This window comes from Falsiruegeria mediterranea M17 (assembly GCF_900302455.1).
In the GTDB taxonomy this organism is placed as follows: domain Bacteria; phylum Pseudomonadota; class Alphaproteobacteria; order Rhodobacterales; family Rhodobacteraceae; genus Falsiruegeria; species Falsiruegeria mediterranea.
In genome coordinates this window covers 171,678-286,582 of record NZ_ONZG01000005.1, presented here as the reverse complement: position 1 = coordinate 286,582, position 114,905 = coordinate 171,678, and the positions used below count along the sequence as shown (strand labels likewise).

Here is a 114,905-nt window from a genome sequence, read left to right as displayed (position 1 = left end):
AGCATCGGTGACTCTAGGCTCGAACCGGACTTTCGCCGTGGTGTGAATGGATCTTCGTCAATTCGACACTTCGAAACGTCTGAGATTGGCTTTAAGTTGCTGTAAGGCCGATCTGCTTCCATGCCCGAACGGGCGCATCAGGGTTGCATTTCCTGCCACTTCGACAAAAGCTCAATCAATCCATTATCGAAGGCGAGGACACATCATGGCCATTCTGGGACGCCAGCCGATCAGATCGCAACGTGACCTGCGTGAGTTTGAAGCGGAAATGACGCTTGATGCGCGGCTGCCCGAGCAAAGCATTCTGGAGGTCTTTGAAAGCAGCGCCGCGCGAGACCCCGAGGCAACCGCGCTCACGATGCTGATGACAGGGGCCGCGGATGAAGAGCCGCGCCGTGTATCCTATCAACAATTGCTGGGGCAAATCAGGCGCGCGGCAAATCTGTTTACGGACATTGGAGGTGACGCGCCGGGCGTTGCGTACATGCTGCCTGCGCTGGTTGAAACGCATGTCACGCTCTGGGGCGCGGAAACGGCAGGTTATGCCGTTCCAATCAACTTCCTTCTGCAGCCCGAGAGCATTGCTGAACTTCTGAAAGCTTCCAAGGCCAGGATTTTGGTCGCTCTCGGCCCTCATCCGCAACTGGACATCTGGGAAAAAGCCCTGGCGCTGCGTGCCCAGATCCCGGACCTCGTTCTTGTGCGCGTATCTCCTCCGGGTACGCCAACCGAACCCGGCGTGTTCGATTTTGGCGAAGCCTTGATGGCGCAGCCCGACGATCACCTGACGTTTGGAGAGGCGCGCAGCGGTGCCGATCTGGCCGCCTATTTTCACACCGGAGGCACAACCGGTGTGCCCAAGCTTGTCGCACATACACACCGCAGCCAGTTGGTCGCGGCGTTCGGCGGGGCCGTCTTGTGCGGCTTTCGCCCGGATGATGTGTTTACCGCGACCTTTCCCCTCTTTCACGTCGCGGGCACGATTGTGGGCGGGCTCAGTTGCTTTATGGCCGGTGTCGAACTGCTGGTCATGACACCGGCGGGCCTGCGAAATCCGGCGGTCGTTGGAAGTTTCTGGCGGCTTGTCGCGGAGTACAACGTGACAATCGTTGGTGGCGTCCCGACTGCGATTGGCGCAATCCTGCAAACGCCGGTCGAAGATCACGATATTTCGCGTGTCCGCGCGGGGGCCACCGGTGCATCCTTGCTGCCGCCCGCCGTGGCACAGAAATTCAACGAGGTCACTGGCTGCACTCTCTTTGAAATCCTCGGCATGACAGAAGCTTCCGGCCTCATCAGCATCGATCCCCTTTGTGGGTCCGGCACCGCAGGTTCCGTGGGCTGGGCGTTGCCATACACTACCGTTGAGGTCCGGAAATTGGAAAGCGATGGACGTTTGGGCGACCATTGCGACACCGGAGAGATCGGTGTCATCGCAATTCAGGGGCCTCATGTGTCTCCGGGCTATAGCGATCCCAAGCACAATGACGAGGTTTTCGCAGCTGGTGTGCTGAACTCGGGTGATCTGGGATACAAGGACGCGCAGGGGTGTCTTTTCGTTGCGGGCCGCTCAAAGGACCTGATCATTCGCAGCGGTCACAACATTGATCCGGTGATGATCGAAAATGCCATGAGCACGAATCCCTGTGTGGCTTTGGCGGCAGCCGTGGGAATGCCCGATCCCTATGCCGGAGAACTGCCGATGTGTTTCGTTCAGCTTCACCCATCAGCGCAGGTCAGTCTTGCAGACCTTATGGAGCATGCCCGGCAGACGATTGATGAAAGACCGGCTTGGCCAAAGATCATTCAGGTTGTTGACGAGATTCCACTGACCTCTGTGGGCAAGATCTACAAACCCAGCCTGCGGTGCGATGCCGCCAGGATGGTCGTCTCAAACCTGCTTCATGACGAGATGCAGTTGCCCGAAGCCCAAGTGACAGTCGATGCCGGTGGGCTCCGCGGGTTGTGCGTGACGGTGTCGCTGTCAGAGGGCGACGGGCCTTCTGCATCTCGCGTCGAAGAAAGACTCCAGGATTTCCTGTTCGAAACACGTGTCACTGTCGCGTAGCCGGGGCTGCCTTTGAACAAGGCGCGGTGCAGATCACCAAGAACATTGCGTTGCACGCGTCCCTTATGCGAGCCTGAGGCGTGCTCGTTTCGGATTGGGAGAACGAAATGGCTTTGCCAATTGGAGTGATGTCGGTCTTTGCCGCTTTGGTGGTCTGGGCCTGTCTTGCGGTTTACGCGGTCATGCGCGGGAAGTTTCTGCCTGCACTGCTCTTTGGCGCAGTCCTGATGCTGTATCTGAATCTTGGCTATGTCATTTACGGCCCTGCTGCTGCGATTGCCAATTTCGTCGGCATCTACGACGTCCTGATCAATTTGGGCTTAACCGATCCCGCCACGGCCAATGCCGTTTTGACCTGTCCTGACAACTCTTGTTCGGTCTGGGGCGACACCTATACCAACCATCCGGCGTGGGGTGTGGCATTTTACGACCGTTTCGCGAACGGCCCCGAGATGCGGTCGGCGCTGCTATTGGGTCATGTCATCTGCAATTCCATCGTGTTCGTCTTGATGCATGTGCAGATGTTTTTTCCCGGCGGAACCGGGCGCAATCATGCGCTCATTGGCCGTATCAGCTTTGCCGTACTGACCCTCGGCGTCGGCTGCGCAGTGATCCTTGCAGCCCAGCACGGCTCGGTCGGTGAATACGGCGGGACGATGTCGTCTATGGGCTTCTTTTCCATGTCGGTGTTCGTCTATGCCACGGCTGTCATGGGGGTGCTTGCGATCCGTCGGAAGGACACCTCTGGACATCGCATCTGGATGTGGCGTTTTGTCGGCTCGATGTGGGGCTCGTTCTGGCTGTTCCGGATCATGCTCTTTGTGATTGACCCGCTCTTTCGAGACATCGAGGCGCTCGCAATCCAGATTTGCATCTGGGGATCCGCACCCGCAGGCATCCTGATTGCCGAAATAGTTCGCAGAAAAGTGGACGCAAAGTACGCAGGCATACCGCATGCAGCCGAATAAACTCGTTATGTAGTTTGAGCTATTTCATAGCTCTGTCCAACAACCTTTTGGGCAAACCACGGACGCCGTTTTTTTTCTCAAAGCTGCTTTTCGGCATTGCTGCAGCATTTCCGCAGCGAAATTACGTGTGAACCAAGGTGGCCAGTGACTGGTGTCAGCCCAAGGCGGCCCTTTCCTGCCACCACCAAGGGCGGGACGCGGTCATTCGCTGAGGTAGCGATTACATGTGTTTGTTTCACGCTTTGCGCAGCAGTGCGAAAAAACACTAGCGGAAGCGTCCCCAAAAAGAGGAGCATTTGTTCCACTCGAATACTCATGAACCCACCCGTAACTCTTGTGGTTTCCGACAATACAGGCTCAAGCGCTTGGTCTGGGCAGGCTATATAGCTTCACCCTCGGTCTGGCCTTGCAGGTCAGTACCGGAGATCAACCTGATGGAGGTTACGTTTTGGGAACGCCCTTTGCGCGAGATAGTCGTTTTTGAGCAGCGATGCGAAATGGCGCGTTGGGGGCACCGTAACCCGTGTAGCTTTGGTTCCGTTGAACGATCTCAATGAACAGACCTCCGCTAAAAGACTGAGCGTAGGCCTGGAAAAAGTCGGCGCCGCCCGTCTGGTCATACAGGACACCACGGGCCTGCATTCTACGGACAAGATCGTCGCTCAGATCAAAGCGTGCAGCGAGATCATCGTAGTAGTTCGGAGAGATTGGCAGCGTTTCAAAACCCCGTTTGGCCAACTGTTCGAGCGTTTTGAAAATGTCCTGCGTTGCAAAGGCGATGTGCTGGACAGAGGCGCCGAAACTGTCTGACAGAAACGTCCCGGCCAGGGTCCTGTGACTGTCCGCGCCATTCAGGGTCACCCGAACCGAGCCGTTTGCCGCTTCGACGGCCTGACTGCGGACCAGCCCATCCGGGTCGATCACGTCAACCATCGGCGCTTTGGTCATGTCGAACAGCGTGGTGTAGAAGAGCGACCAGCTGAGCATGTCTTCATAGCTCATCGTTTGCGCGACGTGGTCTATGTGGGTCAGACCAACGCCTTCTGGGGCGGGCTTGGCAGAGAACTCCATCTGCCAAACCTGCGAAAGATCCGAGCTGTCGTCCAGAAAGTGCAGGGCAGAGCCGGACAACCCCCGCACGGCTGGGATTGCAAGCTCTCCGGCGCCAACGGGTTGAGTGAACACATCTGCCCCAAGGGCTGACGCCCGCGTTGCCGCCGATCTCGCGTTGGAGACCAGAAAGCCCATATCACACACACACGTCCCGCGGGCATTCCAACTGCTGGCGGCGTGACCCGAGGTCTCTTCATTCACAACGATGCGGATATCGCCCTGCTGCCAAAGGCCTGCAGCCTTGCTGAGATGCTGCCCTACGTGTTCGAAACCCAAAGAGGACAGATTGGCCGTCAGTTCCGCGGCTTCAGCGCCGCGCGTTGCGAATTCGACATAGGAAAATCCTAGCGCCGCAACACGAGGCGGTATTGTGGGCATGTGAACGTTCAGCCCGGGTTCGGTGCGTTTTACGTCGTCCATCAGGGCGACAAGCGAACGATGACCATCTTTGGCTATGGTGCGCGGGTTGCCGCCGCGAAACTGGTCGTTGAATATCTCAAGGCTGATTGGACCGTCATAGCCGGTCGCCATGACCGCCTGCATGAACCGGGTGACGTCCAGATCACCTTCGCCGGGCATGTTCCTGAAGTGGCGCGACCAATACAGCAGATCCATTTCGATCAGGGGGGCATCGGCCAACTGAACAAAGAAAATCTTGTCGCCGGGGACAGAGCGGATGCTGTCAGGGTCGAGCTTGCGGCCAAGGGTGTGAAAGCTGTCAACGATCAAGCCGATGTTGGGATGATCCGCACGGCGCACGACCTCCCATGCGTCGCGGTGATCATTGACGTGTCGCCCCCATGCCAAGGCCTCATACCCCACGCGCAACCCGCGTTTTGTGGCGCGCTCGCCCAATTCGTGGAAATCATGGGCTGCCCGTTCGATGCCGCCCAGTGACGCGGGGTGCACTGACGAGCAGACAAGCACCAGATCAGTACCCAGCTCTTGCATCACGTCAAACTTGCGTTCGGCCCGATCAAACGCCTTGGATCGCGCGGGTTCCGGCAAGGTTTCAAAGTCGCGAAAGGGTTGGAACAGTGTGATCTCTAACCCGTGATCGCGCACCATGTTCCCTACATCCCGAGGGCTTCCAGAGTCGGCGATAAAATCGGCCTCAAAGATTTCGATACCGTCAAATCCGGCTGCTGCAATTGCATCGAGTTTCTCGCGCAGATTGCCCGAGATCGAGACCGTCGCGATAGAGGTTTTCAACATCCCGCTCATCCCTGATATCCAAGCAAACGCGGCAGCCAAAGCACGATGTCCGGCACCAGGATCATGACAAGCAGGGCCAGAAGCAGCACACCGAGGAATGCCCAGATCTCTCCAATGATCTCCCTTAGGGGAATACCCGTGACCGCGTTGATGACAAACAGCAAGATGCCATAGGGCGGCGTGATCAATCCGATCATGGAATTGACAACGATCAGAACGCCAAAGTGCACCAGATCAATCCCAAGTGCCTCGCAGGTCGGAATGAACAGGGGAACGATGACCAGGATGATCACTGTGGCGTCTAGGATGCAGCCCAACAACAGGACCATCACATTGATCAGAAGCAGGAAGACAAGCGGGTGAATGTTGGCCCCATCAAGCGTTGTAGAAAGAGCCTGGGGAATGTTCTCTTGCACGACGATGTAGGTCAGGATCATCGAGGCCCCGATGACCAACCCCACCGAGGCGGCAGCGCGGGCACTGTCTACAAAGACCTGATACAGCGTCCTGAGTTTAATGGCGCGGTACAGCCCCGCAGCAATGACCAGCGCGTAGAGTGCTGCGATGGCCGCAGCCTCGGTCGGGGTCGTGATGCCGCTATACAGGCAAAAGAGCAGGATGAACGGCATCAGCAAGGCAGGCGTGGCCTGAACGGTCAGTTTGGGCAGGTCCCGCAATGGAACCGGGTCTTCCCGACCAAATCCACGGCGATGTGACATGAACACGTTCAACGCCATCAGGACGAACCCCATGAACAGGCCGGGAATGATCCCCCCCAAAAACAGATCCTTGATAGAAGCGCCTGAGACCAGCGCGTAGATCACCATCGGGATAGAGGGTGGGATGATGGGGCCGATGGTGGCCGTTGCCGCAGTTATGGCCGCCGCATAGCCTCGCGTGTATTTGCCGCTTTTGATCATCATCTCGATGATGATCTTTCCGATGCCAGCTGCATCTGCGACGGCAGAGCCCGACATGCCCGAGAAGATTAGCGACGCCACCACGTTGACATGTCCCATGCCGCCCCGGAACCGGCCGACCACGGCGATGCAAAAGTTCAGCAGCCGGTCGGAAATGGACCCGGCGTTCATGATATTCGCCGAGACGATGAAAAGCGGCACCGCCAACAGCAGAAAGCCATCAAACAGACGCTGCACCATGGTCTGCCCGGCAATGGCAAGATCCTGACCGGCAACACCAAGATAGACGATGACCCCAACCAGGATTGAGAACGCGACAGGTGTACCGATTGCCGCCATGCCAAACAGGGCGATCAGGCCCAAGAGGAGTTCAACGCTCATGATGCATCCTCCTCGCCCGTTTTGTCAGAAAGTATCTCTTCCATCTCGGTTTCTGGAGGTCCGTGTCGAACAACGGAATACAGCCGCCACAGGTAACGGACGATGGTTGCGATCATGAGAAGGATGTAAGCCGCAAACAGCCACTTGATTGCGATCTTGTCGCCCGTGATCGGCATTCTGAGCGTCTGGATCTTCTTTAGGTCCATCAACCGGTTGCCAAAGATCGCATCCCATGTTGCGGGAAACGAATAGAGCATGGCGGCGATCAGTCCCAAGGCGGACAAAAGCGCGAGAATGCGTTGGGTTTTGCGCGGTGTTGCCAAATAGAGCACGTCAAACGTGACGTGGTCCCGCGCTCGGACGATGAAGGCGCATCCAAAAAAGACGGTCCAGACCCACAGCAGGGAAATCAGGTTCACGGTCCAGCCGATCGGCTCCAGCGATGCCATCCAGTCCGAGATCGGCGGAATGGGTACGAGCCAGGCGATCTTGGCCGCATACCGGGTAAATATCTGGATCAAAAACGTTACAAAAACCGCCGCCAAAGCCATGGCGGCGATGAATTCTGCAATGCGAGAGAGCCGAGTAAGGATTGTATTCATCACATCGACCCTCTCGCAAATCTTGCTTAGTTGCCAAGCTCATTGATGCGCTCAAGAAGGCCCTCGGGCCAGCTTGCTGCGGCTTCGGACCCTACATATTGCGACTGAACATGGTCGCGGAACGCTGCCAGGTCAGGGGTGTAGATTTCAACGCCCTGGCTGCGGATGAACTCGGCCAGGTTATTTTCCTGATCCAGTTGTTTCAGTCGGCCATACGCGGCAGCTGCATCTGCAGCACGTTGAACAATCAGCTGTTGATCGGGCGACATTGCATCCCAGGTCTCTTTCGAAAAGGCGATGTAGTTCAGGTCAACCAGGTGAGAGGTCAATGCGATCTGCTTTGTCACCTCATAGAACTTCTTGTCGACCACGGTGGGAAGCGGGTTGTCCTGACCATCCACTGCACCGGTCGAGAGGGCGGTGTAAACTTCGGTGAAGGCCAGCGGTGTCGGTGACGCCCCAAGGGCTTTGCCTAGGAACTGCCATGCATCGGTGCCGGGCATGCGCAGGTTCACACCAGCGAGGTCCGCGGGTGTTTGGATGTCTTTTTCCTCACGCGTAAAGCGCAGGTTCACGTGGCGTTTGCCCAAGTACATCACTGACAGCAATTTGACACCCAGTTCGTCCTCGACTTTGGCCTTGAACGGGTCCATCAGCGGATCGTTAAAAACGCGCACCTGATGGGCTGCGTCTTGATGGACGTATCCGGTGGCAAAAATCGAAAACTCGGGGAAGAACTGCGCCAGTTCCTGAGCAGACGTGATCGACATCGTCAGGTTGCCCCGAGCGATGGCTTCCAGTTCGGCACCTTGGGCGAACATCGTGCCGTTGTAACCTGGTTTGTAATCCGCAAAACCCGCGACCATCGGGGCAAACACATCGGCGAGCGCAACAGAGCGTTGATCGGTTTCCGACCCGGATGTGGCCATTGTGAAGGTCATGCCATCTGCGCTTGCCGTGGTTGCAATACTGGTAGCAAGACCAAAGGCTGCAACGGACGCAAGCGCTGCGCGTCGTGTAAGTTTAGTGATCATGTCGTGTCCTCCCAAGACAATAGTTTGGCACGTATTGTGTGCCTAATTTGCGATTTTCGCTTTCGTTTCGTTTGTTTTTGTCGTTTGGCTCATGACTTTGCCCAACCTGTCGTCGCCGTCGGCCTCATCAAGGTGGATGAGGGTGTTGGTTTTCGCGGATTTCTGAATCGCATCAACAACGGCCAGGCTGCGCAGCCCCTCGCGCCCGGAGACCAAAGGTACCTCTTCGCCGCGGATGACAGCGGCGAAATGGGCCATTTGGTTGATCAACGGATCAGACGTATCCCGCGTGACCGAAGTGGCGGAGATGGGCGTCCACCAATCGCGACGCTCGTTGTGGGTCCATAGGGTCAGGTCGGGAACCGACAATGACCCATGGCTGCCGCCGATCTGATAGGCACTTTGCGAGGTTGTCGGGTAGATGGGGTACTCATGCGCCGTCATCTCCCAGCTCCAAGGGGCAACGATACTGTCCGAAACCGTGATCGTGCCAATGGCCCCGTTTGCGAACCTCAGCAAGGCGGCGGCTACGTCTTCGTTTTCATATCCACGGTCAGAGGGCGCGGCCTGAGCCTGGACGCTCACGATTTCCCCGCACAGATGCCGCAGCAAGTCGATGTCATGCACCAGGTTTACGGAAATCGGTCCGGCCCCAACCTGCTTTCGCCAGGGTGCCACGTCAAAGTAGGTGTCGGGCTTGTAAAACCAACAGGTCGCCTGAACCGCGCGCACAGCCCCGATCGTGCCGCGTTTGATGTGTTCATGGGCCTTGCGAATAAGCGGATTGTGACGCCGGTGATGCCCAACCAAAAGCGCGACATTTGCCTGTTCGGCGCTTTCGACCAATATCTTAGCCGCACGCAGATCATCCGCCAGCGGCTTTTCGATCAGCACCGGGATTCCTGCGTCCAGGCACGCGGCCCCTTGGTCAACATGCAGTTTGGTTGGTGTCGACAGGATGATCCCGTCAGGGGCCTGTGCTAGGATCATAGTATTCAGGTCGTCAAACCAGGGAACGCCCAGCCGTTCCGCCGCCACCTTTCCCGCATCACTTGGATCAACGACGGCGCACAGGGTCGTGTCGGACACTTGCGCAATGGCATCCGCATGACGTTGCCCGACAAGGCCGATGCCCGCAATGGCCAGGCGCGTTCGGATTGCCGCGTTGTTGTGTTTGGATGACGCCAAAAAGGTCACCTCCCCAAGTTGGACTGATTTCCCCGTTAAACAGGGAATCAATCGCGCGTTTCAGAGAGCCTAATCGTCATGATCGATCAAATCAATAATATCATATATTTTATACTTCGCCATAAATAATACGGAATTGTATGGTCATTGAAGAGATGTTATTTGAAAGGAAATTCCTTGTCTGATCGGGTTGCTCCATGGCCAAACCGCCGCCCACCGTTGGCTCTTCTACGTTCGAACGCATCAAACGTGACATCATTTTCGGCACACTTGCGCCCGGCTCGAAATTGAAGCTTGATGATCTGAAGACGCGTTATTCCGCCAGCGTCTCGACCTTGCGGGAGACGCTCAACCGGTTGGCCAGCGATGGTTTTGTCACCGCAGAAGAGCAGCGCGGATTTTTCGTGACGCCGGTTTCCAAGGAAGATTTACGCGAAATTGCCAGTCTTCGTATTCTATTGGAACGGCACGCTATACGGCTGTCGATTGCAAATGGCGATACGGACTGGGAAGGGGATGTTGTCGCTGCCCATCACAAGTTGCAGCGCATGGAACTCCAGATGCAGTCAGGCGACGAAACCGAAAAAGAAACTTGGAAGCGGTATGATTGGGAGTTCCACCTGTCACTCATTCGAGCATGCAACTCACAAAACCTGCTGTCTCTGCATTCGAAGATCTACGACAAATACCTGCGGTATCAGATGCTGGTCTTCACCTTCCGGGGCGAGGCTGCAGCCGCTGAGCATCAAGGTATGCTTGATGCAGCTCTGTCGCGCGATCCTGACACTGCAATCAGATTTCTCGAAGAGCATATCGACAACGGCTTGGTCCACACGCTCGAAGCAATGTAGAATACGGATTGATCCTGGCATATTGCCCACCAACGAATGTGTGACACACACATAACAGCGTCCACGTGGTTTATGTCACTTAGAAGGGCGCAGACAGCTTTTGCCAATCCCAATTCACTCTAGGTCGCTCAAGGTTGGCCCCTGAACAAAGCCGCGCCACCAAGGCGGGGAAGGGGGCATTGGTCGCGGCTTCGCCATACTGGGTTCATGGGAGAAGAGGTCAAATTTGGCCTATTCAGGATCAACCCGGCTAGTGTGCCAGAGTTGCACTCCAACGTTTCGTCTCTATTGCTTCGACTGTCAGTTCAACACACAACTGGCGCACGGCTTCAAAGGCAAAGGTCGCAGGGCGATCGCTCAACTCACCGATGTAGAGTGTCCGGTTGAGTTTGGGCTTCACAATAGGGCGGGTCACCAATTTGCCCGTATCAATGTGGTCTTTCAGGATGAACTCGGTCCCGACAAGACAGCCGATGCCCGACAGGAGAGAGTCACCAATTGCGACGATTGAGTTTATCTGGAATTGCGCGCGTTCCTCCAGTCGTTTGAGCAAGGAGGGGTCGTCCATCACGGCGCGCGTGTTCAACCCTTGTCGCAGGATGATGAGCGGCAGGTCGAGCAAGGCGTCAAAACTGATTGGGCCACGCCCGCCTACAACATCCGGCCGCCCCACCAATACCAATTCCTCGTCCAAAATCGGCTGGAATCTGAAACGCGGATCCGGAAGTTGGTTGTAGGTCAGCGTCAGATCCACTTCGGACGATGCAAGCTGAACGGTGGTCGAACCCGAAAAGATCTCGGAGAGATGCAAGCGGAGTTTCGGATAGGTTTGTGAGACACGCTGCATCAGGGGCACGCCGATCGCCTTGACAGCCGAATGGGCAAATCCGACCGAAATCTCACCTGCGACTTCGTTTTCGGCATCCCTGATATCAGCGCTGGCGGCCTGCATGGACCTTAAGATCATCCGCGCATGCTCGTATAAACGCGCGCCGGATGCGGTCGGGCGGACCCCCCTTAGCAGACGTTCGAACAAGGGTGTGCCAAGCTCGGCTTCGAGATTGGCGAGATGCCTGCTTAACGCAGAAACTGCGACCCTTTCGCGAACTGCGGCGCGCGCAAGGGCACCCTCTTCAAAGATTGCGGCGAAGTAGCGAAGTTGTCTGCTGTCCATGCTTTCTCAATATCAGAACGGTAGTGTATTAACATTATAATTTTAGGACTGCTGTCTTTGGATTACAGAGATATCGAGACTGTGTGCAGGGGGACGCCAGGTGCCAGATGAGTTCAAACCATTGCAGGGCATTCGGGTCGTTGAAATGACCCATATGATCATGGGGCCAAGCTGCGGTCAGGTTCTTGCCTACTTGGGGGCAGAGGTCATCAAGGTCGAACCCCCAGCCGGCGACAAGACCCGCCACCTGACCGGCATGGGGCGCGGTTTTTTCCCCAGCTTCAATCGCGGAAAACGCTCTATCACACTGGATCTGAAATCCCCTGCGGGGACTTCGACACTGGATAAGCTGTTGCAGACCGCAGATGTTTTCATTGAAAATTTTCGCGACCAATCGCTCGCCAAGATGGGTTTTGCGCCCGAGGCCTTGCGTCAGAAACACCCGAAGCTGATTGTCGCCTCTTGCAAGGGGTTCTTGCATGGGCCTTATCAAGATCGCACCGCGATGGATGAGGTGGTGCAGATGATGACCGGCATCGCTTATATGACCGGTCCGAAAGGTCGACCGCTGCGTATCGGGTCCTCGGCAAACGACATTATGGGGGGGCTCTTTGGGGCGCTAGCGGTGCTTGGTGCGCTGATGGAGCGTCGCGAAACCGGTACTGGGCGGGCTTTAAGGATCGGCCTTTTTGAGAACTGCCTGATGCTGGTCATGCAACATATGGTGCAGTTCGATCTGGATGGGCACGAACCGTCTCCAATGCCTGAGCGGGAGTTTTCCTGGCCAGTCTATGACATCTTCGACACGCGCGATCAAAGGCAGATATTTGTCGGCGCTGTGACCGAAGGGCATTGGATTATTCTGTGCAAATCATTGGGGTTGGAGCACTTGCTGGAAGATGCTCGTCTACAGGCCAAAATGGACCAGATTGAAGCCCGGGTTTGGACGCTTCCGATTTTCGCCGAAGCGATCAGGAAACACGACTTTGATATGTTGGTTGAGATTTTCGAGGCCTCTGGGATTCCATTTTCGCCAATCAATCGTCCGGCCGACATGTACCGGGATCCCCATGTTATGCGGCCGGGTGGCTTGCATCTTTCACATTTGCCCGACGGCCACACGTTTCGAGCACCGGGCCTGCCAATCGAAGTGGACGGCAACATGCCAAGCCCGACTTCACTTGATGTTGCGGACGTAGGCGATGACACGGACGCCATTCTGACCGAGATTGGACTGTCAGTTTCCGAGATACATGCCGCAAGCGGCAAGCCGCAGGAGAAATCTGTGTGAGCCGCCTGTCCGAAACATACCCCCCCGACAGGGTCGTGTTGCGTGAGGTCGGTTTGCGCGACGGGCTTCAGATGGTCGATCGCTACCCATCCACAACGGCCAAGACCGAATGGCTGCACCAGGAAAGTGCCGCGGGTGTTGGGCACTTTGAAATCGGTTCATTCCTTCCAGCCAGCTCTATGCCGCAATTTGCAGATGTTCGGCAGCTGATCGACGTTTGCGACGATCTCAATGTACATTCTGCAGCGCTTGTTTTGAACGATCGTGGGGCAGTGGATGCAGTTCAAACTTTGGTCGGTGAAATTGTGACGGTTGTTTCCGCAACCGAAGAACACAGCCAGGCAAATGCGCGCCGTTCTCAAAAGGAGGCGATTGCACTTGTTGGCAGAACCGTAGACTTGGCACGCAATGCTGAAACCCAGCCGGTAGTTCACGTCGGCATTTCGATGGCGTTTGGCTGCTCGATTGCTGGCGAGGTCGATCCAGACGATGTGGTGCGGATCGCAGTCGCATGTGCCGAAGCCGGTGCAAACGTCATAGGCCTAGCAGATACCGTTGGAGTTGCCGGACCCGATCAGGTGGGTGACGTCGTGCGGCGGGTGAAAAATGAACTGGGCAATGTCACACTGAGCATTCACCTGCACGACACTAGGGGGATGGGGATCGCCAATGCCTGTGCTGCATTGGACGCTGGCGTCCGGGTGATTGACGGCTCGTTGGCGGGTCTCGGGGGATGTCCATTTGCACCCGGCGCAACAGGAAACGTGGTCTTTGAAGACCTTGTATATCTTTGCGAGCGAAAGGGATTTGCGACCGGCATTGATCTGGAAAAGTTATTCTCTGTTCGCGAGATCGTAGCAACTGAGATGCCAAATGAACAATTTTTCGGTGGGTTGCCACGTGCCGGAACACCGCGCCAGATTAACTGGCGCGCCTGACACTAAACTAAAATGACAAAGTGGAGGAAAACATGAACATCCAGAAAACAGTGGCGGCCTCGCTATTGGCTGCATCAAGCTTGGGCACCGCAGTGTTCGCCGAAGCAACCGAAATGCGCTGCAGCCACCAGCTGCCGCCATCGCACCATATTGCGAAAGTGATTGACCAGTGGGCCGCCGAAATCGAAACCCAGTCGAATGGCGAGATCGATGTTCAGGTCTTTGGTGCCAACAGTCTTGTCGGTGCGCGTGAGAACATCGTGTCGGTGGCAAAAGGCAATATCGAATGTGCGTTTTCGATCAATCCGCAGTGGGGTAAAACTCTGCCAGTCATGAACGTGACGCTGAAACCTTATGCGGTCACCGATCTGGAAACGCTTGCCGCCTGGCCAGGTAGCGAAGCGGCCTCATTCTTGGAAGAGAAGCTGCTTGAAAAAGGCGTGCAAAACGCTGTGTGGCTCTTCACCACTCGGATGACCGCAATGACGTCAAAAGGGGCACCGTTGATCAACCCTGCCGACTTTGAAGGCGTGAAGATCAGGGGGCTGAACCCGGTCGCTGACGCCGGGCTGGTTGCGATGGGGGCAGCGCCCTCGGCGATGTCAGGCTCTAAGGTATATGAAGCGCTATCAACTGGTGTGATCGATGCCGGAATGACCGACATCGCCGCCGCGTATTCGCGGAAATACTTTGAAGTTCAGGACCATGTTACCGTTGTGCCGCTCTTTAGCGTGTTCTTTCATGGCTACTTGAACCCAGCCTGGTACAACGGGCTTACTGACGCCCAAAAAGCCGTCATTGCGGACGCGGGTGCAAAAGCAGCGGTTTGGGCTGTAGACGCATCGGAAGAGGCCTCATCCGCCGCGCCTTCGCAACTTGAGGAGATGGGTATGAAAGTCCATTTCCAAACGCCTGAAGAAGAAGCTGCCTGGAAAGAGTTGATGGCACCTGCGTTTGACGCATCCTTTGGCAGCGCGACTGGCGAGGACGGCGTTAAACTGCTCGAGCTGGTCAACCAGATCTCAAACTGACGTGAAGCTCGATCCTGAAACCACTGCTTCTGGGACCCTTGCGGTCTCAGGGGTAGAACGGGCAATACGCCTTGTCACGCTGTCCGGCGCGGGCGTAGCCGCACTGTTGGTGCTCATCGTCTTCGGGGTGGTCAGTTACAGTGTATTCATGCGGTATGTGCTCGGAACTCCGGTCACATTCTCGGACGAGCTCAATGGCTTCATCGTTGTGGCGATGGTTGCTCTGGGCGCTGGCGAAGTGCTTTTACGTGGCGAGCACTTTGGCGTTGATTTGCTTACCGAACGCGCGGGACCGCGCATGCAGTGGTTGGTTGAACTATGGGGGATGATCGGAGTGATCCTTGTGGCGTCCGCCATCCTCTACAGCGCCGTTCTCATGGTTCAATTTTCCTACGATTTTGGTGTCTATTCGGACGGATATCTGGGTGTTCAAATGTGGATCCCGCAAGGGTTCCTGTTGATTGGCATGGGTATCCTTATTTTGGCGGCAATGGCCCGCATCTTCACTCTTTTGACGGTACGCCGCCCATGACGACTTTTTTGATTTTGTCCGGTTTGATTGTTCTTCTTTTGACGGGCATGCCCATTTTTGCCGGTCTCGGTCTGACTTCGCTGATCATCATGCTGCTGACCGAAGGCAATGTGAACAGCGCCGCCGACACAGTCTTTGCCAAGCTCAACAATGGCCTTCTGACGGCCATCCCGATGTTTGCCTTCATGGCTCATGTGATGATCCGCGCGGGTGTTGTAAAAGACCTTTATGATGCGGCCAACGCGTTGGTCGGCCATTTGCGCGGGGGGCTCGGGGTCGCCACGATCCTTTCCTGTACCATCTTTGCGGCCATCTCTGGCTCTTCTGTTGCCACCGCGCTGACCATCGGTTCGACGGCCATCCCGCAGATGAAGCGCTTTAATTACCGACCTAGCTATTCCTACGGCGTGATCGCTGCGGGCGGCACACTGGGCATTTTGATCCCGCCATCGGGGCCGCTGATCCTCTACGCGATCGTGACCGAGGCTTCGATCGGGGCGCTGTTTCTGGCCGGGCTGATCCCAGGTATCATGATGGCTGCGATCTTTGCTGCCTGGGCAATGATCAGCGCCGGGTTCGGTGGTGCGGTCGTCGCTCAGCCCTTTGCGGGCATGGGTCTTATCTGGGCACGTATGAAGCAATCGATCTGGGCCCTGTTGATGCCACCGGTTGTTTTGGGCGGCATTTATTTGGGTATTTTTACCGCGACCGAAGCCGCAGCCATCGGGTGCCTTTATGCGCTGATCATCAGCGTCGTGATTTACCGTAACTTCGGTCTGCATGACCTTTGGCTCACTGCGTTCGAGACGGTGCGTACAACGGCCATGCTGTTCATGATACTGGCAGCAGCGGCGCTATTTGGCCACGCCGTGACGATCATCCGTCTTCCCATTGAAATTATGGAACAGGTCACGGCCATCGGTCTGAACCCGGCAATGTTTGTTGTCGCGGTGATGTGTTTGATCCTGGTGTTGGGCATGTTTCTCGAGACAATTTCGATCATTCTGATCACGACACCAATTGTCTTTCCGGTCATGGTGGCGCTTGGCATCGATCCGATCTGGTATGGTATACTGTTGATGATCAACCTCGAGTTGGCACTGATCACACCCCCTGTGGGAATGAACCTCTTCGTCATCAAAGGCATTGCCAAGGCTCCGTTGTGGGACGTCATTCGCGGCTCATTGCCCTATGCGGCGCTGATGTTTCTGGGACTGATAATCGTCTTTGCCTTCCCAGCCTTGTCCACGTGGCTTCCCAAAGTCGCTGGGTTCGGCGGATGAGTGACCGCGTCAAATTATCGGCTGCGCGAGTGGGTTAGCAAAACGTCCATAAACTCCGCTCTTTAGACCTTGGTCTCTATCGATATCGAGCAGGCACAGCGAAGACAGCTATGCGGGCTGCAAGCGCAGCATCACAGGACCAATATGAAGGTCTCCGATGGGCCGTTTGATGAACTTTGCAAAGTCCCCCTGAGGGTAAATCACACAATTGATCAAGGGTTCCAGTAACTGCCTTATGGGGGGTGCAGCACGGCAGGCCAACGACATGCGAAAGCAATCTTGGCGTTCATGAAACCGCATCAGGACCTGACTGCGGGAGTGTACAACTCCAATCCCGCGACTGGATAAACTCGGCGCAGTCCCGCGTGATGGACGCGTAAGGTGAGCGGGTTCGGACATACAAAAATACTTCACGCTGATCCGGCAGGTCCCTAATGGGGCGAAAAATGACGGATTGGGGCAGAAAACGGGTCACGGTTTGCGGCAGGATCGTCACCCAGTCTTTGGTCTGTACCATTGCGACCAACGACAGGGTGTTCTGGATCGTCACATCGGATATGCCAACCGCACTCAGAAAATCGGGCGTTTGGATCAGATCACACAGTGCGTTCTTGACGAACTTTCGGGTGACCACTTCGGCCAATGTTGGATGCTGCGGGGCCCGCGCCAGTGGATGATCTGCGGAGGCGATCAACCCAAAGGGGTCACGAAAAAGCGGAACGGCTTCGATCCCGTTCAACGGATGGTGACCAGAGGCAATGCCAATGTCTGCGCGCCCGCTCAGAAGGGCGTCCAACACCTGTGACGTATGGGTATCGCGCAGCTCGATCTTCACGCCGGGGAAGCGTTTCGTCATATGATCTGTTACGGCCGGAAACACCACCGCCGCCACCGAGGGGACCGAAGCGATGCGGATCTGCCCGTGGCGCGACTGTGCCGCGCCTTCGATACCTTGGATGGTTTCGTCGTAGGCGCGCACCTGTTTCAGGGCTTGTTCAAAGACCTCTTCCCCAAGGGCTGACAACTGTGCCTTGCGCTCGCCCTGAAACAGTTTGCGCCCCAGATGCTCTTCGAACTGCTTGAGGGTCATTGAAACTGCCGATTGCGTGCGGCCAAGGCGGTCGGCAGCCTCGGCCAGGTTGCCGGTTTGGGCCACGGTGCAAAAGGTGCGTAGAGTTTCCAGTTTGATCGACATGACTTCAGTGTTTCTGAAATAAGTTTGAGTTAATTGAATTTGACTGATGTGGTCGTCAAAGTCCATCCTGTTCCAAACTGAAATCTGTTGTCTGGGGCGTACCGTGACCAAACTGAACCTGATCGCTGGCGAATGGCTGGCGGGCGAAAGCGAAATCGAAAACCGCAACCCTTCGGATCTGAGCGATCTGGTTGGCATGTTCACTCAAGCCAGTGCCGATCAGCTCGATGCGACGCTCGATCAGGCACGCATCGCCCAGGCCGAATGGGCCGCATACGGGTTGGAGCGCAAGCAGGCTGTATTGAACGCCATCGGCAACGAAATGATGGCGCGGGCCGAAGAACTTGGCACGCTGCTCAGCCGGGAAGAGGGCAAACCGCTGGCCGAAGGCAAGGGCGAGGTTTATCGCGCTGGTCAGTTCTTTACCTACTACGCGGCCGAATGCCTGCGTCAGATCGGCGAAAACGCGGATTCAGTGCGCCCCGACATCGAAGTAGACGTGCGCCGCGAAGCCGTTGGCGTTGTCGCGATCATCAGCCCGTGGAACTTCCCCACGGCGACCGCCTCATGGAAAATCGCGCCGGCGCTCTGCTATGGCAACGCGGTTGTCTGGAAGCCGGCCAACATCACACCAGCCTCGGCTGTTGCCCTGACCGAGATCATTGAACGTCAGGACATTCCCAAGGGTCTGTTCTCGCTGGTCATGGGATCGGGTCGCTCTATCGGTCAGCGTCTGGTCGAAAGCCCCAAGGTCAACGCGATCTCCTTCACGGGGTCGGTCCCTGTCGGCAAGGGCATTGCCGCCGCCGCGATCCAGAACCTGACCAAGGTACAGATGGAGATGGGCTCAAAGAACGCGCTGGCAGTGATGGACGACGCCGATTTGGATCTAGCTGTATCGCTTGCCCTGGGTGGCGCGTTCGGCGGCACTGGTCAGAAATGCACGGCCTCGTCGCGTCTGGTGGTTCATGCCGGCATCCACGACGCTTTCGTGGAAAAGCTGGTGGCTGGTGCACAGGCGATGAAAGTTGGCCATGCCCTGGAAGATGGCGTTCAGATGGGGCCTGTGGTCAGTGAACAGCAGCTGCAGGAGAACCTGGCTTACGTTGATCTGGGCAAAACCGAAGGGGCCGAGCTGGCCTGCGGTGGCGCGCGTTTGGACATGCCGCATCAGGGGTTCTACATGTCGCCCGGCGTGTTTCTGAACACCACCAACGACATGCGCATCAACCGCGAAGAGATGTTTGCCCCTCTGACGTCCGTGATCAAGGTGGGCAGCTATGACGAGGCGCTGAGTGTCGTGAACGACACCAACTTTGGCCTGACCTCGGGGATCGTGACCAAGTCACTGGCCCGCGCTACCCATTTCCGACGCAATGCGCGCACGGGCGTCGTGACCGTGAACCTGCCAACCGCAGGGACCGACTATCACGTGCCTTTCGGTGGGCGCGGTGACAGCTCCTATGGCCCGCGCGAGCAGGGCAAGGCGGCGGCCGAGTTCTATACCACTGTCAAAACCGCCTACATCAGCGCAGGCCCGGTGTAAGCAAATTGCAAGGCATGCGCCCGGCTTAAGACGTTGGGCGCAGCTCAGATCGTGAGTGATCCAAGGGAGAACGACATGTCCGGGTACCTGATCGACGGGCTGCAATATGTGAACTGGTCGGAAAAGGTCTTTCGCCAACTGCGTGAGGGTGGCGTTGACGCAATCCACGTCACCATTTCGTACCATGAGAACTTTCGCGAAACGGTTCTGAATTTTGAAAAGTGGAACCGCTGGTTCGAGCAGTACCCCGATCTGATCATGAAGGGTCAATGGGCCAGCGATATCGACGTCGCGCGGGAAACCGGGCGTACGGCAGTGTTCTTTGGCTTTCAGAACCCCAGCCCAATCGAAGATGACATCGGCCTTGTTGAAATCCTGCACACCCTTGGTGCGCGGTTCATGCAGCTCACTTATAACAACCAGTCATTGCTCGCGACGGGATGTTACGAGGATGAGGACGCGGGCATCACCCGCATGGGCAAGCAGGTTATCAAGGAAATGAACCGCGTGGGCCTGGTGGTGGACATGAGCCACTCGGCGGATCGTTCGACCATTGAGGCGGCCGAAATCTCGGAACGTCCCATCGCCATCACCCACGCCAACCCTCATGAATGGCAGCCCGCGCTGCGCAACAAGCGCGAGAGCGTTATTCGCGCGGTGACGGAAAATGGTGGGATGCTTGGGTTTTCGGTCTACCCTCATCACCTGAAAGACAAATCCGACTGCACGCTGGACAGCTTTTGCGAAATGATCGCGCGAACGGCTGAAAAGTATGGGGCAGAACATTTGGGCATCGGCACTGACCTGTGTCAGGATCAGCCCGACAGCATCGTCGAATGGATGCGCGTGGGGCGGTGGACCAAGGAAATAGACTATGGCGAGGGATCTGCCAGCAATCCTGGCTTCCCTCCGATGCCCAGCTGGTTTGAAGACAACCGCCACTTTGGCAACATCCGTCAGGGGCTGAGTGCGACCGGTCTGAGCGCGGACGAAATTGACGGGATCATGGGCGGGAACTGGTATCGGTTCTTCGCTGAAAACTTCACCCCAAAAGGATAACGGTCATGGAAGCACCTGCGCAGACCACCATCCCCCGGCGAGACCCAGCGACAGTGATGCGCCTGTCGCGGTTGGGGTCGCTGCATCAATGCCGCCTGAGCTTCATGCGGCAGCTGACCCGCCGCATGGCGCAGGAAAACTGGAGCTTTTCGCGTCCGGTGTTTCGGATTGATGAAAACGGGGTGGGCTGCGCGGTCTATTCGGCCAAGGGGCCAGAGCGGACCTATTCGCTGGTGGCTTTTGCCCATGACCTGCCGCCCGAGATGCGCTCGGACCGGGTGATTGCCGAGGCCTGGGATGCCACATTTGCACTGTTTGACGGGGTTCCGACTGAGGCGGATATTGAACGGCTGTCACAAAACGTGCCGCTGCAAGAGGCAGGACGGGTCAGCGAGAGCGAGCTGTCGTTGTCACGCGCCAATCGCTCGGTGCGCCTGTGGGCGCATGTGGTGGATCGTCTGGCGGCAGGGCAGCAACCGGATTTTGACCAGATCGACAAGGTGGGCTATCTGATGCGCACCACGGCCGTTTACGGCTCGGGCAAATTTGGCGCTGCGGACCGGGAAAAGATCGCGGGTCGTGCCGAAGTTCAGGCCCCTTTTCAGGCCGAGATGCTATCCGTGTTTCTGACACGCACGTTTGTGCGGGATCTGGTGCAGCATATGGCCCGTGCCAAGGGGGGCGATGCGGCGGTTCCTCTGGATTTGGCCATCGCACGGCGATTGGGGATCGGCAATTCGACGGGATTGGGCATGGCGCCCTTCATCGTCAACCATCCCATCCTGTTCAACAACTGGATCATGGTGCGCGAAGAGGCCATTGCACGTGTGCGGTCGGTGAGCGAGGCGACCGAAAGCGAGGCGCAGGTGTTTCGCAGAATGCTGCGTCGGAGCGAAGTTTCGGTCGACCGCTGGCGCTCAGAGCATCCAATCCAGATCGAGAAACTGGCAGCGCTGAAAACCGATTTGTTGGCGCTCACCTCTCTTGTCGGCGCAGACGATTTGATCACTGATTATCCTTGGGACCGTTTGATGACTTGGGCTGAGGGGGCCCTGAGTGAAGAGGGGCAAGAACTCGTCGCTTCGCTGATCCTGGAACCTTACCCCGACCTTGTGGACGGTTTGACATCGTGCATGGCCGACAGCAACGGTGCGGCTTTTTCCATCGAAGGGTCGATGGACGTGACCGAGGTGCGTGACCTGATCCAAGAGAGCTTTGGCTGGGCATTGGATCTGGACTGGGACGCGCCCGAGAACTGCGCGCGGGCCTGGTACGTGTCCGAAGAGAAGCTGGAGCCGCGCATGGGAGAGCGATTTGACGAACCCATTGCCGACTATGAACAGCCCCTTGCACCGGCACGGGATGCGGTTTTGGCCCATCGGGCACTGAACGGTCGTCAGGGAACTGTCGCGGCCTTTCTGCTGGAGCATCCCGAACACCGCCACACCGTCCGACGCGCCCAAATGAGCCGGGTGGCGCCCTATGGCGAGATCCGCGACAACACGATCAGCGCACAGGTGCTGCCCATCGACATGCTGCGGGCAAAGCTTTCGTTCTTTGGGGCCACGCATTTCGATCCGCGTTCCGACCGCTGGGTGCGGATCTGCATGTACGCGGGCGCGCCATACCCCGAGGACCTGACGACCGAAACGGCGGACCATTGGGTCTATCCGCAGGAGGGCGCGGTGTGAGCTATTCCTTGAACGAGGTCGAAGCGACCGCCAAACGCGCCACACGCGGCGCGGGTTTTTCCTGGGGGTTGGCCGAAGACGCGGCCAAGGCAACCCGCTGGCTGTGCGCCCATGATGTGGACGGGGTCGGGCATCTGGCTGACTTGCTGGAACAGTCTGATTGCAGTTTGCACGCACCAAAATCCCTTGACGGGGTGTTGGCGGGCGAGGGGGACTTGTGCCCGCTGCGCACCGGGTGCCTGCTCTCGGACAGCGCGCATTTGCTGACCTCGCATCCAATGGTCATAGAGCGTGTCGCTTCTCCTGTGCTTCTGTTGCCCTTTGCTGCTCTGGCAGCGCGACAGTTGAAGACACCGGTGACGCTGGACTGTGATGGCATGACCGTCTGCACGGATGGCCACATCGTGTCGGCGACGGCGGATTGGCCTGCAATGGCCCAGACAGTGACCGTCACGCTTGGGGGCGACCTGCCCGTGTCTTCTGTGCGCAAAACCCGCGCAACACCACGCCCTGCGGATTGGAACGCCCTGAACCGTTTGGCGCACAAGACCTATGCCCCCGCCACCGAGGAATCCCGTCTGTTGGGTGCCGGTGCCGGGCTTTCCGACAACGACTGATAAAAGGCCACACCATGATCGAGACCCGCACGCTCACACTCGCAGAAATCGAAGATCTGTCGTTCCGCGCCCTAGTGGCTGCGGGCACGTCCGAGGCCAACGCAAGACCGCTCGCGGTCGCTACGGCCGCGACCGAGGCCGACGGCGTCGCCAGCCATGGCTTGGCCTATATCCCGATCTATTGCGAGCATGTGCAATGCGGCAAGGTGGATGGTGCTGCGATCCCGACTGTCGAAAAGCCGACGCCGGGTGTGGTAAACGTGGATGCGGCCACGGGGTTTGCCCATGCCGCGATTGACGCCGGTTTCGACGCCTTGATCCCAGCCGCGCGTGCGCAGGGTATCGCTGTGCTGGCAATTCGCAACAGCTATAACTGCGGGGTTCTGGGCTATCACACCTGGCGTCTGGCGCAGGAGGGGCTGGTCGGGCTTGGGTTCACCAATGCGCCGGCATCTATCGCGCCGTCTGGCGGGGCCAAGCCGGTCGTGGGCACCAACCCGTTTTCCATCGCGGTGCCGGGCACCGACGGTCAGCCCGCGCTGCTCATCGACCAAAGCGCCAGCACCATCGCCAAAAGCGAGGTCATGAAACACGCCCGCGAAGGCAAGGCGATCCCGGTTGGCTGGGCGCTTGATGCCGATGGCAATCCCACAACAGACCCGAACGTGGGCCTCAAGGGGTCGATGGCGCCGTCGGGTGGATACAAGGGCGTCGGTGTGGCGATTCTTACCGAAGTTATGGCCGCGGCACTGACCGGCGCAACACTTGGCGTGCATGCTTCGCCCTTCTCGGGAACTGCGGGCGGACCACCAAAAACCGGCCAAATGTTCATTGCAATCGACCCAAAGGCCACTGCAGGTGACGCTTTTGCCACCGGTATTGCCGGTCTCGTTCAAGTGATCCGTGACCAATCCGGCGCACATTTGCCCGGTGATGGCCGCCGGTCCAAGCGGCTGGCCGCACAGTCAAACGGTGTAGCGGTGAATGTGGCAACCTTGGAGAAAATCGAAGCCATCCTGACCTAAACCCAAGGTCGCGACGTCCGGTTCGGAGCGTGGCGGCCAGAATAACTCTCTCCATCCGAACCAAGGGACACGTGCGAACAGGGAGGAAACACATGTCAATCAAGCAACCCTTCACCGATCTGGAGATCAAGCGATCTTCGGGTGGGTTCTATGAGGGGCACAGCGTTGAAATCGCTTTGCTCAGCAAATCCATCATGGTCGCACTTGTGATCTGGGCGCTCGTCTGGCCTGCCAACGCCAACGGCGTTCTTGGCAGCCTGAACGGCCGTTTGTTGGAAACCTTTAACGGCTTCTACATCGTGATCGTGGGTCTTTTTGCCTTCTTCTTGTTCGTGGTGGCGTTGCTGCCGGGGACAGGTAAGAAAATCATGGGAACACCGGGCGAAGCGCCCGAATTCTCGAACTTCTCGTGGTTTTCGATGATGTTTGGCGCCGGTCTGGGTGTTGGTCTGATGGTCTTTGCCACGGCCGAACCTCTGGGTCTGTGGGGCTCCAACCCCGTCGTGATCTCGCAAGAGGTTGCTCCAAACACCGAAGCGGCGCTGCAGTCCGGCTATCGTTACACGTTCCTGCACTATGGATTCCATGCGTGGGCTATCTACGTGGTGACCGGGCTGTCGCTGGCTTACTATGCCTACACGCGCAACATGCCGCTGACCATTCGCACCGCGCTGACGCCTTTGTTCGGCAAGTTGATGAACGGTTTCCTGGGCCACGTCGTTGACGTCCTGGGCGTTGTTGCAACGATCCTTGGTGTGTCCGTGACCATCGGTTTCGGTGTGTCGCAGTTCATCGACGGTGTTTATGCGATCACCGGAATGGAATGGATGATGGACATGACGGGTGAAGCACCTGCTCCGGGTACGGTTGGTCTGCTTGCTGGTCTGATCGTAATCATGGGCCTGTCGATCATCTCGGCGGTGTCGGGGGTTGGACGCGGGGTGAAATACCTGTCGAACCTGAACCTGGTTCTGTCGTTGATCTTGCTGTTTACCTTCGTGGCGTTTGGTTCGTTCCTGTTTGCGATGACGACATATGCGTCGGCATTCGTCGATTATATGATGCACTTCATCTCGCTTAGCTTCGGCGCATTTGGACCGCAATCCGCGGCTGAATTTGCTGCTGGTCTGCCGAGCGAAGCAGCACCCTTTGCCGATACTCTGCGCGGTGGAGCAACCAACGCTTGGGGATCCTTTGCAGGCTTCAAATCGGGTCTGGAAGGTGACGCGGCAGCGCTGTCGGATGATGTCCTGATGGCGGCTTATGCCGCTGGTGAACCTGCGCGTCAGTTCGGCTGGCAAGCCGGTTGGACCACTTTCTACTGGGCCTGGTGGATTGCCTTCTCGCCCTTCGTGGGTCTGTTCCTGGCGCGTATCTCGAAGGGTCGCACTGTGCGCGAGTTCATCGTGGGCTGTGTCTTTGCCCCGGCGCTTGTCTGCTTTGCCTGGATGACAATCCTGGGCGGCACCGCGATCGACCTGGAACTGACAGGCGGCGCAGAGGGCGCAATCATTGGCGCATCAAACACCGCCAAGCTGTTCGTCACTCTGGGGCAGATGATCGAAGGTGGCCTGCTGTCCGGTCTGACCATCATGTGTGTGGTTCTGATCATGACCTTCCTGGTAACTTCGGCAGACTCGGGCATCCTGGTGATGAACACCATCATGTCGGGTGGCGACCAAGAGGTCGGCAACAAGCACAAGATCGTCTGGGGTCTGATCCTGACCGCCGTGATCGGTGCGCTGATCCTGGCTGCGGGTGAGAACAATCCGATGGACGCCTTGCGCAATGCGATGATCATCGGCGCGTTGCCATTCACCATGGTCATGGGTCTGATGTGTGTGGCCTTGGCCAAGGCGCTCTATCGCGACAGTCACCGCGATAAAGCAGGCGTGGCAGAACCCGCCGAGTAATGTGAGCAGGGCCGCCGAACTTGGCGGCCCGAACCAAATCAAGGCCGCAGGGGTGAGCACCCTTGCGGCTTTTCATATGTCGGACAGGGTTTTCAGCGCCGCCAGGCAGGCCTGCGCCTTGTCGTTGCGTTCGCCATTTCGGGTCAACCGGGCATAGATCCCGACATCTGTCGCGAACCAGTCACCCGGCAACCCAACCAGAGCCCCCCGATCCAGGTACCCGCCGACAAATCCGCGCCACCCCAGGGCCAGCCCTGCGCCCGATGCCGCCATTTCCAGCAGATAGACATAGTTGTCGTGCGCGTCGCATTCCGTCCAACCCGCAGTTTCTGGATGCGCTGCCTGCCATCTGGCCCAGGTGGTCCAGCCCAGGTTCTTTTGCTGCAGTTCCAACAGGCCCGGAGGGGCGGCCTCGTTCTTCAAAGCCGCCATCGCCTGCGCGATCACCTCGGGCGTGCCCACGGGCTTGACTTCTTCCCGGCAAATCAGCACATGGTCCCGGTTGGGCGCGGTGCGGGCGTATTCAAAGACGATATCGGCGCCGGTTTCGATGGCGGCTCCGATCAGATGGTATTCCGCGGTCAGAAACCGCAGCTCGACCCCTTTACCCAAGGCGCGCCTCAGATCGCGGTAGCGGGGCATCAACAGCAGGTGCGACACCGCGTGCGAACTGGCCAGCGTGACCTCGGGCGCGGTCTCGGCCACCGTATCCACCGCCTGTTGTAACCCATCCAACGCCTGCAAGGCCGAGGCGTAGAACCCTTCACCTGCAGGGGTCAGGCGCACATCATGGCCGTCGCGGTGAAACAACCGCGTGCCAAAGCGGATCTCAAGATTGCGGATGTGGCGGCTTATGGCAGGCTGCGAGGTGTTGAGCTCTTCTGCCGCGCGCGCAAAACCCTTGCGTCGGGCCACGGCCTCGAACGCGATCAGGGCCGAGATCGAGGGGAGGGCATATCGTCGGTTAGTCATATCAAAATTGATATGGTTCCTGACCTGCGAAAGCAATGGATTTGCCACTGAGGTTGCGACAGCATCAGGTCATCTGACGTAAACAATTCGGTGTCCACACCATGAGCCAATATCAAAAGCCGCCGAAGTGGCGCGACCCAAAGGTGAAACTCTTTCCTTATCAGGTCGGCTTCACGTGTCCACCGCATGATTTTGATGCGGCCCCGTCAGATTTTTTGCGCATGGCCCCGCGCAGCGTCGGCGTGCATGGCCGGATGCTGCATGTGCCGGATTATGAACACCGGCTGGATCAGCGAAAAAAGAACTTTGGCCTGCTCGAAGAGTTCATGGAGTGTATGGCCAACAATGGCGCGGACGCTTGCGGGCAGGTGGGGTCGAACTGGGTCCATGCCAGCGGGCTGGGGGTGGAAGGCATCCGCCAGCACTGCGAGATGCTGTCGGATAAATACGAGACGCCGTTTCACATGGCTGGCTACGCCATGGTCGAGGCACTGCGCGAACTGAACGTGGAAAAGGTTGCGCTGAACGCCTGCTATCACCCGTCCAGCTGGTACCAAGGCACCGTGGGGTTCCTGCGTGAGGCGGGGTTTGATGTTGTCTGGGCCGGGAATTTCTTTGATCAGGGGTGGTTCGCCTCTCAGCAAGACGTTGATGATTGTATCTGGTGCTTTGATGAGGATCTGATCTGGAAATCCTTTGACTACACCGCTGAACAAGCCCCTAACGTTGATGCCTACCTGATCAACGGCATGAGCAACTATCGCCGCGCCGAAGACGGGATCGCGCAGCGCCCGGTCCATTATGACGCCGCACTTGAGGAGCGGTTGGGCAAGCCAGTCGTTGGACACGACATCGCGCTTTACTGGCGAGTGTTCAAAACACTGGGTCTGGCACCTGAAACACGGCAGGGCCGCCTGTTGTCGTCGTTGAAAGGATAATCATGCACAAGATCGTTGCCCTTTGGGCGGTGCCCCGGTCGACCTCGACCGCGTTTGAATGGATGATGCGGCAGCGCGGGGATCTTGATTGCCTGCACGAACCCTTTGGCGAGGCATGGTATCAGGGCGAAGACCCGCTTTGGCCACGCTTTACCGCAGGGGAAAAGACCACACCCGGTCTGACCTTGGAAAGCGTCTGGAACGACATCCGGGCGCGGGCGGAACAAGGCCCGGTATTCATCAAGGACTTTCCGCATTACATCAACCATATGTGGGATGCCGAGTTCCTGTCGCATTTCACCCATGCCTTTCTGATCCGCGACCCGGCCAAGACCATCACATCGATGTACAACAAATGGCCCGATTTCGATGAGCTGGAGGTGGGTTTCCCGGAACAGCGGGCGCTCTTTGATCTGCTGACGGCGCTCAACGGAATCGCGCCCCCAGTGATCGACAGCGACGATCTGCTTGAAGACCCGCACCGCATGACCCGGACGTTCTGCGAGGCGGTCGATATTCCGTTTCTGCCTGATGCGCTGAGTTGGGAGCCGGGTGGTGATCCGTCGGCGCACAGTTGGTGGGACGGCGGGTCATTCCATGCAAACCTGGCCAAATCGACAGGGCTGACGCCACAAAAGCGCAAATACGTGAATCTTGAGAACACGCCCGAGCGGGTACAGCGGGTGCATCGGCGGATGAAGCCGCACTACGATCACCTCTATTCGAAACGTTTGGGGGATTAGGGCGCAAGGCAGATCGCCCTGCGCGCCCAATTCAGGTCACATGCAACCAGGTTCGCATGCCTGCGGCAGCATGTGACAGCATATGGCAGTGTAGCAACCACTTGCCCGGCGCGTCGGCGCGGAACGCGATTGTGCGCGTCTCAGCCCGCGCCATCAACAGCGTGTCGCGCAGGGGGCCAAAGCTGCCATCTTCCAAGACCTCTTGGAAGTGCTGGCCGTGCAGGTGCATAGCGTGGGCAAAGGCGGTGTCGTTGACCATCTCGATCATCACTGTTTCACCTGTGCTTGCGCGGAGCAGCGGTTCGTCCGGCATACCAATCACACCGTTGAAGGCCCAGGCCTGACCCAGTTGCACCATCTCTTGAATGCTCAGACGTTGTCCTTTGAAGGTCGCCTCGCGCAGGCCGCCCATGGCGCCACCCTCCATCTTGAGCGGGACCTTGCGCGCATCTTTGACCGTCGTCAGTCGGTGATGTGGGTTATCGGGCAGGGCGGGGATGTTTCCCCGCCGGGTGCTTGAGCCGGAAACGGGCATCTCGACAATCGCAAAGACACCGTCGCGTTCATGGCTGGCGATCAGCGCGTCTTCGCCCTCATCAGCTGTGACGTCGACAACCAGATCGACCCGTTGTGCCGGCCCCATGAACAGCCGCTCGGGCGTTTGTGGTTGCAGCAATGGCATGCCGTCGAAGGCGACGATCTTGCCCTCTAACCCGATCAGGCTGATCTCCATGATCCGGTCGGTGGCCACATTGATCAGGCGCAGCCGCAGGCGGGCGTTTTTGCGGACAGTGGTCACTTGAGGCACGCTCACGGCATGAATGAAGTTCCCCAACCGCCCGGCGTGTGTCCAGTCATGCGGACGATCGAAGTCCTCGGAAGTCTTGCCATCCTGGGTCAGCCGCCAGTCATCCAGCACCATCGTCAGGTCGTGATCCACATCTGGCGGTTCGGTTTCGTCCACGATCAACACACCATAGAGGCCACGCGCCACTTGTTCGGTCGATTGATGGTGCGAGTGATACCAATAGGTGCCCGCATCGGGTGGCGTGAAACTATAGGTGAAATCCCCGCCGGTCTGGACGGCGTCCTGGGTCATACCGGGCACGCCATCCATCGCATTTGGAAGGCGCAACCCGTGCCAGTGAATGGATGTGGGCGTGGGCAGTTGGTTGACCAACTTGCGGGTCAAGGCCTGCCCCTGACGCAGTCGGATCAGCGGGCCGGGCACCTGTCCGTCAAAGCCCCAGACCTCTGTTTCGGGGTATTCATCGGGCAGCAGGCGGATCTGTCCGGGCCGTGCGGTCAATGTTGGGACAGAGGCTCGCGCGGTTACAGGCAGCAGCGTCGCCGCCGCAGCCGAGGCCACAAAGCTGCGACGCGTGAGGCGGGTGTTCATGTGGTCCGTCATGGTCTCGCCCTCTGACAAGTGGTGACAATAGGCATGGCATTTGGGGGCGCGTCAGGCGCACTTTTGTTCAATCTAGCAGTTTGCATCGAGTTTTCTCGAATTCGTTCGAAATTTCACGCCGGGAGGCGTGGAGGGATCGGTCACGAGCAAAGACGAGGAGGTGGCGGATCGAACTCTGGTCGAACGCCAGCAGCCAAGGTGAGGTAAGCCACCTCGGCAACAGGACCAGGCCGTTCAAGAGCGGATGCAGGGACGAGCGGAGTAGAAAGCTCAGCCCCGCACAGATTGCCCTGACAGCCTGTGTCATTGTCCGACCCTTGGCAGATCATCCCTGCCGGGCAATGTGTTTCGGCCTCTAGCGTCATGCCCATGGAAGGTGCGGGCGAGGCCCAGACCAAAAGCGCAATCATGAGCACGCCAACCAATCCCAACAAATCGGGAAGCCGTGCGTTCAAAGCCAAAGTGCGCTTTTTCTGTGGGTTGGGTCTCATCTTGTTCGCACCATCTGCGCGGATCTGAGCCGGGTCAAGCCGCCCATCTGCGGCAAAGCCGCCGTGCTTTGTGACGTCGGGTCGTGGGGTGCGTTTCGCCATGTTCCCATTGACGCACCGTCAGGCCCGCAAAATCATGGTCGCGTATTCATCCGGAGGAGAGAGACGAGATGCCCGAGTTTACCACCCTGAGAATTGACCATGATCCGGATGAACCTCGCATTGCGCGCCTGTTGTTGAACCGACCCGAACGGTTGAATGCGATCTGTGATGAAACACCGGGCGACATTCGCGCGGCCGTGGAATGGGCAGAAAACAACGAGCAGGTGCATGTCATTATTGTCGAAGGTGCGGGCAAGGGGTTCTGCGGTGGCTATGATCTGTCGGCCTATGCCGAGCAGGACATCGACCACCCGTGTCAGCAGGAAAGCTATCCCTGGGACCCGATCGCGGATTACGCGGTGATGAAGAAGAACACCGAAGATTTCATGACACTCTGGAAATGCCGCAAACCCACCATTGCAAAAGTGCATGGCGCCGCAGCGGCTGGTGGCAGCGACATCGCCTTGTGCTGCGATATGCTGGTGATGGCGGATGATGCCCGCATCGGATACATGCCCACGCGGGTCTGGGGCTGTCCCACGACGGCGATGTGGACCTATCGCTTGGGTCCGACACGGGCGAAAGAGATGATGTTCACCGGCAACTTGATCAGCGGCAAACAGGCCGCCGAATGGGGGCTGGCAAATTACTCCGTACCCGTTGATCAGCTGGAGGCCGAGACTATGAAAATGGCCCGTCGGATCGCTGGCGTCCCCTCGGGCCATCTGGCGATGCACAAGATGGTGGTCAATCAGGTGATGCTGACCATGGGGCTGGAGCAAACGCAGATGATGGCGACCGTCTTTGATGGCATCACTAGGCACAATCCCGAAGGGCTCTGGTTCCGTCGCTATGCTCAGGCCGAGGGGTTCAAGGCCGCCGTGGAATGGCGCGACAGCGGCAGACCGATTCCCGAAGGTGACGAAGCACGCGCGTTAATCCGAGAAATGGAAGCCCGGGCAAGGACGTCTGATTAACACGTTCAGCAGCTGAACCTCTGCTGCGGGGAAAATTCGGAAATTGTCTTCAGTTTTGAAGATTCCAAGGTCGACGATCCCCGCAGTCTCCCAATGAGCCTTGACAAGTCGCGGGCACGGGTGAAACCCTGTTTGTATCGGGAGAGAAAAAAGTTCTTATATTTTGACCTGTTGCAGGTGCCTCACACGAAAGTGTGGGCTTGTGCTTATGGATCGAAAGTCATTACGAGGACCTCCCGAGAGCGAAAAAGAAACTGGGAGTTCTTAAATGAAACGTTACAGCAAGCTGAGCCTGACTGCTCTGGCGGCGACCGCAATGATGGCTCCGGCAGCCTTCGCCGAAGAGTTCATCACCATCGGCACCGGCGGCGTGACCGGCGTGTACTACCCGACCGGCGGCGCGATCTGCCGTCTGGTGAACAAGGGCCGCAAAGAGCACGGCGTGCGTTGCTCGGTCGAATCCACCGGTGGTTCGGTCTACAACATCAACACCATCCGCGAAGGTGAGCTGGAATTTGGTGTGGCGCAATCCGACTGGCAGTTCCACGCCTACAACGGCAGCTCGAAGTTCCAGGACGCTGGCAAGTTCGAAGACCTGCGCGCCGTCTTCTCGGTTCACCCCGAGCCCTTCACAGTTGTTGCCCGTGCCGATGCTGGTATCGAAAACTTTGACGACCTCAAAGGCAAGCGCGTGAACATCGGCAACCCCGGTTCCGGTCAGCGCGGCACCATGGAAGTGGTGATGAACGCCAAAGGCTGGGGCATGAGCGATTTTGCTCTGGCGACCGAGCTGAAGGCAGCGGAACAGTCGGCTGCTCTGTGTGACAACCAGATCGACGCTATGGTTTACACCGTTGGTCACCCGTCGGGTTCGATCCAGGAAGCAACCACCGCCTGTGACTCGGTTCTGGTAAACGTCGATGGTGCGGGTGTTGACCGCTTGGTTGACGAAAACTCGTTCTACCGTAAGGCCAGAATCGTTGGTGGCACCTATCGCGGCAACCCAGATGACACCCATACGTTTGGTGTGGGCGCGACCCTGGTGACCTCGGCCAATGTGTCGGATGACGCGGTTTATGCGCTGGTGTCCGGTGTCTTCGAAAACTTCGACGCCTTCAAAAAGTTGCACCCCGCGTTCGGCAACCTGACACCTGAAGAGATGATCAAAGATGGTCTCTCGGCGCCTTTGCACCCCGGTGCTGCGAAGTACTACAAAGAAAAAGGCTGGATGGAATAATCCACCAAAGCCAAAGGGATCGAGGCGCCAACTGGCGCCTCGTTTCACACCCGTACAACGGGTCAAAAAAAGAAACTGCCCGGTCAGGTTGATGTGACACGAGGCAGTTGGACAGGGAGATGATCTATGGCCTCTGACACTCAGGGCAATCGTCCGCTTACCGAAGAAGAACTGCAGGATCTGGTCGCATCGTCTGATGCGGGCGCCCGTGATCCGGCTGGCAGTGTGGGGCTGTTCCTGGCCATCGTGGCCGTGATCTGGTCCGTGTTCCAGGTCGTTCTGGCCTCGCCTGTGTCGAACCTTCTTCTGCCCGGTAGCGTTGTTAACAATTCACGCCAGATCCATCTGGCATTTGCCATGTTCCTGGCGTTTGCGGCCTATCCGGCGCTCAAGTCCAGCCCACGAAACTATATCCCAATCCAGGATTGGATCATGGGCATCGTGGGCGCGGGTATCGCTCTCTATGGCTATATCTTCTATCAGAAAATCGTGGATTCGGGCGGATTGGCCGATGACGTGGACAAATGGTTTGCGCTTCTAGGTTTGATCCTACTGTTCGAGGCAGCGCGCCGAGCGCTTGGCCCGGCAATGGCAATCATCGCGACAATTTTTCTGGCCTATGTCTTCTTCGGTTCGTCCAGCTGGGTACCTGAAGTCATCCAGTGGAAGGGCGCCAGCCTGAAAAAGGCGATGAGCCATATGTGGATCACCTCCGAAGGTGTCTTTGGCATCGCCTTGGGTGTTTCAACAAAATTCGTCTTCCTCTTCGTTCTGTTCGGCGCGCTGCTGGATAAGGCCGGGGCAGGGAACTACTTCATCAAGATGGCGTTCGGCGCGCTTGGTCACCTGCGCGGTGGCCCAGCCAAAGCGGCCGTTGTAGGGTCTGCTGCAACCGGGCTTATTTCCGGCTCGTCGATTGCCAACGTCGTGACCACCGGCACCTTCACCATTCCGCTGATGAAGCGGGTGGGCTTTAGCAGTGAACAGGCCGGCTCGGTCGAGGTTGCGTCCTCGGTCAACGGTCAGATCATGCCACCCGTCATGGGGGCCGCGGCCTTCCTGATGGTGGAATATGTCGGCATCTCGTATGTCGAGGTGATCACCCACGCCTTCCTGCCTGCTGCGATTTCTTACATCGCGCTTGTCTACATCGTGCATCTGGAAGCGGTGAAGCGGAATATGCCGACTCTGGGCAACCGGGTCGTGTCGATGGGTCGTACAATCGGCGGAATGGCGTTGTTCTTCGCGGGTTTTGCGGGTCTTTGTTACGGCGTTCAGTACCCTGTGCAGTTTGTCATATCGATGATGCCGGGTGCCTCGGGGCTGGTTCTGTCTGCACTGATCGTTCTGGCCTATATGGCGCTTCTGTGGCTCGCCTCGGGCGTTGATGATCTGGTACCGGATGATCCGAACGCCAAAGAGGTCGAACTGCCTGTGGTGTCCGAAATCTACAAGGCCGGTTTGCACTATCTGCTGCCGATCATCGTTCTGGTCTACTTCCTGATGATCGAGCAGAAATCTCCGGGGCTCTCAGCCTTCTGGGCGACGGCACTGCTGTTCGTGATCCTGCTGACACAGAAACCGCTCAAGGCGATGTTCCGGGGTCAGACCAACATGGGCGCGACATTTATGGACGGAGTTGGCGACCTGTGGCAAGGCCTGATTGACGGCGCACGCAACATGATCGGTATCGCCTTGGCCACGGCCACGGCGGGCGTGATCGTGGGCACCGTGACCCTGACAGGCGTGGGGCAGGTGATGGCCGATCTGGTCGAGTTCCTGTCCGGCGGCAACCTGATCCTGATGCTGGTGATGGTGGGTTTGCTCAGCCTTGTGCTGGGCATGGGCCTGCCGACCACGGCGAACTACATCGTTGTCAGCTCGCTGATGGCGGGTGTGGTTGTGGAACTGGGCGCGCAATCGGGGCTGATCGTGCCGCTGATCGCGGTGCACCTGTTTGTGTTCTACTTTGGGATCATGGCGGATGTGACGCCCCCTGTGGGGCTTGCAAGTTTCGCGGCTGCGGCTGTTTCCGGTGGCGACGCGATCAAGACCGGTTTCATCGCCTTCTTCTACTCGCTTCGTACTGTGGCCCTGCCGTTTGTCTTCATCTTCAACACCGACCTGTTGTTGATTGATGTGACGTGGACACAAGGGATCATCGTGGCCATAGCCGCAACCATCGCCATCCTGGTCTTTACGGCCGGTACGATGGGTTACTTCCTGACCAAGAGCCGCATCTATGAAAGCATCGCCTTGATCCTGGTCGCCTTTGCACTGTTCCGGCCCGACTTCTTTATGAACCGTATCTCGCCCGCGTATGAGGCCATCGAGCCGGCTGCGTTTGTGCAAGCGGTGGGAGAGGCCGAAGAGGGCAAAGAAATCCGCATGGTTGTCAGTGGCCCGGATTTTGACACCGGCAACACCAAAGAGACCACATTGGTTCTGAAGGTAGGCCCCGAAGCGGATGGCGCGGCTCGTGTCGATGCGTTCGGTCTGATGCTGCTGGAAGAGGACGGCGTGGTGAAACTGGATGAGCCGATGTTTGGCTCGCCCGTGGCGTCGAACCTGGAGTCCTTTGACTTCTACGCCGATGACCCGGTCCAGATTGCCTCGATTCAGGCACCAGCGGAACAGCCGCTCAAGGAGCTGATCTACATCCCGGCGCTGATCCTGTTGGGTCTGATCGCGATGCTGCAACGCGGCCGTGCCGCCAAAGAGGGAGAACCCGCATGAGCAAGTCCATTCTTTGTGCAATCGACATCAGCAACGGTGAACATGACGGGCCTGTCCTGGCCCGTGCCGCCAAACTGGCGGACATGGACGGGGCGCGGCTGGATGTCGTGACGGTGTTGCCCGATTTTGGCGAAAGCTGGGTATCGGGGTTCTTTGAGGCTGATCACCATGAGAAAGCCGTGCATGAGGCCGGGGAACAGATGCAGAGACTTTGTATCGCAACCCTGGGTGAAGATCGCAATGCCGAGATCCGTCATGTGGTCGCGACCGGAACCGCTTATCAAGAGATCCTGAAAACGGCCGAAGGCGCAGGCGCCGATCTGATCGTGATCGGGGCCCACAAGCCGGACTTCAAAGACTATTTGCTGGGTCCGAACGCGGCACGAGTTGTGCGCCATTCACAGGTGTCAGTCTACGTGGTTCGCTAAGCCGTTCAAATGAAAAAGCCCCGCCCGATGTCATGTCGGGCGGGGCTTTGTTTTGTCTTGTGACCGGAGTTATTCGAGGTTTTCGGTCGACAGATCGTCCAGCTTGGGCATAAGGTCCAGCAGCTCGCGCGTGTACTCGGTCTGCGGATTGGCAAAGAGGCTTTCGGTGTCCTGAATTTCGACGATCTTGCCTGCCTTCATCACCGCCACCCGGTCGCACATCTGACGTACCACCGGCAGGTCGTGGCTGATGAACAGCATGGTCAGTCCCAGATGTTCCTGCAGGTCCTTGAGGATGTTCAGGATCTGCGCCTGGATCGAGACGTCAAGCGCACTCGTCGGCTCGTCACAGATAAGGAACCGTGGCTGCGTTGCCAAGGCGCGCGCGATCGAGATGCGCTGACGCTGCCCGCCCGAGAACTCATGCGGGTATTTCAGCGCCGCCGATGCGCCCAGACCCACCTGATCAAGTAGATCCTCCACGCGTTTCTGGATGGCATTGCCTTCCATCAGCTTGTGATGCCGGATCGGTTCGGCCACGATCTCGTCCACCCGCATGCGCGGATTGAGCGAGGAAAACGGGTCCTGAAAGATCATCTGGATGTCTTGGCGATAGGCCTCTTGTACGGCCTTGTCACCCAGGTTGCTGACGGTCTTGCCATCAAAGATGACCTCACCCTCATCCACCTGATAAAGCCCCGCGATCATCCGCGCGACGGTGGATTTTCCTGAACCAGACTCACCCACGACGCCAAAGACCTCACCGGGTTTGATGTCAAAGCTGACCTGATCCACTGCTGTGAAATACTCGCGGCTCCACGGCAGTAGGCCGCGTTTTTGCAGGAACCGCTTGGTGATGCCCTTGATCTCATAGAGTGGCTTTGACGGATCGTTTTCCACCTTGGGCCAGTTGCGCGCCAGATCCTCGATCGCAAAGCGGGTTTCACGCCCGCCATAGCTGATCTGCGGGAAACGGTGCAGCTTGAGCGTCGGACGCGGAACAGCAGCGATGAGCGATTGGGTATAGGGATGCTCAGGTCGGCCCATGACCTGCTCGGTGGGGCCACTCTCGACCACCTCGCCGGCGTACATCACCGTCACAACGTCCGTGGTTTCGGCAATCACGCCCATGTCATGGGTCACCAGGATGACACCCACCTGACGCTCGCGCGCCAACTCCTTGATCAGCTCAAGGATCTGCGCCTGAACCGAGACGTCCAAGGCAGTTGTCGGCTCATCCGCGATGATCACATCCGGCTCGGAACACAGCGCCAGAGCGATCACCACGCGCTGACGCATACCGCCCGAGAACTGGTGCGGGTACTGATCCAACCGTGTGTCCGGGTCGGGGATGCCGACACGGTCGATCAGGTCGCGCGCGCGCTGAACGGCCTCGGCATCCGACACGTCGTGATGTGCCTGGATGGTTTCGACCAACTGCTCCTTGACCGTGAACAGCGGGTTGAGAGAGGTCAGCGGATCCTGAAAGATCATCGAGATCTTCTTGCCGCGCAGCTTGCGCATGGCGTCCGCATTTAGGCCGCTGATGGTATCGCCCTTGAAGACGATATCACCCCCGGTGATGTGACCAGGACGTTCCAGAAGGCCCAGAACGGCAGCGCCGATGGTGGACTTGCCAGCCCCGGATTCCCCGACCAGACCATGGATCTGACCGGGTTCGACGGTGAGCGACGCTGCATCGACAGCGCGGAACACCTTGCGACGGGTCGGAAACTCGACCGTCAGTTTGTTTATGTCTAGCAGGGTCATCGTAGCTTCGGATTCAATGCGTCCCGGAGCCAGTCTCCGAGCAGGTTGATGGACAAGGCGAGGGCCAGCAGGGTGATCGACGGGAACAGCAGGATCCACCATTCACCCGAGAAGAGATACCCCTGACCGATGCGGATCAGCGTCCCCAGCGACGGCTGCGTCGGCGGTGCGCCCACACCCAAGAAACTGAGTGTTGCCTCGGCGATGATCGCAAGCGCCAGCGAGATGGTCGAGATGACCAGAACCGGCGACAGAACGTTGGGCAGCATGTGGCGGAACATGATCGGAATGGGGCCACGGCCAATCAGGCGGGCGGCCTGAACGTATTCCTTGTTCTTCTCCACCAATGCGGCACCACGCACAACGCGGGCGAACTGCACCCAATCCGACAGCGCGATTGCGACGATCAACACCCAAATCGCCATTTCATTGCGATATTCGGGCGGGGTTATCCCCTTGGCGATGCCAAAGATCAGCATCGCAACCAGGATGGCAGGGAAGGTCAGCTGTACGTCAGCGACGCGCATGATGATGGTCTCGGTCCAGCCGCCGACGTATGCGGCGACAAGACCCAGAACCACGCCGATGATCATCGCCAGCATGACGGCCGAGATACCCACGAAGAGGGAGATGCGCAGACCGTAAAGGATGGTCGAAAACACATCGCGACCCTGGTCATCTGTCCCCAGCAGAAATGTCTCCTGCGTGAAGGCATTAGGCACGCCCGGAGCGGTAAATCCGTTCATCAGGTTCAGTGTCGCCGGATTGAATGGATCATGCGGCGCGATCAGCGGCGCGAAGAGCGCGGCCAGCAGCAGGACGGCCACAACCAATAGGGCGATGATCGCCACCGGTGAATGGCGGAAGGACCAGACAAAATCGCTGTCCCAGAAGGTGGCGAGCCGGGAAGGGCGCGCAGTTGCGGGGTCTTTGGTCATATCGCTCATGCGGTCCTCCCATCCACGCGCAGGCGCGGGTCGATGGCAAAGTAAAGAAGGTCAACGATCAGGTTGATGCCCACGAACATCACGGAAATCAGCATCAGGTAGGCGGCCATCACGGGGATGTCGACAAACTGGATCGCGTTGATGAACAGAAGGCCAACACCCGGCCACTGGAACACGGTCTCGGTAATAATCGCAAAGGCGATGATCGAGCCGAGCTGAAGGCCCGTCACCGTGATCACCGGAACCAGAGTGTTCTTCAGCGCATGGCGGAAGTTGATAGCGCGTTCGGCCAACCCGCGCGCGCGGGCAAAGCGGACATAGTCGGCGCGCAGCACCTCAAGCATCTCGGACCGAACCAGGCGCATGATCAGTGTCATTTGGTAAAGGCCAAGCGTGATCGAGGGCAGGATCAGTGCCTTTAGGCCCGAAGCTGTCAAAAAGCCCGTTGACCATCCGCCTATCTGGACTGTCTCTCCCCTGCCAAAACTGGGTAACAGGTCTAACTCCACCGAGAATATGTAGATCAATAAGATACCTATGAGGAAGGTGGGCAATGAGACGCCGATCAAACTGAGCGTCATGATCGTATTGGCGGCTATCCCGTTCCTTCGGATTGCGGTGAAGACGCCCAAAGCAATGCCAATGCTGATGGCCAGAAACCCCGACACCAGTGCCAGTTCCAGCGTCGCTGGTGCACGTTCGGCAATGATGGTCGAAACTGGGCGTCCTTGGCGGTATGAGACGCCAAAGTTGCCTTGGACGGCGCCTTGCAGGAATTTGAAGTACTGCACCGGAAAGGGCTTATCGAGCCCCAGATCCGTGCGCAGACGGTCGATGTCGGTTTGGGTGCGTTCCTGTCCCAGCATGTTGTCGACGGGATCACCGACAAATCGGAACATGGAAAAGGCGACCAACCCCACCACCAACAAAACGATGACGGATTGGAACACCCGCCGGATGATGTATGCGAGCATAGTGTTTCCCCTTGCGCGTTTTTCGCCCGGCCCATGCCGTCTGATGCGGCGGTTTGTTTGCGATGCGTGACAGGATCACGCCGATTGGGTCTCAGGCTGAAACGCTTTGATAACCCCTCTTTGCAGGATGTGAGGGGATGGTCAAGTTGTCGCAGGGAAAGGGGAAGTGGACGCCGCCAGTTTCCGGCCGAGAAGGTCGGATGTAGCATGAAAATTGGAACGTTTGGGCTCAATGTAAAAGGACGTTCTTAGAATTGCTGCGCCAGCCATGCCTCAAACTCTTTGACATGGCTTTGGTCGGCGTCACGGCGGTCCTTTTGTACCATGAAATGTGCCTGTCCCAGCTCTTTGGGGGCACCAACGATGCGAATTTTCTGTCCGGTCTGGATCGCTTGCCGGGCGAACCTTTCGATAACAACGGCATAACCCAAATCTGCTGCAACCATTTCGATCGCGGCGGTTGTGGTGTCAGTGGTCAAGCGCCCGGCCGAGCTCTCAATCCTCAACCCATAAGCCGCCAGATATCTTGCCAAATGATCGTCGAACCCAACAATGTGGATTGGGGAATGGTGCAGCAGATCATCGGGCACATTTATCGTCTCGCTGGACGCGATGCTGCAGACCGGAACGATCATCTCAGGTGATAGCAATTTCAGGTCGGGTCTTGCTGTGCCCTGATTGGCAAGGATGATGTCGACATCAACGGGCTGCTGATCTGCTGGGTTTTTCCAGATCGAGGTCACCATTTCGACGCTGGTGTCTGGATGGTTCTGCAAGAAATCACCCAGACGCGCAGACAGCCACACGATGAAAGCCATGGAGGCCCGTACCGTGATGGTGCGTGCCCGGCGCGGGCCAAAAAGGCCGGTTGTCGACATGTCCAGCATGTCCAGCGCCTCGCGGACGGTGACCAGATACGCCTTACCCGCATCGGTCAATTGCAGGCTTTTGGCACGGCGCAGAAACAGCCTGGTATTCAACTGCGTTTCCAGGGCTTTGATGTGTTGGCTTACAGCAGTTTGGGTCAACCCGATTTCACGGCTGGCCGAGGTGAAGCTGAGCAACCGCGCGGCTGCTTCGAAACTGCGCAGCCAATTGAGATTCAGGTTGTGACGCATGAAGTTTCCATAAGTTTTTTATGTTCATGAGGGCGAATTAATTCGTTTTAGATGGTCAGCGAGTTTTCGCATAGTGCTTTCAACGCTTGGGCTGTCCACGCAATGTCACCATCCGTAAGGAGCAATACCATGCCAGAAAGCCACCAGACGCTACGGGATAGGGCCTTGGACCTCATTGATCTGGACCGCTACCCAATTGCAGATCTGGAGAGTGGTGCCGGGGCAGTTTTTTTGGAGCAATGCCAACGTCACATGGATGAGCACGGTTGGTGCAACCTGGCTGATTTCCTGCGGACAGAGGCGCTTGAGCAGTTGAACGGCGAGGCCAATGAACTGTTGCCAACCGCCGAAACCCTGCATGTAAAGCGCAATATCTATCAGGGCGCGATCGATCCTTCATTGCCAGACGATGACCCCCGGCGGAAAGAGTTCGTGCACATAGCGGTCCAGCTTGCAGATGATCAAATACCCGTCCAGAGCAAGCTCAAACAGCTGTATCATTCCAAAATACTGACGGAATTCGTGCGCCGGGTTCAAAGAAAGGACCATCTCTATCGCTGTGCGGACGAGTTTCAGGCGCTCAATGTCGTCGCCCTGCACCCCGAAAGCTGGCACGCCTGGCACTATGACACAACAGAATGCACCGTCACCTTGTTGCTGCAAGCGGCAGAGACGGGCGGTGAATTCACTTTCCTTCCCAACTCGCGCACCGACGAGGGTGAGGATCACGAGGCGGTGGACCGGCTGTTGGCCGGTGACATGTCGCATGCGCAGTCGTTTTCGCGTGGTGCGGGCGCATTCACCCTGTTCCGGGGTGGATACTCGCTGCATGGCGTAACCAAGGTCCAAGGTGCGCAACCGCGCATTTCTGCCATCATGACATATGATGAACAGCCAAATCGCGTCATCGAGGATGACATCAACATTCGCATTTACGGCAAACGCGTCGAAACCATACTGGCCAGCCGCAACACTGCGGCGACCGCATAGGAGTACCAAGAATGAAAACCGCATTGCTGGTGATTGATGTGCAAATGGCATTGGCACACGAAGATGCATCTGGCACCGAGCGTTCCTGCCCGGAAGCAGAAGAAAACATTGCCCTGCTGCTGGAAAAGTTTCGCAGCTCTGGCGACACGGTTGTGCATGTCCATCATCATGGCACAGAGCCGGACGATCCTTTTCACCCAGATGCTGAGGGATCAGCCGTGCAACCTGTTGCAGCACCAGCACCGGGTGAGCCCGTCGTTGTCAAAACGGCAAGCAGTGGGTTTATGGGAACAGCTTTGAACGACATCTTGCAAAAGGCAGGCATCGAACGGGTTATTACCTGCGGAGCAACCGCCAATCACTGCGTGGAATCAACCACCCGCAGCGCCGCAGATTTGGGGTACAACCCCGTGTATGCCGCTGACGCGGTGTGGACCTATGGCATAACCGGGCCTGACGGCACGCATCACAGTGCAAACCAGATACATTCCGTCAGTATGGCGACACTCGAAGGTGAGCTTGCAACGGTGAAAAAGACCCAAGATATCTTGGGCATGTGAAACGCGTCACACGTTTCGCAGTAAACCTCCCAATCAAAAAACCGGCCCAGGTGGGGCCGGTTTAGGGGGGATTAGGTGGATCAGTTCACCGTGACCCACCGCAGGATAAAGAAGTTGTCTGGGCGCTGCGTCAGCTCAATATTCTTGCCGGTTCCCCAGACAAGTGGCTGTACGTACAAGGTCACATAGGCTTGTTCATCCTGAATGATCTTGACCACCTCATCCAACATTGCCTGTCGGGTGTCGGCGTTGATCTCGGACTGGATCAGCGGCAGCAACTCGTCCACGCGCGCGTTTGAAAAACCGCCAAAATTCCAGCTGCCCAGTTTCTTGTCCGGATTGGGAGTGGTGGCCAGAAAGCGGATCGGGTGTTCGGCGTCAAAGGTGCCGGGTGACCACCCCAGCAGGTACATATCGTAGTTGTCTTCACGCAGTTCGGGCCAGTAGTTGCGCACCGGCATGGCGTCGAGTTCAGCGGTCAGCCCGATCTGGGCCAGCATGCTGACCACGGCCTGGCACACCGCCTCGTCATTCAGATAACGGTCGTTGGGGCATTTCAGGCCGAACGAGAAACCTTCAGGGTAGCCTGCTTCGGTCAGCAGCTCCTTGGCCTTGGCCACGTCAAAGGGTGGGCGCTCGGATAGTACGCGAGAATAGCCGTTCATCGCCGGACTCACGAGTTGCGAGGCGGCTTCGGCGTTGCCGCGCATGATGGTGCGCAGGATCGCAGGCACGCTGATGGCATGGGCCACCGCCTTGCGCACGCGGGTGTCCAGGAATGGGTTGGGTTTACCCTGATCGGCGCCGTATTTCAGAACATCTGCTTCGTGCGGAAAGCCCAGCATGATCACGCGCGCCTCGATCCCCTTGATTACGGTGACATCGGGTGAGGTCGACAGGCGTTCAGCGTCCTGGATGGGCACCGGGTTGATCATGTCCACGTCGCCTGACAAGAGCGCCGCCACGGCAGTGGCGGGATTCTGGATCGGGGTGAACTCGGCGCGGGTGATGTTGTGCTCGGCATCACCCCACCATCCCTCGAAAGGTTCCAAAACCGTTCGCAGACCCGGCTCGCGCGCGGTTACCTGGAACGCGCCAGTGCCGTTGGCGTTCAACGTCGCATAGTTGCCGTTGTCCTTGTCGGGCAGGGCGGCTTCGTTGGCCTCGGCCCAGTCACTGTCCATGATCATCCAATTGGCGATCGATGACGGGAACAGCGGGTTGGGTGCGTTGGTCAGGAAATCGACGGTGTAGTCATCCACAACCTTCACGTCCGAGATGGGCGCAAACCAGCTGCGGGTGTCCGCCGCCTCGCTGGAGGCACGCTGATAGGAAAACAGCACATCTTGCGCGTCAAAGGCGCTGCCGTCCTGAAACGTCACTCCTTCGCGCAGGGTAAACCGCCAGCCTTCGCCATCGCCAATGGGTTCCCATGCTGTGGCCAGCGCCGATTCAACGCGCATGTCCTTGCCGCGCCGCACCAGCCCCTCGTAAACGTTGTTGAGGAAACCCAGAACGGGGGCGGAGTTCACTGCATGTGGATCCAGTGTTTGAGGGTCGGTGGTCGAGGCCCACTTGAACTCGGCCGCGTGTAACGAAGTGGTCGCCAAAAGGGCGGCTCCAACGGCAAATGCGCGAAACATGACAATCTCCCTGAGTATTCTTTTCGTGTCACCTTGAGACAGTTTGACCCGTTTGACGAGAAAAGCAACGACAGCCGTGCAATGTTGATTTGTGTCGCCGGCCTGCGCAGACTGTCCCCACAGCCATATTCCACTGGAATGGAGCCATTCATGTTTAAAGATCATTACGGAAACCAGATTACGACCGGCGTGGATCAGGCGCGCGATCACTATGACCGGGGGGTTGCCAGCTTTCTGGCGGCGGGTCATGACGCGGCCGACCAGTTTGCCAAATCGATCAAAGCCGACCCAGGTTTTGCCCTTGGTCACGTGGGGCTGGCGCGGGCGCAAATGATGTCCGGTGACATGGCTTCGGCCAAGGCGTCGATGGCTGCGGCGAAGACATGCATCGATGGGGCAACGGCGCGGGAACAGGCGCATCTGAACACCTTTGATCTGTTGTTTCAGGGCAATCCGGTGGGGTGTCGCGCTGCGGTCAAATCCCATGTTCAGGACCACCCCCGCGACGTCATGGTGGCGCAACTGTGCTCCAGCGTGTTCGGCTTGATCGGGTTTTCAGGAGAGGTCGGGCGCGAGGCGGACCTGCTGGCGTTTACTTCGGCGCTGATGCCGCATTATGGCGAGGATTGGTGGATGATGGGCATTCATGCCGTGTCGTTGTGTGAAACCGGTCGACTAGCCGAAGCGGACAGGCTGATGGAGAAGTCCCTTGCTCTCAATCCAAGAAACGCCAATGCCGCGCATTTCAAGGGGCATACACTCTATGAGATGGGGGAGGCTCACGCGGGACTGGCTTACCTCAAGGATTGGATCAAAGGGTACGACAATCGCGGCCTCTTGCATGGTCATCTCAGTTGGCACATCGCGCTTCATTCACTGCATGTGGGTGAGATTGACGATATGTGGACGTACATAGACAGCGGCGTAGGGCCCGGGGGATCGAAGGGCTTGCCGATCAACACGCTCACGGATACGGCGGCAATTCTGCATCGTGCTGAATTGGCAGGTATTGCAGTTCCGCCTGAACGGTGGGCGGAAATGAGCGACTATGCGGCCAAGTATTTTCCAGAAACCGGGCAGAGTTTTGCAGACCTGCATGTTGCATTGGCCCACGCCATGGCTGGCAACGGGGATCGTTTGGCGCATGTGGTGGACACGGCCAAGGGGTTTGCGGCGGATCTGGTGCGTCCGGCGGCGCAGGCCTGGGGCGCCATTGCCCGGCAGGACTGGCAGGGCGCGGTTGACCATCTGATCCCGGCACTGGCTCAGACCGAAAGGTTTGGCGGCAGTCGGGCGCAGCGGGATCTGCTTGAGCTGACTTATGTCAACGCCCTGATGAGACTTGGCCGCGACGCTGAGGCCAAGCACACGCTTGCCATGCGCCGCCCTGTTTTGGCGACCCATCCGCCCGTTGCCGGATTGCAATAAGCATTGAAATGCCGTGAGGACCACAAGGAATGACCACACGCCCCATGAACACGGTGGTGATCCTGTCAGATGAGCATAACCGGGACGTCCTCGGGTGTTACGGCGACCCTGTCGCACAGACGCCGCATCTGGATCAGCTTGCTGCGCAGGGCACGGTTTTTCGCACGGCTTATTGCAACTCGCCGGTCTGTGTGCCGTCACGGGCGTCCTTCATGACCGGGCGCTATCCACATCAGATCGGGGCATGGGACAGCACGTCGCCCTTTGACGGTCAACATGGTGGATGGGCTGCACAGCTGCGGGATCTGGGAAATCAGGTCGTGTCCATCGGAAAGCTCCATTTCCGCAGCAGTACGGATGACAATGGGTTTACCGACGAGATTGCACCGATGCATGTGCACAACGGCACCGGCTGGATGTCGAGCCTGCTGCGCAGCCCGCCACCGCCAATTGCGGGCGCAGAGCAGACGGCCGGTCAGATCGGACCGGGGGAGACGGGATACACCCGGTACGACCGGGACATCACCCAAACGGCCTGTGACTGGCTGCGGAAGGCTGCATCGGCTCCACGCGACAAGCCTTGGGTGCTCTATGTTGGGCTGGTTGCGCCCCATTTCCCGCTCATCGCGCCACAGCGTTTCTTTGATCTGTACCAAGATGCAGAGATCCCGCCGCCCCGGCAATACACCGAAGCTGACAGACCCAGGCACCCGGTTCTGGATGCCCTGCGGGCGTCGTCCAATTATGATGACAGCTTTGATCCGGACAGCCTGCGCATTGCGCGGCAGGCCTATTATGGTCTGGTGTCTTTTCTGGATCACAACATCGGTCAGATCCTTGCGGCGCTGTCGGACAGTGGCCTGTCCGATAACACGCGGGTCATCTACTCGTCGGATCATGGCGACAACCTGGGCCATCGCGGGTTGTGGGGGAAATCCGTGATGTATGACGATGCCGTGGCGGTGCCATTGATCATCGCCGGCCCGGATGTTCCTGCCGGGCAATGTGTCGACACGCCGGTGTCTTTGGTGGACGTGCATCCAACGCTGCTGGAATTCGCGGGCGGGGCATCCGACCCGGATCTGCCGGGCACTCCCTTGTGCCGGTGGTTTGAGACCCCGAAACAAGACCGAGAAGTGTTCAGCGAGTATCATGATTGGTCGTCGGTGACGGGCATGTTCATGCTGCGCACAGCGAGGTGGAAGATCATTCGCTATCCGGGCTATCCGGACCAATTGTTCGACATGCAAAAGGATCCGCAAGAAGCAATCGATTTGGCCGATGATCCCGCATATTTGCCGGTGCTACGGGATATGCGCACGCGATTGGATGTGATTGCCGATATTGATCAGATCAACGCTCGGGCCTTTGCGGACCAGCAAAAGAAGATAGACGCCTGCGGTGGTGTCGATGCCATTTTGGCGGGTGAAGAGCAAGCTTACACCCCGGCACCCAGCCAGGCCTGACGTGCCCTGTCCTGACACGAAAAAGGCCCGTCGAGGTTTCGACGGGCCCATTTCCTTGGCTCTGATGATCAGAGAGGATCAGTTCAGAGTGAAGTACTTGAACTTGGCGGTGTCATCCGGCGCCACGATGGTGCCAACCTTGGAGTTCATGCCCCAGTTCAGCACCTGGTGGTGGATCGGGATATACAGCTGCTCGTCCTGCACAACGGTCCAGATCTCGTTGATCATCTCGTTGCGCTTGGGCAGGTTGGTTTCCGAGGCAAGCGCCTGGATTTTGGCGTCCAGATCGGCGTTGCCGAAACGGGTGCCGTTCCACGAACCGTACTTCTCACCCTTGGTGTGGGCCAGGAAGTTGAAGATGTATTCCGAGTCGTATGTCGGAACGCCCCAACCTAGCATGTAGAAGTCGGTTTCCAGGTTGTTGATCAGCGGGAAGTGTTGCGCCTTGGGCTTGGCATCGAGGTTCACGGTCACGCCGATCTGCGCCAGCATGCCAACCGCCGCCTGACAGATCGCTTCATCGTTGATGTAGCGGTCGTTCGGGCAATCCAACTGAATGCTGAAACCGTCACCATAGCCTGCTTCGGCCATCAGCGCCTTGGCACCTTCGATGTCGGTCGTGGACGAGCTGTCCATGGCCTCGTTCCAGCCGTTCACGAAGGGCGGCGAGATCATGCCAGCAGGGGCCGATTGGCCACGCATCACAACCTGTTTGATCGCATCACGGTTGATCGCCATCGACATCGCCTTGCGCACGCGAACGTCTGCCAGCGGGTTCTTGCCCTCGACGTTGTCGTTTTTCAGGTCCGCATCGCCTTGGTTCATACCAAAGAAGATGACGCGGTTCTGCGGTGCGGTACGCACGTCCAGACCATCGGAACCTGCTACACGCTCGAGATCCTGAACCGGAACGTCCTGAATGAAATCAACTTCGCCAGACAACAGAGCTGCAACACGGGTCGCGGCGTTCTGGATCGGGGTATAGACGATCTCGGTCACAACCATCGGGAACTCATCCTTGCCCCAATAATTGTCGTTGATCTTCATGACGGTTTTCACGTCAGGCTCGCGGCTGACCAGCATGAAAGGGCCGGTGCCCATTGCGTTCTTGGCCGCAAAGGTGTCTTCGCCACCCTCATAGTCCTGTACTTTGACGGCGCCGTTTGCTTCGGCCCAACCCTTGTCCATCATGAACATGTTGGTCAGGTTGTTCGGCATGATCGGGTTCGGACCGTTGGTCTCGATTTCGACGGTGTATTTGTCGGTGGCGCGCACCTCTTTGACCGAGGCCAACAGTTCCTTGTAATCCGAATCCGGTGTCATCGCACGGTTCAGCGAAAAGACGACGTCTTCGCTGTCAAACTCGGCGCCGTCATGGAACGTCACGCCTTCACGCAGTTTGAACACCCAGACGTTCGGGTTGGCCTCGGACGGGCCCCATTCGGTGGCCAGAGCAGGCACCATCGCACCGGTCATGTCGCGCATCACCAGCGGTTCCATGATCTGATGCGCCAGTGCCGAGGTCGGGCCTTCGTTCTGTGCATGCGGGTCCAAAGTCAGCGCGTCACCGGCGCGGGCCCAGCGCAGCGTTTCTGCCGAAACGGCAGACGCCATCAGAGCGGTCGCACTTGCGGCGACCAGAAGATGTTTGAGTTTCATCGTTCTCTCCCAATTTATTGAGCCTGCGATTCTTGTGCCGCAGGCGTTTGGACCTTTCCGGTCCTCATGGGGTGTATCATCCAAATCCTTGAGCGGGTTGCAACGGTTGTCTGCAACCAGTCCTTGCGTCAACTTCCTGAATCTGCAGGGTCAAGGCGACAGCCAATCACCCTTCCAATTGTTTTTCTTAAGAAATTCCGCGCGCCAGTGTCCGTCGCGCGACAGGCAAACAATGTCGATATGAGACAAGGTTACAGTAATTTTGGTGAAATTATTTATGTCTGGGTGCACCTCCCAGGCCTCAGACGCCGCGATTTTGGTGCCAGGTGGCGGGACATGGCCATAGGCCTCGCGCATGTGATCGGGCACGGTTGCCCACTGTTCTTGTATCGGCGTGCCACTCGTGATCTGTGCCTCGCCGGACAGGCGTAGTTGGATCAGGTGATCTGGCGCCCAGAGGTGTAGGGAGGCCGCGTTGTTTTTGCCAAGCTCTGCCACCTTGTGCGAACGAGCATCGGTGAAAATGCAAAGCGTGGCCGCGTCTGCATCCAACTCGCGCAGCACCACGGTGCGCAATTGCGGGGCGTGGTTTGCGTCGACGGTGGCTAAGGTCACGAACCGTAGGGGCGAGCGGTCGTCGGCATTGGCTTGCTGCAAGATGGTCCAGGCTTGGGACCAGGCGCCGGTCAAGGTGGGTTCAGTCATATCCCGTCATCTCCAGATAGCCTTTGCCCTGATGCGATCCCGAGACCTGCACAGGTCCTTCCCAATAGGCGAATGTCGTTCCCATCCATGCGGCTGGATTGAGCGCCTCAATTCGAATGTCGATGCTCTTTTCGGGCAACTGCAGATCCCAAGCAATCGGGACCTGGCGTCCGGTCGCCTCGTCCCATTTGGTTGGCGTCGCGGTCACGTGACCATTGCCAATCGGCGATGCCTGGCCGTCCGGGGCGATCCAGGTGCCAGAGGTGAAGAGATCGGTCTCTCCTCGCAGCCGAAACGCCATCAGCCGTTCGCCACTATCAAATGTGAGTGAGAACCAATCCCAACCTGTCTGATCCTCGGACAGGGGCTGAGATGACCATTCGCGGTCAAGCCAGGCCCAGCCGGTGACCGGCATCGGGCCGTTCGGCAGGTCCAGCGTGCCACTGACTTGATAGGCGGGTTGGGAATAGTAATAGCTCGCCTGACCAGCCGCGGATTTGACCGAATACCCCCGGTCGCCATGGGCCACCAACGGGCCGGTGGCCACGAGATCCAAGTCATAGGTGAATTCTGACCCGCTGGCGCGCAGGTTCAGATGGTCGAAATCGGGGCCGACCATCTGCCAATCGTCGATCCAGGCCTCAAAGGGGTGGGCCGTGACACCTGCCTGTCCAATGCCATCGCGCGCAAAGCGTTCGTCAAAGAAATGCGCCTCGGGTGATGTGACTGCCGCGTGTCCCATCCAGAGCTGCGGGCTTTGCCAGCCATCGCTTTCAAAAGGGCGCAGGGCGCTACGGAACAGGGTCCATTGAATGCCATAGTCCCGCCCATCCGTGCCTGTGAGGTTGGCGGTGACATACCACCATTCGATCCGAAACGACGGGTGGGGGCCATGGTCGTCGGGAAAGTTCAACAGGTTCCCGCGCTTCGGCACAGCAAACCCATCGGCGGTGGCGCCAAGGCCCGCAAACCCCTGGGCACCGGCCACACCGGGCAGCGCCATCAGCAGAACAAGCAGGATCATCCTAACGTTCATGGGCAAACACCTTGAGCAGATCCGAGGGGGGCACTTGCAAAAGGCGCCGGGCAGGCAACAAGCCGGCCACCAAGGCGGTGAGCACGGCCAGTGCTCCCAGTTTGGCCCATTCGACAGGGAAGACGAACATGGGCAGGCGCCAACCAAAGGCCTCGACATTGATCACTGCCAGCAGAACCCAGGCCAGCATCAAACCCAGGGGCAGGGCAAGCGCAGTCGTCAGCGCCGCCAGGATCACGCTGCGCAACAGCTCCAACCCCGCAAGTTGCCTGCGCGTGATGCCCATGGCCCAGACCGGGGCCAGCTGGGGCAGGCGTTGGGTCCAGAGCGTCAGAAGGCTGGTGAAAATGGCGAACCCCGCCACGCCAAGCGTCAGGATGTTGAGTGCACCGGTAACGACAAAGGTCTTGTCGAAAATCTCCATCGAGCGGGCCTTGAGGTTGGCCTGATCAATCAGTGCGTCTGGCGGTAGGTCAAAACTGGCGGCCAGCTCTTGTGCCACCGTCGCGACCTTGTCAGACGGCAAGCGAACGCCAAAGCGCGTGTTGGGCACGGGCAGGCCAAAGCGCGCCAGCTCGTCCACGGACAGGATGGCCTGTGCCGTGGGATTGCCGTAGTCGGAATAGACGCCCGCTATTGGGTAGGTCAGGTCAGGGGGCAGCGTTACAGTGTCCCCGGGCCAGAGGTTGTTGCGTCGGGCCATCTGTTCGTTGATCAGGATCGCCTCGCCCCCCACAACACGATCCCAGACGCCTTCGGCCGGCGTCAGCAGCGGCCAGTGTTGGCGATAGGTCTGGTCATCCACGACACCATAGACAAAGATCGGTGCGCTTTCGTGCTCCATCTCCAACGCGCGGATGGGCAGAACGCGGTCACTGTGTCGACCCAACCAACGTTCAATCTCGGCGCCTTGGGCGTCGTCGCGGGCAGTGACATACAACTCGGCGGTCAGGCGTTGGTCGAGCCACCCGGTAAAGGTCAGACGAAAGCTGGACACCATGGTGCCGACGCCGATGTTTGCGGCCATTGCCAAAAGCAGAGCCATCAGGGCCAGCGACAAGCCGGGCAGCTGTGCTTTCATATCGGCCCAGACCCATTCAGACAGAGCTGTGCCCGCAGTGCGCCCGCCAAGGTTCAGCAAATGCGACAAGAGAAATGGCAAGCACAGAGCCGCTCCCATCAAAAAGCCCGCCAGCAAGGCAAATCCAGCGATCAGCCCATCCCCCAGCAAAACGGCGATCACGCCCAATCCGATCAGTCCCAAACCGGCCACAGCCAAACGCGCTACCGACCCTTGGGTTTGCCCCGACCAGGCCCGCGCGCCGGGCGTCGACAAGAGAGGCAAGCGTGCAAGCTTCCAAAACGCCTGTCCGCTGGCTGCGGCCGTCCCAATCAGCGCCATCCCAAGGCCCGAGGCAACCCATACAGGACGGATCGTCAAAGCCCCGTCCACCGGCGCGCCATAAAGCCCCCGCAGCGTGGCGGCGACGTCCGGCAACAGGGCGCCCGCAATATAGAGCCCCAGAACCAGACCTACGAGGCCCCCGATCAGGGCCAGGATCATCAGCTCAACCACCAAGAGGCGGCGCAGGGTCCGCATGGGGGTGCCAAGTGCGCGTAGGGTGCGGATCATCGGGCGGCGCTGTTCAAAGGCCAGTCCCACCGTGCCGTGGACAATGAACAGCCCCACGGCAAAGGACAGCAGGCCAAAGGCGGTCAGGTTCAGATGAAAACTGTCGGTCAGGCTGGCGATGCCGCCGTCACCCTGGGTCGAGATGCGCCGCAGTTCCGGTGCGATCTGATCCAGGGGCGGTATGCCTTTGGGTTGTTTCGACAGGACGACCACATGACTGATCTGCTCAGGCTCTCCCAGCAGCGCACCGGCGGTGCCGATGTCGGTCAGGACCGTGCCCACTGGCACTTGATCACTCGCGATAACAGGCGGCAAACCGGCGGTCGCCTGCAATCGCTCGGCCAAAGGTGCGCGCGCAAACAGCCGACCGGGTGCGGACAGAGCATCAACTGGCGCGATCCCCTGAACCTGAGAGGCCTCGGCGATGGCGGGCAGGGTGGGATAGCTCAGCAAATCCACACCCAACAGGTTGATCCGTCCCCCAGCCACTGCGAGCCGTCCTTCGCGCACGGCGGCCACTTGCCACCCGGCACGGCGCAGGATGCGGTATTGCGACAAGGTCATCGGGCCGGACGGATCAATGATCCGATCCAGCGATCCGGCGGCCAGCTGTTGTGTGGCGCTGGCATAATTTGCCCGCGCCTCGGTGTTGATTGCCTGAACCGCCGACCAGAGTGCGGTGGCCAGAGCGATGCCACTGAGCAAAGTGGCCAGCTGCAAAGGGTGGCGCCGCCAGTGTGACCAGATGGCCTGCAGGATGGCGCCTGTCATGCAATCTGTCCCTGGCTCAGATGAACTTGACGGTCCGCGCGGGCGGCGATGGCAGGTGAATGAGTCACCAGCAACAAGGCAGAGCCCGCATCCCGGACCAGTTCCAGCATAAGGTCCATGACCGCCGCACTTGCGACTTCATCCAGATTGCCTGTGGGTTCATCTGCCAACAGAAGTGGCGGCTTCAGCGCCATGGCCCGCCCGATGGCGACACGCTGTTGCTGCCCGCCGGACACCTGCTCGGGCATCCGATCCAGCAACTCGGTCAGGCCCAGGCGTTCGGCAAGTGTCTCTTGCCACGCGGGATCAAGAACACCGGCCAGGCGGGCGTGAAAGCTCAGGTTCTGGGCCACCGTCAGGGACGGGATCAGGTTGAAGGCCTGAAAGACCAGCGCCACCTGGGATCGTCTGAGCGCCGCACGACCTGCATCGTCCAGCCCTGAATACAGCGTCTGATCCAGCGTGATTTCACCCGCATCGAAATGATCCAACGTCGCGACCAGGTTCAAAAGCGTGCTTTTGCCACTGCCACTGTCACCCGTCAGTGCCAATGTCTCACCCCGATCCAGCTGCAAGGACACACCGGTCAGAACCGGGCGCCCGCCTGGATAGGCTTTGTCAACGTTTTCAATGGACAGCAGCATGGAGTTGGCCCCGGTCTTGGCGTCTTTTCATCCCCATACTGTGGCGCGGATCAAAGCGGTGTCCAGTGATGAGGCGCAGATAGCAACCTTCCGCCGCACCTTTGGGGCAACGGATTGACCCGCGTGCAAATTTCCGACACCTAGAGGGGAATTCGACAGGAGCAGCGCAGTGACGTTAACCGAGCAGATCTTTTGGGGCAGTGTGACCTTGGGGGTGTGTTTTGCCGTCGAAATCGTGTTGTTGGTCCTGTGCAATGTCTGGCTTGAGAAGCTGTCCAACAAGATGACACGCAACTCGGTTGTGATCCGGGCCGCGACGCTGATTTCCCTGTCTCTTGGCGTGATTGTCTTGGCCCATACCATTCAGGTCTGGTTGTGGGCTGGGGCCTGGGTCTTTGGTGATGTGATGCCGGATTGGAATTCGGCGATCTATTTCTCACTGGTGACCTATACGACGCTTGGCTATGGCGACATCGTGTTGGGGCCTGATTTGCGCATCTTTGCCGCCTTTGCATCTGTAACGGGGTTGTTGGCGTTCGGGCTGTCGACCGCCTATCTGGTGGCGATGATGACCCGCATGTTCGAACGTAATGGCAAGATCTAGAGGATTGGTGAGACCAACCGGGCAAGCGGCGCGCCATAGCGGACAAAGGCCGGTTGCAGCGCCAGGGGTTTGACGAGCTCGTAAGAGTTTTCGAAGTCCACCTGAAACATCTCGTCCAGGTCTGCCGCGACATCCGCGTCAAAAAACAATGCCATCGCTTCAAAATTCAGGCGAAAGGATCGGTTGTCCAGGTTTGTGGTGCCGACAGCGGCCAACGTATGATCCACCACAAAGGCCTTTTGGTGCATGAAGCCGTCCGTATAGCGATAGACCTTGACGCCTGCCTCGATGATCTCGTCGAAATAGGCAAAGGCGGCGAGCCACGGCATCTTGTGGTCGATCACATCCGGCACCAACAATCGCACGTCGACACCGCGCATGGCCGCGTTTGTCAGGGCGGTCATGACGTCGATATCGGGCACGAAATACGGCGAGGCGAGCCAGATCCTCTCTTGCGCGGCAGCAATGGCGGAAAAGAACATCATCGAGCCCGTCTCGGTCGTGTCACCGGGACCGGTGGCCACGATGACAGCATTTGCGTTGTCCCCTACGTCCGGTGCGGCCCAGTTCAGTTCGTCCAGAAGATCTTCGTCCCGGGCCCAGTGCCAGTCTTCGACAAAGATCAGTTGAAGTTGTGATACGATCGGCCCACTGATGCGCATATGCGTGTCCCGCCAACGACCGAACTTGGGATCCAGTCCCAAGTATTCGTCCCCCACATTGTGCCCGCCGATAAAGCCTGTGATGCCGTCGATGACGACGGTCTTGCGGTGGTTGCGATAGTTCAGTTGAAAGCGGAATTTCGGACCCCGTTGGTCTGCGGGCATGACAACGTCGATGCCTGCGCTGCGCATATCCTCGTAGTAGGAATTGGGCAGGTGATAGCTGCCGACCGCGTCGGTCATGAACCGCACCTTGACGCCACGCGCAGCCGCTTCGATCAGTTTGGCCTGCAGACGCAGTCCCAGATCGTCGGCGCGTACGATGTAGAACTGGATCAGGATGTAATCCTGGGCTGCGTCAAGGGCGTCGAAAATCGCACCAAATGTGGCCTCGCCATCGACCAACAACTTGGCCTCGTTGCCCTTGAGAACGGGAAGGTTGGCGATTGCCTCGAAGGGTTTGACATTCATGGTCAGCGTTTCGGGGGCAGGACGGATGTGTTGGGAATAGGTTTTGATCCCTTGCACCACACGTTCGCTCTCACGCCGCGCCACGCGATAGCCCGTGAACCGGTGGTGACCCAGAAACAGATAAAGCGGTACCCCCGCCCACGGAACTGACAGCAGGAAGACCACCCATCCCACTGCCCCTTGAGGCGTGCGGGCGGTTTGGGCGGCCCGAACGGCACACAATACGGCGGCAATGAAAAGAAGCAGAACACTCAGTGCCACGATGAATGACCACATGTTTGTCTACTCCCTTGTTTCGGCCTCAGTTCTGGTCGGTATAGATACGCTGCCAATCCTGTTTCATGTCAACGATAGTCCACCCCATGCCGGGCCCCTTGTCCAGCCCGTCGACCAGCCGCCCTATGGGGCTTTCGCGGTCATTGGCGTATTCACGGTCGCCATCGGTGTGATGCACGAGAAGGCCAAAGCGCGCGCCTTTCCCGGCTGTGGTCCATTCCAACATGGCAAAATCGCCGTCCGAGTTGCCGCCAGCAAAGATCGGGCGCCGCCCGATCGTACGCTCGATGTTGATGGGTTTACCTTCCTTATCGTCAACAAAGGCGATGCCAGGGGCTTTGGAGATCACAGGTTCACCATCGACAATGGCGTATTCGGTGTTCGTGTAGGTGCCCAGGACCTGTTCGGGCGGAATGCCATACGCCTCTTCGGCAAAGACGCGCATGAAATGGATGCCACCGCCTGAGACGATGTAGGTCTTGAAGCCTTCGTCACGCAAATAGCGCAACAGCTCGACCATGGGCTGATAAGTCATCTGGTCATAGTGCAGACCAGTGTCGGGATGCTGCTTGGCATCCAGCCATTCAGCCACCTCTTGTTGAAAGACGTCCACGTTCATGCCGCTGTGGGTGGCATCCAAGATTTCGAACAGTGCGTCGTGCCCACCGGCCAGAACCGTCTCCATGTCGCCCGCAGCAGCGGCTTTCAGGACATCGGTGCTCAAAATGCTCGGGTCGGCTTCGGACATGGTTTTCAAACGGTCGATGGCAAAGATGAATTGGAAATAGACCGGCTGTTCCCCCCAAAGCGTGCCATCGTTGTCAAAGACAGCAATCCGGTCGCTTGGTGTCACGTAGTCGTCCGATGCCGGATTGGTCACGGTTTCCACAAAGGCGAGGATCTGGGATTTGGTGTCCGTTGCAGACCAGGACGGTAGCGGGTCAGCCAATGCGGTGGTGGCGGCAAAAAGAGCGAGAGCAGAGGTCAAAGAGCGGAACACAGGAACATCCCCAAATATCAAAAAAACGAAACAAGGCCCCGGAATAATCCGGGGCCTTGTATTTATCGTGTCGCTTACTTGGAACCGACACTTTTCAGGATCATCTCGGACGCATCGCCGATGGTGAAGCTGCCGGGTTTCTGACGCGGCGGGAACTCCTCGAACGTGGCCAGGAAGTTGCCAACGTAGTCCGCGGCCGGAAGCAGCAGGTAGGCACGATCAATGTACCAGTCCCAATAAGTGTTCGAAGTGATGTTCGAACGCTCATAGGGGTCCCGGCGCAGGTTGAACAGCAACGGGATACGCAGTTCAGTCCAAGGCTCGGCCCAAGCGCGCAGGGTCTGCGGGTAACGATGCTCCAGGAAGATCGCTTTCCAGTCGTTGTAACGCAGCGCCGTCAGATCGCCGTCATCTGAGAAATAGAAGATCTCTTCACGAGGCGCGCTGTCTTCTTCACCCAGCAGATACGGCAGGGTGTTGTAGCCATCCAGATGTACTTTGTATTCACGACCGATGGCCTGAACACCGCCAGCTTTCAGCTGTTCCTTGATGTCCGAAACGCCGGCCATTGCGACAAATGTCGGCAGCCAGTCCATGTGGTGCATGATCTCGTTCGACACGGTCCCCGCGTCGATCTTGCCGGGCCAGCGCACCATGGCAGGAACACGGAAACCGCCTTCCCAGTTGGTGTTCTTTTCACCACGGAAGGGCGTCATAGCCGCGTCGGGCCAAGTGTTCATGTGCGGACCGTTATCGGTGGAATACTGAACAAAGGTCTTGTCAGCGATGCCAAGCTCATCCAGCAGGTCCAGCAGCTGACCCACATGCATGTCGTGTTCCAACATGCCTGCGGTGTATTCATCTGCTACACCACCGACGATCTCGTTGGCCTGCGCCCGCATCTCGTCTTTGACGTGGGTGCGGAAGTGCATGCGCGTACCGTTCCACCAGACGAACCAAGGAACGCCCTGTTCCTCTTTGCGTTTGATGAAATCGATGGCTGCCGCCAGCGTTTCATCATCCACGGTTTCCATCCGCTTTTTGGTCAGCGGGCCGGTGTCTTCGATGGTGCCGTCAGATTTCGAACTGATGACGCCACGCGGGCCAAACCGTTCCCGGAACTCTGGGTTTTGCGGATAGTCTTCGTTTTCTGGCTCTTCTTCGGCGTTCAGGTGATAAAGGTTGCCGAAAAACTCGTCAAAACCGTGGTTTGTCGGCAGCATTTCATCCCGGTCGCCCAAGTGGTTTTTGCCAAATTGACCGGTGGCATAGCCTTGCTCCTTGAGCAGACCGGCGATGGTTGGGTCTTCGACTTGCATGCCCTCGGCTGCGCCGGGCATGCCAACCTTGGATAGGCCGGTGCGGAACACCGATTGACCGGTGATGAAAGACGAGCGGCCGGCTGTGCAGGATTGTTCACCATAATAGTCGGTAAAAATCATGCCCTCTTGCGCGATGCGGTCGATATTGGGCGTGCGATAGCCCATGACGCCCATGGTGTAGGCCGAAATGTTCGACTGACCGATGTCATCGCCCCAGATAACCAGAATGTTTGGTTTGTCGGCGTCCTGTGCCAGTGCCGACCCAACGGTCAGCACCAGCGCGGCAGAGGCCGCCGACAGGTAGCTTAAACTACTTCGGAACACGTTCATGTATGTCTCCTTAAATGAACAGAATACTAGGTGACGCGGAGCCGGAATGGTCGTGAAAAACTAACGTTCGACCGGTTCGGCCGTTGAGGTGTTGAGATAAATCGGAATGTGTAGATTTGAGTTGAGTTTTGGCAGATTTTCCTGATTTTTCAAAGCCAAATATTTGTTCCGATTGATTTTTCTGAGTTCGTCGAAGTTTTGCGCAAGAATCCGCCAACTGGTGTTTGATCGGGTGGGGCTATCGCTATACGTGTCGGATCCGATGGTAATTAGCGCATTTCTCACCTCGATCCAGTCTGATGTGTCCAAAACTGCAGCATGTGCTGACCATGTTTCAAGGGCAGCATAAGTCGCGTTCAGATCTTGATCTGCGATGGCGCGTCGCACAGATCGTGCAGCTGCAGTTTCGGTGGCCTGCAGCCTGGCTCGGACGCGGTTTCTCGCCGCAGTAAGCCTGGGAGCCATACGCCGCAGAAGGAGCCCAAACAGGCCAAGTACGATCAAGACAAACCCAGACCTCAATGCGAATTTCCCGTAATCCGGTGGTGGAGGTGGAGCCGGGGCGAGGGTCAGGCTCACCCCGTCGACCGAGGCGGTTTGCACAGTTTGTGTTTCGGTGTCGTACCATTCGATCTTGATCTCGGGCAATTCAGCGGTGCCGTCTGATTGCACCAAATAGGTAACTGTTTCACTGCGAGTGCCCGACAGCACGCCACGTTCTTCGGTGGATGTCACGCGTGGCTCCTTGGGATAGGCGCGCAACGCCGGGTTTTCGTTGGCCATAACAAGCGGCGGGATCAGCACCGGTGTCGTGCCATCAATACGAGCGGTCACAACCCGGGTTATGGCGTCACCGACGCCCAGGTCGGTCTCGCCTTGGATGTCCTGCTCCAAGGTGAACCCGGCGGCGATCACTGGCGGATCCAAATCTTGTGCCGCGGCCGGTACTGTCGCAGTGAAGCTTTGCGCAGGCATTGCGATCTCGGTCGTGATCGGCGCGTTGGTATCGGGATCGGCGTAGGTCAGGTTGAGGACCTGTTCCGGGATCTCGAAGACCCCCGCCGCCAACGGATACAGTCGATAAGTTCGGATCGTACCGGACAGCGAGGCCCCATCGCGGCGTTCGCTGGTAGGTGTGGTGGCGCGGTCTGGTAACCGCACCATCAGATCGGGCAATTCAATGGTCGGGTAGATCGGCGGTTGCGGCATGTAGGTGGGCACCAGCACCTTGATCTGCAAGCGGATCGGCTGACCCACGATCACCTCCGCCTCAGACAGTTCGGTTTCGACGATGGGGGCGATGTTGTCTGCCTCGGCCACGTTTGGCGGCGCAGGTGTGTTTTCAGGCTGGGTTTCTTTTACCGCCTCTGGGCTCTTCGGTTCATTGCGCGGTGTGGGATACAACGTGTTCTGTGCCTGTGACGCGGTGCTCAGAAGGCTCAGGAAGACTGCGGTAAGGAGCGTTCGCTTCATTGTTCAGCCTCCTGATTTTCAATCAGAAAACGACTGCGCAGAAACTTGGTCATGTCAGTGTCGATGCTAGAGATCCATTGATCCGCTGTTTGCGCCGCCGCGCCTTCTTTCGCTGCCTCAATCGTGGTGTCGGACCCGCGCTGTGCTTCGTTGTCAAAGACCACGTCGTCAGCACCGATGCCGCTGTCTTCGCCGGTATCTGACTGCTCGCGTGTGGTTTCGACGTATTCGAGGATCTCTTTGCTTAACGCGAGGTTGTGTTCGGCTTCGGGCCAATCCGGGCGCAGTTCCAGTGCGCGTTCAAAGGCAGCGATCGCGGGGCGATACTCACGGTTGCGGATGCGCGTCATCCCTTCGGCAAAGGCAGCCTCAGGCGTTTCGAGCGCGGCAAAGATCGTTGCGGCATCCGCATATTCCCCAGCCTTGTATTTGGCGTAGCCGGATAGGTAGCGGTCCTGGAACAGCCCTCCAGCCGCCGAATACTCTTTGCGGTTCATTGCGATCTGGCCCTGCTGATCTGGGGTCAGGAACCAGTCCCGCCAGCCTTCGGCACGGGCCTGGCCCGGCGTGCTCATTAAGGGCAGAAGCAGAAGGACCATCGCCCATCTCATCGTCCATCCACGCCGGAACCACAGCAGAACCAGAAGCGCGGCAGGAATGGCCAACAGCCGCCCGCGATCATGCCATTGCAGGCGATCATCCTGTCCCAGAGCCGCGACATAGGCCGACCGGATCGCCCGGTCGAGTTGCGCCAGATCGCTATCATCTGGGGTCATCTGCACAATGGTGGCATTGGGGATACGGTCCAATTGCGTCAGGGATTGTCCGGGTGGCAACGCGGTTAGAAAGATGAGCTGTGTCCCGTTCGGGTCGGCGGTTTCGAACAGTTTGGCCTCGGCCGGGTCCATGTCATCGAGCACAAACAGGATCGCGCCTTCGGTCTCGGCATCGGTCAGAACGTCCTGAGCCGGGGACAATGCGCGCGATGCAGTGTCGCCGTCGACCGGCATCGCTTGGGGGGTCAACCCCTCAAGCAAAGGGCGCAGGATGTTGGCATCCTCGGTCAGGGGCGCCACGCGGTGGGCCGATCCTGCATAGGCGACCAAGGCAGTACGGGCACCTGCGCGAGAGGCGATCAAATCGCTGATCTTGAACCGGGCGCGTTCCAGGCGGCTGGGGGCCAGGTCCGCCTCTTCCATGCTGGGGGTCACTTTGAGCGCCACAACCAGAGGCGCGGTATTCGCGATCAGCGGGTTGGGCAGCTTGCTCCATGTTGGACCCGCGCTGGCCAGCGCCAATAGGACACCAACACAGGCAAATCCATCAATCGGATGCAGCCGCCTGTGATCATGCGCCCCCACGCTCAGCGCCTCGGCCAGATGCGGTGCAAGGCCTGCGGTGTCGGTGGTCGGCCCGTCCAAACGGCGGCGCACCAGATACCACAGAAGCAGAACCAGCGGCACGGCGATCAGCCACCAAGGGCGCAGGAAATGAAACAGTGACAGCGTGTCAAACATGGCGCGCTCCCCGTCTGCGAGACCCCAAGTGAAGCAATGTTGTCGCCAGCAGTACGATCATCAAAGCCAGTGCAAGGGGGACATGAGCCAGGCTTGTCTTGGGACGATAGCTGGTGGTTTCGACCACGCGCGGGTTCAACTCGTCGATGCGCTGGTAGATCGAGGTCAGTGCCTCTTGATCATCGGCATAGAAGAACTCGCCTCCGGTGCGTTTGGCGATGTCTTCAAGGATACCCAGATCGACCCGCGCTTCGCCGGTGGCCTCGGGGTCACCCACGCCTATGGTGTAGATCGTGACGCCCTGATCTGCGGCAATCGAAGCGGCGTTGACCGGGGTCATGGTGCTCGACGTATCGCTGCCATCGCTGAGCAGGATCATCAGCCGCTCCTCAATCTCGCTGCCCTGAAAGGTGCGGATCGCAAGGCCAATGGCGTCGCCCAGTGCCGTATTCGGCCCGGCCATGCCGACCTGTGTTTGATCGAGAAAGCCATTCAAGCTTTGCAGATCGTCGGTGAACGGTGCCTGCACAAAGGCGCGGGTGCCGAAAACGATAAGGGCCATGCGGTCGCCATCGCGCTCGGCGATAAAGGGGCGCAGAACATCTGTGACCGCCTCGAGCCGCTGTTTGCGGGTTCCGTCCTGAGCCACGAAATCGCGTTCGTCCATAGAACCCGAGATGTCGATCGCCAGCACCGTGTCGCGGGCTGCGTTTTCGGTCACAATGGGCTCGCCCAGGCGCTCTGGCCCGGCTAGCGCGAGAACCAGCAAGGCCCAGGCCAAACAGGCAGCGATCATTTGCAAGGTGGTGCGACGCAGGATCAGGGCGCCATGCCGCGCCTCGACCCCGGCGGCCTGGGTCAGGTCGCGAAAGAACGGGACGCGGGTGGCGCGGACGCGGTGACGATGGGGCGGGGCAAAGAACCAGACCAGCAAGGGCAGGGGCAAAAGAAGCAGAATCAATGGGGCAGAGAGGGACAAGGTCATGATCTGCCTCCTTCGGCCTTGTGGCGCTTGATCCAGTCGCGGGCCAGGGTTGTGGCTTGCGCGTCGGGGGCCGAGCCAGTGTACGGCGCGCTCAACAGGGCTTGGCCGGTTGTAGAGGCAAAGCCCTTGCCGCCATAGCTTTGATCCAGAAATGCGGCCCAATCTGATCCGATCAATCCGGCCACCTGTGCGCGGGGAAACGAGACCAGTGCAGTCCGGCGCAGGATCTCCGCAATCGCGGCGCGGTCATCCTCGGCCAGCGACAGCGCAGCCAAAGCCGCCCGCCGATGGGCCGTGGCCTGCCGGTGCTTGTGCCAACGCCAAATCGCTAAAACCAACAAGATCAGCAACACCGCAGCCAAGACCAGCCAGCCCACGGTTTGCGGAACCATCGGAACCGCTGGAGGAACCGGAACCGGCTCCAGTTGGTTCAGCAGGTCAGTCAGCGATGTTGCTTGTTGCGTTTCGCTCATCGGCCCGCCCCCCGCAGCCCAAAGAGAACCTGCATCTGTGCCAATGCCGCGCGGTCGGTGCCAAGCTCAACCATGGGAATACCATAGCGGCGAGACCAGTGGCGCAGTGTCTCCAGACGATCCCGCAGAGCGGTCTGCACGCGGGCGTGAACCTGCGGGTCGCTGGTGTCCAACTCGGCCTGCGATGTGCCGTCCGAGATCGACAGGCGCAGCCCTGGAGGTAAGGCCTGCGCAGAGCGGTCCGACACGTTGAACAGGATCAGGTCGTTGCTTTGCGCCAGCCGTCGCAACAGCGGTTCAGAGGTGTCATCAAGACCGGCGAAATCGGAAAACACCGTCACCACAAAGTTGGTCTTTGCAACATGGGTGGCCTGTTTCAAAACGGTGTTCAGGCTGGGCTCGGCGGTGTTGTGCAGATCGGCGCTGAGCATCTGATTGGCCGACGTGATGGAGTTCAGCAACCGGTCTAGCGCACGGGGGCGGCGTTCGGGGCGATGTTCGGCGATGCGACCAGGGGCGAGCACCAATCCACCCAGTCGGTCGCCTTGAGCCAGTATGCGATGCGCCACGATGGCGGCGGCCTCGGCCGCGACCACGGATTTCATATATTCGACCGAGCCAAAAAACATCGTCATGCGTTGATCGACGATGATCAGGGCGGGGCGGTCGCGCTCCTCGGTGTAGACGCGCACATGGGGGCTGCCGGTTCGGGCCGTGACCTTCCAGTCGATGGTGCGGATGTCGTCGCCGGGCAGGTAGTCGCGCAGCTCTTCAAAGTTCAGCCCGCGCCCGCGTAGGCGTGAGGCATGGCGACCGTTCAGGATCGAGCGCGCCGGTTGGCGCGGCAGCAGGGAAATGCCGCGCGACAGAGGCCCCAGCTTGCGCAGTTGATCGGTGGTGGTGTGAACCCTCAGGTCCTGTGTGTCCTGTGCCTCCATGATCTGACCCTCAGGGCAGAGCGACGGTTTTCAGTATCTCGTCGGTGATGTCATCTGGCGTCTTGCCGTCCCCCTGAGCCTCAAAGCTGAGCGTAATGCGGTGACGGAAGACATCATGAGCAATGGCGCGCACATCCAGCGGGTCGACGTAATCGCGTCCGTTTAGCCAAGCGTGGGTGCGGCCGCATTTGTCCAACGCCAGCGAGGCGCGCGGGCTGGCGCCGACCTCGATCCAGCGGGCCAGATCGGGGCTGATGGCGGAAGGCGTACGCGTGGCATAGACCAGATCCGCCATATAGCGCTCCATCGCGTCCGAGACGTGGATCTGGCCAATCTCGGCGCGGGCCTGAAACACGGCGTCTTGCGGGATGGCGGCGGGTTTGGGTTTGCCGCTCACATCGCTGCCGCCGTTGGCCGCGACCTCTTCGCCGCGCACAAGGCGGATCACCTCGACCTCATCCTCGACGGGGGGATAAGTGACGTTCACATGCATCAGGAACCGGTCCATCTGTGCCTCGGGCAGGGGATAGGTGCCTTCTTGCTCGATGGGGTTCTGCGTCGCCATCACCGTGAACAGAGGCTCCATCTTGTGGGTCTTGCCGGATACGGTGACTTGCCGCTCTTCCATCGCCTCTAGCAGGGCGGCCTGTACCTTGGCAGGTGCGCGGTTGATCTCGTCCGCCAGAACGATGTTTGAAAAGATGGGGCCGGGATCGAAACGGAAAGTGCCGCCCTGATCGGTCTGGGTGTAGACCTCGGTCCCGGTGACATCCGACGGCAGCAGGTCGGGTGTGAACTGGATACGGCTGAACCCAGCATCCAGGTTCTTGGCCATCGCCTTGATCGCGCGGGTCTTGGCCAGACCCGGCAACCCCTCGACCAGCAGGTTGCCGTTGGCCAGAAGGCCGATCAGCAGGCGGTCGATGACGTCTTCTTGGCCGATGATCGACTGCCCCATGCGGGTCTTCAGGTCCAAAATCTGATCTCGTGCGCTCATGACATGTCCGTTTCGAAAAAATGAAAAACTATTTGTCTTTGGATTTCAGCAGCAGCGACAGCAGCGGGCCGATCAAGGCGGGCAGGGCCGTGCCCAGGGGATCGCGCGCCATACGGCTGACATTGCGGGTCAGCTCTCGGGCCTCGTCAGCGACCTCGTTCAGGTCGGCCTCGATCTCGGCCAGGGCCATGTCGCGCACCTCGGTGGCGGGCTCCAACTCTTTCTCGGCGCTCATGCGGCTGGCGATTGCCACCAGCACCAAAGCCACCATCGCATTTCCAAGGGCTACGATCAGGGCGGCGTAATGCGCGGCCATGACAGTGCCAAGCGCATAAAAGATCGCAACATTCAGCATGATGATGGCGATGCCCGCGACCAGCCCGGCAAAGGCCACCAACCCGGTCTGCGCACGTAAAACAGCCATCTGCCGCCGCGCGATCAGGCGTTCGGTTCGAAAGAGAATGGTCAGGTTGCGGCTGATCCGGTTCATGGCTTTCTTCTCCTTACGACTTGGACATCCGGCCCAGGGCAAACCCCAGGCCAAAGGCTGCAACAGCGGTCAAAAGCGGTTTCTTTTCAGGTAGGTCGCTCAGCTCGGATGAAAACTGAGCCCACAGGGCGTCGATGTCCTGGGTGTCGACCCCATGTTCCTTGAGCAGAGCGGCAAAGGCCGATTGCTCATCGCCGTGTTCAGGTTCCGATTCCGGCTCGGGGGCCGGTTTGGGCGCTGGCTTGGCGTCCGAGGCCGCCAGTTGGGATTTGAGTTCGGCCAGTTCGGCCTCGAGCTGGGCTTTGGTGGCCATTGGATCACTCCGGTGTTTTGGGGGCTGCCGTCAGCAATTCCCCGTCCTTGGACATGAGAATGGCCAGCGGCCTGAGGGCGGGGATATGGCTGAAGACGATCAGGATGCAGACTGTCAACGGCACGCTCAGGAATGCGCCAATCACGCCCCAGACAGCGCTCCAGAACGTCAGTGCGATGATCACCATGAAGGTCGACATGTTGAGCGAGCGACCCAACAGGGCCGGGTCCAGAAAGTTGCCGATCATGAATTGAACTGTGCCGCAAAAAAGCACAATGACCAGAAACGGCGTGATGGTGTCGAACTGCACCAGTGACACCATTGCGGGGAACACCACCGCCACGATCGAGCCGATCGAAGGGATGAAGTTCAGCGCAAAGGTCAGCACCGCCCAGGTTTCGGCATATTCCAGATCGAGCCAGCGAAAGACCGAGTAGCTGATCAGCGAAGTTAGGACGCTTACAAATGTTTTGACGCCCACATAAGCTTGCAGGCTGTGTGAGATCGCCGCCATCATCGAGGACAGCTCGCGCCCCAGTTCCACGTCATTGGCAGCAAGGCGCAGCTTGTCGCGAAAAATGACCCGCTCAGCCATCATGAAGAAGACGTAAAGCGAGATCAGCAGGAAGGTATTGAGAAAGGACGTCGCGCCACCAAAAGCGCTGCGTGCAATTATCGACATGTCGATGTTGATCAGGTGGTCGCGGATGAATTTCGTCACATCGTTGCCCACCAGGGCAACCACGCGGTTTACGGCCGTATCAAACTGGGTTTCATAGGTGGGTACCGCGCGGGCAAACTGCGTTGCCTGATTGCCCAGGACAAACATCACCGCAAACAGACCGGTCAGCACCACGGCGATGCCGATCAGATTGGCCAGCCACACCGGCACAAACCGCCCCGCTACGCGATCCGCGACCGCGATGATCAATACATAGACCAGCAACGCCAGCGTAAGCGGGATCAAAAACCCCGAACCCATGTACAGCCCCCAGACCACAAGCGCCATGATGATCGCGATATCGCGACATGTGGACAGGCGCGGGCGGATCGAACCGACGGGTGAGGGATCATGGGACGTCATGATCGTGGATCAGTCCTTGGCTTGCTTCATGCGGTCAAAGGCCGCTTTCATGCGCAGGCCCAGTTCCTTGGCCGCTTCGCCCACCTCTTCGGCGGATTTGTCCAGCTGGGTTTCCCGCACGAATTTGTCCCAATCCGAAACCAGATTGTCCCATTCGTCTTCGGCATCTTTGCTGGCGAGGTGAAGCTTGACCTTCAACTCATCGCGCTTCTGTTTGAGGTCAGCCACCCAGTCGTCAAATTCGGACATGACATGCTCCTGCATAGAATCATTGGAAAAAAGGTATTGGAATTCTGATATGATGTTGCATCGCGTGTGAATAAAATGCAACTATTCCCGTGCGTTATCATGTTTGTTTGAAGGTGCGGGAAGGACAGGGAATGATCCAATCAAAACCGGACCTTGCCGACAATTGGCGGTGGTTGGCCCTGATCCTGATCACTTTGCTGATCACGGTCACATTTGTGCAGATGACTTTGGGGTTCCTGGTGCCGCTTGCATTGGCGGCAATCACGGGCGCCATGGCGCAGCCGATGAACCGCAAGATCGTGGCGTTTCTGGGCGGACGGCGCAACACTGGCAGCCTGATCACCTTAATGTCGTTGATGTTTCTGGTGATCGCGCCCTTGTTTGCGCTGATCATTCTGGCCATTAGCCAGGCCAGTGCTCTGGTCAATAACGTCGGCCATTTTGCGACTGATTTGTCGAACAATCCAACAACCTTCACTTTGCCCAGCTGGGTGCCCTTCGAGATTGATTTCGAAGACATCCGCCAAAAGATCACCGAACGTATGGGCACGATCCTGCAAGCGGTCGCGCGGTTCTTTGTCGCCTCGGTCGGGCAGGTCACGGTGGGGGCTGCAACGTTTTTTCTGAGCCTCTTCGTCTACTTCTATTCGCTCTTTTTCTTTTTGCAGTTCGAAACCCCGATTATGGTGCAGGTGCTGCGCTACACCGGTCTGCGCCCGGAAACCCAAGCCAAACTGCACGAGCGCATCGTCTCGGTCAGCCGGGCAACGATCAAGGGGACACTTTCCATTGCGTTCATCCAAGGGATGCTGGGTGGCATCAGTTTTTGGATCGCAGGGATCGAGGGGGCGGCCTTTTGGTCGGTGGTGATGATGGTGGCGGCTGTTCTGCCGGGCCTTGGCGCGCCGGTGGTGATCTTTATTGGTGCTGCCTATCTGGCGATCGAGGGGGCCTATGTGGCCGCCGCCGGCCTTGCCATTTGGGCGGCGCTTGTGGTCTCGACCATCGACAATGTGCTGCGTCCGATCTTGGTCGGGCGTGACGCCAAGCTGCACGACGTGATGATCCTGATCTCGACCCTGGGTGGTCTTGGTCTGTTCGGCGCGTCGGGGCTGGTCTTGGGACCGGTACTGGCGGGGCTATTTGTGACCATTTGGCAAACCTTGGCCGAGTCTGTCGGCAACACCGAGGCGCTGGAGGGAGAAGATGACCAATCCTGACCCCGTGCGCGGATCCTTGCTTGGGTGTATCCTGATCCTATGAGCCTGCTTGCCAATCCAGCAATTCCCGATCCGCTCCGCGCCTTTGGACTGGCCTTTTACCGCTTTGCCCAAAAGGGGGGCTGGGTGATGAGCAGCCATGTCGCCATGTCGATGATGCTGGCGCTGTTTCCCTTTATTCTGTTCGTCGTGGCCCTGGCAGGCAGCCTATCGCACGATCTGATCACCGAGGATCTGATCGAGCTGATCTTTGGCACCTGGCCAGAAGCGGTCGCAGACCCGATAGAGACCGAGCTCAAGGCGGTTTTGGCAGGCGCCAGCACGCAGGTGATGACCGTGGGTGGCCTGCTGGCGATCTATTTTGCCTCGAACGGTGTGGATGCCGTGCGCGAGGCGATGACACGGGCTTATCACGACGTGGACATGCGCCCGTTCTGGCAGGCGCGGCTCTTGTGTATCGCTCTGGTCGTGGCGGGCGGTGCCATCCTGATCATCACCGCAGCGATCGAGGTCGTCTTTCCAATCTACGCCACCTTGGTGGCCGAGGCCATTCCCGGCGAGACGCCCAACTGGGTGTCGAAAGAGCGGCTGAGCTGGATCTTTATCGTAGCCATCCCTGCGGGTGGCGTAATGGCCTGCCATATGGTTCTGCCGGGTCGACGGCACAATCTTGTTCAGATTTTGCCCGGCGTGCTGCTGACGCTTGCGCTTTGGGCTGCTGCGGGCTGGGGGTTTTCCTACTACCTCGGTAAATTTGCTGTCTACAGCGCCACCTATGCCGGGCTTGCCGGCGCCATGGCGGCGCTTATCTTCTTATATCTCAACTCTGCAATCCTGATCCTGGGGGCGGAATACAACGGTGCCCTGATCGACCTGAGGGCCGGGGCCGAGGATCGATTATAGCCCGTGCCCCACTTTCGCATCAGCCAAGAAAGCCAAATTTCAATGAAGACATTTCTGTTCGTCCTCTTGCTTGCGATTGCGCCCTTTGGTGTGCTGCACGCCCAAGACGCGCCTTCCTACGTTGGCTCTGAGACATGCCGTGACTGCCATGAAGACGCAGCGCAAGAGTGGGATCGCTCGCACCATGCGCAGGCCTGGATGACGCCCTCTGCCCAATCCGTGAAGGGGGATTTTGACGGCACAAGGTTTGTGCACGACGGGATGGAGGTTGAGTTTTCGACCGATGGTGCAGACTATTTTGCAAAGGTCACGGAAAAGGATGGGGTCACGACCGACTACAAGGCTCATACAGTTGCGGGGATCGAACCCTTGCAGCAGTACCTGTTCGAGACCGGAAATGGGCGATTGCAGAGCTTTGATGTCTTTTGGGACACCGAGCGTCAGGAGTGGGGGCATCTTTACCCCGATCAAGACCTGCCGCCCAATGACGGGTTGCATTGGACCGGGCCCTACAAGAACTGGAACGCCCGCTGTGCCGAATGCCACGCCACTGGATACAAGCGCAACTATGGTCCGCAAACCCGCAGCTATCGCTCGACCCAGGCCGAGATCGGGGTGGGGTGTGAGGCCTGCCATGGGCCAGCTTCTGCTCATATCGAATGGACCACAGGCAAAACCCCTCCTGCCGGGCTGACCGAAACTGGCTTCCCCATGGATTGGACCGACAAGGAGGCGGCGATCCAGCAATGCGCCAGCTGTCATTCGCGCCGCGAAGCGTTGGAGGATGGCAACCCGCTGTCCGGAACACCCTATCACCAGACCTATGCCCTCAGCCTGCTGCGGCCGGGGCTCTATTACCCGGATGGTCAGATGCTGGATGAGGTCTATGTCTATGGCTCGTTCCTGCAATCCAAGATGTACGCCAAGGGCGTGACTTGCATGAACTGCCACGAGCCGCACAGTGGTGAGTTGCGCGCCGAAGGCACCGCTGTTTGCACGCAATGCCATTCGTTGGCAGGCAACCCGGATTTCCCAAGTCTGCCGATCGCGGACTATGACAGCCCGGAACATCACCATCATCCAGAGGGGAGCGAAGGCGCGCAGTGCCGCAACTGTCACATGCCCGAGAAGACCTATATGCAGGTGGACGTGCGCAGCGATCACAGCTTCCGCATTCCGCGGCCTGATCTGTCGTCTGAAACCGGCGCGCCGGACACGTGTACCACTTGTCACGAAGACAAAGACCCGGCCTGGGCCGCATCTCGCATTGCCGAATGGTTCCCGGACACCAAACACCGCCAGCCGCATTTTGGTTCGGCCTTTGCCCGCGCACAGATTGATCCGATCCGCGCGTCGGGTGATCTGTTGGGGATCGCGTTGGACGAGGGGCACGCGGGGATCGTACGGGCCACGGCGCTCTATCTGTTACAGGGCGCGGCCTCGGCTGACTTGGCAGGGCAGACGGCCAACCTGCTTGGTGCGCCGGATCCGCTGGTCCGTGCAAGTGCCGCCAGCCTGCAACAAGCGGCCCCGCCCGAAGAGCGGCTGCAGCGTTTGATGCCGGTTCTCGGCGATCCCGTGCGTTCAGTTCGGATCGCGGCGGCCAAGGCGGTTCTGAATGTGCCGCAAACGTCGATGACCCGCAGCCAGCAAGCAGTGGTGGGGGCCGGGGTACAGGATTGGCAGCGCTCGCTCAGAACGCGGCTCGACTTTCCGGAAACGCATCTGGTTCTGGGCGGGCTGGCCTTGACCATGCGCAACGCGCAGGCGGCAGAGCGGGCCTTTCGCGAGGTGGTCGAGATGGACCCGCAGCGAGCCGAGGCCTGGCCGATGCTGGTACGATTGGCCCATATCAACGGCGGGCCGCAAGCGGCGCGACGGGTGTTGATCGAAGCCCTGAATACTGTCCCAGGGGATCCGGCTTTGTTGCAATTACAAGAGGAACTGTCGCGCTAAGGGGCCCGAGATGGTCTCTATGTTGCCCAAAATCGCTCTCATTCTTTCTTTAGCTTTGGTGGCCATGGTGTTGAAAGCTGCCCAGTTGCCAAAGAGGACGAGATGTTTGAATTTGCCCGCACGCAAAACGGCCTGCCGGTGGTTCCGGTAGAGCCGCCGCCGCCAGACTTGCACGACGAAGGCCGCCACGCGCGCCTGTTTGAACTCTTGCGCCAGCAATCCCTGTCCAAACGCGCCGCACAACGGATCGATCGCAGGGCCTTTCCGCGCGTCACAAAGGGCGACAGCCTGATGTTGCAGCATCTGGCGAGCGCCTCGTTCCGGACGCAAAAAACGCGCTAGGGGTCAGCCCCGAAAGCCGGTCGCGACCACAAATTTTTCCGAACTGTCCGATCGCGACGACGGCGGTTTGACATTGGCCACCTTGGTGAACTTCTGCTTGAGCAGTTTTTGTAGATCACCCTCGGCACCGCCAGCCAGAACCTTGGCCACAAATGTGCCGCCTTCTTCGAGCACGTCAAATGAGAAATAGGCAGCTGCTTCGCACAGCGAAATGATCCGCAGGTGGTCGGTTTGCTTGTGGCCGCTAGAGGCTGCCGCCATGTCCGACATCACCACATCCGCCTTGCCGCCCAGCCACTCCTTGACTTGGTCGTCAGCACCTTCGTCCATGAAATCCAGTTGGTGAACCTCGGCCCCTGCGACCGGTTCGACCTCTTGCAGGTCGACGCCCAATACAGTGCCGATCCGCTTGCCGGACCGTTCGCCCAGCGCGTTCACCCGTTTGACCGCAACCTGCAACCAGCCTCCAGGTGCACAGCCAAGATCAACCACCCGAGCGCCTGGCACCAGAAAGCGGAACTTTTCGTCCAGCTCCAAGATCTTGAACGCCGCACGCCCGCGGTACCCTTCGGCCTGTGCGCGTTTGACATAAGGATCGTTCAACTGCCGTTGCAGCCAGCGGGTTGAACTGAGCTTGCGCCCGCGGGCGGACTTCACCTTGACCTTCAGGTCGCGCTGTCCACGCCCCGAGGTGTTCTTGCCATCAGGTGTCTTTGCCATGCGGGGCTTCTCCGAAATCGATGCGGGTTCACTTATAGCCTATCACATCCGGCTTCAACCGGATCAGAAGGGGCCGTCTTCGAGGACACCATCGCCGCTCATCTGCGCATAAAGCAGCCCCTCACGCAGACCCCGGTCCGCAACCGATAGCCGGTCGGTGGGCCAGCAGCGCAACAGTGCCTGCAAGATAGCCGAGCCAGACATGATCAGCGCCTGCCGATCCTCGCCAATGCGCGGATCTCGGCGGCGTCCTATCGGACCAAGCTCCAGATAGCCGCGGATCACCTTGTCGATCTGATCCGATGTCATGCGCAGCCCGTCAACTTTGGTCCGGTCATAGCGTTTCAGTCCCAGGTGCGAAGCAGCGACTGTCGTCACCGTGCCGCTGGTGCCGACAATCTGAAACCCTTCGCGAGCCTGCTCGTCTTTGTAAGGGGCGAAGTCGGCCAGGTTTTCTTCAAAGAACCAGCTCATCAACGCAAAGCGGGCGGCGTCGTCTTCGACATCGTTGAACTGATCGCGCAAAGTGGCCACACCAAGCGGCACGCTGATCCAATCCACCACCTTGGCGGCGTGAAACGGACTGTCAGCGGAATGAAAGCCCGCGTGCAAGCGGGTGATCGAGGCCGGACGGTCGCGACGTGGCACTGATGACAGGTCGATCCACACCAACTCGGTCGAGCCACCACCGATGTCCACGACCAACAACTGCTCGGTCTTGGTCGACACCAGTGGTGCGCAGGAAATCACCGCCAGACGGGCTTCTTCCTCGGGCAGGATGATCTCAAGCGTCAGGCCGGTCTCGCGTTTGACCTGACGGATGAAATCGCGCGCGTTCTTCGCTCGGCGACAGGCCTCGGTTGCGACCAGGCGCATCCGTTTGACCTTGTTGCGTTTCAGCTTTTGCTGACAGATGCGCAGCGCCTGTACGGTGCGCGCCATGGACGAGCGGGACAAGCGCCCCGTTCGTTCCAATCCGGCGCCCAATTGCACCGACTTTGAAAAGCTGTCGACGACATGAAAGCCGCTGCCCTTGGGTTGGGCAATCAGCATGCGACAGCTATTTGTACCCAGATCCAGCGCCGCATAGAGCCCATCCGGATCCGGCCGTTGAGGCGCGGGGGTGTCGACCGCTTTCGGGAACGCGCCCGCACCTTTGGGACGCTTGGGCGCCATGACTTCACGCCCTCCGATTTCGAGTTGATTTGACCCTAGGCGGCGCTTCGCCCACGCGCAAGTGAATTCACCAAACAGTTGATCGTAACTGTCACATCCGCTTCACATATCAATGCGAGCAGGGCCCCAGGAATTCCGCGTTTGGGATTCGTGGAAATAACTCAGCAAGCCAATTCGGAGCACGCTATGAAAAATGAACATGATCTGTCGTTTGACGATTTTGATGAAGTCGTAAACCCCCGTCCCGAAGGCTGTGATTTCGACGATGTGGTCGAAGAGGCGCTGAGCCGCCGCGGCTTTCTGGGCGGCGTGCTCGCCCTAGGCGGTTTTGCGGCCTTGGGCGGTGCTGTTCTGCCCACCGGTGCCAAAGCGGCAGGCAATCGCTTTGCGTTTGAGGCCGTGACAGCCTCGACCGAGGATAGCATCGTCGTACCAAAGGGTTACAGGGCCGAGGTTGTCATGCGTTGGGCAGATCCGATGTGGTCGGACAGCGTTGCCTTTGATCAGGACACACGCGGCACCGCTGAAACTCAGGCCCGCACCTTTGGTGACAACACCGACGGCATGGAGATTTTCATGCACGAGGGTCGCACGCTGATGGCGATCAACAACGAATACACCAACCGCAAAATCATCTGGGGCAATCGCGAAGAAGGCAAATTTGCCAACGCCGACGACGTTGCAAAGGGCATGCTGGCCCACGGTGTATCGGTCGTTGAAATCGCGCATGACGGCACCGGCTGGGGCATCGTGATCGACAGCCCGTTCAACCGCCGCATCACGCCGAAAACCGAGATGGTGCTGACGGGTCCGGCAGCGGGTCACGACCTGCTGAAAACCGCCGCTGATCCCTCGGGCACCAAGACCTTTGGCACATGGAACAACTGCGGGTCGGGCAAGACCCCCTGGGGCACCTATCTGGCATGTGAAGAGAACTTTAACGGTTACTTCTCGGCCGAAGACGAAGATCACAAGGTGTCGGCCGAACTCAAACGGTATGGCGTGTCTGCCAGCGACTGGGGCTATGGCTGGGCCACCATTGACGAGCGCTTTGACGTGTCGAAAAACCCCAACGAGCCGAACCGTGCGGGTTACGTTGTCGAGATTGATCCGCGCGACCCCAACTCGACCCCGAAAAAGCGCACTGCACTTGGCCGCTTCAAGCATGAGAACGCCGAATGCGTCATCAACAACGATGGCCGCCTGGTGATCTATATGGGCGACGATGAACGTGGCGAGTTCCTGTACCGCTATGTCTCGAACGGCGTTTATGCGGCAGGTGTCGACACCGACGAACTGATGGAAAACGGCACGCTCTATGCGGCCAAGTTCGACGCCTCTGGCAAGGGCACTTGGCTGGCACTGACCGAGGAAAACACGGGCATGTCCCTGGCCGAGATCTGCATCCATACCCGGATTGCGGCTTCGAGAATGGGCGCGACCACGATGGACCGCCCGGAATGGGTCACCGCGAACCCAAACTCGGACGAGGTCTATTGCGCGCTGACCAACAACAAGAATCGTGGTGCTCAGAACGATGAAGGTGTGTTCAAGACCAACGCAGGCGGCGACGCACTGCCGGTCGAAGGGCCGAACCCCCGGGCCAAGAACAAATATGGTCAGATTGTCCGCTGGCGTCCTGCTGCCGGTGATCACACCGCGGACGGGTTCGACTGGGACTTGTATGTTCTGGCTGGCAACCCGACCGTGCACCAGGATGATCGGGCCGGGTCCGACAACGTCAACGATGGCAACATGTTCAACTCACCCGATGGGCTGGCGTTTGACAGCAATGGCTTGTTGTGGATCCAGACAGACGGCAAATACTCGAACGCTGACGATTTCGCGGGGCAGGGCAACAACCAGATGTTGGCAGGCGACCCGGTAACCGGTGAAATCCGTCGTTTCCTGGTCGGCCCGAATGAGGCCGAGGTTACCGGCCTGTGCTGGTCAGGTGACCGCCGTACCATGTTTGTGGGCATCCAGCATCCGGGCGAAAGAGGCGACAGCCATTGGCCCGATGGTGGCGCATCGGTGCCGCGTTCGGCAATCATCGCGGTGACCCGCGAAGATGGTGGCCTGGTGGGCTAAGACGCCCTTTGACGACGGTTTTGACCCTCGCGGCCCGGTGCTGCGGGGGTCTTTTGTTGCTTACATGTGCCCGGCTCATGATTGTCCTGAAATATTCGGGCAAGCCATGGCGCAATTTATCCTCTATGCCTCTGCTCGGGCACCGAAAGGTCGCTTCAAAGTCTGCCAGTGTCGAAATCAGGCCGACCGAAACCCATATTGCCGTTTAGAACCTGTTCATCAAGTCAGGAGGAATCACATCAATGCCCGACGTCACCATCGTCTACTGGCGCGACATCCCAGCCCAAGTCATCGTCGGCAAAGGCCGCCGTGGGGCAAAGCGTCAACTTGAGGAACGGTTCGAACAAGCCATCGACCGTGCCGCGATGAAGGTGAACGCCAAGGACAGCGATGCCTATCTGGCCGAATGGCGCAAGGCTGCCCCCTATGCCGTCGACGGCGATCCCGCCGAAGTGGCCGAGGCAGAGGCCCTGCGTTTGGAGACAGAATACGATCAGGAGCGCATCAAGGCCCTGATTGCCAAAGACGGATGGGCATGAGCCCCACATCAGTATGGGAGGCCGTGATGGCTTTGCTGAATTTCAAGAAACGTGACACGGTCGAAAACGGGCCGGTGAACCCCACCGTCGAGGCGTTCCTCAAAGGTTACTCGATTGAGGTGATGCCGCGCACTGCCGCCAAGGTCGAAGACTTTCGCGCGCTGCTGCCCGAAGACACCCGCGTCTATATCGCCCACATCGAAGGCACGCCCATCGAGGATATGGTGGCTACCGCCAAGCGCCTGAAAGACGAAGGCTATGACGCGATGCCCCATTTCCCGGCACGTATCATCAAGGACAAGGCCACGCTGGCCGATTGGATTTCGCGCTATCAGGGCGAAGCGGACGTCAAGCAAGGTCTGATCCTGGCCGGTGGCGTGGCCGAGCCGCACGGCGATTTCAGCGACTCGATGCAGCTGTTGGAAACTGGCCTGTTCGATCAGGCGGGCTTCACCAACCTGCACGTCGCGGGCCACCCCGAGCCGAACCTGGACATCGACCCCAAGGGCGGCCGTGCCAACACCTATGCGGCGCTCGACTGGAAACTGGAATTCTCCAAGCGCACCGACGCGCAGATGGCTCTGGCGACCCAGTTCTGCTTTGAAGCACAGCCTGTCATCGACTGGGTCAACGAACTGGCCGAGCGCGGCATGAACTTGCCGGTGCACATCGGCATCGCCGGTCCGGCGAAATTGCAGACCATGATCAAGTTCGCCATCGCCTGTGGCGTTGGCCCGTCGCTCAAGGTGCTGCAGAAACGTGCCAAGGACGTGACCAAGCTGCTGCTGCCGCACGAGCCGAACGAGATCATTACCGATCTGGCGGTGCACAAGGCGGCGAACCCGGACTTCCAGATCGATAAGGTCCACTTCTTCCCACTCGGTGGCATCAAGACCAACGCCACCTGGGCCATCAACAATGGCGGCGAGAGCACTCGCCCCGTAAACCCCGCATAAGAGGCCGACATGACGCAGACCATTGTAGAGAGCAAAACCAAAACGGCAGTGATCGGCTTTGATCAGCCGTTCTGCGTGATTGGCGAACGCATCAACCCCACCGGCCGCAAAAAGCTGGCAGCTGAACTCGAAGCGGGCGACTTTTCGACCGTTGAGAAGGATGCCGTTGCTCAGGTTCTGGCGGGTGCGACCGTTCTCGATATCAACGCGGGCGTGGTCTACAACTCGAACCCCAACCCGAACGAGACCGAGCCGCCGCTGATGAAAAAGATCGTCGAGCTGGTTCAGGGCCTGGTCGACGTGCCGCTCTGCATCGATAGTTCGGTTCCCGGCGCTCTGGAAGCAGGTCTTGAGGTCTGCGAAGGCCGCCCGCTGCTGAACTCGGTCACCGGTGAAGAAGAGCGCCTGGAAGAGATCCTGCCTCTGGTCAAGAAATACAACGTGCCGGTTGTGGCCATCTCGAACGACGATACCGGTATTTCCGAGGACCCCGATGTGCGCTTTGCCGTGGCCAAGAAGATCGTGGAACGTGCTGCCGATTTTGGCATCCCGGCTCACGACATCGTGGTTGACCCGCTGGTGATGCCTGTGGGCGCGATGGGGACTGCTGGCTTGCAGGTGTTTGCCCTGGTCCGTCGTCTGCGCGAAGAACTGGGCGTGAACACCACGTGCGGCGCATCCAACATCTCGTTTGGTCTGCCCAACCGTCACGGCATCAACAACGCCTTCTTGCCGATGGCGATGGGGGCAGGCATGACCTCGGCGATCATGAACCCTGTTGCTCTGCCCATCGGTCCCAAGAAGATCGCTGAAAAGCGCGCCGAGGTCGAAGCATCGGGCATCGTTCTGCCTGCGGACATGGATGACGAGGCATTCTGCCAGATGTTTGGCCTGGGCTCGACCAAGCCGCGTGCAGGCAAGGAAATGGAGGCCATCCGTGCCGCCAACTTCCTGACCAACAACGACCCGCACGGTGGCGAGTGGATCAAGTTCAACAAGCCGCCTGCCAAAGCTGGTGAAGAAGGCCGTGGCCGGGGTGGCCGCGCCGGCGGCCGCCGTCGCCGCGCGTAAGCTAGGATCACACAATCGATGCAAGAAGGCCGAGCCAATAGCGCTTGGCCTTTTTTTTGTGTTCGAAATTTCTTTCGGGCACATCGTGATCTCCGTCTATAGTCCCTGATTAGAGGGGGAGACTGGACGATGTATGACGTTGAACTGACACGATCCGAATTCCTGATTCAGGATGATGAGGTCATCCTTGAAACCACCGTTGGCGGGCTGCTGCGCGAGGTGGCACAAGCGGTCCCCGATCAACTGGCTTTGGTCGAAATAGATGAAACGGGTGCCAACGGTCGCCGTTGGACATACAAGCAGTTGCTTCAGGACGCCGAGGATATCGCACGCTCTTTGACCACGCGGTACGAACCGGGAGAGAGGGTGTGTGTCTGGGCCCCGAATATTCCGGAATGGGTCTTACTTGAATACGCCTGTAGCTTGGCCGGTTTGACATTGGTCACGGCAAATCCCGCGTATCAAGTGCAGGAACTTGCTTATGTCCTTGAACAATCGCGGTCGGTTGCCCTGTTTCGGACCGCATCGTTTCGAGGGAATCCGATGGCGGAAATCGCGGACGAGGCGGTGCAGGGTTTGCCAAATCTACGGGACGTGATTGATATCGAGGACTGGGATGCACTGTTGGCGCAAGGCCAAAAATCGCCACAATTACCGCTTGTTAGCGCATCTGACCCTGCTCAAATCCAATATACATCGGGAACAACGGGCTTTCCGAAGGGGGCAGTTCTTAGTCATCGCGGCATTACAAATAATGCTCGGTTCTACGCAGAACGCACAGGGGCTACTCCCCGGGCTCCATGGGCCACGATGATGCCGCTGTTTCACACAGCGGGGTGCGGCATGGCCGTTTTGGGGTCTTTGCAATCAAGATCCCCGCTGTTCCTGGTCAAGTTGTTTGGCCCTGAACCCGTGCTCGAGATGATCGAGCGCGAAGGCATTGTGGCAACGGGTGGGGTTCCCACAATGCTGGTTGCAATGCTCGAAGTTATGGAAAACCGCGCCTTTGATCTGAGCGCGCTTGAAACATTCATGTCGGGCGGGTCGATGGTTGCCCCAGATCTGGTCGAAAAGATCACGACAGCATTGGGGTGCACATTTCAAACCGTTTATGGTCAAACCGAATGTTCCCCATTGGTGACACAACACCATGTTGGCGAGGCCCTTGCAGACATCTCCACCACGGTTGGGCAACCTATGCCACAAACCGAGGTGTCAATCCGGTCTACGGACAAGAATTCCGTTGTTGCCATAGGGGATGTCGGTGAAATCTGTGTGCGTGGCTATTGCACCATGTTGGAATACAACGACAATCCAGAAGCCACCAAAGCCACCATAGACGATGACGGTTGGCTGCACACCGGCGATCTGGGCACGATGGACGCGCGCGGATATGTGGCCGTGACCGGCAGGGTAAAAGAGATGATCATCCGGGGAGGTGAAAACCTGTTCCCGGCCGAGATCGAAAACGTGCTGCTGACTCATCCGTCGGTGGCCGAAGTTGCGGTGGTCGGCCTGCCGGATGAAAAATGGGGAGAAGTCGTTGCCGCCTTCATCCGTCCCGCCGAGGGGTTCGACGTGGATCCAGAGACCCTCAAAACCCACTGCCGGGCTGAAATGGCCGCAATCAAAACGCCGGTGGTTTGGAGTAAAGTAAATTCGTTCCCGCTCACCGGATCGGGAAAGATCCAAAAATTCCAAATGCGAGACAATTACTTAAGCGGAAAACTTCGCGCGATTTGACAGGCGCGAGATTTATTAAAACTAAATCTTTCTGTACTGTTCTCAAAGCCAACGCTGCTCCCGTTGACCCCGTGCGCATTCCTAGCATTTTCTCTGCGCAGGTTAATGGAGGCAGGACATGCGCAAAACGGCCAAAGTGGTTGTCATCGGTGGCGGGATCGCCGGGTGTTCGACGATCTATCATCTCACGCAAGAGGGATGGACAGATGTCATGTTGCTGGAACGCGACGAGCTGACATCCGGCACGACATGGCATTCAGCAGCCCAGGTCACCAACTTTGGCATGAACCAGACAATGGTCGGTCTGAAGACCCATTCCATAAACCTTTACAAAGAGTTGGCAGACGATCCTGAGTATCCCATCAACTATCATCACGGGGATGGCGGTATTCGCTTGGCCAACACGCACGCGCAGATGGATGGGTATCGCCACTTCGCCTCGATGGCGCGCGGCATGGATGTTCATTTCGAAGTGATCGACGCCGAGGAATGCGCGCGCCGTCACCCCTTGTTGGCCACCGATAATCTGGTGGGAGGCCTTTGGGACCCTCTGGATGGGGATATCGACCCCGCGCAGCTCTGTCAGGCCTTGGCACGACGGGCCCGCAAAGCCGGGGCTGAGGTGCATCGCAATACGCCCGTCACGGCGTTGAAACAGCTCAAGGATGACAGCTGGATCGTGTCCACGCCCAAGGGCGAAATACATGCAGAGATCGTCGTAAACGCTTGTGGTTACAGAGTTAATGAGGTTGGTGCCATGATGGGTGTGCATCATCCCGTGACCTCGATGGAGCATCAGTACTTCCTGACGGAAGAGATTCCCGCGATTAAAGAAGCAGGTCACCGCATGCCTCTGATCCGCTGCCCGATCAGCGACTACTACTCGCGGCAGGAAAAGAACGGACTGCTGGTGGGGTTCTATGAGCAGGATTGCAAAACCTGGGGTATGGACGGGATCGACCCGAATTTCGTCAACGCGCTGTGTCCCGATGATCTGGACCGGGTGACAGATGTGCTCGAAGGGGCCATCGCGCGGATGCCAGTCCTAGCTGAGGTGGGTATTCATACGATCGTCAACGGCCCGATCACCTACACCATCGACGGCGCGCCCTTGGTCGGACCGATCCCGGGCAAACGAAATGCGTTTTGTATCATTGGCTTGCGCGCCGGTCTGGGCGAGGGGGGCGGTCATGGTTGGCTGTTGGCACAGCAGATCGTGCATGGCGAGGCGTGTTACGACACCTGGTGCCTCGACCCACGTCGGTTCACTGGACACGGCAATGTGGAACTGACCGCGCTCAAGGCGATCGAGGATTATCAAAACGAGTTCCGGTTCCATTTCCCCCATGAACACCGTCCCGCCGGACGGCCCATCAAGACAACCCCGCTGACACCGGTCCTGGCGGCTGAAGGGGCCGAATTTGGTGTCGTCAACGGGTGGGAGCGGGTGGATTACATCAAATCAGATCCGGACTTTACCGAGACGCACACCTTCCGGTTCAATGAAACATTCGACGTCGTCGCCAAAGAAGTTGCTGCCATACAAACCGGCGTGGGCCTGACCGAGGTCAATGGCTTCAACCGATTCGAGCTGACGGGCACAGATGTCCACACCTTCTTGGATCGGATGATCTGTGGCCGCGTGCCGAGTAAAGAAGGTCGGGTAGGGTTGGCTTATCTGCTCAACCACCTCGGCATGGTCAAATCCGAGGCCACAATTGCCAATCTGCCCGATGGGCGCGTCTGGTATGGATCGGCGGCTGCGTCGGAATGGCATGACATGGATTGGCTGCAGGCGCATCTGCGCGAGGATGAGGACGTCCAGATCCGCTCGCTGACCAATGAGCACACAATCCTGGTTTTGGTCGGCCCCAAGGCGCGCGATGTGTTGTCAGCAGCCTCGCGCGGAGATTGGTCGCCTGCGGCCTTTCCATGGCTGTCCGTGCGCCAGGCCTTCATTGGCATTGCACCAGCGGTGGTCATGGCGGTCAGCTTTTCGGGTGAATTGGCCTATGAGATTCACGTGCCCAACAATCAGCTCTATGGAGCCTATCTGGCGCTGCGTCAGGCGGGTGAGGCGCATGGTCTTACGCTGTTTGGTAGCCGAGCGGTTGAGGCCATGCGGTTGGAAAAAGGCTATTTGCACTGGAAGGCTGAGCTTCAGACTGAATTCGATCCCTTCGAGACCGGGTTGGACCGTTTCGTCAAGCTCGACAAGGGCGACTTCATCGGTCGCGACGCCTTGGTCGTACGCCAGGCCAATGGTCCGAACCGCCAACGGGTTACGCTGGTTTTGGATAGTCACGAGGCACCCGCCCACGGAGGCGCATCGGTGATGGTGGGCGATCAGGTGGTCGGCACCGTGACCTCGGGTGATTGGGGGCACCGGGTGGGGCAGAACATCGCCATGGCTTTTGTCACGCCAGAGTTTGCCAAGGGACACGATGACCTGACCGTGGACGTCATCGGCCAGCGGGTTCCGGCGCGCGTGGTGGACCCATGCCTCTATGATCCCGAAAACGCCCGGGTGAAAGCCTGATTCAATTTTCAGGCAAACCCTTGGGGTTCAGCTTGGGATTCAGGTCGTCGGGCCACCGGCGGCCGTATTCGCTGGGCAGAACAAAGACGTCACATGACAACACCGGCGCCAGGTCGTGTTCCAGACGCAGGGTCAGCGTATCGACCTCGGCTGCCGTCACGGGACGGCCGGGGTTGTAATACACGGTGACCACAAAGGTTCGGCCCAGCTTCATCACCGACAGATCGGTCAGCACGCCTTTGGCCTCGGCCAGGGCCGGGCGCACGGTGCGGCGCACCTTGGCGATGTGTTCGGGGTCTGCGGTGACGCCGGCCAATTCTCCCAGTCCTTTCATGAAATCGGAAAAATACCGGGTGACGACGGTGGAACACAGGATCAGAACGATGATGGAATCGCCGATGGGTGTGATGAAAGACAGCGCCGTGTCCTGCAGCAGAACGATGCCTACCATACCGATCCCCGCGGCGGCAGTTATGACCCCGTCAAAGGCAGCGGCTGTGGCCTCGAGCCGCAGAATATCGCTTTTCTTGCCTGTCCGGGACCAGGCCCATTTGTGCATGCCCCAAAGCAGAAAACAGGTCACGCCGATCACCGCGAAATAGATGATCAGCGGCCCGAAAACGAGCGGTTTGGGGGCACCGCCGGATGCGTAGCTGACGATGTTCATGATCGCGCCGGTGATGGCAAAAAGCACAAGCCCCAGCAATGAAAGCGAGCGAAAGGTGGTAAAGATCGCCTCATCCGCGGCATAGCCTGCGGGGCGAATGCGATCAGGGCCTGCCTCGGCTGTCTGGCTGACCCGGCGGCCCAGGATCGCGGCAGTAAACCCGATGAGCGAGAACAGACCATCGACCAGGATCGCATCCGAATTCGACAGTATCGCAGCTGCAACCCCCGCGATGCCCATGAACAGGTTGCCCCACATGCCCACGATCAACGAACGCCCTTCGAGGCGTTTCATGTGGTTGGCGCGGTCTTCAGCTTGTGTGTTCACGACAATACCTTGTGAATTTTTAGTGTGGCCCAGTGCCGGTGGCACTCAGGTTGATCTGATTGCGTTTCGCAGTTTGGGCGCGGGCATGTTTGTCAGCCAGAGAAACAATATTCTCCGGTTTATACAACACTTATGATCCCCTCCATGCTGTCCATCCCTAGGGGGCAAAATTCTTGACCTCGTGACACTTGAGGGTAACGTGACACGTCTCATGACCCTGACCTCTGACAAGCCTGTACGTCTCTTGATTCTGGTCACGCCAAATTTCAATATGGCGGCGACAGCGGGATTCATCGACCCGTTTCGGGCGGCGAATTATCTGGATGGAGCAACGCGTTTCCGGTGGGAGGTTTGCTCGCAAGACGGCGGTACCTGTCTGGCCAGCAACGGCATGAGCATCGACACCGTCAAGCTGTCGGACCTGCAGGACCGGGCGTTTGACATCGTGATCGTGTCGGCCAGCTGGACACCCGAGCGGCACAATTCTACGCCGGTACACAGCGCGCTTTGGCGGTGGGCCAGACAAGGGGCAACGGTGGGGGCCATTGACACCGGGGCCTTCATCCTGGCCGAAGCGGGTCTTCTCAAAGATCGCCGCGCAACAGTACATTACGAACACATCGACGCGATGATCGAATTGTTTCCTGATGTGGAAACCAGCGAAGAGCTCTTTGTGTTCGATGGCAACCGCATCACATGCTGCGGCGGCGGTGCCGTCGTGGATTTTGCCTTGCATATCATACAAGGCACGCATGGGGCTGAACTGGCCAATGGGGCCGCGCGCTATGTGTTTCACCAAAGTCTGCGTCCGGTGGGCGCGATGCAAAGTCCGGGGCAGGCCGAACCCGTCGGTTTGCGTGCGCCTGATGTGGTCAGACGCTCGATTTCGATCATGGAACAAAACCTTGAGCAGCCGCTGTCCATTCCCGAGATCTGCCAAGCGGTCGACATATCTCAGCGTCAGTTGAACCGGCTGTTCACCACCTATGTTCAGAAAACGCCCAAAGTCTACTATCGGGACATTCGCCTTGACCGCGCGCGTGGATTGGTGACCCAAACCGAAATCCCCTTGGCCGAGGTGGCTTTGGCGTCTGGTTTTGCCAGCCAGGTCCATTTCAGTCGCGCCTATCGCGCGCGGTTCGGCCTTTCCCCGCGCGAGGACCGGGTCGAGGGGCGCGTGCCGTTCGAGTTTCGCGCCTGGCCGATGCATCGAAAACGGGGTTGACCCGTCGGACGGCGACAAATGTGCAAAAAGAGGCCAATTTAGTTTAGACAAGGACCCTCTCAGAACCGATGCTGTTGTAACAGGCTGAAACTCTCGGCCCGATCCAATTCAGCAAGGGGTGCACCATGACGGAATTGCCCGACGCCAAACAGTTTGTCGAAATCGCCCAGGGATGGGACGAAAACCCATCCAAATCGCTGTCTCTGCGGGCCGAGGCCTATACCGAAAGCGGCTGGTACAACGTTGATCTGCAACAGGTCATCGCCAAGACTTGGCAATGGGTGTGCCATGTCGAAAAGCTCCGTGTTCCCGGCAGTTACACCACCGTCGAAATCGCCGGTCAGCCCATTGCCCTGGTGCGCGACCGCGAAGGTGTCCTGCGCGCGTTCTACAACGTGTGCAAACACCGCGCGCACGAGCTTTTGTCGGGCGAGGGCAACACCACCCGCATCATGTGCCCCTATCACGCCTGGGTCTATAAACTGGACGGCCAATTGGTGCGCGCGCCGCACACCGAAAACCTGGACGGCTTTGAGCCGAAAGAGATCTGCCTGGATGAGGTTCAAGTCGAAGAGTTCTGTGGTTTTATCTATGTGAACCTTGATCCCAACGCCGCTTCGCTGGCCGAGCTGTCAGGCGATTTGGAAACCGAAATTCGCCATTGGGCACCAGACATCGAAGAGCTGACCTTTGCCCATCGACTGACTTATGACATCAAGTCGAACTGGAAGAATGTCGTAGATAATTTTCTAGAATGTTATCATTGTCCTACAGCGCATAAGGACTTCTGTGATCTGGTGGACATGGACACCTACAAGGTGACCACCCATGGCATCTATTCCAGCCACATGGCGGACGCAGGCAACACACCCAACAGCGCCTATGACGTGTCCAACGCAACTGTCAAAACGCATGCTGTCTGGTGGCTGTGGCCCAACACCTGCATCATGCGCTATCCGGGGCGGTCGTCGATGATCATCCTCAACATCATCCCTGCAGGCCCCGACCGGACGCTGGAAACCTATGATTTCTTCCTTGAGGAGAAGACGCCCAACGAGGCTGAACTGGAATCGATCCGCTATCTGGACGAGGTGTTGCAGGTCGAGGACATCAACATCGTTGAAAGCGTCCAAAAGGGGATGAGCACGCCCGCCTTCACCAGTGGTCGGATCGTGAACGATCCGGACGGGTCCGGCATGTCAGAACATGCGGTGCACCATTTTCACGGGCTGGTGCTGGATGCTTACCGGCGGGCGGCTGGCTGATGCTTTCCTTACGGGTCAAGCCGATGCGATTTGAACCACCGCCTTTGAGGCGCTGAAGTCAGACCATCGGTTTGAAACAAGGGAGGAGCACGTGCCGAGACGCCCCAACATCGTCATCATCATGGCCGACCAATTAGCCCCGCATTTTTGCGGAGCCTACGGCCACCGGGTCGCCAAGACCCCACATATGGACGCGCTGGCCGCGCGCGGGATGCGGTTTGACGCCGCCTATTGCAATGCGCCGCTGTGTGCGCCGTCGCGGTTTGCCTTTATGTCCGGGCAGTTGATCAGTCGGATCGCGGCTTATGACAATGCGTCCGAATTTCGGGCCAGCGTGCCGACCTTTGCGCATTACCTCAAGGCGCTTGGCTATCGCACGTGTCTGTCGGGCAAGATGCATTTTGTGGGGCCTGATCAGAAACACGGATTTCAGGATCGCGTGACCACCGACATCTACCCGGCCGATTTCGCCTGGACCCCCGATTGGGAGGCCCCGGATGAACGCATCGACAAGTGGTATCACAATATGCAGACGGTCAAGGAAAGTGGCGTTGCCGTTGCCACGTTCCAGACCGATTATGACGACGAGGTTGGCTTTGCCGCGCGGCGGTGGTTGATCGACCGGGGCAGGGATCGGGCGTCGGGGGATGAAGCCCCCTTTGCCATGGTGGCAAGCTTCATTCATCCGCATGACCCGTATGTGGCCAAGCCCGAGTTCTGGGACCTCTACTCCGATGATGACATCGACATGCCCGAGGTGGTGCTATCACCCAAGGACCAGGACCCGTTCTCGCGCCGGGTGATGGACGGGATCGAGGCCAGTTATGTACCTTTGACCGAAGAAGAGGTGCGCCGCGCCCGTCGCGCCTATCTGGCGAATGTCAGCTATTTCGACAGTAAGACCGGAGAGATGGTCAAGGCCCTCGAAGACATTGGAGAGCTGGACAACACGGTGATCATCGTCACCGCCGATCACGGCGACATGCTGGGCGAGCGCGGGCTGTGGTACAAGATGAACTTCTTCGAACATTCTGCCCGCGTGCCATTGATCATGGCTGGGCCGGGTGTCGTGCAGGGCACCGCTCCGAATGCCTGTTCTCTGGTCGATATGCTCCCGTCGTTGGTGGAGATCGCGGGAGGGGACAGCGCAACGTTGGGTGAGCCGGTGGATGGCCGCAGCTTGATGCCCCTGGCGCGAGGAGATCCCGATCCGGTGGACGAGGCCATCGGCGAATACTGCGCCGAGATGACGCCTGCACCCGTGTTCATGATCCGACGCGGCACGCTGAAATACATCCATTGCGATGTTGACCCGCCGCAGCTTTATGACTTGGCACGCGATCCTATGGAGCGTGTCAACGTCGCGGATGATCCGGCGTATGCCGAGCCTGCTGCGCGCTTTGCCGCCGAGGTTGCAGAACGCTGGAACAGCGTGGCGCTGCGCGAAGATGTGATCGCCACGCAGAAATCCCGCCGCGCGTTGCATGCCGCGATGGAGGCAGGCGCAGGTGAGGCCTGGGACTACAACCCGCCCTCGGACGCCAGCCAGCAATATGTTCGTAATCACATGGATTGGACGGTGGCCGCTGCGCGCTATCGCTTTCCACCGCTCAACAAGGATGATGACCATGAAACTTGAAGGAAAGACCGCCTTTGTCACCGGTGGACGGGGCGGCATCGGCCGCGCCATCGTGGCCCGGTTCCTGGCCGAAGGGGCGACGGTCTATGCCGCCGACCTGACGCCCGAGGGCTCATTGGCAGCGCATGACGACGACGGCAGCCGGTTTGTGCAGATGAACGTGGCGGACGAGCCTGCGGTAATGGCCGCGATGGAAAGAGTTCAGGCAGAGGCGGGTAAACTCGATATCTTGGTCAACGCGGCGGGGATCGAGATCGAAAAAACCATCGAAGAGACCACGTTGGATGAATGGAACCGATCGTTTGCGGTGAATTGCACCGGCACGTTTCTGACGTCAAAATATGCTTTGCCGCTGATGCGCGCGGCGGCCAAATCCGGCACCAGCGCCAGTATCATCAACTTTGGCAGCTATGATGGGTTCATTGCCGACCCCGGTTTGGCGGCTTACTGCGCCACCAAGGGGGCGGTGCACGCGTTGACCCGCGCCATGGCATGCGATCACGGCCCCGAAGGCATCCGCGTGAATGCCATCTGTCCGGGTTATATCGACACGCCGATGTTGCAGAGCTTTTTTGACGGCGACGGATCAGGCGGCGGCGGGCAGAACATCGAGCAACTGCAGCAGGCTGTACGCGACGTCCATCCGATGCGCACCTATGGCACGCCTCAGGATATTGCCAATCTCGTGAACTGGTTGGCCTCGGACGAGGCGCGCTATGCCAGTGGCCAGCTTTGGGTTCTGGACGGCGGCCTGTCCGCGCAAGTGCAGCAGATGAGGCTCTGACCAATGGCCAAGCAAAAATCCGTCATCATCACCTGCGCGCCCACCGGTGGCATCCACACGCCCACCATGTCCGAGCATCTGCCGATCACACCCAGCGAAATCGCACAGGCCAGCATCGAAGCAGCCGAGGCCGGGGCCTCGATCATTCACCTGCATGCGCGCGATCCTGAAACCGGCAAACCGGATCCCGACCCGGACCTTTTCATGGAGTTCTTGCCGCGCATCAAACAGGCCACCGACGCGGTCATGAATGTCTCGACCGGGGGCGGCCTTGGCATGACCCGCGAGGAACGACTGCGTGCGGCCACCCGCGCCAGCCCGGAAATGGCCAGCATGAACATCGGTTCGATGAACTTTGGCATCTTTCCGATGAAGGACAAATACAGCAATTGGAAGCACGCCTGGGAACCAGAATTCCTGGACATGACCCGCGATTTCATCTTTCGCAACACATTTGCGGATATCGAATATTGCATCAAGGAACTGGGCCAGGGTCACGGCACCCGGTTCGAGTTTGAATGCTACGATCTTGGCCATCTCTACAACCTGGCATGGATCCTTGATCAGGGCTGGATAGAAGGGCCGATCTTTGTGCAGATGGTGTTTGGCATCCTTGGCGGTGTTGGTGCCGATTTGGACAACCTGATGCACATGCACACCATCGCCAACAAGCTGTTCGGGGATGACTATGAATGGTCGGTTCTTGCAGCCGGGCGCCACCAGATCCCCTTTACCACTCAAAGCGGGCTGTTGGGGGGCAATGTCCGCGTCGGGATGGAGGACAGCCTTTACATCGGACCGGGCGAAAAAGCGATCTCAAGCGCTCAGCAGGTTACCAAGATCCGCACGATCATCGAAAACCTGGGGCTGACCGTCGCCACACCCGCCGAAGCGCGTCAGCGTCTTGGTCTAAAGGGGGGCGATCAAGTCGCGTTCTGAAATGGGGGAAAGCATGCAAACCAATCTGCTGATCAATGGTGAACTGGTCGAAGGCGAGGGGCCAGTAATCCCGGTCTTGAACCCGGCCACAGGTGAAGAGATCTGTGCTGTTCGTTCCGCTTCCTCCGAGCAGACGCAGGCGGCCATGGCTGCGGCGTATGAGGCGTTCGAAACATTTAGCCAAACCAGCCCGGCAGAACGTTCCGAACTGCTAGGGGATATCGCACAGGTCCTGACGGACAACATCGAGGAGCTGGCCGAGCTTGAAAGCCTCGATGTCGGCAAACCCTGGCCCTCGGCGCTTGAGGATGAAACGCCCCTGACGCTGGACACGTTCAGGTTTTTTGCCGGTGCAGCGCGCACCATGACAGGGGTGGCCGCGGGCGAATACGTGGCCGGTCAAACCAGCATGATCCGACGCGATCCGGTTGGGCCGGTTGCGGCCATCGCGCCGTGGAACTACCCGCTGATGATGGCCGCGTGGAAAGTGGCCGCCCCGCTGGCAGCCGGGTGCCCCGTGACGCTCAAACCGTCCGAGATGACGCCGCTGTCGACGCTTAGGGCCGCTGAGTTGATCGCATCCGTCGCGCCAAAAGGTGTTGTGAACGTCTTGCATGGGATCGGCAGGCAGGTTGGGGACCAGATGATCAACGATTTCCGAGCGGAGGCGATTTCGATTACCGGCTCAGGCGCCACGGGATCGGAAGCAATGAAGGCCGCGGCACGCCAGATCCGTCACGTCCATCTGGAATTGGGCGGCAAGGCGCCCGTGATCGTCTTTGATGATGCCGACCTAGGCGCAGTTGCGGAAACCGTTCGCTATGGGTCTTTCTTCAACGCCGGTCAGGATTGCGCGCAACCCTGTCGGATCATGGTGGCGGACGCGGTCTACGACAAAGTGGTCGACGCCATTGTGGATCAGGTGAGCCAGATCAAGGTCGGCGCACCGCGTGCCGACGGAACCGAGATGGGGCCGCTGGTCTCGGCCACTCAACGGGACGCGGTAGCCGGTTTTGTGGATCGGGCGCGAGACAGCTGCACGGTTGCCTTGGGCGGCAACAGGATCGAGGGGCCAGGGTACTTTTATGAACCCACGGTCCTGGCGGATGTGGACAACACGGCAGAGGCTGCCTGTTCCGAGATATTTGGACCTGTGGTGACCATCTCGCGCTTCTCGGACGAGGATGAAGCACTGAAGATCGCCAACGGAGGGCCATACGGTCTGGCCTCGTCGGTCTGGACCAATAACACGGGGAGGGCGATGCGCATGTCGTCGAAATTGCGATACGGATTTACATGGGTGAACACCCACGGCGTGGCCACGCCGGAAATGCCATGGGCGGCGATGAAATCCTCGGGAACCGGTTGCGACATGAGCGTTTATGCGCTCGATGCCTATACCGTGATCCGACATGTGATGGTGGCGCACTGATGCGATTGGCAGGAAAACGAGCTTTCGTAACAGGCGGCAGGCAGGGGATCGGTCGCGGGATTGTCGAAGCCTTTAGATCTGAAGGGGCCGCAGTCACCACCTGTGGCAGAGGAGACCGCCCTGAGGGGTTGGAGCAAAGTATCATCTGGTACGAGTTGGATGTGACCGATCCAATGGCAGTCCAAGACCTGGCCATTGTCACGGACGGTACGGATATTTTGGTCAACAACGCTGGGGTTCAGGTCGAAAAGACCGTCGCTGACAGCACAGACGCGGATTGGGACGCGGTTATCGGCACCAATTGTCGTGGCGTGTTCAACATGTGCCGCGCCTTCATCCCGCTTATGCCCAAGGGCAGTTCGATCATCAACATCGGATCAATTTCGGGCAACCATGCCGACCCATCCATGGCTCTTTACAACGCGTCCAAGGCCTTTGTGCATGGGCTGACCCGTTCGATCGCAGTGGATCACGGGCCAGACATTCGGTGCAATGCAATCTGTCCGGGGTGGATCAACACCGGGATGCTCGAGGCAGGGTTCGATTTGGCCGGTGACCCCGACTTAGCCCGCACCGATGCGCTCAGGCGCCATCCGATGCGCCGCTTTGGGCAGCCTGCCGATATTGCAGCAATGGCGGTTTGGCTCGCGTCAGACGAGGCCGGATTTGCAAGCGGTCAAATGTTCACGGTGGATGGCGGCATGACGGCCGCGTCCCCCCTCAATCCCGGATTGTTCTGATGGAATTTCCTCATACTGCGTCCTTGGGCGGTGGTGTAATTGGTGCCAGTTGGACCGCCTTGTTCCTGGCTTCTGGTCGTTCCGTGGCGGTCTTTGATCCTGCGGCCGACAGCGAAAAGCGCGTGCGCGACTATGTCGAAATGGCCTGGCCCGCGATGACCGAATTGGGATTGACCAAAAACGGCAATCCGGATGCGGTCAGCTTTCACGCCTCGGCGCCCGAGGCGGTCGATGGTGCGGGGTTCGTCCAGGAAAGCGTGCCCGAGCGACTGCCCATCAAACACGCGCTCTTTGCTGAAATCGAGCAGGTTCTGGGGGCGGATGCGGTGCTGGCGAGTTCCGCCTCGGGTCTGACGCTTGGCCAGATGCAGGACGGATGGACCAATCCGTCGCGCATGGTGCTTGGTCACCCCTTCAACCCACCGCACCTGATCCCCCTGGTCGAGGTGATGGGGAACGACAAGACCGCGCCGGGCGTTGTCGACGCGGCTGAGCGGTTCTATGCCAGTGTTGGCAAGACGACCATCCGGGTGAACAAAGAAGTGCCGGGGCACGTGGCCAACCGGCTGCAGGCGGCGGTGTGGCGCGAGGCGATCAACCTGGTGATCCAGGGCGTGGCCACGGTCGAGGACGTGGACAAGGCCATGTGGGCCGGCCCTGGCCTGCGGTGGGCCGCCATGGGCCCCACAATGCTGTTCAACCTGGGCGCGGGTGAGGGCGGTCTGCAGGCGTTTTGCGATCACTTCACCGACACGTTCAACGGCTGGTGGGATGACTTGGGGCAAATTCACCTGACACCGGACATCGCGGCGCAACTGATCGATGGAGTCAACCAAGAGGCAGGCGGCCTAACCCAGGCGGACCTGTCGGCTCGACGCGACGCTTTGATCACAGCAATGCAGAAGGCAACGGCCGAACTGCGTTAGGTATAAGGGCTTTTCGTGCCGCCATGCCATTGGCGTGGCGGCGCATCTGTCTGCACAGCGGCCTTGGCTTCTGAGCCATGAATTGGGCCATATCCGGGGATAGTGGCGGAGAGACAGGGATTCGAACCCTGGGTGGGCTTGCACCCACAACGGTTTTCGAGACCGCCCCGTTCGACCACTCCGGCACCTCTCCGCGGGGGTCTGTGAGGGGGGGATTTAGTGATAACCGCGAAGGTGTGCAAGCACATTTTTCCGGTTTTTTGACAAAGATCGTTTTTCCATTGTCCCAATTCCGAAAACGCTTAGATTTCTTGACATGAGTACTCTTGCCCCCCTCGCGCAGCTGCGCCCTGTTTCGACCATTTTTGCGGTATTCCTTACCTGTCTCGCCGCCATGTCCGTACTGATGCCCCGCAGTGCGAATGCTGCCGATCGCGATCAGATCGAGGCGTTTTTGACAACGACCGGGTTCGACGTGGCGCTGGACAGTATCGCGCTCACCTCATCCTCGGCGCCCACGATGCTGGGGATGGAGCCGGATGCCTTTGGCGCGGATTGGAGCCGCCTGACCAAACAGGTCTTTGACACCGAGCAGATGCATGAGATGGCCCTTGGCATTTTGGAAAAGACGCTGGACGAGGATGTCCTGGACCACGCAGTGGAATTCTATAGCAGCGATCTGGGCCAACGACTTGTCGAGGCGGAAAATGCCTCGCACATGGTCGAGGATGACGAACTGAAACAGGAACAAGGCCGTGCCATCGTTGCCGGCTTGGTGCAGATCAGCTCGCCGCGGGTCGATGTGCTGAACCGGATGAACCTGGCTATTTCGGGCACCGAAACCGCCTTGCGTGCGTTGCAAGAGGTTCAGATTCGCTTTTTGCTGGCCGCCAGTGCGGCCGGAGTTGTGGAGTTGCGCCTTGATGCCGATGGGCTGCGCGCAATGATGCGCGAGAACGAAGGAAACCTCAGAGCTGCCTTGCAACAGTCCGCATTGGCAGGGGCTGCTTACACCTATCAGGCGTTTTCGGACGAAGAAGTCGAGGGTTATACAGAGGCGCTGGAGAACCCCAAGATGCAAGAGGTCTATGAGCTGCTGAACGCGGTGCAATATGAAATCATGGCCAACCGGTTCGAGGTTCTGGCGCAAAAAATGGCGGATCTACATCCGGGGCAGGATATCTGATGCTCCATCGCGCCTTTCTTGCTGTTACCGTTTGGGTGTTCTTGGTCGTTCCGGTCTGGGCCGAGAGTGATCTGGACCCGCTGGCCCGTGCCATGAAGTTGGATGAGGTGGCTGAGATCCTGCGCGCCGAGGGGTTGCGATATGGCGCCTCTATTGATGACGACATGCTGGCGGGGCAGGGTGGGGACCACTTTGCTCAGGTGATATCCGAGATCTACCAAGAAGATCGCATCGTGTCGGCCATCCGCGCCGGGATGGAGGTGCATCTGGACGACGAGGCTCTAAGTGACACTGTGGCCTTTTTCAGCAGCGATTTGGGACAGACGATCATTTCGCTGGAAAACTCGGCCCGCCGCGCCTTTGCCGACCCGACGATCGAAGACGCCGCGCGGGAACGGTATGAAGCGACCGACGGGGACGACCGCTTTCTGCATCAGCTCGAAACCTATATCGAGGCCAATGATCTGGTCGAGCAGAACGTAAACGGAGCCCTGACGGCAGACTACAACTTCTACCTGGGACTGGCCGAAGGCAACGGTGCGCCGCGAGATGATCAGGGCATGCTGGCAACCATCCTGGAGGGGCGCGAAGACATCCGGGCAGACACGCAGGATTGGCTGTATGGGTTCCTGATGATGGCCTATAGCCCGCTGAGCGAACAGCAGATGGACGACAACATTGCCTTTTCTCGCACCAAGGCCGGGATTGCATTGAACACGGCCCTGTTCGAAGGGTTCGATGGTCTCTATAACCAAATTTCCTTTGATCTGGGATTGGCGGTTGCCCGCGCATTGCAGGCAACAGACCTGTGACGCCCGGAATTTGATTGACTTTGCCCCCTAATCCGACAATAAGCGCCCATCCCGGCTCGGAACCCCGCGCCGGGTTTCGTTATCGTATTGCCCGTAAGGGCATGAATTCGCCTATGAAAGGCGCGCTGTTTGCAGGTGGCGTCCCGTGGAATCGGGGGCCAAGAACGCCCGGCATCGGGGACCGAAGAACGCGGTAGAAAAAGGAAAGACGCATGTTTGCGGTCCTCAAGACTGGCGGCAAGCAGTACAAAGTTCAGGCGGGCGACACGCTCCGCGTTGAAAAATTGGCTGCAGATGCTGGCGAAACAGTTCAATTCAACGACATCCTGATGCTGGGCGGCGACGCTCCGGTTGTGGGTGCCCCGTTCGTGGACGGTGCTGCGGTTCAGGCCGAAGTCATCGACCAGATCAAAGGCGAAAAGGTCATCCATTTCGTCAAGCGCCGTCGTAAGCACAGCTCGAAGCGCACCAAAGGCCACCGTCAGAAGCTGACCCTGGTTCGCATCACCGAGATCCTGACCTCGGGTGCAGACAAATCGGGCGTCAAAGCTGCTCCGGCCGCTGCAAAAGCAGAAGCAAAAGCAGAGGCACCCGCCGCTGCAGCAGCTGCTGCTGACGATCTGACCAAGCTGAACGGTGTCGGCCCTGCCGCTGCCAAGAAGCTGGCTGAGGCCGGTATCGAGAGCTTTGCCGCTCTGGCCGCCTTGTCGGACGAGCAGATTGCTGCTATCGAGACGGTCAAAGTGAAACCCGAATGGGTTGAGCAGGCCAAAGAACTGGCTCAAGGCTAAGGAGAGAGAGAATGGCACATAAAAAAGCTGGCGGTTCCTCCCGTAACGGTCGCGACTCTGCTGGTCGCCGCCTTGGCGTAAAACTCTACGGTGGTCAGGCTGCAACCGCAGGCAACATCATCGTGCGTCAGCGCGGCACCAAGTTCTGGCCGGGCGAAGGCGTTGGCATGGGCAAGGATCACACAATCTTTGCAACTGTCGACGGCGCCGTGAAGTTCCACAAGGGACTGAAAAAGCGCACCTTCATTTCCGTACTGCCAGTAGCAGAAGCTGCCGAGTAACAGCCGTAACCTGAAGGTTAAGTCAAAATCAGGGGGATCGGCGGAAACGCCGGTCCCTTTCTCGTTCAAAGTTCACCATTTCACCAAGGCTTGAAGATAGTTCACCCATGCCCGTCGCAACCACCAGCTTCCTGATTTTTGCCGCCAGCCAAGTCGGCACACCGGGGCCGGCCAACATGGCCCTGCTGGCAACAGGTGCGCGCTATGGGTTTCGCGCGGCACTGCCGTTTGTTTTGGGGGTGGCTTTGGGCAAGCAGTTGGTGATTTGGCCCGTGGGCTATGGGTTGATGGAACTGGCCGACCAGGTCCCGTGGCTGTTTACGGTTCTGAAATATGCCTCCGCTACCTACATTTGCTGGTTGGCCTGGAAGGTTGCCAACCTGCGTTTGACGGTGGGCAAAGGGCAGGACAAGGCCCCTGGGTTTCTGGCCGGGCTGATCGTGCATCCGCTCAATCCCAAGGCCTGGGCCATGATTGTGGCGGGGTTTACCGGCTTTGTGTCTGCAGGAACGTCGACGTTCGAGGCGACGTTGACCATCGCTCTCGTTTTGTTGAGCTGTCAGTTGGTGTTGCACCCGATCTGGACTTTTGCGGGCGATAAAATTGCGCAGGTGGTTGCAGGACGGCCTGCCGAGAAATATTTGATGAGGACACTGGCGGCACTAACCGTCCTGTCCGTTCTTTTTGTGTTGTTCGGAGGAGGATTACACATATGAAACTGGATACAATAATAAACCAGCCGGTCATTGAAACCGAGCGGTTCGACCTGCGTCCGTTGCGTAAGTCGGACATGGGGTTGATCGAGCATTATGCATCCGATGAACGTGTGGCACGTATGACCACATCCATCCCGCATCCGCTGCCGCCGGCCGCGACCGAAGCCTTTGTTGGTCGCGCCATGGCAGATGACCGGGACGAGGACGTCTGGGCCATGGATGGCACCAAGGATGGCGGACCCGAGTTGATGGGGCTGATTTCACTGCAGAAGATGGACCGCGACCAAGCCGAAGTGGGCTATTGGGTTGCGCCGATCTTCTGGAACACGGGCCTTGCGTCTATGGCGGTCGAAGCTCTGGTTGTCGCCAATCCGTTGTGCAGCGCAAATATGTTTGCCAGTGTGTTTCAAGACAATCCGGCTTCGGCGCGGGTGCTGACCCATTGCGGGTTCCAATACCTTGGCGACGCCGAGAGCTTTTCGGTGGCCCGCGATGCCACTGTTCCAACCTGGACCTACAGCCGCAAACTGTAAGCAAGCCGGGGCGTCGCATGGACGCCCCGATCATGGCTTTATCCAACCACGTTGTGTCCACGCCCGCGCATGCAGTTCTTGACCACGGCTTCGCGCTGGTTGTTCTTGCGTACCGCATCGCCGGTAATGGCGGCCAGGGCCCCGATGGCCGCAGCCTCGCCGATGTTGTCCGAGCTGTCGTTCCAGATCGCATTGGTCGCGGCCCCGCCCACGGCACCGACGGCGGCTGCACCTGCGGTGCTGCCATCGACGGTGGGTTGGCTCGCCGCCAACGACTGACAGGCGTTCAGGTCCGAGTAGTAGTTTGCGTTCTTGGGGCCATCGACCACAGGTTCATAATTGGCGCCCGAGTTGGCACAGGCGGCTACACAAAGGGCAAAGGGCAAAAACATGTAAGGCTTCATAGAGCTAATCCGTTGATGACGTGAAAGTATTGCCTCAACTATAGGCGGCGGCCTCATCTCGACACAAGGCCCGCTCGAAACCCGGGCCCGCATGGCAAGATGGTCTGTGCGTCATACCGCTTTCTTTCCGCAGGGGCTTGCGGTAAAGCCGGGTTTCAAACAGTTTCCCAAGCCGCCTGACGCCTGCTCTGTCAACAAGGGGGCGCGGTTCAACTGGAAAAGGACAAGACGATGAAATTCCTGGATCTTGCCAAGGTCTATATCCGTTCGGGCGCAGGCGGCAGTGGCTGTGTCAGCTTCCGTCGTGAGAAGTTCATGGAGTATGGTGGCCCGGATGGCGGCGACGGCGGCAAGGGTGGTTCGGTCTGGGCCGAAGCGGTCGAGGGGCTGAACACGCTCATCGACTTTCGGTATCAGCAGCATTTCTTTGCCAAGAACGGCCAGCCGGGCAAGGGCCAGCAGCGCACCGGTAAGGACGGCGACGAGATCGTTCTTCGTGTGCCGGTTGGGACCGAAATTCTGGATGAAGATCAGGAAACGGTGATTGCTGATCTCACGGCTGTTGGTGATCGCATTCAACTGGCGCGTGGGGGCAACGGTGGCTTTGGCAACCTGCATTTCAAAAGCGCGACCAACCAGGCACCGCGCCGCGCCAACCCGGGCCAAGAGGCTGTAGAGCGTACCCTTTGGTTGCGTCTGAAGCTGATTGCGGATGTGGGTCTGTTGGGTTTGCCCAATGCGGGCAAATCGACGTTTTTGGCCGCGACCTCGAATGCGCGTCCAAAGATTGCTGACTACCCGTTCACCACACTGCACCCGAACCTGGGTGTCGTGGGTGTGGACGGTGTTGAATTTGTCATCGCGGACATACCGGGCCTGATCGCCGGCGCCTCCGAAGGGCGCGGAATTGGCGACCGGTTCCTGGGCCATGTGGAACGCTGCGCCGTGCTGCTGCATCTGGTGGATGGCACCTCTGAGACAGTGGCCGAGGATTACCAGACGATCATCACCGAGCTTGAGGCTTATGGCGGACATCTGGCCGACAAACCGCGCGTCACGGTTCTGAACAAGATCGACGCTCTGGACGAGGAAGAGCAGGAGGAGGCCCGCGTCGCCCTCGAAGAAGCCGTTGGCCACAAGGTCATGACAATGTCCGGCGTTGCCAAGTCGGGTGTGACTGAGGTGCTGCGAACGCTGCGGACCCAGATCGACGAAGATCGCCTGCGCTACAAATCCGTCGAGGAGGAAGAACCTTGGCAACCCTGACGACTGCACGGCGGATCGTCGTCAAGATCGGCTCGGCTCTGCTGGTTGATCGTGAGACGGGTGATTTGCGCGCCGATTGGCTGCATTCTCTGGCAGCTGATGTGACCTGGCTCAAAGGCAACGGCACGGACGTGATCCTGGTGTCCTCGGGCTCGATTGCCCTTGGACGGGGTGTTCTGGGCCTACCGATGACCGCCCTGTCGCTGGAACAGTCACAGGCCGCGGCGGCCGTGGGGCAGATCCGACTGGCGCGCGCCTACGAAGAGGCGCTGACGCCCCATGACATAAAGACGGCGCAGGTTCTGGTGACGCTGGAGGATAGCGAAAACCGCCGTCGCTATCTGAACTCGCGTGCGACGCTTGAAACGCTGCTGTCGTTGGGTGTGGTTCCGATCGTCAACGAGAATGACACTGTGGCCACAGACGAAATCCGCTATGGCGACAACGACCGCCTGGCGGCGCAGATTGCGGTGACGGTGGGAGCAGATCAGCTGATCCTGCTGTCTGACGTGGATGGCTTCTATACCGGCAATCCCAGCGATGACCCCGATGCCACACGGTATGATGTGATCCACCACGTCACGCCCGAAATCGAGGCGATGGCAGGCGATGCGGGATCCGGCCTGTCCAAGGGCGGCATGAAGACCAAGCTGATGGCGGCCAAAATGGCGACAGCGGCAGGGTGTGACATGGCGATCACCGAAGGATCCCCCCTGAACCCACTGAAAACGCTTGAAAATGGCGCTAATTGCACCTGGTTTACCGCCACTTTGGATCCGCAGGCCGCGCGCAAGCGCTGGATCGCGGCGATGAAGCCGCGTGGTGAGATCATCGTGGATGCAGGTGCCGCTGGCGCGCTTGGCAATGGCAAGAGCTTGCTGCCGGCCGGGGTCACCGAAGTGACCGGCGATTTTGGCCGGGGTGACCCGGTGGCGATCATGGACACCAACGCGCGCAAGCTGGGTCAGGGGCTCAGCCGTTATACTGCGCAGGAAGCAGATGCCATCAAGGGGCGCCGGTCTTCGGATATCGAGCCAACCCTGGGCTATCCGGGGCGCGCCGCGTTGATCCACCGCGACGACATGGCGCTTTAAACCTCTTCTTGCTTCAAATCTATCTGCGCGCGGCGTAAATTCAAAGTGCCCCGCACCCGATCAAAGGCGACCGACATGAAAGATCTCGACAACATTCCCGCGCTCATGGCCGATCTGGGCGCCCGTGCCAAATCCGCATCACGCGAGTTGGGTTTTGCCAGCGCCGAGCAGAAAACTGCAGCGTTGATGGCTGCGGCTGACGCCGTCTGGGCGCGTCGCGCCGAGATCATCGAAGCCAACGCCAAAGATCTGGAGTTTGGCCGCGACAAGGGCCTGAGCCCTGCAATGATGGACCGTCTGATGCTGGACGAGGCGCGTGTTCAAGGCATGGTCGACGGTCTGCGTACCGTAGCCCAGCAAAACGATCCTGTTGGTGAAGTGATGACTGAATGGGATATGCCAAGCGGGCTGCACATCCAGCGCGTGCGCACGCCTTTGGGCGTGATCGGGGTGATTTACGAAAGCCGTCCCAACGTGACCGCCGACGCTGGTGCGCTCTGCCTGAAATCGGGCAATGCGGTGATCTTGCGCGGTGGCTCGGAAAGCTTCCATTCCTCTGGTGCGATCCGGGATTGCCTGGTTGAAGGGCTGATGGCTGCCAATCTGCCCGAAGACGCGATCCAACTGGTGCCGACCCGGGACCGTGCGGCTGTTTCAGAACTGCTGACCATGACCGATTATGTCGACGTCATTGTTCCTCGTGGCGGCAAGGGCCTGGTGGGCCTGGTTCAGCGCGAGGCGCGCGTGCCGGTTTTTGCGCACCTCGAAGGGATCGTGCACATCTACATCGACAAAGCGGCGGATCTGCAAAAGACGCTGGATGTGGTGATGAATGCCAAAACCCGGCGCACGGGCATCTGTGGCGCGGCGGAATGCCTGCTGATCCATCAGGACGTAGTCGACACCCTGGGCCGCGATGTCATCAACGCGCTGCTCGCGGCCGGTGTTGAGGTGCATGCCGAAGGTGGCTTGCAAATCGACGAGACCTTGGCCGCATCCGATGCGGATTGGGGCAAGGAATTCCTGGACATGATCATCGCAGCGCGCCCTGTGGCGGATATTGATGCTGCGATTGCACATATTCAGAAGTTCGGCTCGAACCACACCGACTGCATCATGACCGAGGACAAAGAGGCCGCGCAGCGGTTCTTTACCCGCCTCGACAGTGCGATCCTGATGCACAACGCGTCGACCCAGTTTGCCGATGGCGGTGAGTTCGGGATGGGGGCCGAGATCGGGATCGCCACGGGCAAGATGCACGCGCGGGGTCCGGTGGGTGCCACTCAGCTGACCAGTTTCAAGTACTTGGTCACGGGCGACGGCACCACGCGCGGCTGATCAAAGGCGACCCGGTTCAATACCGGATCGTGATCTGCGTGTCGGTTTGGTCGTAGGACAGCCTACGGCCCATTCCCGCGGCAACGGCGGGCAATAACGCAAACTGCACCTGCGCGGGCGAGACCTGGGCAGGGCCATCGGTACTTACCAGACCTTCCCACAGATCGACTGCTGCCGTGATCTTGGACCCGGTGCCGGTGATCTCCCACTGATCGTCCTGCTTGCTGATCCGGATGTCGCCGCCAAAGGGCAGGGCGGTCTCACAGCATTGCAGCGCCAAAAAGGCCATGCGCACGTCCGAGCGTGACACCGGCTCGATCGGGCCCCAATGAGCTTTGATGCGGTTGCCCTTGTTCAAGTCTGCCAGCAAGGCGGTGACTTCGGCCTGTCCCATCTGCTGCTCACTCGCCGCCCCAAAAGCAATACGGAAAAAGCGGATGCGCGCACCGGCGTTGCCCACGCTGTCAGCGATCAAATCCATCTCGGGGCCCTGCACCGCGCCGGCCATGTCCAACAGCTCCAGCCCGTTGGTGATGGCACCGATGGGGCTGATCAGATCGTGACAGATCCGCGAGCCGATCAATGCGGCCAGGTTGACGTTGCTTTCACCCATGGGGTACCTCCGAATTGAACCCGCCAACCGCCCGAAAACGAGAGCGCCATGACAGATCTGAATGCCATCCTTGCACCTGGCATGTACGTGCGCCACCCCGATTTTCCTGACTGGGGTGTCGGACAGGTGCAGTCCAACATCGCAGGCAAGATCACGGTGAACTTTCGCGATCAGGGAAAAGTGGTGATCGACGGCTCACGCATCGCGCTGATGCCGGTCTTTGATCCGTGAAACTGGTTGACGAAAGGTTAACGCGGGCCTGGGATGCACCGCCGCTGGCAGCGTGTTGCCAATAACCGCGTTTTCGGGCTAATTGCCGCCAAGCCCTTGCGCCTTTTTCGGAAGTTGCCCCAATGCCGGACACCGGACCCACATTCACGGTCAAGATCGCGAAGACCGCCGACGAGCTCCTGGCGGCACAGCGGTTGCGCTATGACGTGTTTGTGCGCGAGCTGGGTGGCGGCGGCGAGATGGTCGATCACGATCGGGGCCTGGAGCAGGACCGGTTCGATCCCTTCTTTGACCACATGCTGGTGTCAGATGACACCACGGGTGAGGTTGTTGGGGTTTACCGCCTGCTGCGCAGCGAACAGGCGCGCGCCTTAGGTCAGTTTTATTCCGAAGATGAATATGACCTGAGCGTCCTGAAAAACAGCGGCCGCAAGCTGTTGGAACTGGGTCGGTCCTGCCTGCATCCCGATTACCGCGGCGGGATGGCGATGTTCTATCTGTGGAACGGTCTGGCGGCCTATGTGGCCGAGCACGAAGTTGAGGTGCTGTTCGGCGTGGCCAGTTTCCACGGCACGGATGTGGACGCCTTGGCGCAACCGCTGTCGATGCTGCACCACAACCACCTTGCCCCCGAAGACTTGCGTGTGCGCACGCAACCGCAGCATTTTGTCGACATGAATCGTGTCGCGCCCGAAGGCTTGGACCGCCGCAAAGCGATGCTTGAGGTGCCAGCCTTGATCAAAGCATACCTGCGCCTTGGCGGGTTTGTGGGCGAGGGGGCCTATATCGACCATGCCTTCAACACCACGGACGTCTGTCTGATCCTCGATACAGCGCGCATGAACGAGAAACAGCGCCGTCTTTACACCGGCGAGCGCAGCGCATGAACACGACCTGGGAAAGTGACGAGGCCCCCGATCCCATCAAGATCGGTTTTGTCGGCTGGCTGCTGATCCTGCTGCGCGGCTCGGCCCTGATCCTGCTGATCACCGTGTGCCTGATCCTGCTGCTGTTCTTGCGCCTGATCGAGATCCCGTTTTTCGGCATGAAGCGCCCGATCACCCCCTTCATCGTGCAGTTTGTCTGTCGCAATGCATTTCGCATTCTGGGGATGGAACACCGCATCAGCGGCCAGTTGATGACTGAACGTGGAGCGGTGGTGGCCAATCACACATCCTGGCTGGACATCTTTTCACTCAATGCGCGCAAGCGGGTCTATTTTGTCTCCAAGGCCGAGGTCGCGGGATGGCCGGGGATCGGCATACTCGCCAAAGCCACCGGCACTGTGTTCATCGAGCGCAACCCAAAGAAGGCCAAAGAGCAGACCGAAGTGTTCGAGGCGCGTTTGAAGGCCGGGCATAAGCTGTTGTTTTTCCCTGAAGGCACCTCGACCGATGGTCTGCGGGTGCTGCCGTTCAAGACCACGCTTTTTGAGGCGTTTTTTTCGGATCATTTGCGCGATTTCATGCACGTTCAGCCGGTGTCAGTCATCTATCATGCGCCCAAGGGGCAACCGGCGCGATTTTACGGCTGGTGGGGCGAGATGGAGTTTGGCGAACATCTGCTAAAGACACTCGCTGCGCGCAAACAAGGGTCGGTCGAGCTGATCTATCACACGCCTGTTGCCGTGCGTGATTTTCCCAACCGCAAGGCGCTCGCGGCGCATTGTGAGCGCGCTGTGCGAGAAGCGCATGATGCGGGGCAGTCCGAGGCCTAATAACGTCAATCACTGGAAGGTACTTGTGATGCGCTAGGCTTGGTAACCGCGTTTAACAGTGAAATCGGCTTCTTTGCGGGTTCAGCAGGTGCTTGCTCCTTGCGTCGAATGATCAGCACGCCAGGGGTGAAGCGAGACGGATCCCCCCAAAAGAACGCCTTGTCACCCTGCCGAATGGCGATTGCCGCGCCATCGAAAGCAGCGATCGTCACTGCCCACAATTCACAGCTGATGGATCGACCAGCGTAAACCTGCTTTTCGCGGTACTTGCATGGCTCATCATCATAGTAGCCGTTGGAACTCAGAAGCCGTCCCAGTTCTTCGAGTCCGGTGTCTTGGCGCGTGCGGACAAAATTCATGTGACCAAAGCGGTCATATAGAAGGACAACGCGTTGCGTGGGTTGGATTTCGGCGCTTTCCTCCGAAGTGAATCTTATGCGCCCTGCAGGCTGCCCTTTGGGTTCATAATCGCGTGGTTCGATAATTCGGCGCCCCAGTTGAAGCAGGTCGGAACATGCGGAAAATGTTTCGAGAAATCTTTGCGGATCGCTTTGATCGGCCAAGTTGATGCTATTTGCGCCGTCGACGTAAGTGTAAGTTGGGCGACCTTTCAAATTGAGGCCAAAAAGGAAAGGCACTTGACCATCGTAAGATCTTGCTTTGCGTCTGGCCACGTCGTTCAGACACAGGATGGCATCAAGGTTCGGGGCAAAGAAAACCGACTGCGTATCGCGACCGTCGACACGGCGATAACCGACCACTCGACTATCACCAGCGACACGCGCAAATCCCATCGGAATGACGGCCACCACCGCTGGATCATCGCGCACTGCAAGCCAGGCTTCGGCAATACTGGGTGCGAGAATACGGGCACCACCGGTTTTCTTGTCGACAAGGACTCCCTTTGAAAAATCGTTCTTGTACGCCTTTTGAAACAGGTCGTCGACGTCGTGGAACTTGTATTCATACAAGGGAACCTCGCGACCAAACCGCAAGGAATCATAGTTAAATTCTCCGGTTTCAGAGCCATGGAAAGTGGCACCGTGTTTGATCCACACTTTTTCGAACCCGGGCAGTTCATTCCAACGTGCCTCATCAGCTTGCACAGGCAGGACCGCAAACACCAACAGCAATGATATGAAGGATCGCATCAGCATTTTTTGCGCCCCTTTTTTGCTGTCATGATGATCTTCATACCAAATCCACCATCGGGGATCTGAGCATCCATCGTGTTTGGTTCATTGAAATCACGCGGCCCCAGAGATTTGACGTCTGCTCGTACCGTAACAAAGCCAGATGGCGCGTTATTTAGCGCAGTGCGGACAATGCATGTCACATCATCTTGATACCCATTCACGTTGATGTTCTGCGAAAACGTACCGATCGAGATTGCAAGAACCGCGGCTTCCTGTCCAAATTTCTCGTTGAAGCCACCATGTGTCTCTGGGCGGACGTTTATGTGAAACCGTTGGTCATTGGTGGCATAGAACTGATCCGATATCTGAAAGGATCGGTCGAATGTGGGGTTCCCAGTGTCATCCAGGATTGGTCGGTTTTCATCATCCTTCAAGGGCTCTTTTTGGTAGAAAAGATCCAGGGTGTAGACAGCGTCGACCTGATCCGTAACAGGGGCCAGCCAGGCCTTTAGCATGTTGGGCTCATGCTCGTAACGATCATAGAGTTCTTTCACATACTCGTCGCTGTAGTCGCTGACCGAGAGGAGGACTTGTTCTTGAAAGTACTTCTTGAATGCGTCGTCTTTGAAAAGCGCCTTAAAGTCGTTAGGGTTGGGCGTAGACAATTGTTCGATGATTGTCGTCTCATTTGTCTGTAGCCAGACGTTGGCAATCGACTCTTTGTATCCGGCGAGTACGTTTACAACATTGGTGTGGTGCCATTTACGATAGGTTTCTTCATTTTTCTGTAGCTCCTCCATGATTTCCAGCGTTAGTCGAGGTCGCAAGACGCTGTCCCAAATGACAAAGAGAAACGCGATGATAGGGGTGGAAATGAGCGCCGCAACGATGCCGAAATCGCGAATGACGGTAGATAGATCCGATAGTCTTTTACGCCATTTGGACGGAGGAGCTCCGGGGTTTTGTCCATTTTGAGGGGTTGGAGATGCAGAGGCGGGATTTGGCTCGGTTATGGACTGTTGAGCGGCTGCGGTGGTCGGCTGTTGGTTGGGCGGATTGTTGTTGGGATCTGTGTTGTCGGACATATGGCCTCCACCAAAAAATGAATTGGTCGGACCCCGTCAGCAGGGTTGAGTAAATTGGGGCCGAGAATATAGAACGTGAAATCCAGTCCCGGTATGCTAGCACAAGTTGCACGATTCCCCAAATTCATGTGCACGACACAGTTTACCCCCTTGCACCCCCTCCAAACCTGAACTATACGCGCGCCATTCAAACCCGCAGGCGGGGTTTGGGCCTTTTGGGGGAGACATCCCCGAAAAGTCCGCCGGTTGGCGCATCCGCGTCGAAACCCCCGCCGAGGCGAAAACCGGAAAGGAAAATGAGCATGGCTCTTCCCGAGTTCACCATGCGTCAGCTGCTGGAAGCTGGCGTTCACTTTGGTCACCAAACACAGCGTTGGAACCCGCGCATGTCGCCGTTCATCTACGGCTCGCGCAACGGCATCCACATCATGGACCTGACCCAGACTGTTCCGATGCTGGACCAGGCTCTTCAGGCCGTGCGTGACACCGTTGCAAAAGGTGGCCGCGTTCTGTTCGTTGGCACCAAGCGTCAGGCAGCTCAGCCGATCGCAGAAGCAGCTGAAAAGTCGGCTCAGTACTATATGAACCACCGCTGGCTGGGCGGCACGCTGACCAACTGGAAAACCGTTTCCCAGTCGATCCAGCGTCTGAACCAGATCGACGAAGCCATGGAAGGCGGCGCCGAAGGCCTGACCAAGAAAGAGCGTCTGGGCATGGAGCGTGACCAGGGCAAACTGCAAGCCTCGCTGGGCGGTATCCGCGAAATGGGTGGCACCCCGGACCTGTTGTTCGTCATCGACGTGAAAAAAGAAGCACTGGCCATCGCCGAAGCCAACAAGCTGGGTATCCCGGTTGTGGCTGTTGTCGACACCAACTGCTCGCCCGACGGTGTTGACTACATCATACCCGGCAACGATGACGCGTCGCGCGCCATCTCGCTGTACTGCGACCTGGCGGCACGCGCCGCTCTGGACGGCATGTCGGCTCAGCTGGGTGCCGCAGGCGTTGACCTGGGCGCGATGGAAGAAGCCCCCGTCGAAGAAGCTGTCGCGGAAGAAGCGCCCGCCGAGGCCTGATCCCGACTGTCACAGCTTTGACATATGGGGCAGGGTATGACCTGCCCCAAATCCGTTTGATTTGAGGAGAGCCAAAAGATGGCAATCACAGCAGCACTCGTGAAAGAACTGCGCGACAGCACCGGCGCAGGCATGATGGACGCCAAGAAGGCACTGACCGAAACCGGTGGCGACATGGAAGCCGCCGTTGACTGGCTGCGCACCAAAGGTCTGGCCAAAGCTGCCAAGAAATCGGGCCGCACCGCTGCCGAAGGTCTGGTCGCCGTTGTTGTCGACGGTGGCAAGGGCGTCGCTGTCGAAGTGAACTCGGAAACCGACTTTGTTGCCAAGAACGCCGACTTCCAGGAATTCGTAGGCGGTATCGCCAAGGCGACTCTGGGTGTTGCGGACGTTGACGCGCTGCTGGCTGCCGATCTGGGTGGCAAGTCGGTTGCAGACACGCTGACCGACAAGATCGCCACCATCGGTGAAAACATGTCGGTGCGTCGCATGGCGACGCTCGAAGGCGACACCGTTGTGAACTACGTCCACAACGCGGCCACTGCCGGCATGGGCAAAATCGGTGTTCTGGTTGCGCTGAAAGGCGGCGACGAAGCACTGGGCAAGCAGATCGCGATGCACATCGCTGCTGTAAATCCTGCAGCTCTGTCCGAAGCGGATATGGATGCAGCCGTGATCGAGAAAGAAAAGCAGGTCCAAATGGACATCGCTCGCGAATCCGGCAAGCCCGAGCAGGTCATCGAGAAGATGATCGTTGGCCGCATGAAGAAGTTCGTGGCTGAATCAACCCTGCTGAACCAGCAGTTCGTCGTGAACCCGGACTTGACGGTTGGTGCTGCTGCTGCTGAAGCAGGTGCCGAGATCACCGGTTTCGTGCGTCTGGAAGTGGGCGAAGGCATCGAAGTTGAAAAAGAAGACTTCGCAGCCGAAGTGGCCAAGGCCGCTCAAGGCTAACCGCGCTTGCAGCGATCCAACCGGATCGCGGTTTTGAGAATTTGGATGACCCCGTCAGGCAGAATCTTGGCGGGGTTTTCTTGTGATCAGGAGTTTTGACCCAAAAGGGTAGTTCTCCCGCCCGTCGTCAGTTTTTCTTACGAAAAACATCCTCCCGTTGGGCCGGGCCTCGCTGCGCTCGGCGGTTGGCGTTTCATTGGTCGGGCTCGCGGTTGAGGGACCTGTTTCGCACATTACATCTGCAACACTCGGAACCGCGCCGCGTGCAACGCGGCGCCAAGCCCAAGGCCGTTAGCGGGGCGGACGAAGTCAGGTATGCTCGGGCGCGGGAGCTCTCCGCCTCAATCCTGTTCAACAGAACCGTAGGACAAGCAAACCAACCAGGGCGTGTCCTGTTACGATACAGCGTCGAGATGGGTGTGTTTCCAACAAACAAGAAAATGGGTCCACGCGTGGCGAACCCTTGCCTTTGAAGATGATTGAGGGATCCCGTTTTGATGGGGATGGACGGGATCCCTCAAATTCTCCGGTGCGAGTCAGGAACAATACAAACTCAACACCGAACAGGTCGGAGAGCCCCGAAATCACGGAGATCAGTACCCGATGTTCCCTGGCTAAAGCCACCACTCACGGAACAGTCTCATGATGCAACCAGATAGGATTTTCCGAAAGTCATGAATTCCTTACCTCACGTAATGCTGCATTTTTATGACACCATTTCCGGGGCTTAGGCCTCCATGACGAACATCTGATTGTGCAGGGCGGCCTTCAAAACCGCTTGCGCAGTGGTTTCGACCGAAAGCGCTTCGCGGGCGAGGCGTAGGTGTTTTTCCACCGTGGCAGAGGTCAAACCCATCAAAATTGCAATATCCTGGGTCGTTTTTCCGTCTCCGACCCACTCCAGCGCCTCACGTTGCCGCTTGGTCAGCGATCTGTTCGGCGCGGTATAGGGAAGCGTCAGGATCTTCAGATGTGCGACGTTGTTCATCAGCAAGATATCTTCGCCATGTTCGGCCCAGACCTTGTCGACGTCCTCTTGCGTCATCTCTTCTTTGGCGCTGAGTGAAATCGCACCTTTGGAGCGTACCGAAACAGAGTTGAAGCTGACTGTGTAGCCCGCGATCACACCCTTGGAAAGGTTGAACTGATACACTTGGCGCTGTTCATCCGTCATAGTTTCGTCTGCCATGATCTGATTGATCATCTGCCAGCTTTTTGCCCCCTCATGTTCCAGGGCCCAATGTAACATGGGCGCATGAAAATAGAGGCCAGAGTGCAAGAACCCGTCAATATAGTCCTGACTGTGATTGGACAGAATGACGAAGTCTTCGGGGTCGCCCAGCGAGGTTTCAGTCTTGTAGCGGGTATAGCCATACAACAGCCGATCAAAACCGAATTCTGCCATTTTGGCGGTATGCGCGGCCCACAGCTCTTCCAGTGTATTGGCGCACGAGATGTGGTTGAGGTATTCCGACAACGCCATCAGAGCACTGGCCCCTTTAGGTGTTCGAGCAATGCGTCGATCGCAAGACTGTAGCCCTGCGCACCGAAACCGCAGATCTGGCCAATGGCTACGGGCGCAATATACGAGTGATGGCGAAATTGTTCGCGTGCGTGGATGTTTGACAGATGCACTTCGACCACGGGCAACTCGACTGATGCGATAGCGTCCATTAGGGCGATGGATGTGTGAGTATAGGCGCCTGCGTTCAGGACAATACCGTCTTGGGTACCCTTGGCCGCGTGGATAGCGTCAATTAGGGCGCCCTCGTGGTTCGATTGCATGCAGGTCACAACAGCCCCTGCTGCCTGAGCATATTGCCGACAGGCGTCTTCTACCATCTCCAGTGTTGTGCTCCCATAAACCTCGGGTTGGCGAGTGCCCAACAGGTTCAGGTTCGGGCCGTTTAGGACCAGAATTCTACTCATAATAGTGTTTCCCCATTCACAGAAAGTGATACTCAGGAACACGCGTATCTGTCCAGCATGTAAACGCATACAAGCTGCCAACTGTGGGGAAGTGGTCACGGGGGCGATCCGGCAATCGACCCCGCGATTGACGTTACTCGAAGATGCTCAGGCTCAACCACTCGGCCACCAGGGCAGGGGTGTCGTTGCCTTCGATTTCGATGGACAGGCCGGTTTCCCTTTGGACTTCGGTGGCCGACCGTTTTTTGATGTCTCGCAGGACAAATCGACCGCGCAGGCGTGATCCGGATTTGACCGGCGCAAGAAAGCGGATCTTGTTGAAGCCATAGTTGATGCCCATGACCTGACCCTCGTATACGGGCAAGCATTCATAGGCAAAGCGACTGGCCAGGGAGAGCGACAAAAAGCCATGCGCGATGGTGCCGCCAAAGGGGGTTTCGGCGGCGGCCCGTGCAGGGTCGACGTGGATCCACTGTTCGTCATGCGTGACGGTGGCGAATTGGTCGATCATCTTCTGATCCACCGTGATCCAGTCCGACACGCCAATCTCGGTTCCGATCTTGTGCTGGTCCTGGGTAACTGCGTCGTCAATCTTGCTCATGTTTGTTTCTCCTCAACTTGCAGGATCTGGGGCGGCCCCAACAATTCATTCGCCAATTATGCGCCTTTGGACTGCCTGGCTTTGGCGTCAATTCGGCCCAAAGGGCGTTCAGCTTTAGTGGCCCCGCTATCTTGCTTGCATTACTGCCCTTTGAATTCGGGCTTTCGTTTCTCCATGAATGCGCGCGCGCCTTCCTTGTGATCGTCGCTCATCAAGGTGCGGATCATCCGGTCTGCTTCCATACTCATCGCTGTGCGCAGGTCGGTTGAGCGGGCACGGTTGTGGTTTTCCTTCATGTAGCGCAACGCCATCGGTGCAAAGCCTGCGATCTGCTGCGCCAGTGCATTGGTTTCTGCCTGCAAATCCTCATCTGCGACAACGCGATTGAACAAGCCAAGTGCCAAACCCTCTTCCGGCAGGATGCGGTGATTGGTGAAATAGATTTCCTTCGCGCGGGCTGGTCCGATGTAGTGGCTAAGCAACCAGCTACCGCCAAAATCGCCGCTCAACCCGATGGCACCAAACGCCGGATAGAGAAAGCCGCTTTGGCCGGTGATCCGCAGATCGCAAGCCAGTGCGATGGACATGCCTGCGCCCGCCGCGGCACCCGGTAGGGCGGCAATGGTGGGTTTGGAGTATTCGTAGAGGCGCAGCGAAGCCGTGTTCTGTGCCTCGCGCAGACGGCTGATCATGTCGTCGGTGTTGGGGGCCTTGCCACCGGCCAGTGTGTCACCCATCCCGCCGATATCGCCACCGGCACAGAACGCGCCTTCGGCCCCAGTCAGGACCAGCACACGCACATTCGGGTCGGTCTCGGTTTCAAGCAGCATCCGGCGCAGGGCAGGGGTCATCTCATCCCCCAGGGCGTTGCGCTTGGTGGGGTTGTTTAGGGTCAGGGTCGCGACGCCGTCGGTGACAGAGCCCAACAGCTTGTCCGTTCCGGTGTCCAAAGTGCGCGTGGTCATTGCAATTCCTTTGTTGTTGCGCTCAATCTGCGCGGAATTGAATGCCCGACAGATTGAGAGAGTTTGAAATGGCCCGTGAATACCGCCAAAGCGTTTACCAGCCGCCCAAAGGGGCCGTGGACCTGTTCCTGATCCGCCATGGCGAAAGCCAGGCGGCGATCCCGGGGCAGAGCTTTCCGATGAAAGACGGGCACGGCGACCCGGCACTGCATCCTAACGGAGAGGCCCAGGCGGTGGCTGTCGGCCACCGGATGAAGTCTGAGCCGCTGGATGCGATCTATGTCACCACGTTGGTGCGAACGCATCAAACCGCCGCGCCGCTGGCGGCGCATCTGGGTGTGACGCCAGCTGTCGAGGCGGATCTGCGCGAGGTATCCTTGGGCGATTGGGACGGGGGCCTCTACCGGATCAAAGCGGCCGAGGGCGCGCCCGAGTTCGCCCGCGCCAAAGCCAATCAGGAATGGGGAGAGATCCCGGGTGCAGAAACCACGGCCCAATTGCATGCCCGGGTACGGGCAGGTCTCATGCGGATTGCGGTCAATCACGCCGATCAGCGCGTCGCGGCCTTTGTCCATGGCGGTGTGATTGGCGCAGCGATGGCGATTGCCAGCGGGTCCGCGCCATTTGCGTTCAATGGGGCGGCCAACGGTTCGATCAGCCGCCTTGTGATCAAGGGCGATACGATGGTTGTCCGTGGATTTAACGACTGCACGCATCTGCCCTGATCCCGGTTAGCCCTGTTAGTCCAGCGTGATGACGACTTTGCCCATTACCTTGCGGTCCTGCATCATTTCCAAGGCCGCGGGGGCCTCTGCGAGCGGAAAGCGCGCACTGATCTGTGGTTTGACCTTACCCTCGGCATAGAGCTGAAACAGTTCTGCCATGTTTTCAGCATGCCCCTGCGGTTCACGGAACACGGACGCGCCCCAGAATACACCGACGATCTGGCTTCCCTTGAGAAGGGTCAGGTTCAGCGGGATGCTCGGAATACCGGCCGGGAAGCCCACAACCAGGAACCGGCCTTTCCAGGCCAAGGCGCGCAGGGCTGGCTCGGCATAGTCGCCGCCAACCGCGTCATAGACCACGTCGACGCCATCCGGGCCTGCCAGTTTCTTGATTTCACCCGACAGGGCCTTTTGCGCGTCGCGGTCCAATTCTCGGGGGTAAACGATCACCTCGTCCGCGCCGACCTGTCGGCAGAATTCGCCCTTCTCCTCGGACGATACGGCTGCAATCACCTTGGCACCCGCGGCCTTGCCCAATTCAATCGCGGCAACACCCACGCCACCGGCCGCGCCCAAGATCAGCAGGCTTTCGCCCGGCTTGATCTGCGCACGGTCTTTCAGCGCGTGATGCGAGGTGCCATAGGTGAAGATGAAACAGGCCGCATCCTCGTACGGCATCGCGTCAGGGATCTTGATGGCGCTTGCGGCCTTTAGCGCCAGATGTGTGGCGAACCCGCCGTGACCGGTCAGGGCGAGCACACGGTCTCCGACCTCAAAGCCCGACACGCCCTCGCCAAGGGCCACAACCTCGCCCGCGATCTCGCCACCCGGTGCAAAGGGGCGGGGTGGTTTCATCTGGTACAGGTCGCGGATCATCAGTGTGTCAGGAAAGTTCACGCCCGCCGCCCGAACCCGAACGATCAACTCGCCCTTCTTGGGTTCCGGGTCTGGCATCTCGGTCAGTTCCAAGGTTTCGGGGCCGCCTATGGCGGTGCTGAGCATGGCTTTCATCTGGTGTCTCCCTGACCCTTGCGGGCATGTCGTACTGCTATTTGACGTGAAGTCTTTCCCCCGGTTCTCATGTTGTCAATCGAATTTCGAAATGCAATTCTGCATAGCGGAACAGGGATGAGAAACAGGTATCTGCGTGTGGGAGGAACCATGTCAGAGACAACCGAGCAACTAAGCACCTTTCAAGCCGAATTGCGTGCGTGGCTTGAAGAAAACTGCCCCCAAGAGATGCGCGATGGTCGCAATGATGAGACTACCATCTGCTGGGGCGGAAAGAACTGGAACTTTACGTCAGATGCCCAACGTACCTGGCTGCAACGCTGCGTCACCAAAGGGTATACCGTGCCGACCTGGCCGGTGGAGTACGGCGGCGCGGGTCTGAGCCGGGACGAAGAGAAGGTGTTTCACGCCGAAATGGCGCGGATCAACGCCCGCTACCCCTTGCAAAGCTTTGGCATCTGGATGCTTGGACCGGCGCTGCTGCACTTTGGGACGCATGAGCAGAAGCTTCACTATTTGCCGCCCATTGCGCGCGGCGAGGTGCGCTGGTGTCAGGGGTATTCGGAACCGGGCGCGGGCTCGGACCTGGCTAATGTGCAGACCAAGTGTGAAGACAAGGGCGATCATTGGCTGGTGAACGGGCAAAAGATCTGGACCTCATATGCCGACAAGGCCGACTGGATCTTTGCCTTGGTCCGCACGGACAAGGACGCGCCCAAGCACAAGGGCATCTCTTTCGTTCTGATCAACATGGAGACCGAGGGTGTATCGACCCGACCGATCAAGCTGATCTCGGGCGTGTCGCCGTTCTGCGAGACTTTCTTTGATGATGTGAAATTCCCAAAGGAACAGGTCGTCGGTACCGTCAACCGTGGCTGGGATGTGGCCAAATACCTGCTGACTCATGAACGGGAAATGATCTCGGCCGCGGGCGGCTCGATGGGTACAGGTCGTCCTTTAGGCGCTGTGATTGCTGATTGTGAAACCGGTGAAACTGATCCGGTTCTGCGCGGGGACGCAATGCGGGCCGAGGTGGACACTTTGGCTGTGGAGCTCACGCTGGAGCGCTACAAAGATCAGGCCGAGGCCGGCGGCAGCGTTGGCGATGCTTCGGCCATGCTCAAATACATGGGGACCGAGTTGAACAAGCGGCGGCTTGAGCTTTTGATGGCTGCTGGTGGCTCGGATGCGTTGGAGTGGGACGACGGGCGCGCGCCCAACTGGTTGCGAACCAAGGCCAATTCGATCGAGGGGGGCACATCCGAGGTGATGCTCTCGATCTTGTCTAAACGTGTTCTTGGGCTTCCGGGGTAAGATATCATGGCAAAACTTGTTGCAAGTGAAGAAGAGGTCATGCTGGCGGACGCAGCACGCGGGTTCCTGGACGAGGCCGCACCCGTGTCGCATCTGCGCAGACTGCGGGACGAGGGTCAGACAGAAGACAAGGCTTTGTGGAAAGCCATGGCCGACATGGGTTGGGCTGGCATTCTGGTGCCCGAAAACGCCGGGGGTTCCGACATGGGCCACGCCGCCGCCTGTGTTCTGGCCACAGAGATGGGCAAGACATTGGCGAGTAGCCCGTTCATTTCCACAGCAGTGATCGCGGCAACTGCCTTGCGGCAGGTGGCAGACGAACGGGCAAACGCGGCGCTGGCGCAGATCGCATCAGGTGACGTGACTTATGCCTTGGCCGTTGATGAAAACGCCAAGTTCAATCCTGAGGCCACACAGTTGAGAGGGGATCGCGAAGGGAATGGATTCCGTCTGAACGGCTCCAAAGGGTTTGTTGTGGACGGCGGCGATGCAGACCGGCTGCTGGTGCTGGCGCGTACGGGCGAGGCGCTGACCTTGTTCGATCTGCCCGCCGACCGCGAGGGGATCTCTCGCGAAGCCAAGTCGATGATCGACAGCCGGGATGCCGCTACTGTGAGTTTCGCAGATGTTGAAGCCACGGGCGAAGATGTTTTGGGGCAGGTCGATCAGGCCATGACGGTTCTGAAACCGGCAATCGAGGCCGGACAGGCTGCTTTGGCGGCGGAAATGGCGGGTGTCGCGGCCGGGGCCTTTGGCATGACCGTTGAATACCTGAAGGAACGCAAGCAGTTCGGCGTGCCAATTGGAGCGTTTCAAGCGTTGCAACACCGCGCCGCGCATCTGTGGTGTGAATGCGAAGTAACCGCCTCAGCTATTCTGAACGCAGGCCGCAAACTGGACGAAGACCCAGAAAACGCCAGGCTTGCCGTGTCGCTGGCCAAAGCCCGCGCGACGGACACCGTGCAATTGGCGGTGCAGGAAGGCGTGCAGATGCACGGCGGAATCGGCATGACCGACGCCTTTGACATGGGGTTCTACATGAAACGGGCCCGTGTCGGTGCCGAATGGCTGGGCGACTATGGGTATCACGCGAATATCGTCGCGCAAGCACGCGGATTTTAAGGATTTATCATGACACCAGAAACTCTCTTCTCGCTTCACGGCAAGACCGCATTGGTCACAGGTGGGGCCACCGGTATAGGACGCATGGCGGCCGAGGCATTGGTTCGCGCAGGCGCCCGCGTCCTGATCGCATCGCGCAAGGGTGATGCGTGTGAGGCGGTTGCCGCGCAGCTCAACGCGTTGGATGCACCCGGATCAGCCGAAGGTTTTGCCGGGGACGTTGGCTCGGCCGAAGGCATCAATGCCATGGTCACGGAAGTTAAAAACCGCACGGAAACCCTTGATATTCTGATGAATAACTCCGGCGTTACTTGGGGCGCGCCGATGGGCCAATTCCCGCATGAAGCCTGGGAAAAGGTGATGAATGTGAACGTTGCGGGCGTGTTCGACCTGACCCAGAAGTTGCTTCCGATGCTGATGGCCTCGGCCAAGGATGGTGATCCGGCGCGGGTGATCAACGTGGGCTCGGTCATGGGCGAGATCCCGATGGGCGATGGGGCATACAGCTATTCGGCATCCAAGGCCGCCGTCATGCATCTGTCGAAAGTCATGGCCAAGGAGCTTGCCGGCTACAATGTCACCGTGAACTCTCTGGCGCCGGGGCCGT

At 58.6% G+C, this 114,905-nt stretch carries 106 protein-coding genes and 1 tRNA gene (1 of these 107 only partly in view); 61 read left to right on the top strand and 46 right to left on the bottom strand.

The features are described 5' to 3' along the window. Positions 1-205 precede the first annotated feature (205 nt). The gene (locus TRM7615_RS12045) at positions 206-2,068 is read left to right on the top strand and encodes an AMP-binding protein (RefSeq protein WP_108787784.1); all 1,863 of its coding nucleotides are present in this window, start codon (positions 206-208) and stop codon (positions 2,066-2,068) included. 107 nt (positions 2,069-2,175) lie between these two features. After that, positions 2,176-3,036 carry a hypothetical protein gene (locus TRM7615_RS12040; RefSeq protein WP_108787782.1) on the top strand — a complete coding sequence of 287 codons (861 nt, stop codon included), beginning with the start codon at positions 2,176-2,178 and terminating at the stop codon, positions 3,034-3,036. A gap of 441 nt (positions 3,037-3,477) precedes the next feature. On the opposite strand, the gene TRM7615_RS12035 is transcribed toward TRM7615_RS12040, so the two are convergent. Genes TRM7615_RS12035 through TRM7615_RS12015 form a run of 5 tightly spaced genes read right to left on the bottom strand, consistent with a single transcriptional unit; the run spans position 3,478 to position 9,489 of the window. Further along, the gene (locus TRM7615_RS12035) at positions 3,478-5,361 is read right to left on the bottom strand and encodes a bifunctional sugar phosphate isomerase/epimerase/4-hydroxyphenylpyruvate dioxygenase family protein (protein ID WP_108788006.1); all 1,884 of its coding nucleotides are present in this window, start codon (positions 5,359-5,361) and stop codon (positions 3,478-3,480) included. A gap of 8 nt (positions 5,362-5,369) precedes the next feature. Continuing rightward, complete coding sequence (locus TRM7615_RS12030) at positions 5,370-6,665, bottom strand: TRAP transporter large permease (protein ID WP_108787780.1); 1,296 nt, start codon at positions 6,663-6,665, stop codon at positions 5,370-5,372. After that, the gene (locus TRM7615_RS12025) at positions 6,662-7,267 is read right to left on the bottom strand and encodes a TRAP transporter small permease (protein WP_108787778.1); all 606 of its coding nucleotides are present in this window, start codon (positions 7,265-7,267) and stop codon (positions 6,662-6,664) included. The genes TRM7615_RS12030 and TRM7615_RS12025 overlap by 4 nt, the downstream gene beginning before the upstream one ends. Before the next feature lie 26 nt (positions 7,268-7,293). Beyond that, on the bottom strand, positions 7,294-8,301 hold the full coding sequence (dctP, locus tag TRM7615_RS12020; protein WP_108787775.1) for a TRAP transporter substrate-binding protein DctP: 1,008 nt from the start codon (positions 8,299-8,301) through the stop codon (positions 7,294-7,296). A 42-nt stretch (positions 8,302-8,343) separates the two neighbouring features. Further along, the gene (locus TRM7615_RS12015; protein ID WP_235824077.1) at positions 8,344-9,489 is read right to left on the bottom strand and encodes a Gfo/Idh/MocA family protein; all 1,146 of its coding nucleotides are present in this window, start codon (positions 9,487-9,489) and stop codon (positions 8,344-8,346) included. A gap of 197 nt (positions 9,490-9,686) precedes the next feature. Between TRM7615_RS12015 and TRM7615_RS12010 the strand changes: the two genes are divergently transcribed. Then, a complete protein-coding gene (locus tag TRM7615_RS12010; protein ID WP_108787773.1) occupies positions 9,687-10,340 on the top strand; it encodes a GntR family transcriptional regulator in 654 nt (217 codons plus the stop codon). 250 nt (positions 10,341-10,590) lie between these two features. Here TRM7615_RS12010 and TRM7615_RS12005 read toward each other — a convergent pair whose 3' ends face one another. Then, the gene (locus TRM7615_RS12005) at positions 10,591-11,514 is read right to left on the bottom strand and encodes a LysR family transcriptional regulator (protein WP_108787771.1); all 924 of its coding nucleotides are present in this window, start codon (positions 11,512-11,514) and stop codon (positions 10,591-10,593) included. Positions 11,515-11,614: 100 nt separating this feature from the next. On the opposite strand from TRM7615_RS12005, the gene TRM7615_RS12000 reads away from it, so the two are divergent. The 5 genes from TRM7615_RS12000 to TRM7615_RS11980 are packed head-to-tail and all read left to right on the top strand — an operon-like array spanning position 11,615 to position 16,589. Then, positions 11,615-12,805 carry a CaiB/BaiF CoA transferase family protein gene (locus tag TRM7615_RS12000; RefSeq protein ID WP_108787769.1) on the top strand — a complete coding sequence of 397 codons (1,191 nt, stop codon included), beginning with the start codon at positions 11,615-11,617 and terminating at the stop codon, positions 12,803-12,805. Next, a complete protein-coding gene (locus TRM7615_RS11995; protein ID WP_108787767.1) occupies positions 12,802-13,743 on the top strand; it encodes a hydroxymethylglutaryl-CoA lyase in 942 nt (313 codons plus the stop codon). The genes TRM7615_RS12000 and TRM7615_RS11995 overlap by 4 nt, the downstream gene beginning before the upstream one ends. A 32-nt stretch (positions 13,744-13,775) precedes the next feature. Then, positions 13,776-14,774 (top strand): TRAP transporter substrate-binding protein DctP, encoded by a 999-nt coding sequence (gene dctP / locus TRM7615_RS11990; protein WP_108787765.1) that lies wholly within the window; start codon positions 13,776-13,778, stop codon positions 14,772-14,774. Between the two features lies 1 nt (position 14,775). Further along, entirely contained in the window at positions 14,776-15,306 is a 531-nt protein-coding gene (locus TRM7615_RS11985; protein ID WP_108787763.1) for a TRAP transporter small permease subunit, read from the top strand. Next, positions 15,303-16,589, top strand: a complete 1,287-nt coding sequence (locus TRM7615_RS11980) for a TRAP transporter large permease (RefSeq protein ID WP_108787761.1) — start codon at positions 15,303-15,305, stop codon at positions 16,587-16,589. The genes TRM7615_RS11985 and TRM7615_RS11980 overlap by 4 nt, the downstream gene beginning before the upstream one ends. A 286-nt stretch (positions 16,590-16,875) precedes the next feature. Here the strand turns inward: TRM7615_RS11980 and TRM7615_RS11975 are convergent, their stop codons facing one another. After that, positions 16,876-17,784 carry a LysR family transcriptional regulator gene (locus TRM7615_RS11975; RefSeq protein ID WP_108787759.1) on the bottom strand — a complete coding sequence of 303 codons (909 nt, stop codon included), beginning with the start codon at positions 17,782-17,784 and terminating at the stop codon, positions 16,876-16,878. 46 nt (positions 17,785-17,830) lie between these two features. Here TRM7615_RS11975 and TRM7615_RS11970 point away from each other — a divergent pair, with 46 nt between their 5' ends. The 6 genes from TRM7615_RS11970 (at position 17,831) to TRM7615_RS11945 (ending at position 25,635) form a co-directional block, all read left to right on the top strand. Next, entirely contained in the window at positions 17,831-19,330 is a 1,500-nt protein-coding gene (locus TRM7615_RS11970) for an aldehyde dehydrogenase family protein (protein WP_370739804.1), read from the top strand. 75 nt (positions 19,331-19,405) lie between these two features. Continuing rightward, positions 19,406-20,389 (top strand): membrane dipeptidase, encoded by a 984-nt coding sequence (locus TRM7615_RS11965; RefSeq protein ID WP_108787757.1) that lies wholly within the window; start codon positions 19,406-19,408, stop codon positions 20,387-20,389. 5 nt (positions 20,390-20,394) lie between these two features. After that, complete coding sequence (locus TRM7615_RS11960; RefSeq protein WP_108787755.1) at positions 20,395-22,080, top strand: hypothetical protein; 1,686 nt, start codon at positions 20,395-20,397, stop codon at positions 22,078-22,080. Next, positions 22,077-22,697: a DUF3726 domain-containing protein gene (locus tag TRM7615_RS11955; RefSeq protein ID WP_108787753.1), complete on the top strand. Its 621-nt coding sequence runs from the start codon at positions 22,077-22,079 to the stop codon at positions 22,695-22,697. Before TRM7615_RS11960 ends, TRM7615_RS11955 begins: the two co-directional genes overlap by 4 nt. 14 nt (positions 22,698-22,711) lie before the next feature. Beyond that, positions 22,712-23,722 (top strand): Ldh family oxidoreductase, encoded by a 1,011-nt coding sequence (locus tag TRM7615_RS11950; RefSeq protein ID WP_108787751.1) that lies wholly within the window; start codon positions 22,712-22,714, stop codon positions 23,720-23,722. Between the two features lie 92 nt (positions 23,723-23,814). After that, positions 23,815-25,635, top strand: coding sequence for a BCCT family transporter (locus TRM7615_RS11945; protein WP_108787749.1), 1,821 nt, complete (start codon positions 23,815-23,817; stop codon positions 25,633-25,635). Between the two features lie 72 nt (positions 25,636-25,707). Here the strand turns inward: TRM7615_RS11945 and TRM7615_RS11940 are convergent, their stop codons facing one another. Continuing rightward, positions 25,708-26,607, bottom strand: coding sequence for a LysR family transcriptional regulator (locus TRM7615_RS11940; RefSeq protein ID WP_108787747.1), 900 nt, complete (start codon positions 26,605-26,607; stop codon positions 25,708-25,710). 101 nt (positions 26,608-26,708) lie between these two features. On the opposite strand from TRM7615_RS11940, the gene TRM7615_RS11935 reads away from it, so the two are divergent. Beyond that, positions 26,709-27,545: a hypothetical protein gene (locus tag TRM7615_RS11935; RefSeq protein WP_108787745.1), complete on the top strand. Its 837-nt coding sequence runs from the start codon at positions 26,709-26,711 to the stop codon at positions 27,543-27,545. 2 nt (positions 27,546-27,547) lie between these two features. Continuing rightward, positions 27,548-28,288 (top strand): sulfotransferase-like domain-containing protein, encoded by a 741-nt coding sequence (locus TRM7615_RS11930; protein ID WP_108787743.1) that lies wholly within the window; start codon positions 27,548-27,550, stop codon positions 28,286-28,288. 31 nt (positions 28,289-28,319) lie between these two features. Here the strand turns inward: TRM7615_RS11930 and TRM7615_RS11925 are convergent, their stop codons facing one another. Continuing rightward, positions 28,320-29,687 carry a multicopper oxidase family protein gene (locus TRM7615_RS11925; protein WP_108787999.1) on the bottom strand — a complete coding sequence of 456 codons (1,368 nt, stop codon included), beginning with the start codon at positions 29,685-29,687 and terminating at the stop codon, positions 28,320-28,322. 152 nt (positions 29,688-29,839) lie between these two features. Beyond that, positions 29,840-30,292, bottom strand: coding sequence for a hypothetical protein (locus TRM7615_RS25335; RefSeq protein WP_125133675.1), 453 nt, complete (start codon positions 30,290-30,292; stop codon positions 29,840-29,842). A gap of 68 nt (positions 30,293-30,360) precedes the next feature. Between TRM7615_RS25335 and TRM7615_RS11920 the strand changes: the two genes are divergently transcribed. The 4 genes from TRM7615_RS11920 (at position 30,361) to TRM7615_RS11905 (ending at position 35,670) form a co-directional block, all read left to right on the top strand. Beyond that, positions 30,361-31,269 carry a crotonase/enoyl-CoA hydratase family protein gene (locus TRM7615_RS11920; RefSeq protein ID WP_108787741.1) on the top strand — a complete coding sequence of 303 codons (909 nt, stop codon included), beginning with the start codon at positions 30,361-30,363 and terminating at the stop codon, positions 31,267-31,269. Between the two features lie 268 nt (positions 31,270-31,537). Next, a complete protein-coding gene (locus TRM7615_RS11915; RefSeq protein ID WP_108787739.1) occupies positions 31,538-32,506 on the top strand; it encodes a TAXI family TRAP transporter solute-binding subunit in 969 nt (322 codons plus the stop codon). A 126-nt stretch (positions 32,507-32,632) separates the two neighbouring features. Then, positions 32,633-35,242: a TRAP transporter permease gene (locus TRM7615_RS11910; RefSeq protein ID WP_108787737.1), complete on the top strand. Its 2,610-nt coding sequence runs from the start codon at positions 32,633-32,635 to the stop codon at positions 35,240-35,242. Further along, entirely contained in the window at positions 35,239-35,670 is a 432-nt protein-coding gene (locus TRM7615_RS11905; protein ID WP_108787735.1) for a universal stress protein, read from the top strand. The genes TRM7615_RS11910 and TRM7615_RS11905 overlap by 4 nt, the downstream gene beginning before the upstream one ends. Before the next feature lie 69 nt (positions 35,671-35,739). On the opposite strand, the gene TRM7615_RS11900 is transcribed toward TRM7615_RS11905, so the two are convergent. From TRM7615_RS11900 to TRM7615_RS11885, 4 genes are all read right to left on the bottom strand, one after another. Beyond that, positions 35,740-37,440, bottom strand: coding sequence for an ABC transporter ATP-binding protein (locus TRM7615_RS11900; protein ID WP_108787733.1), 1,701 nt, complete (start codon positions 37,438-37,440; stop codon positions 35,740-35,742). Continuing rightward, the gene (locus TRM7615_RS11895) at positions 37,437-38,378 is read right to left on the bottom strand and encodes an ABC transporter permease (RefSeq protein WP_108787997.1); all 942 of its coding nucleotides are present in this window, start codon (positions 38,376-38,378) and stop codon (positions 37,437-37,439) included. Before TRM7615_RS11895 ends, TRM7615_RS11900 begins: the two co-directional genes overlap by 4 nt. Positions 38,379-38,383: 5 nt before the next feature. Beyond that, positions 38,384-39,361 (bottom strand): ABC transporter permease, encoded by a 978-nt coding sequence (locus tag TRM7615_RS11890; RefSeq protein WP_108787731.1) that lies wholly within the window; start codon positions 39,359-39,361, stop codon positions 38,384-38,386. A gap of 248 nt (positions 39,362-39,609) precedes the next feature. Further along, complete coding sequence (locus tag TRM7615_RS11885) at positions 39,610-40,479, bottom strand: LysR family transcriptional regulator (protein ID WP_108787729.1); 870 nt, start codon at positions 40,477-40,479, stop codon at positions 39,610-39,612. A 129-nt stretch (positions 40,480-40,608) separates the two neighbouring features. On the opposite strand from TRM7615_RS11885, the gene TRM7615_RS11880 reads away from it, so the two are divergent. Then, a complete protein-coding gene (locus TRM7615_RS11880; protein ID WP_108787727.1) occupies positions 40,609-41,469 on the top strand; it encodes a HalD/BesD family halogenase in 861 nt (286 codons plus the stop codon). Between the two features lie 29 nt (positions 41,470-41,498). Further along, complete coding sequence (locus tag TRM7615_RS11875; RefSeq protein ID WP_235824085.1) at positions 41,499-42,029, top strand: isochorismatase family protein; 531 nt, start codon at positions 41,499-41,501, stop codon at positions 42,027-42,029. A gap of 80 nt (positions 42,030-42,109) precedes the next feature. Here the strand turns inward: TRM7615_RS11875 and TRM7615_RS11870 are convergent, their stop codons facing one another. Beyond that, positions 42,110-43,672, bottom strand: coding sequence for an ABC transporter substrate-binding protein (locus tag TRM7615_RS11870; protein WP_108787723.1), 1,563 nt, complete (start codon positions 43,670-43,672; stop codon positions 42,110-42,112). Between the two features lie 150 nt (positions 43,673-43,822). Here TRM7615_RS11870 and TRM7615_RS11865 point away from each other — a divergent pair, with 150 nt between their 5' ends. Both TRM7615_RS11865 and TRM7615_RS11860 read left to right on the top strand, forming a co-directional pair. Continuing rightward, entirely contained in the window at positions 43,823-45,100 is a 1,278-nt protein-coding gene (locus TRM7615_RS11865) for a tetratricopeptide repeat protein (RefSeq protein ID WP_108787995.1), read from the top strand. A gap of 29 nt (positions 45,101-45,129) precedes the next feature. After that, positions 45,130-46,566, top strand: coding sequence for a sulfatase family protein (locus TRM7615_RS11860; protein WP_108787721.1), 1,437 nt, complete (start codon positions 45,130-45,132; stop codon positions 46,564-46,566). Between the two features lie 78 nt (positions 46,567-46,644). Here TRM7615_RS11860 and TRM7615_RS11855 read toward each other — a convergent pair whose 3' ends face one another. The 5 genes from TRM7615_RS11855 to TRM7615_RS11835 all read right to left on the bottom strand — a co-directional run bounded on the left by TRM7615_RS11855 (position 46,645) and on the right by TRM7615_RS11835 (position 53,014). Continuing rightward, complete coding sequence (locus TRM7615_RS11855) at positions 46,645-48,225, bottom strand: ABC transporter substrate-binding protein (RefSeq protein WP_108787719.1); 1,581 nt, start codon at positions 48,223-48,225, stop codon at positions 46,645-46,647. Between the two features lie 150 nt (positions 48,226-48,375). Then, positions 48,376-48,930: a pyridoxamine 5'-phosphate oxidase family protein gene (locus TRM7615_RS11850; protein WP_108787717.1), complete on the bottom strand. Its 555-nt coding sequence runs from the start codon at positions 48,928-48,930 to the stop codon at positions 48,376-48,378. Beyond that, positions 48,923-49,966: a lipocalin-like domain-containing protein gene (locus TRM7615_RS11845; RefSeq protein WP_108787715.1), complete on the bottom strand. Its 1,044-nt coding sequence runs from the start codon at positions 49,964-49,966 to the stop codon at positions 48,923-48,925. Before TRM7615_RS11845 ends, TRM7615_RS11850 begins: the two co-directional genes overlap by 8 nt. Then, positions 49,956-52,370, bottom strand: a complete 2,415-nt coding sequence (locus tag TRM7615_RS11840; protein ID WP_108787713.1) for an FtsX-like permease family protein — start codon at positions 52,368-52,370, stop codon at positions 49,956-49,958. Before TRM7615_RS11840 ends, TRM7615_RS11845 begins: the two co-directional genes overlap by 11 nt. After that, on the bottom strand, positions 52,367-53,014 hold the full coding sequence (locus tag TRM7615_RS11835; protein WP_108787711.1) for an ABC transporter ATP-binding protein: 648 nt from the start codon (positions 53,012-53,014) through the stop codon (positions 52,367-52,369). The genes TRM7615_RS11840 and TRM7615_RS11835 overlap by 4 nt, the downstream gene beginning before the upstream one ends. A 169-nt stretch (positions 53,015-53,183) precedes the next feature. On the opposite strand from TRM7615_RS11835, the gene TRM7615_RS11830 reads away from it, so the two are divergent. Further along, entirely contained in the window at positions 53,184-53,618 is a 435-nt protein-coding gene (locus tag TRM7615_RS11830) for a potassium channel family protein (protein WP_108787710.1), read from the top strand. Here the strand turns inward: TRM7615_RS11830 and cls are convergent. From cls to TRM7615_RS11765, 13 genes are all read right to left on the bottom strand, one after another. Further along, positions 53,615-55,027, bottom strand: a complete 1,413-nt coding sequence (gene cls / locus TRM7615_RS11825) for a cardiolipin synthase (protein ID WP_108787708.1) — start codon at positions 55,025-55,027, stop codon at positions 53,615-53,617. The two genes, TRM7615_RS11830 and cls, sit on opposite strands and share 4 nt — an antisense overlap. Before the next feature lie 25 nt (positions 55,028-55,052). Then, positions 55,053-56,027, bottom strand: a complete 975-nt coding sequence (locus TRM7615_RS11820; protein WP_181893265.1) for an HAD family hydrolase — start codon at positions 56,025-56,027, stop codon at positions 55,053-55,055. Between the two features lie 74 nt (positions 56,028-56,101). Then, on the bottom strand, positions 56,102-57,679 hold the full coding sequence (locus TRM7615_RS11815; RefSeq protein WP_108787706.1) for an arylsulfatase: 1,578 nt from the start codon (positions 57,677-57,679) through the stop codon (positions 56,102-56,104). Positions 57,680-57,739: 60 nt separating this feature from the next. Next, a complete protein-coding gene (locus TRM7615_RS11810; protein WP_108787704.1) occupies positions 57,740-59,152 on the bottom strand; it encodes a BatD family protein in 1,413 nt (470 codons plus the stop codon). After that, on the bottom strand, positions 59,149-60,669 hold the full coding sequence (locus TRM7615_RS11805; RefSeq protein ID WP_108787702.1) for a VWA domain-containing protein: 1,521 nt from the start codon (positions 60,667-60,669) through the stop codon (positions 59,149-59,151). Before TRM7615_RS11805 ends, TRM7615_RS11810 begins: the two co-directional genes overlap by 4 nt. Further along, positions 60,662-61,654 carry a VWA domain-containing protein gene (locus TRM7615_RS11800; protein WP_108787700.1) on the bottom strand — a complete coding sequence of 331 codons (993 nt, stop codon included), beginning with the start codon at positions 61,652-61,654 and terminating at the stop codon, positions 60,662-60,664. The genes TRM7615_RS11805 and TRM7615_RS11800 overlap by 8 nt, the downstream gene beginning before the upstream one ends. Further along, positions 61,651-62,127, bottom strand: a complete 477-nt coding sequence (locus TRM7615_RS11795) for a DUF4381 domain-containing protein (protein ID WP_108787698.1) — start codon at positions 62,125-62,127, stop codon at positions 61,651-61,653. Before TRM7615_RS11795 ends, TRM7615_RS11800 begins: the two co-directional genes overlap by 4 nt. Beyond that, positions 62,124-63,065, bottom strand: coding sequence for a DUF58 domain-containing protein (locus tag TRM7615_RS11790; RefSeq protein WP_108787696.1), 942 nt, complete (start codon positions 63,063-63,065; stop codon positions 62,124-62,126). The genes TRM7615_RS11795 and TRM7615_RS11790 overlap by 4 nt, the downstream gene beginning before the upstream one ends. Positions 63,066-63,075: 10 nt before the next feature. Beyond that, positions 63,076-64,062, bottom strand: a complete 987-nt coding sequence (locus TRM7615_RS11785) for an AAA family ATPase (RefSeq protein ID WP_108787694.1) — start codon at positions 64,060-64,062, stop codon at positions 63,076-63,078. Between the two features lie 28 nt (positions 64,063-64,090). Beyond that, on the bottom strand, positions 64,091-64,552 hold the full coding sequence (locus tag TRM7615_RS11780) for a phage holin family protein (protein ID WP_108787692.1): 462 nt from the start codon (positions 64,550-64,552) through the stop codon (positions 64,091-64,093). A gap of 13 nt (positions 64,553-64,565) precedes the next feature. Beyond that, complete coding sequence (locus tag TRM7615_RS11775) at positions 64,566-64,865, bottom strand: hypothetical protein (protein ID WP_108787690.1); 300 nt, start codon at positions 64,863-64,865, stop codon at positions 64,566-64,568. Between the two features lie 4 nt (positions 64,866-64,869). After that, positions 64,870-65,949 (bottom strand): AI-2E family transporter, encoded by a 1,080-nt coding sequence (locus TRM7615_RS11770; protein WP_108787688.1) that lies wholly within the window; start codon positions 65,947-65,949, stop codon positions 64,870-64,872. 9 nt (positions 65,950-65,958) lie between these two features. Continuing rightward, positions 65,959-66,198, bottom strand: coding sequence for a hypothetical protein (locus TRM7615_RS11765; protein ID WP_125133674.1), 240 nt, complete (start codon positions 66,196-66,198; stop codon positions 65,959-65,961). A gap of 131 nt (positions 66,199-66,329) precedes the next feature. On the opposite strand from TRM7615_RS11765, the gene TRM7615_RS11760 reads away from it, so the two are divergent. The 4 genes from TRM7615_RS11760 to TRM7615_RS11745 all read left to right on the top strand — a co-directional run bounded on the left by TRM7615_RS11760 (position 66,330) and on the right by TRM7615_RS11745 (position 70,619). After that, entirely contained in the window at positions 66,330-67,418 is a 1,089-nt protein-coding gene (locus TRM7615_RS11760; RefSeq protein WP_108787684.1) for an AI-2E family transporter, read from the top strand. A gap of 39 nt (positions 67,419-67,457) precedes the next feature. Further along, entirely contained in the window at positions 67,458-68,321 is an 864-nt protein-coding gene (locus TRM7615_RS11755; protein ID WP_108787682.1) for a YihY/virulence factor BrkB family protein, read from the top strand. Positions 68,322-68,363: 42 nt separating this feature from the next. Further along, on the top strand, positions 68,364-70,277 hold the full coding sequence (locus TRM7615_RS11750; RefSeq protein WP_108787680.1) for an ammonia-forming cytochrome c nitrite reductase subunit c552: 1,914 nt from the start codon (positions 68,364-68,366) through the stop codon (positions 70,275-70,277). Positions 70,278-70,379: 102 nt separating this feature from the next. Further along, positions 70,380-70,619: a hypothetical protein gene (locus tag TRM7615_RS11745; protein WP_108787678.1), complete on the top strand. Its 240-nt coding sequence runs from the start codon at positions 70,380-70,382 to the stop codon at positions 70,617-70,619. A 3-nt stretch (positions 70,620-70,622) separates the two neighbouring features. Here TRM7615_RS11745 and TRM7615_RS11740 read toward each other — a convergent pair whose 3' ends face one another. Together TRM7615_RS11740 and TRM7615_RS11735 are read right to left on the bottom strand one after the other, a co-directional pair. Further along, positions 70,623-71,339, bottom strand: coding sequence for an RlmE family RNA methyltransferase (locus TRM7615_RS11740; protein ID WP_108787676.1), 717 nt, complete (start codon positions 71,337-71,339; stop codon positions 70,623-70,625). Positions 71,340-71,402: 63 nt separating this feature from the next. Beyond that, entirely contained in the window at positions 71,403-72,515 is a 1,113-nt protein-coding gene (locus TRM7615_RS11735; RefSeq protein WP_108787674.1) for a Ppx/GppA phosphatase family protein, read from the bottom strand. 186 nt (positions 72,516-72,701) lie between these two features. Between TRM7615_RS11735 and TRM7615_RS11730 the strand changes: the two genes are divergently transcribed. The 6 genes from TRM7615_RS11730 (at position 72,702) to TRM7615_RS11705 (ending at position 81,454) form a co-directional block, all read left to right on the top strand. Then, positions 72,702-74,606, top strand: coding sequence for a PhoX family protein (locus TRM7615_RS11730; protein ID WP_108787672.1), 1,905 nt, complete (start codon positions 72,702-72,704; stop codon positions 74,604-74,606). A gap of 242 nt (positions 74,607-74,848) precedes the next feature. Next, entirely contained in the window at positions 74,849-75,145 is a 297-nt protein-coding gene (locus TRM7615_RS11725) for a virulence factor (RefSeq protein ID WP_108787670.1), read from the top strand. Between the two features lie 26 nt (positions 75,146-75,171). Continuing rightward, the gene (locus TRM7615_RS11720) at positions 75,172-76,101 is read left to right on the top strand and encodes a methylenetetrahydrofolate reductase (RefSeq protein WP_108787668.1); all 930 of its coding nucleotides are present in this window, start codon (positions 75,172-75,174) and stop codon (positions 76,099-76,101) included. Positions 76,102-76,110: 9 nt separating this feature from the next. Next, positions 76,111-77,172: a methyltetrahydrofolate cobalamin methyltransferase gene (locus tag TRM7615_RS11715; protein WP_108787666.1), complete on the top strand. Its 1,062-nt coding sequence runs from the start codon at positions 76,111-76,113 to the stop codon at positions 77,170-77,172. 129 nt (positions 77,173-77,301) lie between these two features. Continuing rightward, positions 77,302-78,915 (top strand): AMP-binding protein, encoded by a 1,614-nt coding sequence (locus tag TRM7615_RS11710; protein WP_108787664.1) that lies wholly within the window; start codon positions 77,302-77,304, stop codon positions 78,913-78,915. A gap of 118 nt (positions 78,916-79,033) precedes the next feature. Next, complete coding sequence (locus TRM7615_RS11705) at positions 79,034-81,454, top strand: GcvT family protein (protein WP_108787662.1); 2,421 nt, start codon at positions 79,034-79,036, stop codon at positions 81,452-81,454. A gap of 1 nt (position 81,455) precedes the next feature. Here TRM7615_RS11705 and TRM7615_RS11700 read toward each other — a convergent pair whose 3' ends face one another. Further along, positions 81,456-82,448 (bottom strand): cation efflux transmembrane domain-containing protein, encoded by a 993-nt coding sequence (locus TRM7615_RS11700; protein ID WP_125133673.1) that lies wholly within the window; start codon positions 82,446-82,448, stop codon positions 81,456-81,458. A 211-nt stretch (positions 82,449-82,659) separates the two neighbouring features. Between TRM7615_RS11700 and TRM7615_RS11695 the strand changes: the two genes are divergently transcribed. The 8 genes from TRM7615_RS11695 to TRM7615_RS11660 all read left to right on the top strand — a co-directional run bounded on the left by TRM7615_RS11695 (position 82,660) and on the right by TRM7615_RS11660 (position 91,398). After that, entirely contained in the window at positions 82,660-83,673 is a 1,014-nt protein-coding gene (locus tag TRM7615_RS11695) for a GlxA family transcriptional regulator (protein WP_108787658.1), read from the top strand. Between the two features lie 125 nt (positions 83,674-83,798). Next, positions 83,799-84,938: an aromatic ring-hydroxylating oxygenase subunit alpha gene (locus TRM7615_RS11690; protein WP_108787656.1), complete on the top strand. Its 1,140-nt coding sequence runs from the start codon at positions 83,799-83,801 to the stop codon at positions 84,936-84,938. Positions 84,939-85,029: 91 nt separating this feature from the next. Further along, entirely contained in the window at positions 85,030-86,577 is a 1,548-nt protein-coding gene (gene betC, locus TRM7615_RS11685) for a choline-sulfatase (RefSeq protein ID WP_235824076.1), read from the top strand. Then, positions 86,567-87,361: an SDR family NAD(P)-dependent oxidoreductase gene (locus TRM7615_RS11680; protein ID WP_235824075.1), complete on the top strand. Its 795-nt coding sequence runs from the start codon at positions 86,567-86,569 to the stop codon at positions 87,359-87,361. The genes betC and TRM7615_RS11680 overlap by 11 nt, the downstream gene beginning before the upstream one ends. A gap of 3 nt (positions 87,362-87,364) precedes the next feature. Continuing rightward, positions 87,365-88,300, top strand: a complete 936-nt coding sequence (kce, locus tag TRM7615_RS11675; RefSeq protein WP_108787652.1) for a 3,5-dioxohexanoate:acetyl-CoA acetone transferase — start codon at positions 87,365-87,367, stop codon at positions 88,298-88,300. 13 nt (positions 88,301-88,313) lie between these two features. Then, entirely contained in the window at positions 88,314-89,732 is a 1,419-nt protein-coding gene (locus tag TRM7615_RS11670) for an aminobutyraldehyde dehydrogenase (RefSeq protein ID WP_108787989.1), read from the top strand. Next, positions 89,732-90,472 (top strand): SDR family NAD(P)-dependent oxidoreductase, encoded by a 741-nt coding sequence (locus TRM7615_RS11665; protein WP_108787650.1) that lies wholly within the window; start codon positions 89,732-89,734, stop codon positions 90,470-90,472. Before TRM7615_RS11670 ends, TRM7615_RS11665 begins: the two co-directional genes overlap by 1 nt. After that, positions 90,472-91,398: a 3-hydroxyacyl-CoA dehydrogenase NAD-binding domain-containing protein gene (locus tag TRM7615_RS11660; RefSeq protein WP_108787648.1), complete on the top strand. Its 927-nt coding sequence runs from the start codon at positions 90,472-90,474 to the stop codon at positions 91,396-91,398. The genes TRM7615_RS11665 and TRM7615_RS11660 overlap by 1 nt, the downstream gene beginning before the upstream one ends. Positions 91,399-91,501: 103 nt before the next feature. Here the strand turns inward: TRM7615_RS11660 and TRM7615_RS11655 are convergent. Beyond that, positions 91,502-91,591 (bottom strand) — tRNA-Ser (locus tag TRM7615_RS11655). A 123-nt stretch (positions 91,592-91,714) separates the two neighbouring features. On the opposite strand from TRM7615_RS11655, the gene TRM7615_RS11650 reads away from it, so the two are divergent. The 6 genes from TRM7615_RS11650 to TRM7615_RS11625 all read left to right on the top strand — a co-directional run bounded on the left by TRM7615_RS11650 (position 91,715) and on the right by TRM7615_RS11625 (position 95,717). Next, on the top strand, positions 91,715-92,584 hold the full coding sequence (locus TRM7615_RS11650) for a DUF2059 domain-containing protein (protein WP_108787646.1): 870 nt from the start codon (positions 91,715-91,717) through the stop codon (positions 92,582-92,584). Then, positions 92,584-93,396, top strand: a complete 813-nt coding sequence (locus TRM7615_RS11645; protein ID WP_108787644.1) for a DUF2059 domain-containing protein — start codon at positions 92,584-92,586, stop codon at positions 93,394-93,396. Before TRM7615_RS11650 ends, TRM7615_RS11645 begins: the two co-directional genes overlap by 1 nt. Before the next feature lie 212 nt (positions 93,397-93,608). Continuing rightward, positions 93,609-94,187 (top strand): 50S ribosomal protein L21, encoded by a 579-nt coding sequence (locus tag TRM7615_RS11640; RefSeq protein WP_108787642.1) that lies wholly within the window; start codon positions 93,609-93,611, stop codon positions 94,185-94,187. A gap of 11 nt (positions 94,188-94,198) precedes the next feature. Beyond that, positions 94,199-94,468, top strand: a complete 270-nt coding sequence (rpmA, locus tag TRM7615_RS11635; RefSeq protein WP_108787640.1) for a 50S ribosomal protein L27 — start codon at positions 94,199-94,201, stop codon at positions 94,466-94,468. Between the two features lie 107 nt (positions 94,469-94,575). After that, entirely contained in the window at positions 94,576-95,184 is a 609-nt protein-coding gene (locus tag TRM7615_RS11630; protein WP_108787638.1) for a LysE family translocator, read from the top strand. Next, positions 95,181-95,717, top strand: coding sequence for a GNAT family N-acetyltransferase (locus TRM7615_RS11625; RefSeq protein ID WP_108787636.1), 537 nt, complete (start codon positions 95,181-95,183; stop codon positions 95,715-95,717). Before TRM7615_RS11630 ends, TRM7615_RS11625 begins: the two co-directional genes overlap by 4 nt. Positions 95,718-95,755: 38 nt before the next feature. Here TRM7615_RS11625 and TRM7615_RS11620 read toward each other — a convergent pair whose 3' ends face one another. Continuing rightward, on the bottom strand, positions 95,756-96,109 hold the full coding sequence (locus TRM7615_RS11620; RefSeq protein ID WP_235824074.1) for a glycine zipper family protein: 354 nt from the start codon (positions 96,107-96,109) through the stop codon (positions 95,756-95,758). 243 nt (positions 96,110-96,352) lie between these two features. On the opposite strand from TRM7615_RS11620, the gene obgE reads away from it, so the two are divergent. The 3 genes from obgE to TRM7615_RS11605 all read left to right on the top strand — a co-directional run bounded on the left by obgE (position 96,353) and on the right by TRM7615_RS11605 (position 99,819). Continuing rightward, positions 96,353-97,387, top strand: a complete 1,035-nt coding sequence (gene obgE / locus TRM7615_RS11615; protein WP_108787632.1) for a GTPase ObgE — start codon at positions 96,353-96,355, stop codon at positions 97,385-97,387. Next, positions 97,375-98,481 carry a glutamate 5-kinase gene (gene proB, locus TRM7615_RS11610; RefSeq protein ID WP_108787630.1) on the top strand — a complete coding sequence of 369 codons (1,107 nt, stop codon included), beginning with the start codon at positions 97,375-97,377 and terminating at the stop codon, positions 98,479-98,481. The genes obgE and proB overlap by 13 nt, the downstream gene beginning before the upstream one ends. A 75-nt stretch (positions 98,482-98,556) precedes the next feature. Beyond that, a complete protein-coding gene (locus tag TRM7615_RS11605; RefSeq protein WP_108787628.1) occupies positions 98,557-99,819 on the top strand; it encodes a glutamate-5-semialdehyde dehydrogenase in 1,263 nt (420 codons plus the stop codon). Between the two features lie 16 nt (positions 99,820-99,835). Here the strand turns inward: TRM7615_RS11605 and TRM7615_RS11600 are convergent, their stop codons facing one another. Further along, positions 99,836-100,432: a histidine phosphotransferase family protein gene (locus TRM7615_RS11600; RefSeq protein WP_108787626.1), complete on the bottom strand. Its 597-nt coding sequence runs from the start codon at positions 100,430-100,432 to the stop codon at positions 99,836-99,838. A gap of 48 nt (positions 100,433-100,480) precedes the next feature. Between TRM7615_RS11600 and TRM7615_RS11595 the strand changes: the two genes are divergently transcribed. From TRM7615_RS11595 to olsA, 3 genes are all read left to right on the top strand, one after another. Beyond that, positions 100,481-100,663 (top strand): DUF3553 domain-containing protein, encoded by a 183-nt coding sequence (locus TRM7615_RS11595; protein WP_085795617.1) that lies wholly within the window; start codon positions 100,481-100,483, stop codon positions 100,661-100,663. 122 nt (positions 100,664-100,785) lie between these two features. Continuing rightward, positions 100,786-101,550, top strand: a complete 765-nt coding sequence (olsB, locus tag TRM7615_RS11590; protein WP_108787624.1) for an L-ornithine N(alpha)-acyltransferase — start codon at positions 100,786-100,788, stop codon at positions 101,548-101,550. Further along, the gene (olsA, locus tag TRM7615_RS11585) at positions 101,547-102,380 is read left to right on the top strand and encodes a lyso-ornithine lipid O-acyltransferase (RefSeq protein ID WP_108787622.1); all 834 of its coding nucleotides are present in this window, start codon (positions 101,547-101,549) and stop codon (positions 102,378-102,380) included. The genes olsB and olsA overlap by 4 nt, the downstream gene beginning before the upstream one ends. A gap of 5 nt (positions 102,381-102,385) precedes the next feature. Here olsA and TRM7615_RS11580 read toward each other — a convergent pair whose 3' ends face one another. Next, positions 102,386-103,537, bottom strand: coding sequence for a hypothetical protein (locus TRM7615_RS11580; RefSeq protein WP_108787620.1), 1,152 nt, complete (start codon positions 103,535-103,537; stop codon positions 102,386-102,388). Then, positions 103,531-104,601 carry a hypothetical protein gene (locus TRM7615_RS11575; protein ID WP_125133672.1) on the bottom strand — a complete coding sequence of 357 codons (1,071 nt, stop codon included), beginning with the start codon at positions 104,599-104,601 and terminating at the stop codon, positions 103,531-103,533. The genes TRM7615_RS11580 and TRM7615_RS11575 overlap by 7 nt, the downstream gene beginning before the upstream one ends. A 302-nt stretch (positions 104,602-104,903) precedes the next feature. On the opposite strand from TRM7615_RS11575, the gene rpsB reads away from it, so the two are divergent. After that, positions 104,904-105,677 (top strand): 30S ribosomal protein S2, encoded by a 774-nt coding sequence (gene rpsB, locus TRM7615_RS11570; RefSeq protein WP_108787616.1) that lies wholly within the window; start codon positions 104,904-104,906, stop codon positions 105,675-105,677. A 78-nt stretch (positions 105,678-105,755) separates the two neighbouring features. Further along, positions 105,756-106,631, top strand: a complete 876-nt coding sequence (tsf, locus tag TRM7615_RS11565; protein WP_108787614.1) for a translation elongation factor Ts — start codon at positions 105,756-105,758, stop codon at positions 106,629-106,631. 727 nt (positions 106,632-107,358) lie between these two features. Here the strand turns inward: tsf and TRM7615_RS11560 are convergent. The 4 genes from TRM7615_RS11560 to TRM7615_RS11545 form a co-directional block, all read right to left on the bottom strand. Next, positions 107,359-108,114, bottom strand: a complete 756-nt coding sequence (locus tag TRM7615_RS11560) for a LuxR family transcriptional regulator (RefSeq protein WP_108787612.1) — start codon at positions 108,112-108,114, stop codon at positions 107,359-107,361. Further along, positions 108,114-108,560, bottom strand: coding sequence for a type II 3-dehydroquinate dehydratase (gene aroQ, locus TRM7615_RS11555; protein ID WP_108787610.1), 447 nt, complete (start codon positions 108,558-108,560; stop codon positions 108,114-108,116). The genes TRM7615_RS11560 and aroQ overlap by 1 nt, the downstream gene beginning before the upstream one ends. A 133-nt stretch (positions 108,561-108,693) precedes the next feature. After that, positions 108,694-109,161: a MaoC family dehydratase gene (locus TRM7615_RS11550; RefSeq protein WP_108787608.1), complete on the bottom strand. Its 468-nt coding sequence runs from the start codon at positions 109,159-109,161 to the stop codon at positions 108,694-108,696. Positions 109,162-109,301: 140 nt separating this feature from the next. Further along, positions 109,302-110,126, bottom strand: coding sequence for an enoyl-CoA hydratase (locus TRM7615_RS11545; protein ID WP_108787606.1), 825 nt, complete (start codon positions 110,124-110,126; stop codon positions 109,302-109,304). Between the two features lie 68 nt (positions 110,127-110,194). Here TRM7615_RS11545 and TRM7615_RS11540 point away from each other — a divergent pair, with 68 nt between their 5' ends. After that, positions 110,195-110,851, top strand: a complete 657-nt coding sequence (locus TRM7615_RS11540) for a histidine phosphatase family protein (RefSeq protein ID WP_108787604.1) — start codon at positions 110,195-110,197, stop codon at positions 110,849-110,851. A 15-nt stretch (positions 110,852-110,866) separates the two neighbouring features. Here TRM7615_RS11540 and TRM7615_RS11535 read toward each other — a convergent pair whose 3' ends face one another. Continuing rightward, positions 110,867-111,862: an NADPH:quinone oxidoreductase family protein gene (locus TRM7615_RS11535; RefSeq protein WP_108787602.1), complete on the bottom strand. Its 996-nt coding sequence runs from the start codon at positions 111,860-111,862 to the stop codon at positions 110,867-110,869. 150 nt (positions 111,863-112,012) lie between these two features. Here TRM7615_RS11535 and TRM7615_RS11530 point away from each other — a divergent pair, with 150 nt between their 5' ends. The 3 genes in view from TRM7615_RS11530 to TRM7615_RS11520 are tightly spaced (at most 9 nt apart) and all read left to right on the top strand, a layout consistent with a single transcriptional unit that may run on beyond the window. Next, complete coding sequence (locus TRM7615_RS11530; RefSeq protein WP_108787600.1) at positions 112,013-113,176, top strand: acyl-CoA dehydrogenase family protein; 1,164 nt, start codon at positions 112,013-112,015, stop codon at positions 113,174-113,176. Between the two features lie 6 nt (positions 113,177-113,182). Further along, positions 113,183-114,298 (top strand): acyl-CoA dehydrogenase family protein, encoded by a 1,116-nt coding sequence (locus tag TRM7615_RS11525; RefSeq protein WP_181893267.1) that lies wholly within the window; start codon positions 113,183-113,185, stop codon positions 114,296-114,298. Between the two features lie 9 nt (positions 114,299-114,307). Then, positions 114,308-114,905, top strand: the 5' portion of a protein-coding gene (locus TRM7615_RS11520) for an SDR family NAD(P)-dependent oxidoreductase (RefSeq protein WP_108787599.1). 221 nt of this gene lie beyond the right edge of the window; 598 of the gene's 819 nt are visible here — the first part of the coding sequence; its start codon is at positions 114,308-114,310; the stop codon falls past the right edge of the window.

Coding starts and splice junctions, on each gene's coding strand:
- TRM7615_RS11970 (WP_370739804.1), top strand. CDS start 17,831: ATGTGGTCGTCAAAGTCCATCCTGTTCCAAACTGAAATCTGTTGTCTG.
- TRM7615_RS11805 (WP_108787702.1), bottom strand. CDS start 60,669: ATGTTTGACACGCTGTCACTGTTTCATTTCCTGCGCCCTTGGTGGCTG.
- TRM7615_RS11670 (WP_108787989.1), top strand. CDS start 88,314: ATGCAAACCAATCTGCTGATCAATGGTGAACTGGTCGAAGGCGAGGGG.
- TRM7615_RS11860 (WP_108787721.1), top strand. CDS start 45,130: ATGACCACACGCCCCATGAACACGGTGGTGATCCTGTCAGATGAGCAT.
- TRM7615_RS11905 (WP_108787735.1), top strand. CDS start 35,239: ATGAGCAAGTCCATTCTTTGTGCAATCGACATCAGCAACGGTGAACAT.
- TRM7615_RS11870 (WP_108787723.1), bottom strand. CDS start 43,672: ATGTTTCGCGCATTTGCCGTTGGAGCCGCCCTTTTGGCGACCACTTCG.
- TRM7615_RS11650 (WP_108787646.1), top strand. CDS start 91,715: ATGAGTACTCTTGCCCCCCTCGCGCAGCTGCGCCCTGTTTCGACCATT.
- rpmA (WP_108787640.1), top strand. CDS start 94,199: ATGGCACATAAAAAAGCTGGCGGTTCCTCCCGTAACGGTCGCGACTCT.
- TRM7615_RS12040 (WP_108787782.1), top strand. CDS start 2,176: ATGGCTTTGCCAATTGGAGTGATGTCGGTCTTTGCCGCTTTGGTGGTC.
- TRM7615_RS11620 (WP_235824074.1), bottom strand. CDS start 96,109: ATGTTTTTGCCCTTTGCCCTTTGTGTAGCCGCCTGTGCCAACTCGGGC.
- TRM7615_RS11770 (WP_108787688.1), bottom strand. CDS start 65,949: ATGACGTCCCATGATCCCTCACCCGTCGGTTCGATCCGCCCGCGCCTG.
- TRM7615_RS11835 (WP_108787711.1), bottom strand. CDS start 53,014: ATGCTGCTGTCCATTGAAAACGTTGACAAAGCCTATCCAGGCGGGCGC.
- olsB (WP_108787624.1), top strand. CDS start 100,786: ATGCCGGACACCGGACCCACATTCACGGTCAAGATCGCGAAGACCGCC.
- TRM7615_RS11630 (WP_108787638.1), top strand. CDS start 94,576: ATGCCCGTCGCAACCACCAGCTTCCTGATTTTTGCCGCCAGCCAAGTC.
- TRM7615_RS11765 (WP_125133674.1), bottom strand. CDS start 66,198: ATGTCCGAATTTGACGACTGGGTGGCTGACCTCAAACAGAAGCGCGAT.
- TRM7615_RS11845 (WP_108787715.1), bottom strand. CDS start 49,966: ATGAACGTTAGGATGATCCTGCTTGTTCTGCTGATGGCGCTGCCCGGT.
- TRM7615_RS11840 (WP_108787713.1), bottom strand. CDS start 52,370: ATGACAGGCGCCATCCTGCAGGCCATCTGGTCACACTGGCGGCGCCAC.
- TRM7615_RS11760 (WP_108787684.1), top strand. CDS start 66,330: ATGATCCAATCAAAACCGGACCTTGCCGACAATTGGCGGTGGTTGGCC.
- TRM7615_RS11595 (WP_085795617.1), top strand. CDS start 100,481: ATGACAGATCTGAATGCCATCCTTGCACCTGGCATGTACGTGCGCCAC.
- TRM7615_RS11895 (WP_108787997.1), bottom strand. CDS start 38,378: ATGACCAAAGACCCCGCAACTGCGCGCCCTTCCCGGCTCGCCACCTTC.
- TRM7615_RS11910 (WP_108787737.1), top strand. CDS start 32,633: ATGGCCTCTGACACTCAGGGCAATCGTCCGCTTACCGAAGAAGAACTG.
- dctP (WP_108787765.1), top strand. CDS start 13,776: ATGAACATCCAGAAAACAGTGGCGGCCTCGCTATTGGCTGCATCAAGC.
- TRM7615_RS11945 (WP_108787749.1), top strand. CDS start 23,815: ATGTCAATCAAGCAACCCTTCACCGATCTGGAGATCAAGCGATCTTCG.
- TRM7615_RS11745 (WP_108787678.1), top strand. CDS start 70,380: ATGTTTGAATTTGCCCGCACGCAAAACGGCCTGCCGGTGGTTCCGGTA.
- TRM7615_RS11930 (WP_108787743.1), top strand. CDS start 27,548: ATGCACAAGATCGTTGCCCTTTGGGCGGTGCCCCGGTCGACCTCGACC.
- TRM7615_RS11960 (WP_108787755.1), top strand. CDS start 20,395: ATGGAAGCACCTGCGCAGACCACCATCCCCCGGCGAGACCCAGCGACA.
- TRM7615_RS11720 (WP_108787668.1), top strand. CDS start 75,172: ATGGCTTTGCTGAATTTCAAGAAACGTGACACGGTCGAAAACGGGCCG.
- TRM7615_RS11775 (WP_108787690.1), bottom strand. CDS start 64,865: ATGGCCACCAAAGCCCAGCTCGAGGCCGAACTGGCCGAACTCAAATCC.
- dctP (WP_108787775.1), bottom strand. CDS start 8,301: ATGATCACTAAACTTACACGACGCGCAGCGCTTGCGTCCGTTGCAGCC.
- TRM7615_RS11705 (WP_108787662.1), top strand. CDS start 79,034: ATGCGCAAAACGGCCAAAGTGGTTGTCATCGGTGGCGGGATCGCCGGG.
- TRM7615_RS11665 (WP_108787650.1), top strand. CDS start 89,732: ATGCGATTGGCAGGAAAACGAGCTTTCGTAACAGGCGGCAGGCAGGGG.
- TRM7615_RS11560 (WP_108787612.1), bottom strand. CDS start 108,114: ATGGCGTTGTCGGAATACCTCAACCACATCTCGTGCGCCAATACACTG.
- TRM7615_RS11540 (WP_108787604.1), top strand. CDS start 110,195: ATGGCCCGTGAATACCGCCAAAGCGTTTACCAGCCGCCCAAAGGGGCC.
- TRM7615_RS11755 (WP_108787682.1), top strand. CDS start 67,458: ATGAGCCTGCTTGCCAATCCAGCAATTCCCGATCCGCTCCGCGCCTTT.
- TRM7615_RS11680 (WP_235824075.1), top strand. CDS start 86,567: ATGAAACTTGAAGGAAAGACCGCCTTTGTCACCGGTGGACGGGGCGGC.
- TRM7615_RS11965 (WP_108787757.1), top strand. CDS start 19,406: ATGTCCGGGTACCTGATCGACGGGCTGCAATATGTGAACTGGTCGGAA.
- TRM7615_RS11750 (WP_108787680.1), top strand. CDS start 68,364: ATGAAGACATTTCTGTTCGTCCTCTTGCTTGCGATTGCGCCCTTTGGT.
- TRM7615_RS11785 (WP_108787694.1), bottom strand. CDS start 64,062: ATGAGCGCACGAGATCAGATTTTGGACCTGAAGACCCGCATGGGGCAG.
- TRM7615_RS11715 (WP_108787666.1), top strand. CDS start 76,111: ATGACGCAGACCATTGTAGAGAGCAAAACCAAAACGGCAGTGATCGGC.
- TRM7615_RS11800 (WP_108787700.1), bottom strand. CDS start 61,654: ATGACCTTGTCCCTCTCTGCCCCATTGATTCTGCTTCTTTTGCCCCTG.
- TRM7615_RS11550 (WP_108787608.1), bottom strand. CDS start 109,161: ATGAGCAAGATTGACGACGCAGTTACCCAGGACCAGCACAAGATCGGA.
- TRM7615_RS11575 (WP_125133672.1), bottom strand. CDS start 104,601: ATGTCCGACAACACAGATCCCAACAACAATCCGCCCAACCAACAGCCG.
- TRM7615_RS11950 (WP_108787751.1), top strand. CDS start 22,712: ATGATCGAGACCCGCACGCTCACACTCGCAGAAATCGAAGATCTGTCG.
- TRM7615_RS11780 (WP_108787692.1), bottom strand. CDS start 64,552: ATGAACCGGATCAGCCGCAACCTGACCATTCTCTTTCGAACCGAACGC.
- TRM7615_RS12030 (WP_108787780.1), bottom strand. CDS start 6,665: ATGAGCGTTGAACTCCTCTTGGGCCTGATCGCCCTGTTTGGCATGGCG.
- TRM7615_RS11645 (WP_108787644.1), top strand. CDS start 92,584: ATGCTCCATCGCGCCTTTCTTGCTGTTACCGTTTGGGTGTTCTTGGTC.
- TRM7615_RS11925 (WP_108787999.1), bottom strand. CDS start 29,687: ATGAACACCCGCCTCACGCGTCGCAGCTTTGTGGCCTCGGCTGCGGCG.
- TRM7615_RS12045 (WP_108787784.1), top strand. CDS start 206: ATGGCCATTCTGGGACGCCAGCCGATCAGATCGCAACGTGACCTGCGT.
- TRM7615_RS11600 (WP_108787626.1), bottom strand. CDS start 100,432: ATGGGTGAAAGCAACGTCAACCTGGCCGCATTGATCGGCTCGCGGATC.
- kce (WP_108787652.1), top strand. CDS start 87,365: ATGGCCAAGCAAAAATCCGTCATCATCACCTGCGCGCCCACCGGTGGC.
- TRM7615_RS12025 (WP_108787778.1), bottom strand. CDS start 7,267: ATGAATACAATCCTTACTCGGCTCTCTCGCATTGCAGAATTCATCGCC.
- aroQ (WP_108787610.1), bottom strand. CDS start 108,560: ATGAGTAGAATTCTGGTCCTAAACGGCCCGAACCTGAACCTGTTGGGC.
- TRM7615_RS11660 (WP_108787648.1), top strand. CDS start 90,472: ATGGAATTTCCTCATACTGCGTCCTTGGGCGGTGGTGTAATTGGTGCC.
- TRM7615_RS11940 (WP_108787747.1), bottom strand. CDS start 26,607: ATGACTAACCGACGATATGCCCTCCCCTCGATCTCGGCCCTGATCGCG.
- TRM7615_RS11530 (WP_108787600.1), top strand. CDS start 112,013: ATGTCAGAGACAACCGAGCAACTAAGCACCTTTCAAGCCGAATTGCGT.
- cls (WP_108787708.1), bottom strand. CDS start 55,027: ATGTGGTCATTCATCGTGGCACTGAGTGTTCTGCTTCTTTTCATTGCC.
- TRM7615_RS11865 (WP_108787995.1), top strand. CDS start 43,823: ATGTTTAAAGATCATTACGGAAACCAGATTACGACCGGCGTGGATCAG.
- TRM7615_RS11890 (WP_108787731.1), bottom strand. CDS start 39,361: ATGCTCGCATACATCATCCGGCGGGTGTTCCAATCCGTCATCGTTTTG.
- TRM7615_RS11850 (WP_108787717.1), bottom strand. CDS start 48,930: ATGACTGAACCCACCTTGACCGGCGCCTGGTCCCAAGCCTGGACCATC.
- TRM7615_RS11525 (WP_181893267.1), top strand. CDS start 113,183: ATGGCAAAACTTGTTGCAAGTGAAGAAGAGGTCATGCTGGCGGACGCA.
- TRM7615_RS11900 (WP_108787733.1), bottom strand. CDS start 37,440: ATGACCCTGCTAGACATAAACAAACTGACGGTCGAGTTTCCGACCCGT.
- TRM7615_RS12005 (WP_108787771.1), bottom strand. CDS start 11,514: ATGGACAGCAGACAACTTCGCTACTTCGCCGCAATCTTTGAAGAGGGT.
- TRM7615_RS11730 (WP_108787672.1), top strand. CDS start 72,702: ATGAAAAATGAACATGATCTGTCGTTTGACGATTTTGATGAAGTCGTA.
- TRM7615_RS11885 (WP_108787729.1), bottom strand. CDS start 40,479: ATGCGTCACAACCTGAATCTCAATTGGCTGCGCAGTTTCGAAGCAGCC.
- TRM7615_RS11695 (WP_108787658.1), top strand. CDS start 82,660: ATGACCCTGACCTCTGACAAGCCTGTACGTCTCTTGATTCTGGTCACG.
- TRM7615_RS11975 (WP_108787759.1), bottom strand. CDS start 17,784: ATGTCGATCAAACTGGAAACTCTACGCACCTTTTGCACCGTGGCCCAA.
- TRM7615_RS12010 (WP_108787773.1), top strand. CDS start 9,687: ATGGCCAAACCGCCGCCCACCGTTGGCTCTTCTACGTTCGAACGCATC.
- TRM7615_RS11710 (WP_108787664.1), top strand. CDS start 77,302: ATGTATGACGTTGAACTGACACGATCCGAATTCCTGATTCAGGATGAT.
- TRM7615_RS11690 (WP_108787656.1), top strand. CDS start 83,799: ATGACGGAATTGCCCGACGCCAAACAGTTTGTCGAAATCGCCCAGGGA.
- TRM7615_RS11580 (WP_108787620.1), bottom strand. CDS start 103,537: ATGCTGATGCGATCCTTCATATCATTGCTGTTGGTGTTTGCGGTCCTG.
- obgE (WP_108787632.1), top strand. CDS start 96,353: ATGAAATTCCTGGATCTTGCCAAGGTCTATATCCGTTCGGGCGCAGGC.
- TRM7615_RS11880 (WP_108787727.1), top strand. CDS start 40,609: ATGCCAGAAAGCCACCAGACGCTACGGGATAGGGCCTTGGACCTCATT.
- rpsB (WP_108787616.1), top strand. CDS start 104,904: ATGGCTCTTCCCGAGTTCACCATGCGTCAGCTGCTGGAAGCTGGCGTT.
- TRM7615_RS11790 (WP_108787696.1), bottom strand. CDS start 63,065: ATGGAGGCACAGGACACACAGGACCTGAGGGTTCACACCACCACCGAT.
- TRM7615_RS11915 (WP_108787739.1), top strand. CDS start 31,538: ATGAAACGTTACAGCAAGCTGAGCCTGACTGCTCTGGCGGCGACCGCA.
- TRM7615_RS11935 (WP_108787745.1), top strand. CDS start 26,709: ATGAGCCAATATCAAAAGCCGCCGAAGTGGCGCGACCCAAAGGTGAAA.
- TRM7615_RS11605 (WP_108787628.1), top strand. CDS start 98,557: ATGAAAGATCTCGACAACATTCCCGCGCTCATGGCCGATCTGGGCGCC.
- olsA (WP_108787622.1), top strand. CDS start 101,547: ATGAACACGACCTGGGAAAGTGACGAGGCCCCCGATCCCATCAAGATC.
- TRM7615_RS11795 (WP_108787698.1), bottom strand. CDS start 62,127: ATGAGCGAAACGCAACAAGCAACATCGCTGACTGACCTGCTGAACCAA.
- TRM7615_RS11725 (WP_108787670.1), top strand. CDS start 74,849: ATGCCCGACGTCACCATCGTCTACTGGCGCGACATCCCAGCCCAAGTC.
- TRM7615_RS11640 (WP_108787642.1), top strand. CDS start 93,609: ATGTTTGCGGTCCTCAAGACTGGCGGCAAGCAGTACAAAGTTCAGGCG.
- TRM7615_RS11740 (WP_108787676.1), bottom strand. CDS start 71,339: ATGGCAAAGACACCTGATGGCAAGAACACCTCGGGGCGTGGACAGCGC.
- tsf (WP_108787614.1), top strand. CDS start 105,756: ATGGCAATCACAGCAGCACTCGTGAAAGAACTGCGCGACAGCACCGGC.
- TRM7615_RS11855 (WP_108787719.1), bottom strand. CDS start 48,225: ATGAAACTCAAACATCTTCTGGTCGCCGCAAGTGCGACCGCTCTGATG.
- TRM7615_RS11810 (WP_108787704.1), bottom strand. CDS start 59,152: ATGAAGCGAACGCTCCTTACCGCAGTCTTCCTGAGCCTTCTGAGCACC.
- TRM7615_RS11980 (WP_108787761.1), top strand. CDS start 15,303: ATGACGACTTTTTTGATTTTGTCCGGTTTGATTGTTCTTCTTTTGACG.
- TRM7615_RS11545 (WP_108787606.1), bottom strand. CDS start 110,126: ATGACCACGCGCACTTTGGACACCGGAACGGACAAGCTGTTGGGCTCT.
- TRM7615_RS11735 (WP_108787674.1), bottom strand. CDS start 72,515: ATGGCGCCCAAGCGTCCCAAAGGTGCGGGCGCGTTCCCGAAAGCGGTC.
- TRM7615_RS11920 (WP_108787741.1), top strand. CDS start 30,361: ATGCCCGAGTTTACCACCCTGAGAATTGACCATGATCCGGATGAACCT.
- TRM7615_RS11625 (WP_108787636.1), top strand. CDS start 95,181: ATGAAACTGGATACAATAATAAACCAGCCGGTCATTGAAACCGAGCGG.
- TRM7615_RS11535 (WP_108787602.1), bottom strand. CDS start 111,862: ATGAAAGCCATGCTCAGCACCGCCATAGGCGGCCCCGAAACCTTGGAA.
- TRM7615_RS11815 (WP_108787706.1), bottom strand. CDS start 57,679: ATGAACGTGTTCCGAAGTAGTTTAAGCTACCTGTCGGCGGCCTCTGCC.
- TRM7615_RS25335 (WP_125133675.1), bottom strand. CDS start 30,292: ATGGCGAAACGCACCCCACGACCCGACGTCACAAAGCACGGCGGCTTT.